Annotated in this window: 104 protein-coding genes and 4 tRNA genes (2 of these 108 running past the window's edge); 60 read left to right on the top strand and 48 right to left on the bottom strand. The window is 73.9% G+C overall.

What is annotated here, in order from left to right; genetic code table 11:
- Positions 1-1,637: the 5' portion of a S8 family serine peptidase gene (locus ACI79T_RS01960; protein WP_456608362.1), read on the bottom strand. The gene continues 1,069 nt to the left of window position 1, outside the view; 1,637 of the gene's 2,706 nt are visible here — the first part of the coding sequence; it begins with the start codon at positions 1,635-1,637; its stop codon lies beyond the left edge, outside the window.
- 175 nt (positions 1,638-1,812) lie between these two features.
- Between ACI79T_RS01960 and dcd the strand changes: the two genes are divergently transcribed.
- Positions 1,813-2,397 (top strand): dCTP deaminase, encoded by a 585-nt coding sequence (gene dcd / locus ACI79T_RS01965; RefSeq protein ID WP_456608363.1) that lies wholly within the window; start codon positions 1,813-1,815, stop codon positions 2,395-2,397.
- On the opposite strand, the gene ACI79T_RS01970 is transcribed toward dcd, so the two are convergent.
- The 3 genes from ACI79T_RS01970 to ACI79T_RS01980 all read right to left on the bottom strand — a co-directional run bounded on the left by ACI79T_RS01970 (position 2,394) and on the right by ACI79T_RS01980 (position 7,483).
- Positions 2,394-3,722, bottom strand: coding sequence for a CynX/NimT family MFS transporter (locus ACI79T_RS01970; protein ID WP_456608364.1), 1,329 nt, complete (start codon positions 3,720-3,722; stop codon positions 2,394-2,396). The genes dcd and ACI79T_RS01970 overlap by 4 nt on opposite strands.
- Before the next feature lie 135 nt (positions 3,723-3,857).
- Positions 3,858-6,158 (bottom strand): heterodisulfide reductase-related iron-sulfur binding cluster, encoded by a 2,301-nt coding sequence (locus ACI79T_RS01975; protein ID WP_456608365.1) that lies wholly within the window; start codon positions 6,156-6,158, stop codon positions 3,858-3,860.
- A 323-nt stretch (positions 6,159-6,481) separates the two neighbouring features.
- A complete protein-coding gene (locus ACI79T_RS01980) occupies positions 6,482-7,483 on the bottom strand; it encodes a type IV toxin-antitoxin system AbiEi family antitoxin domain-containing protein (protein ID WP_456608366.1) in 1,002 nt (333 codons plus the stop codon).
- A 302-nt stretch (positions 7,484-7,785) separates the two neighbouring features.
- Here ACI79T_RS01980 and dnaK point away from each other — a divergent pair, with 302 nt between their 5' ends.
- From dnaK to ACI79T_RS02005, 5 genes are read left to right on the top strand one after another with little or no spacing between them, the layout of a single operon-like run.
- A complete protein-coding gene (gene dnaK, locus ACI79T_RS01985) occupies positions 7,786-9,663 on the top strand; it encodes a molecular chaperone DnaK (RefSeq protein ID WP_456608367.1) in 1,878 nt (625 codons plus the stop codon).
- The gene (grpE, locus tag ACI79T_RS01990; RefSeq protein WP_456608368.1) at positions 9,660-10,367 is read left to right on the top strand and encodes a nucleotide exchange factor GrpE; all 708 of its coding nucleotides are present in this window, start codon (positions 9,660-9,662) and stop codon (positions 10,365-10,367) included. Before dnaK ends, grpE begins: the two co-directional genes overlap by 4 nt.
- 31 nt (positions 10,368-10,398) lie before the next feature.
- Positions 10,399-11,610 (top strand): molecular chaperone DnaJ, encoded by a 1,212-nt coding sequence (dnaJ, locus tag ACI79T_RS01995; protein ID WP_456608369.1) that lies wholly within the window; start codon positions 10,399-10,401, stop codon positions 11,608-11,610.
- A complete protein-coding gene (locus ACI79T_RS02000) occupies positions 11,607-12,059 on the top strand; it encodes a heat shock protein transcriptional repressor HspR (protein WP_269192501.1) in 453 nt (150 codons plus the stop codon). The genes dnaJ and ACI79T_RS02000 overlap by 4 nt, the downstream gene beginning before the upstream one ends.
- Entirely contained in the window at positions 12,056-12,529 is a 474-nt protein-coding gene (locus ACI79T_RS02005; RefSeq protein ID WP_456608370.1) for a MarR family winged helix-turn-helix transcriptional regulator, read from the top strand. Before ACI79T_RS02000 ends, ACI79T_RS02005 begins: the two co-directional genes overlap by 4 nt.
- A gap of 44 nt (positions 12,530-12,573) precedes the next feature.
- On the opposite strand, the gene ACI79T_RS02010 is transcribed toward ACI79T_RS02005, so the two are convergent.
- From ACI79T_RS02010 to ACI79T_RS02070, 13 genes are all read right to left on the bottom strand, one after another.
- Complete coding sequence (locus ACI79T_RS02010; RefSeq protein WP_456608371.1) at positions 12,574-13,956, bottom strand: MmgE/PrpD family protein; 1,383 nt, start codon at positions 13,954-13,956, stop codon at positions 12,574-12,576.
- 5 nt (positions 13,957-13,961) lie between these two features.
- A complete protein-coding gene (locus ACI79T_RS02015; protein WP_456608372.1) occupies positions 13,962-14,909 on the bottom strand; it encodes an LLM class flavin-dependent oxidoreductase in 948 nt (315 codons plus the stop codon).
- The gene (locus ACI79T_RS02020) at positions 14,906-15,544 is read right to left on the bottom strand and encodes a hypothetical protein (protein WP_456608373.1); all 639 of its coding nucleotides are present in this window, start codon (positions 15,542-15,544) and stop codon (positions 14,906-14,908) included. The genes ACI79T_RS02015 and ACI79T_RS02020 overlap by 4 nt, the downstream gene beginning before the upstream one ends.
- Before the next feature lie 53 nt (positions 15,545-15,597).
- Entirely contained in the window at positions 15,598-15,951 is a 354-nt protein-coding gene (locus ACI79T_RS02025) for an EthD domain-containing protein (RefSeq protein ID WP_456608374.1), read from the bottom strand.
- Positions 15,948-16,535 carry a hypothetical protein gene (locus ACI79T_RS02030; RefSeq protein ID WP_456608375.1) on the bottom strand — a complete coding sequence of 196 codons (588 nt, stop codon included), beginning with the start codon at positions 16,533-16,535 and terminating at the stop codon, positions 15,948-15,950. The genes ACI79T_RS02025 and ACI79T_RS02030 overlap by 4 nt, the downstream gene beginning before the upstream one ends.
- Positions 16,532-17,419 (bottom strand): DUF3891 family protein, encoded by an 888-nt coding sequence (locus ACI79T_RS02035; protein ID WP_456608376.1) that lies wholly within the window; start codon positions 17,417-17,419, stop codon positions 16,532-16,534. Before ACI79T_RS02035 ends, ACI79T_RS02030 begins: the two co-directional genes overlap by 4 nt.
- Entirely contained in the window at positions 17,416-18,789 is a 1,374-nt protein-coding gene (locus ACI79T_RS02040) for an MmgE/PrpD family protein (RefSeq protein ID WP_456608377.1), read from the bottom strand. The genes ACI79T_RS02035 and ACI79T_RS02040 overlap by 4 nt, the downstream gene beginning before the upstream one ends.
- A complete protein-coding gene (locus ACI79T_RS02045; RefSeq protein WP_456608378.1) occupies positions 18,786-20,042 on the bottom strand; it encodes an MmgE/PrpD family protein in 1,257 nt (418 codons plus the stop codon). The genes ACI79T_RS02040 and ACI79T_RS02045 overlap by 4 nt, the downstream gene beginning before the upstream one ends.
- Positions 20,043-20,149: 107 nt before the next feature.
- The gene (locus ACI79T_RS02050; RefSeq protein WP_456608379.1) at positions 20,150-21,556 is read right to left on the bottom strand and encodes an MmgE/PrpD family protein; all 1,407 of its coding nucleotides are present in this window, start codon (positions 21,554-21,556) and stop codon (positions 20,150-20,152) included.
- Positions 21,553-22,383: a cyclase family protein gene (locus ACI79T_RS02055; RefSeq protein WP_456608380.1), complete on the bottom strand. Its 831-nt coding sequence runs from the start codon at positions 22,381-22,383 to the stop codon at positions 21,553-21,555. The genes ACI79T_RS02050 and ACI79T_RS02055 overlap by 4 nt, the downstream gene beginning before the upstream one ends.
- Positions 22,380-23,246, bottom strand: coding sequence for an HpcH/HpaI aldolase/citrate lyase family protein (locus ACI79T_RS02060; protein WP_456608381.1), 867 nt, complete (start codon positions 23,244-23,246; stop codon positions 22,380-22,382). Before ACI79T_RS02060 ends, ACI79T_RS02055 begins: the two co-directional genes overlap by 4 nt.
- On the bottom strand, positions 23,243-24,427 hold the full coding sequence (locus ACI79T_RS02065) for a CaiB/BaiF CoA transferase family protein (RefSeq protein ID WP_456608382.1): 1,185 nt from the start codon (positions 24,425-24,427) through the stop codon (positions 23,243-23,245). Before ACI79T_RS02065 ends, ACI79T_RS02060 begins: the two co-directional genes overlap by 4 nt.
- A complete protein-coding gene (locus tag ACI79T_RS02070; RefSeq protein WP_456608383.1) occupies positions 24,424-25,221 on the bottom strand; it encodes an IclR family transcriptional regulator in 798 nt (265 codons plus the stop codon). Before ACI79T_RS02070 ends, ACI79T_RS02065 begins: the two co-directional genes overlap by 4 nt.
- A gap of 288 nt (positions 25,222-25,509) precedes the next feature.
- Between ACI79T_RS02070 and ACI79T_RS02075 the strand changes: the two genes are divergently transcribed.
- From ACI79T_RS02075 to ACI79T_RS02125, 11 genes are all read left to right on the top strand, one after another.
- Complete coding sequence (locus tag ACI79T_RS02075; protein ID WP_456608384.1) at positions 25,510-26,724, top strand: ABC transporter substrate-binding protein; 1,215 nt, start codon at positions 25,510-25,512, stop codon at positions 26,722-26,724.
- Positions 26,725-26,771: 47 nt separating this feature from the next.
- Complete coding sequence (locus ACI79T_RS02080) at positions 26,772-27,773, top strand: branched-chain amino acid ABC transporter permease (RefSeq protein ID WP_456608385.1); 1,002 nt, start codon at positions 26,772-26,774, stop codon at positions 27,771-27,773.
- Positions 27,770-28,807 carry a branched-chain amino acid ABC transporter permease gene (locus ACI79T_RS02085; protein ID WP_456608386.1) on the top strand — a complete coding sequence of 346 codons (1,038 nt, stop codon included), beginning with the start codon at positions 27,770-27,772 and terminating at the stop codon, positions 28,805-28,807. Before ACI79T_RS02080 ends, ACI79T_RS02085 begins: the two co-directional genes overlap by 4 nt.
- Positions 28,804-29,538, top strand: coding sequence for an ABC transporter ATP-binding protein (locus ACI79T_RS02090; RefSeq protein WP_456608387.1), 735 nt, complete (start codon positions 28,804-28,806; stop codon positions 29,536-29,538). The genes ACI79T_RS02085 and ACI79T_RS02090 overlap by 4 nt, the downstream gene beginning before the upstream one ends.
- Positions 29,525-30,226, top strand: coding sequence for an ABC transporter ATP-binding protein (locus ACI79T_RS02095; protein WP_456608388.1), 702 nt, complete (start codon positions 29,525-29,527; stop codon positions 30,224-30,226). Before ACI79T_RS02090 ends, ACI79T_RS02095 begins: the two co-directional genes overlap by 14 nt.
- Positions 30,227-30,240: 14 nt before the next feature.
- The gene (locus tag ACI79T_RS02100) at positions 30,241-31,599 is read left to right on the top strand and encodes an MmgE/PrpD family protein (protein ID WP_456608389.1); all 1,359 of its coding nucleotides are present in this window, start codon (positions 30,241-30,243) and stop codon (positions 31,597-31,599) included.
- Positions 31,600-31,631: 32 nt separating this feature from the next.
- The gene (locus tag ACI79T_RS02105) at positions 31,632-32,273 is read left to right on the top strand and encodes an aspartate/glutamate racemase family protein (RefSeq protein ID WP_456608390.1); all 642 of its coding nucleotides are present in this window, start codon (positions 31,632-31,634) and stop codon (positions 32,271-32,273) included.
- Positions 32,270-33,688, top strand: coding sequence for an FAD-dependent oxidoreductase (locus ACI79T_RS02110; RefSeq protein WP_456608391.1), 1,419 nt, complete (start codon positions 32,270-32,272; stop codon positions 33,686-33,688). The genes ACI79T_RS02105 and ACI79T_RS02110 overlap by 4 nt, the downstream gene beginning before the upstream one ends.
- Positions 33,685-35,160 (top strand): dihydroorotase, encoded by a 1,476-nt coding sequence (locus ACI79T_RS02115; RefSeq protein WP_456608392.1) that lies wholly within the window; start codon positions 33,685-33,687, stop codon positions 35,158-35,160. The genes ACI79T_RS02110 and ACI79T_RS02115 overlap by 4 nt, the downstream gene beginning before the upstream one ends.
- Before the next feature lie 154 nt (positions 35,161-35,314).
- Entirely contained in the window at positions 35,315-35,797 is a 483-nt protein-coding gene (locus ACI79T_RS02120; protein ID WP_456608393.1) for a MarR family winged helix-turn-helix transcriptional regulator, read from the top strand.
- A gap of 53 nt (positions 35,798-35,850) precedes the next feature.
- Positions 35,851-37,533, top strand: a complete 1,683-nt coding sequence (locus ACI79T_RS02125; RefSeq protein WP_456608394.1) for an MFS transporter — start codon at positions 35,851-35,853, stop codon at positions 37,531-37,533.
- A 72-nt stretch (positions 37,534-37,605) separates the two neighbouring features.
- Here the strand turns inward: ACI79T_RS02125 and ACI79T_RS02130 are convergent, their stop codons facing one another.
- The gene (locus tag ACI79T_RS02130) at positions 37,606-38,043 is read right to left on the bottom strand and encodes an OsmC family protein (protein ID WP_456608395.1); all 438 of its coding nucleotides are present in this window, start codon (positions 38,041-38,043) and stop codon (positions 37,606-37,608) included.
- Positions 38,044-38,120: 77 nt separating this feature from the next.
- The gene (locus ACI79T_RS02135; RefSeq protein WP_456608396.1) at positions 38,121-38,597 is read right to left on the bottom strand and encodes a MarR family winged helix-turn-helix transcriptional regulator; all 477 of its coding nucleotides are present in this window, start codon (positions 38,595-38,597) and stop codon (positions 38,121-38,123) included.
- A 184-nt stretch (positions 38,598-38,781) separates the two neighbouring features.
- On the opposite strand from ACI79T_RS02135, the gene clpB reads away from it, so the two are divergent.
- Entirely contained in the window at positions 38,782-41,400 is a 2,619-nt protein-coding gene (gene clpB / locus ACI79T_RS02140) for an ATP-dependent chaperone ClpB (RefSeq protein ID WP_456608397.1), read from the top strand.
- Positions 41,401-41,511: 111 nt separating this feature from the next.
- Positions 41,512-42,255 carry a hypothetical protein gene (locus tag ACI79T_RS02145; RefSeq protein WP_456608398.1) on the top strand — a complete coding sequence of 248 codons (744 nt, stop codon included), beginning with the start codon at positions 41,512-41,514 and terminating at the stop codon, positions 42,253-42,255.
- Here the strand turns inward: ACI79T_RS02145 and ACI79T_RS02150 are convergent, their stop codons facing one another.
- The gene (locus tag ACI79T_RS02150; RefSeq protein WP_456608399.1) at positions 42,256-42,735 is read right to left on the bottom strand and encodes a hypothetical protein; all 480 of its coding nucleotides are present in this window, start codon (positions 42,733-42,735) and stop codon (positions 42,256-42,258) included.
- A gap of 152 nt (positions 42,736-42,887) precedes the next feature.
- Between ACI79T_RS02150 and ACI79T_RS02155 the strand changes: the two genes are divergently transcribed.
- The 8 genes from ACI79T_RS02155 (at position 42,888) to ACI79T_RS02190 (ending at position 49,604) form a co-directional block, all read left to right on the top strand.
- Positions 42,888-43,538: a fasciclin domain-containing protein gene (locus ACI79T_RS02155; protein ID WP_456608400.1), complete on the top strand. Its 651-nt coding sequence runs from the start codon at positions 42,888-42,890 to the stop codon at positions 43,536-43,538.
- 73 nt (positions 43,539-43,611) lie between these two features.
- Complete coding sequence (gene pyrE, locus ACI79T_RS02160) at positions 43,612-44,166, top strand: orotate phosphoribosyltransferase (RefSeq protein WP_456608401.1); 555 nt, start codon at positions 43,612-43,614, stop codon at positions 44,164-44,166.
- A 116-nt stretch (positions 44,167-44,282) separates the two neighbouring features.
- A complete protein-coding gene (locus tag ACI79T_RS02165) occupies positions 44,283-45,698 on the top strand; it encodes an FAD-binding oxidoreductase (RefSeq protein WP_456608402.1) in 1,416 nt (471 codons plus the stop codon).
- Positions 45,695-47,047, top strand: coding sequence for an FAD-dependent oxidoreductase (locus ACI79T_RS02170; RefSeq protein WP_456608403.1), 1,353 nt, complete (start codon positions 45,695-45,697; stop codon positions 47,045-47,047). The genes ACI79T_RS02165 and ACI79T_RS02170 overlap by 4 nt, the downstream gene beginning before the upstream one ends.
- A 3-nt stretch (positions 47,048-47,050) precedes the next feature.
- Positions 47,051-47,686, top strand: a complete 636-nt coding sequence (locus ACI79T_RS02175) for a pentapeptide repeat-containing protein (protein ID WP_456608404.1) — start codon at positions 47,051-47,053, stop codon at positions 47,684-47,686.
- 151 nt (positions 47,687-47,837) lie between these two features.
- Positions 47,838-48,872, top strand: a complete 1,035-nt coding sequence (fbaA, locus tag ACI79T_RS02180) for a class II fructose-bisphosphate aldolase (RefSeq protein ID WP_456608405.1) — start codon at positions 47,838-47,840, stop codon at positions 48,870-48,872.
- Positions 48,873-48,876: 4 nt separating this feature from the next.
- On the top strand, positions 48,877-49,299 hold the full coding sequence (locus ACI79T_RS02185; RefSeq protein WP_456608406.1) for a DUF3151 domain-containing protein: 423 nt from the start codon (positions 48,877-48,879) through the stop codon (positions 49,297-49,299).
- Between the two features lie 155 nt (positions 49,300-49,454).
- Positions 49,455-49,604: a GPGG-motif small membrane protein gene (locus tag ACI79T_RS02190; protein ID WP_456608407.1), complete on the top strand. Its 150-nt coding sequence runs from the start codon at positions 49,455-49,457 to the stop codon at positions 49,602-49,604.
- 41 nt (positions 49,605-49,645) lie between these two features.
- On the opposite strand, the gene ACI79T_RS02195 is transcribed toward ACI79T_RS02190, so the two are convergent.
- The 3 genes from ACI79T_RS02195 to ACI79T_RS02205 form a co-directional block, all read right to left on the bottom strand.
- Entirely contained in the window at positions 49,646-50,485 is an 840-nt protein-coding gene (locus tag ACI79T_RS02195) for an ATP-binding cassette domain-containing protein (protein ID WP_456608408.1), read from the bottom strand.
- Positions 50,482-51,573, bottom strand: a complete 1,092-nt coding sequence (locus tag ACI79T_RS02200; protein WP_456608409.1) for an ABC transporter permease — start codon at positions 51,571-51,573, stop codon at positions 50,482-50,484. The genes ACI79T_RS02195 and ACI79T_RS02200 overlap by 4 nt, the downstream gene beginning before the upstream one ends.
- Positions 51,574-51,709: 136 nt before the next feature.
- Complete coding sequence (locus ACI79T_RS02205; RefSeq protein ID WP_456608410.1) at positions 51,710-52,324, bottom strand: hypothetical protein; 615 nt, start codon at positions 52,322-52,324, stop codon at positions 51,710-51,712.
- 67 nt (positions 52,325-52,391) lie between these two features.
- Between ACI79T_RS02205 and ACI79T_RS02210 the strand changes: the two genes are divergently transcribed.
- Together ACI79T_RS02210 and rsgA are read left to right on the top strand one after the other, a co-directional pair.
- Complete coding sequence (locus tag ACI79T_RS02210) at positions 52,392-53,681, top strand: adenylosuccinate synthase (protein WP_456608411.1); 1,290 nt, start codon at positions 52,392-52,394, stop codon at positions 53,679-53,681.
- A gap of 258 nt (positions 53,682-53,939) precedes the next feature.
- Positions 53,940-54,962, top strand: coding sequence for a ribosome small subunit-dependent GTPase A (gene rsgA, locus ACI79T_RS02215; RefSeq protein WP_456608412.1), 1,023 nt, complete (start codon positions 53,940-53,942; stop codon positions 54,960-54,962).
- Positions 54,963-54,983: 21 nt separating this feature from the next.
- On the opposite strand, the gene ACI79T_RS02220 is transcribed toward rsgA, so the two are convergent.
- The gene (locus tag ACI79T_RS02220) at positions 54,984-55,991 is read right to left on the bottom strand and encodes a glycerophosphodiester phosphodiesterase family protein (protein WP_456608413.1); all 1,008 of its coding nucleotides are present in this window, start codon (positions 55,989-55,991) and stop codon (positions 54,984-54,986) included.
- 225 nt (positions 55,992-56,216) lie between these two features.
- On the opposite strand from ACI79T_RS02220, the gene purD reads away from it, so the two are divergent.
- Positions 56,217-57,500: a phosphoribosylamine--glycine ligase gene (gene purD, locus ACI79T_RS02225; protein ID WP_456608414.1), complete on the top strand. Its 1,284-nt coding sequence runs from the start codon at positions 56,217-56,219 to the stop codon at positions 57,498-57,500.
- 3 nt (positions 57,501-57,503) lie between these two features.
- Here the strand turns inward: purD and ACI79T_RS02230 are convergent, their stop codons facing one another.
- Positions 57,504-58,928: an AI-2E family transporter gene (locus ACI79T_RS02230; RefSeq protein WP_456608415.1), complete on the bottom strand. Its 1,425-nt coding sequence runs from the start codon at positions 58,926-58,928 to the stop codon at positions 57,504-57,506.
- A gap of 102 nt (positions 58,929-59,030) precedes the next feature.
- Here ACI79T_RS02230 and purB point away from each other — a divergent pair, with 102 nt between their 5' ends.
- The 6 genes from purB to ACI79T_RS02260 all read left to right on the top strand — a co-directional run bounded on the left by purB (position 59,031) and on the right by ACI79T_RS02260 (position 65,012).
- On the top strand, positions 59,031-60,338 hold the full coding sequence (purB, locus tag ACI79T_RS02235; RefSeq protein ID WP_456608416.1) for an adenylosuccinate lyase: 1,308 nt from the start codon (positions 59,031-59,033) through the stop codon (positions 60,336-60,338).
- The gene (locus tag ACI79T_RS02240; RefSeq protein WP_456608417.1) at positions 60,335-61,213 is read left to right on the top strand and encodes a phosphoribosylaminoimidazolesuccinocarboxamide synthase; all 879 of its coding nucleotides are present in this window, start codon (positions 60,335-60,337) and stop codon (positions 61,211-61,213) included. The genes purB and ACI79T_RS02240 overlap by 4 nt, the downstream gene beginning before the upstream one ends.
- 125 nt (positions 61,214-61,338) lie before the next feature.
- Positions 61,339-61,578: a phosphoribosylformylglycinamidine synthase subunit PurS gene (gene purS, locus ACI79T_RS02245; protein ID WP_456608418.1), complete on the top strand. Its 240-nt coding sequence runs from the start codon at positions 61,339-61,341 to the stop codon at positions 61,576-61,578.
- A 10-nt stretch (positions 61,579-61,588) separates the two neighbouring features.
- On the top strand, positions 61,589-62,260 hold the full coding sequence (purQ, locus tag ACI79T_RS02250; protein ID WP_456608419.1) for a phosphoribosylformylglycinamidine synthase subunit PurQ: 672 nt from the start codon (positions 61,589-61,591) through the stop codon (positions 62,258-62,260).
- Positions 62,257-64,623 (top strand): phosphoribosylformylglycinamidine synthase subunit PurL, encoded by a 2,367-nt coding sequence (gene purL, locus ACI79T_RS02255; protein WP_456608420.1) that lies wholly within the window; start codon positions 62,257-62,259, stop codon positions 64,621-64,623. The genes purQ and purL overlap by 4 nt, the downstream gene beginning before the upstream one ends.
- Positions 64,623-65,012: a sterol carrier family protein gene (locus ACI79T_RS02260; RefSeq protein ID WP_456608421.1), complete on the top strand. Its 390-nt coding sequence runs from the start codon at positions 64,623-64,625 to the stop codon at positions 65,010-65,012. Before purL ends, ACI79T_RS02260 begins: the two co-directional genes overlap by 1 nt.
- Before the next feature lie 177 nt (positions 65,013-65,189).
- Here ACI79T_RS02260 and ACI79T_RS02265 read toward each other — a convergent pair whose 3' ends face one another.
- A complete protein-coding gene (locus ACI79T_RS02265) occupies positions 65,190-65,342 on the bottom strand; it encodes an MFS transporter small subunit (RefSeq protein ID WP_456608422.1) in 153 nt (50 codons plus the stop codon).
- Positions 65,339-66,757, bottom strand: coding sequence for an OFA family MFS transporter (locus ACI79T_RS02270; RefSeq protein WP_456608423.1), 1,419 nt, complete (start codon positions 66,755-66,757; stop codon positions 65,339-65,341). Before ACI79T_RS02270 ends, ACI79T_RS02265 begins: the two co-directional genes overlap by 4 nt.
- Positions 66,758-66,964: 207 nt before the next feature.
- Between ACI79T_RS02270 and ACI79T_RS02275 the strand changes: the two genes are divergently transcribed.
- Positions 66,965-68,050, top strand: coding sequence for an S-(hydroxymethyl)mycothiol dehydrogenase (locus ACI79T_RS02275; RefSeq protein ID WP_456608424.1), 1,086 nt, complete (start codon positions 66,965-66,967; stop codon positions 68,048-68,050).
- On the top strand, positions 68,050-68,658 hold the full coding sequence (locus ACI79T_RS02280; RefSeq protein ID WP_456608425.1) for an MBL fold metallo-hydrolase: 609 nt from the start codon (positions 68,050-68,052) through the stop codon (positions 68,656-68,658). Before ACI79T_RS02275 ends, ACI79T_RS02280 begins: the two co-directional genes overlap by 1 nt.
- Positions 68,659-68,686: 28 nt before the next feature.
- On the opposite strand, the gene ACI79T_RS02285 is transcribed toward ACI79T_RS02280, so the two are convergent.
- Positions 68,687-68,995: a hypothetical protein gene (locus tag ACI79T_RS02285; RefSeq protein ID WP_456608426.1), complete on the bottom strand. Its 309-nt coding sequence runs from the start codon at positions 68,993-68,995 to the stop codon at positions 68,687-68,689.
- 203 nt (positions 68,996-69,198) lie between these two features.
- Between ACI79T_RS02285 and purF the strand changes: the two genes are divergently transcribed.
- Together purF and purM are read left to right on the top strand one after the other, a co-directional pair.
- On the top strand, positions 69,199-70,737 hold the full coding sequence (purF, locus tag ACI79T_RS02290; RefSeq protein ID WP_456608427.1) for an amidophosphoribosyltransferase: 1,539 nt from the start codon (positions 69,199-69,201) through the stop codon (positions 70,735-70,737).
- Positions 70,734-71,795 carry a phosphoribosylformylglycinamidine cyclo-ligase gene (gene purM, locus ACI79T_RS02295; protein WP_456608428.1) on the top strand — a complete coding sequence of 354 codons (1,062 nt, stop codon included), beginning with the start codon at positions 70,734-70,736 and terminating at the stop codon, positions 71,793-71,795. Before purF ends, purM begins: the two co-directional genes overlap by 4 nt.
- A 147-nt stretch (positions 71,796-71,942) precedes the next feature.
- Here purM and ACI79T_RS02300 read toward each other — a convergent pair whose 3' ends face one another.
- Positions 71,943-72,167, bottom strand: a complete 225-nt coding sequence (locus tag ACI79T_RS02300) for a DUF3073 domain-containing protein (protein ID WP_456608429.1) — start codon at positions 72,165-72,167, stop codon at positions 71,943-71,945.
- Between the two features lie 162 nt (positions 72,168-72,329).
- Positions 72,330-73,394, bottom strand: coding sequence for a Glu/Leu/Phe/Val family dehydrogenase (locus ACI79T_RS02305; RefSeq protein ID WP_456608430.1), 1,065 nt, complete (start codon positions 73,392-73,394; stop codon positions 72,330-72,332).
- A gap of 157 nt (positions 73,395-73,551) precedes the next feature.
- Between ACI79T_RS02305 and ACI79T_RS02310 the strand changes: the two genes are divergently transcribed.
- The 4 genes from ACI79T_RS02310 to ACI79T_RS02325 all read left to right on the top strand — a co-directional run bounded on the left by ACI79T_RS02310 (position 73,552) and on the right by ACI79T_RS02325 (position 77,974).
- Complete coding sequence (locus ACI79T_RS02310) at positions 73,552-74,538, top strand: sugar ABC transporter substrate-binding protein (protein WP_456608431.1); 987 nt, start codon at positions 73,552-73,554, stop codon at positions 74,536-74,538.
- Between the two features lie 65 nt (positions 74,539-74,603).
- On the top strand, positions 74,604-75,593 hold the full coding sequence (locus tag ACI79T_RS02315) for an ABC transporter permease (RefSeq protein ID WP_456608432.1): 990 nt from the start codon (positions 74,604-74,606) through the stop codon (positions 75,591-75,593).
- A complete protein-coding gene (locus ACI79T_RS02320; RefSeq protein ID WP_456608433.1) occupies positions 75,590-76,390 on the top strand; it encodes an ATP-binding cassette domain-containing protein in 801 nt (266 codons plus the stop codon). Before ACI79T_RS02315 ends, ACI79T_RS02320 begins: the two co-directional genes overlap by 4 nt.
- A gap of 183 nt (positions 76,391-76,573) precedes the next feature.
- Entirely contained in the window at positions 76,574-77,974 is a 1,401-nt protein-coding gene (locus ACI79T_RS02325; protein ID WP_456608434.1) for a M23 family metallopeptidase, read from the top strand.
- 76 nt (positions 77,975-78,050) lie between these two features.
- On the opposite strand, the gene ACI79T_RS02330 is transcribed toward ACI79T_RS02325, so the two are convergent.
- Entirely contained in the window at positions 78,051-78,599 is a 549-nt protein-coding gene (locus tag ACI79T_RS02330; RefSeq protein WP_456608435.1) for a hypothetical protein, read from the bottom strand.
- A gap of 58 nt (positions 78,600-78,657) precedes the next feature.
- On the opposite strand from ACI79T_RS02330, the gene ACI79T_RS02335 reads away from it, so the two are divergent.
- The 3 genes from ACI79T_RS02335 to mftG are packed head-to-tail and all read left to right on the top strand — an operon-like array spanning position 78,658 to position 82,365.
- Complete coding sequence (locus tag ACI79T_RS02335) at positions 78,658-79,527, top strand: MBL fold metallo-hydrolase (RefSeq protein WP_456608436.1); 870 nt, start codon at positions 78,658-78,660, stop codon at positions 79,525-79,527.
- The gene (locus tag ACI79T_RS02340; RefSeq protein ID WP_456608437.1) at positions 79,524-80,843 is read left to right on the top strand and encodes a class I adenylate-forming enzyme family protein; all 1,320 of its coding nucleotides are present in this window, start codon (positions 79,524-79,526) and stop codon (positions 80,841-80,843) included. The genes ACI79T_RS02335 and ACI79T_RS02340 overlap by 4 nt, the downstream gene beginning before the upstream one ends.
- Positions 80,836-82,365 (top strand): mycofactocin dehydrogenase MftG, encoded by a 1,530-nt coding sequence (gene mftG / locus ACI79T_RS02345; protein WP_456608438.1) that lies wholly within the window; start codon positions 80,836-80,838, stop codon positions 82,363-82,365. The genes ACI79T_RS02340 and mftG overlap by 8 nt, the downstream gene beginning before the upstream one ends.
- A 132-nt stretch (positions 82,366-82,497) precedes the next feature.
- Here mftG and ACI79T_RS02350 read toward each other — a convergent pair whose 3' ends face one another.
- Positions 82,498-82,716 carry a hypothetical protein gene (locus ACI79T_RS02350; RefSeq protein WP_456608439.1) on the bottom strand — a complete coding sequence of 73 codons (219 nt, stop codon included), beginning with the start codon at positions 82,714-82,716 and terminating at the stop codon, positions 82,498-82,500.
- Between the two features lie 230 nt (positions 82,717-82,946).
- Here ACI79T_RS02350 and ACI79T_RS02355 point away from each other — a divergent pair, with 230 nt between their 5' ends.
- Positions 82,947-83,639: a phosphodiesterase gene (locus ACI79T_RS02355; protein WP_456608440.1), complete on the top strand. Its 693-nt coding sequence runs from the start codon at positions 82,947-82,949 to the stop codon at positions 83,637-83,639.
- Positions 83,640-83,808: 169 nt separating this feature from the next.
- The gene (locus ACI79T_RS02360; protein ID WP_456608441.1) at positions 83,809-84,846 is read left to right on the top strand and encodes a glycosyltransferase; all 1,038 of its coding nucleotides are present in this window, start codon (positions 83,809-83,811) and stop codon (positions 84,844-84,846) included.
- Positions 84,847-84,893: 47 nt separating this feature from the next.
- On the opposite strand, the gene ACI79T_RS02365 is transcribed toward ACI79T_RS02360, so the two are convergent.
- The 6 genes from ACI79T_RS02365 to ACI79T_RS02390 all read right to left on the bottom strand — a co-directional run bounded on the left by ACI79T_RS02365 (position 84,894) and on the right by ACI79T_RS02390 (position 87,743).
- Positions 84,894-84,967, bottom strand: a tRNA-Phe gene (locus ACI79T_RS02365).
- 23 nt (positions 84,968-84,990) lie between these two features.
- Positions 84,991-85,064: transfer RNA gene (locus ACI79T_RS02370), tRNA-Asp, on the bottom strand.
- Between the two features lie 23 nt (positions 85,065-85,087).
- Positions 85,088-85,160: transfer RNA gene (locus ACI79T_RS02375), tRNA-Glu, on the bottom strand.
- A gap of 93 nt (positions 85,161-85,253) precedes the next feature.
- Entirely contained in the window at positions 85,254-85,586 is a 333-nt protein-coding gene (locus ACI79T_RS02380; protein ID WP_456608442.1) for a hypothetical protein, read from the bottom strand.
- 23 nt (positions 85,587-85,609) lie between these two features.
- Positions 85,610-87,139 carry a metallophosphoesterase family protein gene (locus ACI79T_RS02385; RefSeq protein ID WP_456608443.1) on the bottom strand — a complete coding sequence of 510 codons (1,530 nt, stop codon included), beginning with the start codon at positions 87,137-87,139 and terminating at the stop codon, positions 85,610-85,612.
- Positions 87,140-87,224: 85 nt separating this feature from the next.
- Positions 87,225-87,743 carry a GtrA family protein gene (locus ACI79T_RS02390; protein WP_456608444.1) on the bottom strand — a complete coding sequence of 173 codons (519 nt, stop codon included), beginning with the start codon at positions 87,741-87,743 and terminating at the stop codon, positions 87,225-87,227.
- A 202-nt stretch (positions 87,744-87,945) separates the two neighbouring features.
- On the opposite strand from ACI79T_RS02390, the gene ACI79T_RS02395 reads away from it, so the two are divergent.
- Positions 87,946-88,821 carry a Rieske 2Fe-2S domain-containing protein gene (locus tag ACI79T_RS02395; RefSeq protein WP_456608445.1) on the top strand — a complete coding sequence of 292 codons (876 nt, stop codon included), beginning with the start codon at positions 87,946-87,948 and terminating at the stop codon, positions 88,819-88,821.
- A 535-nt stretch (positions 88,822-89,356) separates the two neighbouring features.
- Here ACI79T_RS02395 and mqo read toward each other — a convergent pair.
- Both mqo and ACI79T_RS02405 read right to left on the bottom strand, forming a co-directional pair.
- A complete protein-coding gene (mqo, locus tag ACI79T_RS02400; protein WP_456608446.1) occupies positions 89,357-90,856 on the bottom strand; it encodes a malate dehydrogenase (quinone) in 1,500 nt (499 codons plus the stop codon).
- Between the two features lie 221 nt (positions 90,857-91,077).
- The gene (locus ACI79T_RS02405; RefSeq protein ID WP_456608447.1) at positions 91,078-91,527 is read right to left on the bottom strand and encodes a hypothetical protein; all 450 of its coding nucleotides are present in this window, start codon (positions 91,525-91,527) and stop codon (positions 91,078-91,080) included.
- A gap of 132 nt (positions 91,528-91,659) precedes the next feature.
- Between ACI79T_RS02405 and ACI79T_RS02410 the strand changes: the two genes are divergently transcribed.
- Complete coding sequence (locus ACI79T_RS02410; protein WP_456608448.1) at positions 91,660-92,307, top strand: hypothetical protein; 648 nt, start codon at positions 91,660-91,662, stop codon at positions 92,305-92,307.
- A gap of 122 nt (positions 92,308-92,429) precedes the next feature.
- Positions 92,430-92,502 (top strand) — tRNA-Lys (locus ACI79T_RS02415).
- A 48-nt stretch (positions 92,503-92,550) separates the two neighbouring features.
- Here the strand turns inward: ACI79T_RS02415 and ACI79T_RS02420 are convergent.
- A complete protein-coding gene (locus tag ACI79T_RS02420) occupies positions 92,551-93,816 on the bottom strand; it encodes a tyrosine-type recombinase/integrase (protein ID WP_456608449.1) in 1,266 nt (421 codons plus the stop codon).
- Between the two features lie 279 nt (positions 93,817-94,095).
- On the opposite strand from ACI79T_RS02420, the gene ACI79T_RS02425 reads away from it, so the two are divergent.
- Entirely contained in the window at positions 94,096-95,946 is a 1,851-nt protein-coding gene (locus tag ACI79T_RS02425) for an ROK family protein (protein WP_456608450.1), read from the top strand.
- 38 nt (positions 95,947-95,984) lie between these two features.
- Here the strand turns inward: ACI79T_RS02425 and ACI79T_RS02430 are convergent, their stop codons facing one another.
- Positions 95,985-97,391: a hypothetical protein gene (locus ACI79T_RS02430; RefSeq protein WP_456608451.1), complete on the bottom strand. Its 1,407-nt coding sequence runs from the start codon at positions 97,389-97,391 to the stop codon at positions 95,985-95,987.
- Between the two features lie 625 nt (positions 97,392-98,016).
- Between ACI79T_RS02430 and ACI79T_RS02435 the strand changes: the two genes are divergently transcribed.
- A complete protein-coding gene (locus ACI79T_RS02435; RefSeq protein ID WP_456608452.1) occupies positions 98,017-98,235 on the top strand; it encodes a hypothetical protein in 219 nt (72 codons plus the stop codon).
- A gap of 147 nt (positions 98,236-98,382) precedes the next feature.
- Here the strand turns inward: ACI79T_RS02435 and ACI79T_RS02440 are convergent, their stop codons facing one another.
- The 3 genes from ACI79T_RS02440 to ACI79T_RS02450 all read right to left on the bottom strand — a co-directional run bounded on the left by ACI79T_RS02440 (position 98,383) and on the right by ACI79T_RS02450 (position 100,332).
- Complete coding sequence (locus tag ACI79T_RS02440; RefSeq protein WP_456608453.1) at positions 98,383-98,640, bottom strand: hypothetical protein; 258 nt, start codon at positions 98,638-98,640, stop codon at positions 98,383-98,385.
- Positions 98,641-98,770: 130 nt separating this feature from the next.
- Complete coding sequence (locus ACI79T_RS02445; RefSeq protein WP_456608454.1) at positions 98,771-99,928, bottom strand: RNA polymerase sigma factor; 1,158 nt, start codon at positions 99,926-99,928, stop codon at positions 98,771-98,773.
- On the bottom strand, positions 99,925-100,332 hold the full coding sequence (locus tag ACI79T_RS02450; protein WP_456608455.1) for a YciI family protein: 408 nt from the start codon (positions 100,330-100,332) through the stop codon (positions 99,925-99,927). The genes ACI79T_RS02445 and ACI79T_RS02450 overlap by 4 nt, the downstream gene beginning before the upstream one ends.
- 223 nt (positions 100,333-100,555) lie before the next feature.
- Between ACI79T_RS02450 and helR the strand changes: the two genes are divergently transcribed.
- From helR to betT, 6 genes are all read left to right on the top strand, one after another.
- The gene (gene helR, locus ACI79T_RS02455; RefSeq protein ID WP_456608456.1) at positions 100,556-102,757 is read left to right on the top strand and encodes an RNA polymerase recycling motor ATPase HelR; all 2,202 of its coding nucleotides are present in this window, start codon (positions 100,556-100,558) and stop codon (positions 102,755-102,757) included.
- A gap of 302 nt (positions 102,758-103,059) precedes the next feature.
- Complete coding sequence (locus ACI79T_RS02460; RefSeq protein ID WP_456608457.1) at positions 103,060-103,284, top strand: hypothetical protein; 225 nt, start codon at positions 103,060-103,062, stop codon at positions 103,282-103,284.
- Complete coding sequence (locus tag ACI79T_RS02465) at positions 103,274-104,119, top strand: hypothetical protein (protein ID WP_456608458.1); 846 nt, start codon at positions 103,274-103,276, stop codon at positions 104,117-104,119. Before ACI79T_RS02460 ends, ACI79T_RS02465 begins: the two co-directional genes overlap by 11 nt.
- Positions 104,120-104,508: 389 nt before the next feature.
- The gene (locus tag ACI79T_RS02470) at positions 104,509-107,160 is read left to right on the top strand and encodes a putative bifunctional diguanylate cyclase/phosphodiesterase (RefSeq protein ID WP_456608459.1); all 2,652 of its coding nucleotides are present in this window, start codon (positions 104,509-104,511) and stop codon (positions 107,158-107,160) included.
- A 69-nt stretch (positions 107,161-107,229) separates the two neighbouring features.
- On the top strand, positions 107,230-108,753 hold the full coding sequence (locus tag ACI79T_RS02475) for a phospholipase D-like domain-containing protein (protein WP_456608460.1): 1,524 nt from the start codon (positions 107,230-107,232) through the stop codon (positions 108,751-108,753).
- Between the two features lie 60 nt (positions 108,754-108,813).
- Positions 108,814-110,793, top strand: coding sequence for a choline BCCT transporter BetT (betT, locus tag ACI79T_RS02480; protein WP_456608461.1), 1,980 nt, complete (start codon positions 108,814-108,816; stop codon positions 110,791-110,793).
- Positions 110,794-110,802: 9 nt separating this feature from the next.
- Here the strand turns inward: betT and phaZ are convergent, their stop codons facing one another.
- The 3 genes from phaZ to ACI79T_RS02495 form a co-directional block, all read right to left on the bottom strand.
- Complete coding sequence (gene phaZ / locus ACI79T_RS02485) at positions 110,803-111,627, bottom strand: poly(3-hydroxyalkanoate) depolymerase (protein ID WP_456608462.1); 825 nt, start codon at positions 111,625-111,627, stop codon at positions 110,803-110,805.
- Complete coding sequence (locus tag ACI79T_RS02490) at positions 111,611-113,374, bottom strand: PHA/PHB synthase family protein (RefSeq protein WP_456608463.1); 1,764 nt, start codon at positions 113,372-113,374, stop codon at positions 111,611-111,613. Before ACI79T_RS02490 ends, phaZ begins: the two co-directional genes overlap by 17 nt.
- Positions 113,375-113,600: 226 nt before the next feature.
- Positions 113,601-114,097: the final stretch of an acyl-CoA dehydrogenase family protein gene (locus tag ACI79T_RS02495; RefSeq protein ID WP_456608464.1), read on the bottom strand. Its footprint extends 685 nt past the window's final position; only the last 497 of its 1,182 coding nucleotides appear in the window; its start codon lies off the right edge, out of view; the stop codon is at positions 113,601-113,603.

Consider the following 114,097-nt stretch of genomic DNA (forward strand, 5'->3'; position numbering starts at 1 on the left):
TCGCCGTCACGGTAGAGCTGGACCGTCAGCACGTAGCGGCCGGCGGCCAGCTCCATGGCCGGCGACAGCCCGACGCCGTCGAAGGCGGGGAACGAGCCCAGGTCGAAGCGGGCGTCACCGGCGTCGTCGGTGGGGACCGTGACGCCGTTCAGGGTCACCGGCTTCTCCGACAGCGCCCAGATCTCGCCGCCGTCCTCCATGCCCAGGCCGACGTCGACCGTGTAGCGGCCGCTGCCGGCCGGCGTGCTGATACCGACGGTGGGGGTGACGGTCCCGGCGCGCGCGGTCATCGACGTGAACGCGTAGCGCACCGGGTCGTCGGCGGAGGCGGCGACCCGGCCCATCGAGAGCCGGCCACCGGTGACAGACCTCCCGGCGAAGGCCGCGACCCGGTCCACGTCGGCGAGCAGCGCGTGCTTCAGCTCCGCGGCCGACGCCGTCGGCAGGACGGCGCGGTAGAGCGCCACGGCGGCGGCCACGTGCGGGGCGGCGAACGACGTCCCGTCGACCAGCCGCATGCCGCCGTCGTTCCACGGGGCGGCCACCCGCTGCCCCGGGGCGAAGAGGTCCACCGACGTCGCGCCGTAGCCGGAGTGGGCGGCGACGGTGTCCGCGGCGGTGGAGCTGCCGACGGTCACCACGTTCGGGTCCGTCAGGCTCGCCGGGTAGACGATGCTGGTGTCCCGGTTGCCGCCGTCGTTGCCGGCCGCGGCGACCACGAGAACGCCGTGGGCGTCGGCGTAGGCGACCGCCGAGCGCAGCGCGTCGAGGGCCGGGCCGCTGATGGCGCCGCCCCACGAGGCGTTGACCACGTCGGCGCCGTGGTCGACGGCGTACCGGATCGCCTTGGCGCAGAGGTAGATGTCGACCGTGCTCCCGCCGCCGGCGACCAGCGGCATGATCGAGACGCCGGGCGCGACACCCGCCGAGCCCTGCCCGTTGTTCGCTCGGGCGCCGACCACGCCGGAGACGCTGGTGCCGTGGCTGCCCAGGCTGCCGTTGTCGATGTCGGCGTTGTTGGCGTAGAAGTTCCAGCCGTGGCAGTCGCCGGGCAGGCCGTTGCCGTCGGTGTCGGCGGAGCCGCAGCGCTCGGCGGGGTTGGTCCACAGGGCGCCGGCCAGGTCGGGGTGGTCGGAGTCGAACCCGGAGTCGACGACGGCGACGACGCGGCCGACGCCGGTGCCGGTGTCCCAGCCGGTGGTGGCGTCCACGTCGGCGTCGGCCACGGCCGCCTGCCCGTAGGCGTTGGCGCCGGTGTTCTCCAGGTTCCAGCCGTACTGGGGGAAGAACGGGTCGGTGACGGTGCCGAACACGTCCACGGACGTCGACAGCGTGATGTCGCCGACGCCCGGGACGGCAGCCAGCCGTTCGGGCGTCAGGCCGTCGGTGGCCACGAGCACCCGGCCGCCGTCCACCCACTGCGCGCTCGCGACGCCGGGGACGGCCTCCAGCGCGGTCAGCAGGTCGCCGGACGTGGTGGCGGCGGTCAGCACGTAGCGGGTCAGCCCGTCGCCGTCGCCGAAGCCGGTGGCCTGCTCGACCGGCGGCGTCGCCCACGCCGACCAGGTCGCCGCGCCGGCGTAGCCGGCCACGACGGCCGAGGTCAGGACGATCCCCAGGACCTTCTTGCTCGTCATCCGCACAGTCCTCCGGCGCGACCCGCCGGTCGGTCCGGAAGGGGCCGGGACCGGGGAACCGGTCGTCGGCAGGCGCTCTCCCGCTGGGCTACGGCGCGGCTGCCGGCCGGCTTGAGGCCCGGCGGGACGGATTCACCCGGAGGGAGGGCGGGAGCGGTTCCCTAGACTCCGCGCCATGCTGCTGAGCGACCGCGACATCACGGCCGCGATCGCCGGGGGACGCCTCGGCATCGAGCCCTACGACCCGGGTCTGGTGCAGCCCTCGAGCATCGACGTCCGCCTGGACAGGTTCTTCCGCGTCTTCAACAACTCGCGGTACACCCACATCGACCCGGCCGAGCAGCAGGACGACCTCACCACGCTGGTCGAGCCCGCCGGCGACGACCCGTTCGTGCTCCACCCGGGCGAGTTCGTGCTCGGCTCCACGCTCGAGGTCATCAGCCTGCCCGACGACCTCGCGGCGCGGCTGGAGGGCAAGTCCTCGCTGGGCCGGCTGGGGCTGCTCACCCACTCGACGGCCGGCTTCGTCGACCCCGGCTTCTCCGGCCACATCACGCTGGAGCTGTCCAACGTGGCCAACCTGCCGATCACCCTCTGGCCGGGCATGAAGATCGGCCAGCTCTGCATGTTCCGGCTGACCAGCCCGGCCGAGCACCCGTACGGCTCGGCGGTCTACGGCTCGCGGTACCAGGACCAGCGCGGGCCCACGCCGTCGCGGTCGTTCCGGAACTTCACCCGCGCGGACACGCGGCGTCCCTAGTCGCGCGGTGGCGGGGCGCTGGCTGCCGCCGGGACCTCGACGCCCGCGCTCTCCAGCACGTCGCCGCGGCGCCCCGCCGGTGACCAGCCGGGGACGGCCCGGTCCACCTCGTCGTCGACGAACACCTGCCGCGTGGCCATCCACCCCGCGACGCTGAGCACGGCGACGCCGGTGAGCACGATGACGAACATGCCGTCGTAGCTGCCGGTGACCCCGCGCAGCACGCCCACGAGGAGCGGGCCGGACCCGGCGATGACGTAGCCGAAGCTCTGGCTGACGGTGGAGAGCGCGGAGACGGTCTCCGGCGTCCGGGCGCGCAGGCCGATGAGGGTGAGCACCATGGAGAAGGTGCCCATGCCGACGGCGATGAGGACCATCCAGAGCCAGGGTGCGGTGGTCGGCGCCGTCCAGAGGCCCACCCAGCCGGCCACGTAGCAGGCGATGAACACCAGCAGCAGCGGGCGCTGCAGGCGCGGGCGGACGGTCAGCGACGGGATGACGGCGCTCAGCGGCAGGCCGACGACGGAGTTCAGGCCCAGGAGGAGCCCGGCGGTCGCCGCGCTCAGCCCGGAGTCGCGCAGGTACTGGGCCGACCAGCCGATGACGACGTAGGCCTGGAGCGCCTGGACGCCGAAGAAGGCGGTGATCGCCAGCGCCGTCGGGCTGTGCACCAGGGCCCGCATCCGGACGGCCGTGTGGCTCTGGCGGGAGACGTCGGGGGCGGTCGGCACGGCCAGCCAGACGCCTGCCGCGACGAGCGCCGGCAGCGCCCAGACGACGAGCGCCCAGCGCCATCCCCCGCCGTCGGTGCCCGCGGCATCGGCGATGGGCTGCGAGGCCACCGCGGCGAGGGTCGCGCCCAGGCCCATCGCGGTGCTGTAGGCGCCGATCAGCGGGCCGGTCCGCCCCGGGAAGTGGCGCTTCACGAGGCTCGGGAGCATGACGTTGCCCAGGGCCCCGCCGGCCATGGCCACCGCCGTGCCGGCGAGGAAGACGGGGAAGCCCTCGGCCAGGCTGCGCAGCGCGAGACCGGCGGTCATCGCGACCAGTGCGCCGGCGAGCACGTGCGCGTCGCGGTAGCGCGCCGACAGGGCGGGGCCGGTGAACCCGATCAGCGCGAAGCAGAGCACCGGCATGGTGGTGATGACGCCCGCCAGGCTGCTGGAGATGCCCAGGCCGCGCTCGATCTCCTCCAGCACGGGGCCGACGCTGGTGACCGCCGTCCGGAGGTTGAGCGCGGTCAGCACGATGGCGACGGCCATCAGGCCGAGACCCCGACGACGGTCGGCGTCGGTGCTGCTGCGGTCGGGGGCGGTGCGGGTCACCCCGGCATGGTCCTCCATCGGCCGTCCGCCCCGCGCCGGGGGTCGTGAGCCCGGGCAACGACCAGGGGCCGGGGACGACGACGGCGCGCACCCCTGGGGGATGCGCGCCGTCGTGGTGCTGGAGGGCAGGTGCTCCTACTGCGGGCCGTGCTCCGTGGCCGCGGAGCCCTCCCCGGCCGGGTCGGCGTCGGGCGAGGTCCCGACGTCGGGGCCGGAGTCCGCGCCCTGGGCGGAGACCGCCACCGGCTGCATCGAGCGCAGCAGGATCTGGCTGACGTCGAGCACCTCGACGTGCTCGGCCGCCTCGCCGTTCTGCTTCTTGGAGGTCAGCGCGTCGCTCAGCATCGTGATGCAGAACGGGCACGCGGTGGAGATGACGTCGGGATCGAGCTCGAGCGCCTCCTCGGTGCGCTCCACGTTGATCCGCTTGCCGATCTTCTCCTCCATCCACATGCGGGCACCGCCGGCGCCGCAGCAGAAGCCGCGGTCCTTGCAGCGGTGCATCTCCTGGGTGGACAGGCCCTGCACGGCGTCGAGGATCTCCCGCGGCGGTGTGTAGACCTTGTTGTGCCGGCCCAGGAAGCAGGGGTCGTGGTAGGTGACCTTGCGGTCGACCGGCGTGACCGGGGTCAGCCGGCCCTCCTCCACCAGCTTGCCGAGCAGCTGGGTGTGGTGCACGACCTCGTACTCCCCGCCGACCTGCGGGTACTCCCGGCCCAGCGAGTTGAAGCAGTGCGGGCAGGTGGCGACGATCTTGCGGGTGCCGGGCACCCGGCCCTCGAAGACGCCGTTGAGGGTCTCGACGTTCTCCATGGCCAGCTGCTGGAAGACGAACTCGTTGCCCAGGCGGCGGGCGGGGTCACCGGAGCAGGTCTCCCCGTTGCCCAGGACGGCGAACTCGACGCCGGCGGTGTTGAGCAGCTCGGCGACGGCCTTGGTCACCTTCTTGGCGCGGTCGTCGATGGCGCCGGCGCAGCCGACCCAGAACAGGTACTCGACCTCGTGCGGCAGCGGGCCGTCGGCGACGCGGACGTCGAAGTCCAGCTCCTTGATCCAGTCCTCGCGGACGTTGCCGCCCATGCCCCACGGGTTCCCGCGCTTCTCCAGGTTGGTCAGCATCACGCCGGCCTCGGAGGGGAAGTTGGACTCGATCAGCACCTGGTAGCGGCGCATGTCCTCGATGTGGTCGACGTGCTCGATGTCGACCGGGCACTGCTCCACGCAGGCGCCGCAGTTGGTGCAGCTCCACAGCACGTCGGGGTCGATGACCCCGCCCTCCTCGAGGGTGCCGACCAGCGGGCGGTGCGCTTGCGCGTCGTTGGTGCCCTCGATGCGGGCGTAGCCGGACGCCCAGACCTGCTCGTCGCTGGGCTTGAGGACGTCGTAGTCCGGCGCGGTCTCGCTCGCCGTCTTCTCGCCCAGCAGGTAGGGGGCCTTCGCGTAGAGGTGATCGCGAAGATCCATGATCACCATCTTCGGGCTGAGCGGCTTGCCCGTGTTCCACGCCGGGCACTGGCTCTGGCACCGCCCGCACTCGGTGCAGGTGGTGAAGTCCAGCATCCCCTTCCAGGTGAAGTCCTCGATCTTCCCGCGGCCGAAGACGTCGTCCTCGCCCGGGTCCTCGAAGTCGATGGGCTTGCCACCGCTGGTCATGGCCGGCAGCGGGCCGAGGGCCTGGGTGCCGTCGTCGTTGCGCTTGAAGTAGATGTTGAAGAAGGCGCTGAACCGGTGCCAGGCCACGCCCATGTTCAGGATGCGGCTGATGACCACGAGCCAGGTCAGCGAGACGACGATCTTGATGAACGCGACGATCGAGACGACGTCGGGGTTGTCCGGGAAGAGGTTCGACGCCAGGCTCGCGAACGGGTGCGACCAGGTGGGGGCGTCGTCCAGGCCGGAGGCGACCTTGGCGGCGCGGATGCTCAGGATGCTGATGCCGACGACCAGGACGACGGCCTCGACGAAGTAGCCCCGGCCCTCGTTGGACCCGGCGAACCGGCTCTTGCGGCCCTGCCGGCGCGGGTGGTCGCGCTGGCGCCGGATGATCAGGTAGATGATCCCGAGGATCGTGCCGGCGCCGATCAGGTCGACGAAGAGGCTCCAGATGGCCCACTCGCCGATGAGCGGCAGGTGGAACGCCGGGTTCCACACCTCGCCGAACGCCTCGACCAGCGTCAGGAACAGGCCGTAGAAACCGACGAAGACGAACCAGTGGGCGATGCCGATGGTCGACCACTTCAGCATGCGCGTGTGGCCGATCGACTCCACCACCAGCGTCTTGAGCCGGTTCTTGACCGGGCCGAAGCGGGTGCCGTCGGGCTGACCGGTGCGGATGATCCGCACCATCGCCCGGACGGCCCGGTAGGCCATCACGGACGCGACGATCAGGAACAGGACGCTGATCGTCCCCAGGACGATCTGCAGCGGGCCCGTCATGTTTTCCCCTCCCGTACGCCTGGCGGCGTCGGCTGGCCCCCCACCTGCCACACGGGCGAGGGGGCTGTGTGTGGTGCGCGCGCCGGTGCACCGGCGCTCGGGCCGGCGCGCGGATCGCATGCGGGCAGCGCTGCCCGCACTGCGACGCACGATAGCGGGCGCGCCGAAAGGCTACTCACGGGTAACGACAGCGCGCCGCACAGCGGGCTGCTCGCCGTCCCGTGCGCCGCGCCCACCCCCGTCCCAGCGGCTGACCGTCACCCCAGGCCCGTGGTCGGCAGCACAGCGTTGTGCGCCTGTGGTCGCGGCGACGGGCCTCGATCTCAGCCGGCGCGCGTCCGACCCTCCGCGCGCGGTGTGGCCGTGAAGCGGCGCACGGCGGGCGCGGGGGCGGTGAGCAGTCCGCGCAACCGTGCCTCGACCCGGGGCCAACCGCGGTCGATGTCTTCGTCGGCGACCCGGACCACGCGGATGCCTAGTGCGCGCAGCTCGTCCTCGCGGCGCTTCTCCTCCCACAGCACCTCGGCGGGCGTCCGCCCGCGCCACGGGTCCGTGTACTTCACCTTCCCGTCGAACTCAACGGCGACGGCGGATGCCTCGAACCACGCGTCGACGACACCGACCAGCCGTCCGGCGCTGTGGATCTCCACCTGGAGCACGGGCGCCGGGAGCCCCGCTCCGATGATGCGCAGGCGGCCCCGCGTCTCCAGCGGCGACTCGGCGCGCCCGTCGGCGAGGTCCACCACCCGGGCGGCGCGGCGGGCGCCCGGCCACCCCTGGAGCGCCGCCGCACCGTCGGCGAGCTGCTGCACGGTGACGCGCTTTCCGAGCAGTGCGGCATCCGTGGCGATCACCGCGTCATCGAGCGGCCACCGGCGGGCTCCGTCGAGGAGGGTGCGGGTGGTGGTGGTCAAGCGGAGCGGTCCCTCGGAGGTGACGTCGTCCGGCCGCAGCGGCGCCTGGGTGACCCGGTAGCCCCGTCCCTGCCGGGACAGCCGGGGGTCGGTCAGCCGGATCGGGCCCGTGGCGGTCGCCCTGGGGACCGGCAGCTCCCAGAGCCGTGCGGCCGTCTCGTGGCTCAGCGCCACGGTCGGGCGGTCGAGCTCCAGCAGGAGGGCGAGGCACTCCAGTCGGTGGCGGGTGCCGTTGGTCGTCGCCGACCGGATGACTCCGGCGGTGGCGTAGACGCCGCGGCGGAGGCGGACCCAGGTCCCCGACGAGCGGAGCCGGCGGATCTCGGGGTGGTCGTAGCCGGCGCGGCGGGCGTCCCGTGCGGTGAACAGGCCCAGCTGGCGCTCGGCGGCGGCGCGGAGGAGGGGGTGCACCGACGCAGTGTCGGCGGTCCGGGCTGGTTGCGGCGGGTGGTCGACGGATCTGTGGATCACCGCGCTGAGGCTTCCCGTCCGGTGGGACCGACCCCAGCCTCACACGGCTGGGGAGCGACCACGAGGCTGGGGCGACGCGTCGAGAGGTGTGTGACAGGAAGCGCCGGCGGTGCCCCGGGAACACGACCGGCATCCCTGCCGTTAGGGTGGGCAGGAAAGTTGAGTGGACCCCGCGCAAGGGTGGCCACCGGCTGACCACACGGACCAGTACCACCCCAGCACACGGAAGAGAGGCCATCTCCATGGCTCGAGCGGTCGGTATCGACCTCGGCACCACCAACTCCGTCGTCACCGTCCTGGAGGGCGGCGAGCCGACGGTGATCGCGAACTCCGAGGGCTCGCGCACCACCCCGTCCGTCGTCGCCTTCGCCAAGAACGGCGAGGTGCTCGTCGGGCAGTCGGCCAAGAACCAGGCGGTCACCAACGTCGACCGCACCATCCGGTCGGTCAAGCGCCACATGGGCACCGACTGGAAGACCGACGAGATCGACGGCAAGCGCTACACGCCGCAGGAGATCAGCGCCCGCACGCTGCAGAAGCTGAAGCGGGACGCCGAGACCTACCTGGGCGAGCCGGTCACCGACGCCGTCATCACCGTCCCCGCCTACTTCGAGGACGCGCAGCGCCAGGCCACCAAGGAGGCCGGTGAGATCGCGGGCCTCAACGTCCTGCGGATCGTCAACGAGCCGACCGCCGCCGCGCTGGCCTACGGCCTGGACAAGGGCGAGACCGAGCAGACGATCCTCGTCTTCGACCTCGGTGGCGGCACCTTCGACGTCTCCCTGCTCGAGATCGGGGACGGCGTCATCGAGGTGAAGGCCACCGCCGGTGACAACCACCTCGGTGGTGACGACTGGGACGAGCGCGTCGTCAAGCACCTGGTGCAGACGTTCAACGCCTCCAACGGCATCGACCTGTCCAAGGACAAGCTGGCCATGCAGCGGCTCCGCGAGGCCGCCGAGAAGGCCAAGATCGAGCTGTCGGGCGCGCAGTCGACCAACATCAACCTGCCCTACATCACCGCCGGCGCCGAGGGCCCGCTGCACCTCGACATCACGATCACCCGCGCCGAGTTCCAGCGGCTCACCCAGGACCTGCTGGACCGCGCCCGCGCGCCGTTCAACCAGGCGATCCGCGACGCCGGCATCTCCGTGGGCCAGATCGACCACGTCGTCCTGGTCGGTGGCTCGACCCGCATGCCGGCCGTCTCCGACCTGGTGCGCGAGCTGACCGGGGGCAAGGAGCCCAACAAGGGCGTCAACCCCGACGAGGTCGTGGCCATCGGCGCCGCGCTGCAGGCCGGTGTCCTCCGCGGCGAGGTCAAGGACGTCCTGCTCCTCGACGTCACCCCGCTGTCCCTGGGCATCGAGACCAAGGGCGGGATCATGACCAAGCTCATCGAGCGCAACACCACGATCCCGACCAAGCGCTCGGAGATCTTCACGACGGCCGACGACAACCAGCCGTCCGTGCAGATCCAGGTGTTCCAGGGCGAGCGCGAGATGGCGATGTACAACAAGAAGCTCGGCATGTTCGAGCTCACCGGTCTGCCCCCGGCGCCTCGCGGCGTCCCGCAGATCGAGGTCGCCTTCGACATCGACGCCAACGGCATCGTCCACGTCCACGCCAAGGACCTCGGCACGGGCAAGGAGCAGTCGATGACCATCACCGGCGGCTCGGCCCTCCCGAAGGACGACATCGAGCGGATGATGAAGGACGCCGAGGCGCACGCCGAGGAGGACAAGCGCCGCCGCGAGGAGGCCGAGACCCGCAACCTCGCCGAGTCGCTGCAGTACCAGACCGAGAAGTTCCTGGCCGAGAACGGCGACAAGATCCCGGCCGACAAGAAGGACGAGCTCGGCGAGGCGCTGAGCGAGCTGCGCAGCGCGCTGGGTGGCTCCGACATCGAGGCCATCAAGTCCGCGCAGGAGAAGGTGGCCCGCGTGTCGCAGGAGGTCGGCGGGGCGCTCTACGCCCAGCAGGCCGACGCGGCCGGCGGTGCGCCCGGTGCCGAGGCCGGTGACGGCGCGGCGCAGGGCGGCGCGACGGCGGCCGACGACGACGTCGTCGACGCCGAGATCGTCGACGAGGGCCCGGACGAGGGCGCTGACCGCCGATGAGTTCCGGGGACGAGCAGCCGCGGGTCGTCATCCGTGACAAGCGGCGGATCGACCCCACCACTGGTGCAGTACGGACGCCGGCCGGCGAGCAGCCGGCCGGCGTCCGGCCCGGTACCGACCTCCCAGGGGAGCAGATGAGCGAGCACGAGACGCCGCCGGTCGACGAGCAGGCGCCGCAGGAGCCCACCGCACCGCAGCAGACCGCTGACGGCGGCGAGCTGGCCCAGCAGCTGGCCGAGCGCACCGAGGACCTGCAGCGGGTCACGGCGGAGTACGCCAACTACCGACGGCGGATCGACCGCGACCGGACCCTGGTCGCCGACCAGGCGGCCGAGCGGTTCGCCACCCAGCTGTTCCCGCTCGTCGACGACATCGAGCGGGCCCGGGACCACGGTGACCTCACCGGGGCCTTCAAGCTCGTCGCCGACCGCATCCTGGGCCTGCTCGACGGCCTGGGGGTCGAGGCCTTCGGCAAGGCCGGCGACGAGTTCGACCCGGCGCTGCACGAGGCCGTCATGCACGACACCTCCGCCGAGGTGAGCGTGCCGACGGCGACCACGGTGCTCCGGCAGGGCTACCGCCGGGGCGACCGGGTGCTGCGGACGGCGATGGTGGCCGTCACCGAGCCCGAGTCCCCGGCCGCCGCACCGCAGCCGCAGGACGCGCCGCAGGACGACGGCGACACCGGCCAGGCGGCGGTCTGAACCGCACGACAGCGACGAGAGGGGGCGTCCGATGAGCACCCGTGACTTCATCGAGAAGGACTACTACGGCGCGCTCGGCGTCCCCCAGGACGCCGACGCCGCCGCGATCAAGAAGGCCTACCGCAAGCTGGCCACGGAGCTGCACCCGGACAAGAACCCGGGCAACACCGAGGCCGAGGCGCGGTTCAAGGAGGTCTCCGAGGCCTACGACGTGCTCTCCGACCCCAAGCGGCGCGGGGAGTACGACGACGCGCGGCGGCTGTTCGGCGCCGGGGGAGCCGGTGCGCGGGCCGGGTTCCCCGGCGGTTTCCCGGGGGCGGGCCCCGGCGGCCAGCCCTTCGACCTCGGCGACCTCTTCGGCGCGGCCGGGGCCGGTGCGGGCGCCCGGGGCGCCGGCGGGCTGGGCGACATCCTCGGTGGCCTCTTCGGTGGTGCCGCGGGTGGCGGGGCTCGCGCGCGCAGCCAGGCGGCGTCCGGGCCCGCGCGCGGGCAGGACGTGGAGACCGAGGCGACGCTCTCCTTCGAGGAGGCCGTCCTCGGCGTGACGGTGCCGCTCCGGATGCAGAGCCCGGGCAGCTGCCCGACCTGCGCCGGCAGCGGCGCAAAGCCCGGCACCAGCCCGCACACCTGCCCGGTCTGCCAGGGGGCCGGGGTGACCAGCCGGAGCCAGGGCGCGTTCGCCTTCTCCGAGCCGTGCCGCAACTGCCGTGGCAGCGGTCAGGTGGTCGACGACCCGTGCCCCACCTGCGCCGGCAGCGGCATCACCAGCCAGACCCGCACGATCACGGTGCGGATCCCGTCCGGCGTGAAGGACGGCCAGCGCATCCGGCTGCCCGGCAAGGGGGCACCGGGCCGGCGCGGGGGGCCCGCGGGCGACCTGTTCGTCGTCGTCCACGTCTCCGGGCACTCGCTGTTCGGCCGCAAGGGCGACGACCTGACCCTGACCGTGCCGATCACCTTCGCCGAGGCGGCGCTGGGCACCACGCTCACGGTGCCCACGCTGGACGGCACCGTGTCGCTCAAGGTGCCGGCCGGCACCGCGAGCGGCCGGACGCTCCGGGTGCGCGGCCGCGGGGCGCCGGGGAAGGGCCGGGCCGGCGACCTGCTGGTCACCGTCGAGATCGCCGTCCCCGTGCGGCTGACCCCGGCGCAGCGCAAGGCCGTGGAGAACCTGGCCGAGGAGATGGACGAGGACCCGCGCCCGGAGATCACCGCCGCGGTGCGGGCAGGAGGTGAGGCATGACCATGCCACCGGGAGGCCCCCTGGGGAGCGCCGGGCGGGCCGTCGCGGAGGACGCGCCGGTCTTCGTGATCTCCGTGGCGGCCGAGCTGGCCGGCATGCACGCCCAGACGCTGCGGCAGTACGACCGGCTCGGGCTGGTCAGCCCCGGCCGGACGCCCGGTGGCGGACGGCGGTACAGCCCGCGCGACGTCGCGCTGCTGCGCGAGGTCCAGCGGCTGAGCCAGGAGGACGGCGTCAACCTGGCCGGCATCAAGCGGATCATCGACCTCGAGTCGCAGGTGGAGGCGCTGCAGGCGCGGGTGCACGAGCTGCTCGCGGAGCTGCAGCACGCCGAGAACCGGCGGATGGCTGCGGAGGCCGCGGTCCCGGCCGCCTACCGGGCGGACCTCGTCCCGCACCGGCGGCCGAGCTCGGCCCTGGTGGTCTGGCGCCCCGGAGGTGCGCGGTGAGCCGCCCGGCGACCGACGCCCACGAGGCGTACGTCGCGCTCGAGCGCGAGATCGGGCTGCTGCTGCGGCGGTCGCGCGCCATCTCCGCCCGGCTGGCGCGCGAGCTGCACCCGGACCTGGACGGCGCGGCGTACGGGCTGCTGGCCCTGCTGCAGGACACCGGGCCGCTGCGGGCCAGCGACCTGGTCGCGCGGCTGGGGCTGGACAAGAGCACCGTCAGCCGGCAGATCTCCAGCCTGGTGGACCTGGGGCTGGTGGACCGGGCCGCCGACCCCGACGACGGCCGGGCGCAGGTGCTGACGCCGTCCGCCGAGGGCGCCGAACGGCTGGCGCGCATCCGCACGGCGCGGCGCGCCCGCTGGGAGAGCGACCTGTCCGACTGGCCCGCCGAGGACGTCGCATCGCTCGCCGTCCTGCTGGAGCGGCTCAACCGGATCGGCGAGGCGCGCGAGGCCGAGTCGAAGGAGTGACCGGGCCGGCCGGGTGCCCCACGGGGCACCCGGCCGGTCTGCCGTCAGGGGACGGCGAGACCGCCCAGCACCGTGCGCGCCACGGCGCCGAGGAGGTCGCCGTCGCCCGCTCCGGGATCGAGCAGCGCGTCCAGCGCGGCGTCCAGGAGCTCCGGAGCCACCAGGTCGCCGACGTTGCGCCGGAACTTCGCCTCGACCTCCGCGCGGGGCAGCGGGGTGGCCGGGTTGCCCCGCGCGTTGCGGGTGGTCGCCGTCCAGGTCCGGCCGTCGTGGGCCCGGATCGTCGCCTCCGCCGGGCGCTCGACGGGCAGCGCCGCGGAGAACTCCGGCGCCTCGCGCACCGTGACCCGGCGCGCCAGCGCGGCCACGTCCGGGCGGGCCAACCGCTCGGGCAGGAACGACCCGGCGTCGAGCGCGCCGTCGGTGAGCAGGGTCGCCACGCAGTACGGCAGCGAGAAGCGGGCGTGCATGTCCGACCGCACGTCGACGGAGTCCAGTGCCGCGGCGAACGCGAACGTCCGCACCTCCACGGCCGCGACCTCCGCGGGGGCGGGCCGCTGCCCGTCGGTGGCGGCGAGCACCGCGTCGAGGGCCGGCTGGATCCACCGCGCGCAGGCGTAGGGCTTCAGGTAGCTGCTCGCCAGCTGCCAGCGCCGGCCGAGCTCCCCGGCGAGCTCCTCCTCGGAGAGGTCGGTGCAGACGGCGGAGTCGAACAGCGCCCGGTAGGTCTCCACGCTGCCCCGCGCGCCGCTCTCCCGGACGCGCCGCCCGGCGAGCGCGCCGTAGTAGGTCCCCAGCCCGGTCCAGAGGTTCCGGACGGTCCCGCCGTGCACCGGGACGGCGAGCGTCGCGGCCAGGGGGAGGGCGGACCCGAGCAGGAACGCGTGCGTGAGCTCCTCGGCCGAGCCCTCGTGGAGGAGCACCTCGGCCAGGGCCGCGGCGGCCGGGCCGTGCACGCCGTGCGGGTGCATGCCCGGGCGCAGCGACGTGGCCGTCCCGCCGCGCAGCCCCACCTCCGAGGCGGCCAGGAAGATCTCCAGGGCCCGGTGGTCGCCGACGTCCCCGGCCGCCGCGGCCTGCAGCAGCACCGGCAGGGCGTGCGGGGCCGGGTGCGCCGTCGGCACCGGCGGCAGCCGGTGACCCTGGGGGTGGAAGGAGCCACCGGAGTCGGCGTCCAGCCACGTCGCCGCGGTGCCCAGCGTGACCAGGGCACCGAACGGCGGGCCGGCGTCGGGGCCGCCGTCGGCCGCGAGGGTGCGGGCCAGCGCCCGCACCGGCGGGTAGCGCAGGCCACCCAGCAGGGCCCCGAGCGTGTCCACCAGCAGCAGCCGGGCGAAGGCGACGACCTCGTCGGGGACGTCCGCCAGCCGCATCCCGGCGGCGAACTCGCCGAGGGCCCGGTAGGGCCGGTCCTCCACGCCGCTCACGCCGCTCACGCCGCCGCGCCCAGCCCGGTCCGCACCGCGGGGACCAGCTCGGCGAGGCGGTCCTGCACGCCCGCCACGGCACCGGCCAGGACGACGCCGGCGATGCCGAGGCCGGCGAGCGGGCGCAGCCGGGCGGTGATCGTGGCGGCGTCCCCGGTGAGCAGGAAGCGGTCCCGCACCCAGCGGTCCGCCGGGGTGACGGCGCCGCCGCGGGCCGCCGCCGTCCCGTGGCGGGAGTAGTCGTGCCCCTCGGCCACCCGGCGGGCGGCGGCGAGCTCGTCGGCGTCCAGCCCGTTCCACTCCGGAGCGGCGACGAGCCGCATGGCGCAGGAACCCAGGATGGGTTCGGCGGCCGCGGCCGCCGCCTCCTCGGAGTCGGTGACCGTGGCGCGCAGGAACAGCCACACGGTGGTGCCGGCGTCCGCCTCGCGGGCCCGCGCCACCGCGCGGGTGACCACGTCGGTGTCGGCGCCGGCGTCGAGCAGGACGCCGCCCAGCGCCGCCGCCGTCGCCGAGATGGTCCGGGGGCCCGAGGCCGCGCCCAGCAGCCGGCTGGTCGCGCCCGGCCCGCCCTGGGCCAGGGCCTCGCGGAACGACGCCAGCGCGGCGGTGTACTCGCGCAGCGACGGGAGGTCCAGCCCCTCGTTGCGCACCGAGCTCTCGCCGCGCCCGACGACGGTGAGCACCCGCCCCGGGTGCAGCTGCTCGAGCGTGCGCACGGCGCCGGCCAGGGTCGCCGGGTGGCGCAGCCCGAGGCTGGCCACGCACGGCCCGGCCAGCGGCGCCGCGGTCGCCGCGAGCACGCGCTGGGTCTCCACCAGGCAGTCGGGGAACAGCCGGGGGCTGTCGGCGAGGCCGATGCCGTCCGCACCGGCGGCCAGGGCGTGCCCGGCGGTGGCCACGGCGTCGCCCGCTCCCCACGGGGCGGCGGAGTTGAGCAGGACGGCGGTCACGACAGCGCCGCCAGGAGCTGGGCGGCGCGGTCACCGGAGCCGTCCGGCACGGCCGCCGGGGAGCGCGGCCCGGCGGGCACGACGAGGGCGTGGGCGGGCAGGCCGGTCACCGTCTCCAGCGTGGGCAGCAGCGCGCCGGGCATGCCGATGAGGCCGGCGCCGAGGGCCTGCGGCGCCAGCCAGCCGGCCGCGAGGCAGTGGCCCCACTCGAGCGACGCCTCCGCGAACGTGCCGCTCTCGGGGGCCTGGACCACCATGAGCCCGGCGGCGAGGTCGAGGACCGGGCCGAGGTCGGTGCTCCCCGCGGCGACGGCGGCGCAGCCCGCAGCGGCGACCACCCCGGTCGTCGGCCGGCCGGTGGGCACGGGGCCGCCGGTCCCCGGGTCCAGGCCCGTGCGCAGGGCCGCCCCGGTGGCGACGGCCCGCTCCAGCAGCTCCACCGGGGCGTCGTCCGGTGCCGCGGCCAGCGCGACCAGGGTCAGCCCGTCGGCCTCGGGTGCCCCGGCGCGGTGCAGCCGCGCGCCGTTCCACAGCAGCGCCGGGTACCAGGGCGCCCGCCGTCCGGCGCCGAGCAGCGGGAGCGCACCGGTGGCGGCGCCGATCGTGGCCGCCCAGGCGAGCAGGTCCGCCGGCACCGGCGCCGAGGCGGCGGCCGCCAGCCGGTGCAGCGCCGGCCGGACGACGCCGGTCAGCGGGTGACCTCCGTGCTCTCCGTGACCACGTAGAACTTGAAGTCGGTCCGCCCGGCGGGGCCGCGCTCGGCCGGGATCGGGTGCTCCGCGAACCACGCCAGGTAGTCGGCGTAGGCCTGCTCGTCGGCGAAGTGCATCTCGGCGATGCGGTAGAAGGTCATCCCCTCCGGCACGTCGGCGGTGCCGCCGGACGCCTGCCGCACCGGGCGCAGCACCTTGTTGAAGACGATCCGGTCCAGGTGCGGGTTCGCCAGCAGGTCGGGCGCGTGCACGTCGAACAGCCAGGCCTCGTACTCCTCCGTGCTGACGCCGGGCTGGATCTCGTAGCCGAGGATGGTCGTGATGCTCATGTCGCTCCCTGGTTCGGGCGGACGGCGTCCGCCGGGCTGGGTGGGGGATCGGACTGGGTCCAGTCGAAGGCCTGGGCGCCCTCGCCGAACCCCTCGAGGCGGATGCGGTGCGGGGTCACGTGCACGCCCACCAGGTCCTCGACCACCTGCTCTGGGGTGCGCAGCGGTGCCCGGGTGAAGCCCTGGGCCCGCTGCCGCCCGACGTGCCGGGTGTAGAGGTCGACGGTCGCGGCGTCGTCCAGGAAGGCCGCGGTCCCCCGGACGTAGACGGCGCGCGGCGGCAGCCGGCCGATGTCGAACACGTGCGGGCGGTCGTTCGTCGCGCCCGCGGCGGGGTCGCCCACCCAGGTGACCAGCAGCCGGGGGTCGCGCCGCAGCTGGGCCAGCCGGGCATGGGTGCGCCGCTGCACCAGGTCGACCGACCAGTCGGGGTTGAGGAACGCCGTCATCGACCGGCCGACCGGGAAGCCGTGCCGGTCGATCGTCGTCAGCTGGGCGAAGCCCGCCTCCTCGAGGACGAAGGCGAGCGCGGCGTGCCGCGCCGCCGCGAGCTGCGCGTCGCCGGGGGACGCCGGGCCGCTCATGGCCGGGTCCCGTCGGGCGGGACCAGCCGCCAGGGAGTGGACGTCCGGCGGGTCTTCCGCAGGCGGGTGACCAGCTCCTCGTGGCTCCAGCCGCGGTCCGGGACGAGCACGTGCTCGACCGCGACCTCCACCGGCGCGCGGAAGGGGAACGGGTCCAGCGTGACCGTGTTCCGCGCGCGCACCGAGGCGGTGAGGGTGATCCGGTCCCCTCCGGGCCGCAGGGCGACCGCGGGCAGGAGGACGTCCTCCGGTCCGTGCTCGAGGCTGCGCAGCTGGGGACCCCAGGGCTGCGGCGGGACCGCGCCGGTACCCGGCTCGTCGGGCGGGGTCACCGCCAGGTAGAGCGAGAGCAGGTCCCAGAGCTGGAGCAGCTCGTAGTTGTGCCACAGCTGGGTCTCGAAGACGCTGCGCGGCTCGTCCTCGGTCCAGGCCTGCCGCTTGGCGCCGATCCAGCGCTGCTCCTCGGCGGCCACCACCTCGTCCTGCAGCTGCCGGTCCTCCGGCGAGCGGCCGAGGCGGGCCGCCGCGCCGGGCGCGGACCACCGGCCCCGGTAGAGCCCGGTCCAGTGCATGCCGACCAGGACGCCGGAGTAGACGTCGGCCAGCGACACCTGCTCCACGCCCTGGCGGTACAGCCGGATGTGCTCGCCGGCGTCGATCTCCAGGAAGTGCAGCGGGCGGCGCTCGAGCTCGTGGAACAGGACCCGGGCGTCCCAGGCCCGCCAGCCCTCGTCGTGCCGCGCGGCGGCGGTGCGGACGGAGTGCAGCGGGGTCGGCGCCGCGAAGGCCGCGTTGCCCCAGGCGTCGGCGAGCTGACCGGCCACGCGGCCGTGCTCCACCTGCTCGACGAGCTGCAGCGCGCCGCCGCGGCGTGTGACGATCACCGGGCACCCCCGGTGGCGCGCCGCAGGGCCGCGCCCAGCTCGCGCGGCGTCCCGCCGTCGGCGAGGGCGTGCACGGCGGCGACCAGGTCCGGGCCCGCGGCGCCGAATCGGGCGGTGAGCAGCCGGCCGGCCTTGGCGGCCAGCTCGGAGCGGGAGAAGGCGCGGTCGGCGTCACCGCGCGGCCGGCCCGCCTCCGCGTGGTGCTCGCTGCCGTCGGCCAGCTCGACGCGCACCCGCGCCGGCCGGCCGGCGGGGTAGCCGTCGTCCAGCGCCGGGTCGTGGACGACGCGGACGCGGCCGGCCAGCTCGCGCACCTCGGGAGCGCGCACCGTCGCCGTGTCCAGGGTGGTCTCGTCCAGCCGGCCGGTCAGCAGCGCGACGGCCACCGACGTCGGCACGCTGAACCGGGCGGCGAGCTCGCCGTCGGCGACGGCGGCGAAGGCGGCCGCCCCGGCGGCGGCGCGCACCTCCACGGCGCGCACCTCCGTGCCGCGGACCCCGCGGGCGACCAGGTCCGCGACGGCGTCGTTGACGCCGTGCAGGTGGGCGCAGGTGGGATGGGCCTTCACGTAGCCGGCGAGGACCTCGTGCTCGACCCAGGGCCCGCCGGCGCCCGCGGCCAGCGGTGCCGGGTCCCATGCCCGGGCCGCGACCGCGCCGAGGTGACGGTCCAGCGACCCCTCGGCGGGCGCGAGCCCGGCGACGGCCGCGGACCCCAGCGACATCCCGAGCTGGACCGACGCTCCCAGGAACGCGTGCGAGCCGGTCGTCCCGGCGAAGACGGTGCGCGCGTCGGTGAGCAGCACCGCCGCGGCGGAGAGCTCCAGGGCCCGGCGGGCGGCCGCGGCGTCACCGGGGGCGAGCAGCCGGGCGACGGCGGCGGAGACGGCGACCTGCCCCCAGGTCCCGATGTCGTGGACGCCGTCGGGCGTGCCGCCCATCGCCCGGCCCACGCGGGTGCCCGCCTCGTAGCCGGCGAGCACCGCGGCGAGCGCCTCCTCCCCGGAGGAGTCGCGCTCCTCCGCGAGCGCGAGCACGGCGGGGACGACGTGCGAGGCGGGGTGGCCGCGGGCCGGCCGGTGCCCGTCCTGGAGCTGGTCGGCGGCGACGGCGCAGCCGTTGAGGAAGGCCGCGGTCGGCGCCGGCCACCCGCGCGCCGAACCGACGACGGTGGCCGCCCCCTCGGGTGCGCCGGCGGCGGAGGCGGCGACGAGGCGCTCGAGCTCCGCCCGGCCGGAGCCGAGGGCGGTGACGGCCACGCAGTCGGCGACCAGGTCCACCACCCGGTCGCGGACGGCCGCGGGGGACTCCGCCCACGACGTCGTCGCCACGGCGGACGCCAGCGCGCCGACCGCCGCCTGCCCGGTCACCGCCGGCCCCCGACGGCGGCGGCGAGGCCGCGCACCGAGGCGGCGTCCGGCAGCCCGGTGCACCAGGCGAGGACGGCGTCGGCGGAGTCGTCGTCCAGCGCGCGGGTCAGCAGGGACCGGTGCTTGGCCGCGATCTCGGCCGCCGGGTAGGGCCGCTCGTGCCCGCCCGGCGGGTGGTCCTCGGTGGCGGTCAGGGTGCGGCCGTCCCGCAGCCGCAGCGTGACGCGGGCTCCCCGGACCGCGGGTGCGGCGGCGGTCATGGCCGGGTCCTCGGCGACGGTGACGCGGGCCATCAGGGCGCGCAGCGCCGGGTCGGCGGCGGCCTCGTCGGTGTAGGCCTCCGTCCCGTTGTCGCGGCGCACGAGGCGCGCGGCGACGGAGTAGGGGATGGAGTGCTTGCCCGCGAAGCCGGTGGGCGCGTCGCGTCCGTCCAGGCGGGTCGCGGGGTCGTAGGTCGCCACCTCGACGTGGTCCACCTCGTCGGCGCGGACGGCGTGCTCGGCCATCAGCCGCTCGGTGGCCTCGATCGGCGCGTGGTTCCACCGGCTGCAGGCGTGCAGCTTCAGGTAGCCGGTGGTCAGGTACCGGAGCCCACCCAGGTCCTCGACCAGGTACCGGTCGTCGTAGGCGGTGCCCAGGATCTCGCCGAACACGGTCTCCGGCGCGCGGGGGTCACCGGTGGTCCCGGTGGCGGCCAGCTCCACGGCGAGGACGCCGTTCGACGCGCAGACCCCGGTCAGCGCGTTCCGGACGGTCGCCCCGGTGTTGGCGGCGCGCTGCGTCGACGCCGGCGTGAGCGCGGTGGCGATCAGCACCGCCTGCGTCGCGGTCGCGACGTCGCAGCCGCGCAGCCGGGCCACGCCCACGGCCGCGCCGCAGGCCATGGCCGTCCCGAACGGGTGGACCGCCCGGCGCAGGCGCAGGCTCCGGGCGAAGCGGACGGCGACCTCGTAGGCGGCGGCCGCCGCGGCCAGCAGCTCCCGACCCGACGCGTCGACGTCCTCCGCCGTGGCGAGCACCGCGGGCAGCGTGTGCGCGCTCGGGTGGTTCGCCGCGTGGGCGTGGCCCTCGTCGAGCTCCAGCCGGACGGCGCCCAGTCCGTTGACCAGGGCCGCCGTGGCCGGGCTGGTGCCCGCCCCGGAGGCGAGCACGGTGGCCGGGCCGCGACCGCCGAGGCGCGGGGCCGCCAGGGCCGCCTGCCGGACCTCCGGCTCGACCGAGGCGCCGATGACCGCCGCGAGCGTGTCGGTCACGACGGTTCCGAGGTGCCCGGTGTCCTCGCGCCGGAGCACCGCCGGGCCGAGCGCCCATTCCACGAGGCGCTCGACACGCCTCGCGGACGGGCCCGGCCCGGCGGTGGTCATCCCCGGACCCCCGACATGAGGGTCCGGACGTCGGCCGCGTCCGGGAGGGCCAGGGCGGCGTCGGCGACCGTGCGGGCGGTGTCGTCGTCGAGCACCCGGATGGCGTTGAGCCGGAACTTCTCGGCGAGCTCGGCCGAGGACAGCGGGTTCGCCGGGCCGCCCCGGTTGGCGTCCACCCGCACCTCGTGCCGGGTGCCGTCGCGGGTCTCCACGCGCAGCACCGCGGGGAACTGGTGCGGGAAGATCTCGTCGCAGCGGGCGTCGGGCACGCACCGCACCAGGGCGGCCAGCCGCAGCCGGTCGGCGTCCTTCGCGGCCTCGTCGGTGAAGTCCTCGTGGAACAGGCCCAGGCCGCCGCCACCGGTGAGCGCCGCGGCGACGGTGTACGGGCCGCTGAACGCGGCGTGGTAGCCCGAGCGCGGCCGGGCCTTCTCCTCGGCGGGCTCGCCGATCGTGCGCAACACGGCGGTCGGGGCACCCAGCTCGATGGCCGTGACGTCCTCGGGGCGCACACCGCGGGAACGCAGCTCCAGCGCGGCGTCCACGCCGGCGTGGGTGAAGTGGTTGCACGGGTAGGGCTTGAAGAAGATGCCGGGCAGCTCCCAGTGCTCGCCCAGCCGGTCGACGACGGCGTCGACGTCGGCCCGCTCCCCGCAGAACGCGTGCAGGAAGCCGAACCGGCCCTCGATGACGGTGGGCGGGCCGGTGAGGCCGTGGCGCGCCAGGTCGGCGGCGACCACGCCGGCGTGCGCGGCCCAGCCGCAGTGCACCCGCTTGACGGTGCCACCCGTGCGGTTGGCCTCGATCAGCCCGGAGCCCATCGAGGCGGCGATCCCGGCGGCGTGCGCGATCTGCTCCGCGTCCAGCCCGCCGACCGTGGCGGCCGCGACGGCGGCGCCGATGGCGCCGCAGATGGAGGTGGCGTGCTGGCCGCGCTCGAAGAACTCGGAGTTGCCGAGCTCGGCGTCGTAGCCGCCCATGCCCAGCCGGACGGCGACCTCGATGCCGACGCCGGCGGCATCGAGCAGCGCCGGCCCGCTGGCGCCGGTGGCCTCCGCCACCGCGAGGGCGGCGGCCACCACCGAGGAGGAGGGGTGCAGCACCGACGGCAGGTGCGTGTCGTCGAAGTCGAGCGAGTGCGCAAGGGTGCCGTTGACCAGCGCGGCGGCCGCGGCCGGGACGCGCAGCCCGGTGCCGATCGCGGTCGCGTCCTCGGGGCCGCCCCAGCCCCGGACGACGGCGGTGACCGCGGACGCCGAGACCTCGCCGGTCGCCGCCAGGCTGTTGCCCAGCAGGTCCAGCACCCGGCGGGCGACGTCGTCGCGCATGCCTTCGGGCAGCCCGTTCTCGCGGGTGTCGGCGGCCAGCCGGGCCAGCCGCTGGACGATCGTCGGGGCGGTCACGCCTGCACCGCCGCCACGGGGCGCACCGGGGAGCCCGTACCGCCCACGATGCGCAGCGGCGCCATCATGAAGACGAACTCGGTGAGCCCCTGCTCGGCGGCGGCCTCGAGGTCGAGGTGCTCGATGATGTAGATCCCCGACTCCACCAGCAGGATCCGGTGCACCGGCAGGATGCTGTGCCCGGCACCGGGCTTGATCTGCTCGAACGCCGTGGTGTCCGCGCCCGTCGCCTGCACCCCGGCCGCCGCCAGCCACTCGCCGGCGTCGGTGGTGGCGCCCGGCACGCCGTCGGCCTGCCCGAGGTACACCGCGGGCTCCCCGAAGTTGCGGGCCCAGCCGGTGCGGATCAGGGCGACGTCGCCCTTCCCGGGGCGGGCCCCGGCGCGCGCGGCGGCCTGCTCCAGGTCGTCGGCGGTGACCCCGTAGCCGGCGGGGAGGGTGTCGACGCCGTGGACCGCCGCGACGTCGAGCAGCACGCCGCGGGTCAGCATCGCCGGCGTGTGCTCGGCGCCGTGCTCGGCGAAGCGGCCGCCGGTCTGCGCCGCCGCGGCGTCCACGCCACCGTGCAGCCGGCCGTCGTGGCTGACGTGGGAGAGCGCGTCCACGTGGGTGCCGACGTGCCCCCCGGTCACGATGATCTCGTTGGCGGCCGAGCCGCCGTCCGGCCGCACCATGTCGCCGTGCCGGCGGATGAGGGTCATCCGGAAGCCCGGGTGGTTGGGCGAGCAGGGCATGCCGGTGAAGAACGGCTGGCCGAGCTCGACGAGGCGGACGCCGCTGCGGACGGCGCCGAGCAGCGCGTCCGTGGCCGGGGCGGTGGTGGTCATCTTGCTTCTCCTGACGAGGGGGCGGGGGAGGGGGAGGACGGGGCGCGGTCCAGGACGGTCCGGGCCCGGGCCACGACGGCGGGGTCGACGAACCGGCCGTCGGCGTCGAGCACCGCCGACTCGCCGCGGGCGGCCGCCTCCGCGGCGGTGGCGACGACGCGCTCCGCGGCGGCCAGCTCCTCCGGCGAGGGCGTGTAGACCTCGTGCACCGGCCCGAGCTGCCGCGGGTGGACCACCGACCGGCCGTAGAAGCCGGTGGCGCGGCCGGTGAGGCTGCTCGCCCGCAGGCCGTCGAGGTCGGCGACGTCGGTCCAGACGCTCTGCACCGGCGAGGGCAGCCCGGCGGCCCGTGCCGCGACGACGACCGCGCCGCGCGCCCAGCGCAGCCCCTCGTCGCGGTCGACGAGCAGGTCGGCGGCGAGGTCGGCCTCGCCCAGGCCGATGCCGGCGACGAGCTCGTGCGCGCCGGCCAGCTCGTGCGCCCGCCAGAGCCCGCGCGCGCTCTCGAGGAGCAGCTGCATCGGGACGCCGGTGCGGTCGCCGACCGAGCGGACCGCGTCGGGGTCGTCCGCCCGCGGCACGCGGATGCCGTCGACCCGGCGCCCGCTCAGCGCGGCGACGTCGCGCTCGCCGGCCTCGGTGCCGGGCGGGTTGATCCGCACCCACAGCCGGGGTCCGCCGCCGTCCGCCCGGTGCTCGTCGAGCAGGGCGAGGGTGAGTTCCCGGGCCCGGTCCTTCTGCGCCGCGGGGACGGCGTCCTCGAGGTCGACGACCACGGCGTCGGCGCCGGCCGTCAGCGCCTTGGCCACCCGGTCGTCGCGGTGGCCGGGGACGTAGAGCCAGGACCGGGGGGCGGTGCTCACAGCGCGCCCTTGCTCCGCAGCGCCGCGATCTCCTCCGCGCCGATGCCGAGCTCGCCGAGCACCTCCTCGGTGTGCTGACCGATGCTCGGTCCGGCGCTGACCACGGCGCCGGGGGTCTCGGACAGCCGGAAGATCACGTTCTGCATGAGCACCGAGCCGAGTTCGGGATCGGGGACCCGGACGAGGCTGCCCAGGGCCTGGAACTGCGGGTCGGCCAGCACGTCACGGACGTCGTAGATCGGCGCGACCGCCGCCTGGGCCTCCTCGAAGGCGCGCACCACCTCGTCGCGGTCCCGGGCGGCGATCCAGGACCCGACGGCGTCGTCGAGCTCGTCGGCGTGCTCCGCCCGGTCGGCGCCCGAGGCGAACCAGGGCTCGTCGATGAACTCGGGGCGGCCGACCAGGTGCATCACCCGCTCGGCGATGCTCTGGGCGCTGGTCGAGATGGCCACCCAGCGGCCGTCGCTGGTGCGGTAGGTGTTGCGCGGCGCGTTGTTGGCCGAGCGGTTGCCCGTCCGGGGCTGCACCTGCCCGAGCGCGTCGTAGACCGTGGGCTGGGGGCCGAGCAGGGTCAGGATCGGCTCGATGATGGCCAGGTCGACGACCTGGCCACGGCCGGTGGACTCGCGGGCCCGCAGCGCCGTCATGGTCGCGAACGCGGCGGCCAGCGCGGAGATGCCGTCGGCGAGGCCGAACGGGGGGAGGGTCGGGGGACCGTCGGGCTCGCCGGTGATGGCGGCGAACCCGCTCATCGCCTCGGCCAGCGTGCCGAAGCCCGGCCGCCCGGAGTAGGGGCCGAACTGGCCGAACCCGGTGACCCGGACCAGGACCAGCCCCGGGTTGGTCCGGCTCAGCTCGTCGTAGCCCAGGCCCCAGCGCTCGAGCGTCCCCGGCCGGAAGTTCTCGATGACGACGTCGGCGGTGGCGACGAGCTTCCGGAAGACCTCCTGGCCCTCGGGCGAGCCCAGGTAGAGGGTGATGCCGCGCTTGTTGCGCCCGACGACCTTGCCCCAGAGGCCCACGCCGTCCTTGCTGGCGCCGTGGTAGCGGACCGGGTCACCCTTGGGGTGCTCGATCTTGATCACCTCGGCGCCGAAGTCGCCGAGCATGGTGGCGGCCAGCGGGCCGGCGAAGAGCGTCGAGACGTCGAGGACCCGGAGCCCGTCGAGTGCGGAGGTCATGCGGAGACCTGTCCTTTCGTGGCAGGGAGACCGCCGCGCCACCCCATGTCGCGGGAGATGCGGTCGGCGGCGGAGATCAGGAACGGGACGAACCGGTCCCGTGCGGTGGCGTCGACGCGGGCGGCGGGGCCGCAGACGGAGATGGCGCCCTGGACCGATCCGTCGAGCCCGAAGATCGGGGCGGCCACCGAGCCGGCGCCCGCCTGGCGCTCGCCGTCGGAGCAGGCGTAGCCGCTCTGCCGGATCTCCTCGATCCGGCGGCGCAGGTCGCCGGCGTCGGCGATGGTGCGGTCGGTCAGCAGCTCCAGGGGGCCGCCGAGCACCGCGTCGATCTCGTCGTCGGGCAGGAAGGCGAGGATGCAGGTGCTGGAGCTGCCGGCGTGCAGCGGGAACCGGCGGCCGATCTCGACGGTCATCTTGATCTCCTGCCGGCTCTCCACCTGGTCCAGGTAGACGCGGCCGCCCGGCACACGGGCGGAGACCGTGGTCGTCTCCCCGGTCACCTCCTGCAGCCCGCGCAGGACGGGGAGGGCCACCCGCCGGAGGTCCAGGCCGCGGAGGGCGCGGGCGCCGAGAGCTGCGGCGGCCGGCCCCAGCCGGTACTCCCGGGTGCCCGTGTCGGCGGTCAGGAGCCCCCGCTGCACGAGCGTCTGCAGGATCCGGTGGACGACCGCCTTGGACAGGTCCAGCTCCCGGGCGATCGCGGAGACACCCAGCGACCGCGGCCCGTCGAGGAACGCCAGGAGGACGTCGGCGACCCGGCCGGCGCCCTCCGTTCCCCCGTTGTCCGCCACTGTGCCGCCTTCCCGCCCGTGCGGCGCTGAGCACCGCGTTCCCGACCAGCTCTACCTATTCGTGACCTACGTTCCTGTGGGCGGAACGCTAGACCGGCTCGCAGCTGTGCCGCAACCGGCCCGGTGTCAGCGAAACTTAACCGCAACACGGGAAATGTGTCGAGACCTTGCGCACATCGGAACGCCGGTGCCAGAGTGGCGAGCTACCAGGTCGTTCCGTGCAGAGGAACGCCTCGAAGGTCGGGAGACGAGATGCGGAAGCCCTGGATCGCTGCGGTCGCAGTCGCAATGCCGTTGACGCTCGCTGCCTGCGGTGGCTCCGCCCCGCCCGGCACCGAAGGCACCGGCGGCGAGGGTGGCGGCTCCGGCGACACCATCTCCATCGGATCGCTGCACCCGCTCAGCGGGGCCTTCGCCGCCGACGGCCAGCAGATGGACAACGGTGCCCAGCTCGCCGTCGACGCGGTCAACGAGGCGGGCGGGATCGACTGCCTGGACGGCGCCCAGCTCGAGCTGGCCAGCGGCGACACCCAGGGCGCGCCCGAGGTCGGGCAGAGCGAGGCGCAGCGGCTGATCCAGGAGGGCGCCGTCGCCCTGGTCGGCACCTACAACAGCGCGGTCAGCCAGAACGTGGCCGCGGTGGCCGAGCGCAACCAGGTGCCCTTCGTGATCGACGTCTCCAGCGCCGACGAGATCCTCCAGCAGGGCTACCAGTACACGTTCCGGCTGCAGCCCAGCGCCGCGGTGCTGGCCCAGCGGGGCGCCGAGTACCTCGCCGAGGTCTCCGAGCAGGCCGGCTCCCCGGCCCAGACGGTCGCGGTCCTGCACGAGCAGGGCCCCTTCGGCACCGCGATCGCCGAGGGCTTCACCGCGGAGGCCGAGAGCCAGGGCATGACGATCGGCCCGGTCATCAGCTACGACCCGGCCAGCGTCTCGGACTTCACCACGCAGATCACCTCGGTCCGCGAGGCCGGCGCCGACGTGCTGATGGTCGCGGGCTACTACCGCGACGGCGTGCTCGTGGCGAACGCCGTGGACACCGTGCAGCCCGGGCTCGACGCGGTCTGGGGCGTGGCCAACGGGGCGTTCGACACCCCGCAGTTCCCCGGCGAGGTCGGCGATGCCGGTGAGGGCTACTTCGACGCCAACTACCGGCTGGACATGACCAACCCCGACACGCAGGAGCTCGCCGAGCTCTACCGCGAGACCCACGGGGACGACATCCGGACCGCGGCGGTGCTCTCCTACGACGCCGTCCGGGTCATCGCCGACGCGCTCGGCCGGGCCTGCTCGACCGACCCGACCGAGCTGCGCGACGCCATCACCGAGACCGAGCTGGACAGCCTCATCGCCCAGGACGGCCCGATCGCGTTCGACGAGACCGGTGAGAACGAGAACGCCGCGCCGATCCTCATGCAGGTCCTCGACGGCGCCGTCCAGCAGGTCTTCCCCTCCGAGTACGCCGAGACCGAGCCCGTCTACCCGGCGTCGCCGAACTCGTGACCGGCGGAACGACGGCGCACGGTGCCCCCACCTCGGGTGGGGGCACCGTGACGGCCGAGGACTCGGCGGAGCCGACCACGCTGACCACCCCCACGGCGGGGCGGCGGCGGGTGGTCCTGGTCCGGGTGGCCACGGCGGTGGCGATCGCCGTCGTGGCCCTGGGCCTGGCCTACTGGCGGACCGGCAACGAGGTGGTGGTCACCCAGGCGGTGCTCACCGGCCTGATGATCGGCGGGGTCTACGGCCTGGTCGCCATGGGGCTGACCCTCATCTTCGGTGTGCTCGACATCGTCAACTTCGCGCACGGCGCGTTCCTGGCGGTCGCCCTCTACATCACCGTGGAGATGGTGGGCCGGTTCGGGGCGCACCCGTACCTCGCCCTGCTGGTCAGCGTGCCGCTGATGTTCCTGCTCGGGGCGGCGGTGCAGCGGTTCATCCTCTCCGGCGCGATGGGCAAGCCGCTGGAGAACCAGCTGCTGATCACCCTCGGCCTCGCGCTGCTGATCGACAACGGGCTGCTGCTCTTCTACGGCCCCAACCCGCAGTCGGTGCGGCTGCCCGGCGACACCGGCGTGCAGATCTTCGGCGCGGTCGTCACCGTCGGCCGGTTGCTGGCCTTCGCCGTCGCCCTGGTCCTGGCCGCGCTGCTGTACCTGCTCCTGCAGCGCACCCGGCTCGGCACGGCGATCCGCGCCGTGGCGGCGAACGACGCCGGCGCGCAGATGGTCGGCATCGACACCCGGCGCATCTACATGGCCACCTTCGCCATCGGGACCGCCTGCGCCGGCGCGGCCGGCGTCCTGGTCGCCCCGCTGGTGACCATCGAGCCGACCACCGGCGAGCTGTTCAACATCATCGCCTTCGTGGTCGTCGTGCTCGGCGGCATGGGCAACGTGGTGGGCGCGCTCGTGGGCGGCCTGCTCATCGGCCTGACCGAGCAGCTCGGCGCGCTCTACCTGCCGGGCCAGAGCCCGCTGCTGTCGGTGTTCATCGTCTTCGTCCTGGTGCTGTTCCTGCGCCCCCAGGGCCTGTTCGGGAGGGCAGCATGAGCACCGCGGTGCAGAGCTCCGAGGAGCCGCAGACCCTGCCGCGCCCACCGTGGGGACGGCACCTGGCGGCCGTCGCCGTGCTGGCGCTGCTGCTGGCCTTCCTGCCGCTGGTCCTGGCGCCGGCGCAGCAGTCCGTGGCCGTGCGGGTGCTGATCTTCGCCATCCTGGCGCTCGGCTGGAACATCATGAGCGGGTTCGGCGGCATGTTCAGCTTCGGCCACGCCGCCTACTTCGGCATCGGCGCCTACGTCAGCGTGTGGCTGCTGGTCGAGCGGGGGGTCTCCCCGTGGATCGGCATGCTCGCCGGCATGCTGGCCGCCGCCCTGTTCGCCGCGCTGATCGGCTTCCTGGCCCTGCGCTACCGGCTCAAGGGCGCCTACTTCGCGCTGTCGACGTTCGCCTTCGCGGAGATGCTCCGGCTGCTGGCGACCAACAGCGACCTGGTCAACCGTGCCGTCGGCTACAACGTCCCGCTGCGGTCGGAGTCGTCCTGGGCGTTCATCCAGTTCGAGCCCGGCGCGGCGGAGTACTTCTGGATCGCCCTGGCGCTGACCGTCGCCGCGCTGGTCGTCACCATCGTGTTCCTGCGGTCCCGGCTGGGCCGGTTCACCGTGGCCGTGCGGGACGACGAGGACGCCGCCGCGGCCCTGGGCATCCCGGTGATGCGCACCAAGCTGCTCACGATCATGCTCTCGGCGGCGATCACGTCCGTGGCCGGCACGTTCTACGTCCAGTACTACTTCTTCGTCGACCCCGACGTCGCCTTCGGGTCGAGCGTCTCGATCCAGGCGATCCTGCCCGCGGTCATCGGCGGCGTCGCGACGATCTGGGGCCCGGTCATCGGTGCGGCCATCCTCGGTCCGCTCAACGACCTCACGGCCACGCTGCTGCGCGACCCGCCGCCCGGGCTGGAGTTCCTCCAGGGGCGCGCCGGGCTGGACGTCATGGTCTACGCGGTGCTGCTGATCCTCATCGTCCTGCTGCTGCCACAAGGCGTGTACGGGGCCATCCGCGAGAGGTGGGAACGGCGATGACCCTGTTGCAGGTCGACAACGTCAGCAAGACCTTCCGCGGCCTGCGGGCCGTCGACGACGTCTCCTTCGTCGTGGAGGAGGGCAGCATCCTCGGCATCATCGGGCCCAACGGCGCCGGGAAGACCACGCTGTTCAACTGCATCGCCGGAGCGGTCGCCCCGGACACCGGCACCGTCCGGCTGTCCGGCACCGATCTCACCGGGGCGGCGCCGCACAAGGTGTCCCAGGCCGGCATGGCGCGGACCTTCCAGCTGATGAAGCCCTTCGGCAGCATGAGCGTGCTGGAGAACGTCGCGGTGGCGGCGATGGCGCACGGGACCTCGCGGCGCGCGGCCACCGGCGCGGCGGCCGACGTCGTGGAGCGGGTCGGGCTGTCCCGGTGGCGCGACGCGCGCAGCGACGGGCTGCCCACCGCCGGTCTCAAGCGGCTGGAGCTGGCCCGCGCGCTGGCCTCCCGGCCGAAGGTGCTGCTGCTCGACGAGGTCCTCGCCGGGCTGCTCCCCGCCGAGCGGCTGCCGGTCATGGAGCTGCTGGAGACCCTGCGCTCCCAGGACGGCGTCACGCTGGTCTTCGTCGAGCACATCATGGCCGCGGTCATGCGGCTGTCGGACTCGGTGCTCGTCCTGGAGCAGGGGCGCGTGCTCACCGCCGGCTCGCCCGCGGAGGTCACCCGTGACCCCCGGGTGATCGAGGCCTATCTCGGAGAGGAACCGACCGATGCTGGCTCTTGACGGTCTCTGCGCCGGGTACTCCGGCCTGCAGATCCTGCACGAGCTCGACCTCCGGGTGGAGGCCGGCGAGATCGTGGCGCTGGTCGGCGCCAACGGCGCGGGCAAGACGACGGCGCTGCGGGCGATCTCCGGCGTGGTGCCGTCGAGCTCGGGCTCGATCAGCTTCGACGGTCAGCGGGCCGACGGCGTGCGCACCGCCGAGCTGGTCCGCCGCGGGCTGGTGCAGGTGCCCGAGGAGCGCGCCCTGTTCGGACCGCTCACCGTGGAGGAGAACCTCCGCATGGGCGGCTGGACGCAGAAGGGGCCGGACGTCGCGACGACCCTCCGCGAGGTGTTCGAGCTGTTCCCCATCCTCGAGGAGCGCCGGCGGCAGGCGGCGGAGACGCTCAGCGGTGGTCAGCAGCAGATGCTGGCCATCGGCCGGGCGCTCATGGCCCGCCCCAAGCTGCTCATGCTGGACGAGCCCTCGACCGGCCTCTCGCCCAAGCTGACCTGGTCGGTGCTCGACGCGGTGCGGACCATCCGCGACCGCGGCGTCGCCGTCCTGCTGGTCGAGCAGAACGCCGCGCAGGCGCTGCGGATGGCCGACCGGGCCTACGTCCTGGAGAGCGGTAGCTGCGTGCTCTCCGGCCCCGGACCGGAGCTCGCCGAGGACGACCGGGTGCGCAGCGCGTACCTCGGCCTGTGACGGCAGGAGCACCGGTGACGGCGGCGGCGGTCCGCTCGTCCGCCGACGAGGCGCGCGAGGCCACGCAGGCCCTCGGGCAGTGGGTCGCGGAGCTGCAGTGGGCCGACGTCCCGGCCGACGCACGCGAGCGGCTGTCGCTGGTGCTGCTGGACTCCCTCGGGGTCACGGTGCTGGGAGCCCGTCAGCCCGAGCAGCGGGCCCTCGTGGCCGCGTGGCGTCCCGGGGCCGGGCCGGCACCGCTGGTCGGCGGCGGGCTCAGCACGACGGTCGAGGCCGCCGCCTGGCTGAACGCGAGCGCGCTGGTGCGGCTCGAGCTCGACGAGGGCCACAAGTACGCCAAGGGGCATCCCGGGGCGCACGGGCTCCCCGCGGTCCTGGCGCTCGCGGCCGACCTGCACGCCTCCGGTCCGGACACCGCCGCGGCGCTGATGGCCGCGTACGAGGTGGCCGCCCGCTTCGGCCGGGCCACCCGGCTGCGCCCGGGCATGCACCCGCACGGCAGCTGGGGCGTCGCCGGGGCCGCCGCGGGGTGCGCCCGGCTGCTCGGCCTCGGGGCCGACCAGGTGGCCGCGGCCATCGACACCGGGGCGGGCATGCCCGTCGCCGGTCACTTCGACTCCGCCCTCGACGGCAACCCCGTCCGGGACGCGTGGATGTCGGCATCCAACGTCTCGGGGCTCGCCGCGGCCCGGATGGCCGCGGCCGGCATCGCCCGCAACACCGGGACGGCGGCCCGCTCGCTGGGGGAGCTGCTCGGCTCCTTCGACGCCGCCGTCCTGACCGAGGCACTGGGCGAGCGCTGGGACGTGCGGCACGGCTACTTCAAGCGGCACGCGTCGTGCTCGTTCACCCACCCGGTGGCCGACGCGGTGCTCCGGCTGCGCCCGGAGCTCGACGACCCGGCGGCGGTCGACGAGGTCGTCGTCGAGACGCACTCGCTGGCCGCGGGCCTGGACCGCACCTCCTGGGACTCGCGCCTGGGCGCGCTGTTCAGCGTGCCGTTCGTGGTGGCCGCCGCGCTGGTCCACGGGTCCGTCGACCCGGCGGCCTCGGCCGCCGACGCGCGCAGCGACGCCCGGGTCACCCGCCTCGCCGGCCGGGTCCGGGTGGTGCGGGCCGACGACCTGGACGCCCGGCTGCCCGACGAGCGCGCCGCCCGGGTGACCGTCCGGACCGCCGGGCGCGAGCTCGCGCTGGAGGTCCCCAACCCCGTGGGGGACGCCGCCTACCACCCGTTCGCCGAGGCCGAGGTCCTGGCGCTGCTGTCCGCCCTGCTCGCGGACGACGCGGTGGTGGCCACCGTCCGCGACGTCGCCGCCGGCCTGCCGGACGCCTCCGACGTCGCCCCGCTGCTCGGGCGGCTGGCCGGATGACCCGCCCGACCGACCCGTCCCTGAGGAGCTCCGTGCGCATCTTCGCCGTCACCCCGATCCACGTCCCCGCCGGGGAGCTGGCCCGCCGCCAGGCGCGCTACGACGCGCTGTGCCCACCGGGCCTGACCGTCGAGCTGCACGACATCGGGGTCGAGGCGCCGCACGCCCTGGACACCGAGCAGCAGGTGCGGGACAGCGAGGGCATGGTGACCGAGGCGCTGCGCCGGGCGCCGGACGAGGCCGACGCGCTGCTGCCCGACTGCGTGCTCGACCCGGGCGTGCCCGCGCTGGCCGGGCAGCTGGACCGCCCCGTCTTCGGCCTGCTGCGGACCAGCATGACGTGGAGCGCGCTCGCCGGGCGCTCCGTGGGTGCGGTGACCCGCAACCGGCCGATCGCCGACGAGCTCGCCCGGCAGGTCGACGTCTACGGCCTGGGCAGCTCCTTCACCGGCGTGGAGGTCCTGGACCTCGACGTCGACGCCATCCACCAGGCCGACCGCTGGGCCGCTTCGCTGGAGGCGGTGGTCGGCCGCATGGGCCGGGCCGGCGCCGGCGACCTGGTGAACGGCTGCAGCGCTGTCGACCTGCCGGCGGAGGCGGCGGCCTGGCCGGTGCGCGTGGTCGACCCGACCGCCCTGGCCCTCCGGCTGATCGCGGCGGGGGAGGCGGCGTGAGCGACACCGGACCCGACCTGGTCGTCGCGGGCGCCGGCGGCGGCCTGGCGGCCGCCCTGCGGGCGGCGCAGCACGGGCTGGACGTGCTGGTCGTCGAGGTCAGCGAGCACTTCCGCCGCGGCAACAACACCTCGATGTCGACGGCGATGATCCCGGGCGCCGGGTCCCGCTTCCAGCGCGAGGCCGGCATCGACGACTCGCCGGAGCTCTTCGTCGAGGACGTCCTGCGCAAGACGAAGGGGCAGGCCGACCAGCGGTTGGCGCGCACCCTCGCCGAGGTGAGCGCGCCGCTGGTCGAGTGGCTGGCCGACGACGTGGCCCTGCCGCTCGCGCTGGTCACCGACTTCCACTACCCCGGGCACAGCGCAGACCGCTGCCACACCATCGAGGGCCGGCACGGCACGGTCCTGCTCGACCACCTGGTCGCCGCGGTGAAGGCCGAGGAGCGGATCGACCTGCTCGTCCCGGCCAAGCTGGTGGACGTGCTCCTCGACGACGAGGGCCGGGTGCGCGCGGCGGTCATCGAGACGCCCGACGGCGCCACCGAGGAGGTCGAGACGCCGGCGGTGCTGCTGGCGACGAACGGCTACGGCGCCGACCGCGAGCTCGTCGGCCGCCACCTCCCGGAGATCGCCGACGCGGTCTACCACGGCAGCGAGGCCTCCCGCGGGGACGCGCTGCGCATCGGCACCGGGCTCGGGGCGGAGACCGCGTACCTCGACGCCTACCAGGGGCACGGCGCGCTGGCGGCCCGGTCCTCGACGCTGGTGGGCTGGGCGACGGTCATGCACGGGGCGGTGATCGTCGGGCAGGACGGGCGGCGCTTCGGGAACGAGACCTCCGGCTACTCCGAGTACGCCTCGGTCATCGCCCAGCAGCCCGGCGCGACGGCCTGGATCGTCCTGGACCAGCGGATCCACGACGCCTGCCTGCCCTTCACCGATTTCCGGCAGACGATCGAGGGCGGCGCCCTTGTGTGGGCCGACGACGTCGCCGGGCTGGCCGCGGCCACCGGGCTGCCCGCCGACGCGCTGGCCGACGAGCTCGCCGCCTCCGCCGCCCTGGCGCGCGGGGAGACCGACGACCGGTTCGGCCGGACCTTCTTCGAGGCCGAGCTCGCCCCGCCGCTGGCCGCCGTGCGCGTCGTGCCGGCGCTGTTCCACACCCAGGGCGGTCTCGTCGTCGACGAGCACGCCCGCGTCACCCGCACCGACGGCTCGGTCATCCCCGGGCTCTACGCGTCCGGTGGCGCTGCGGCCGGGATCTCCGGTCACGGCGCCGCCGGTTACCTGGCCGGCAACGGCCTGCTGCCCGCACTGGGCCTGGCCTACCTGGCCGCCGACCACGTGGCCGCCGGCCGCGGGGCGTCGGCTCCCGGGCACGCCGCCATCACCTCCGAGGAAGGAACCGCATGACCCGCCTCCAGACCCTTGTGAAGAACGTGACGGTCGTCCGACCGGACGTTCCCGGCGCCGAGGACGGCGAGGCCCTCGACCTCGGCGTCGTCGACGGGAAGTTCGTCCGGGTCGAGCGCGACATCCCCGCGGCGGACGCGGACGTGGTCGTGGACGGCCGTGGCCGGGTGGCCTTCCCCGGCGTGGTCGACGCCCACCAGCACTGGGGCATCTACAACCCGCTGGGCGAGGACGCGGAGACCGAGAGCCGGGCCAGCGCCCAGGGCGGCGTCACCACCGGGCTGACCTACATGCGCACCGGGCAGTACTACCTGAACGAGGGCGGGCCGTACCGCGAGTTCTTCCCGAAGGTGCTGGCCGCCTCCGAGGGTCGCTCCTACATCGACTACGCGTTCCACCTGGCGCCGATGTCGAAGCAGCACATCGGTGAGATCCCGGCGCTGATCGAGGAGTTCGGCGTCACCTCGTTCAAGATCTTCATGTTCTACGGCGGGCACGGCCTGCACGGCGCCTCGTCCGACCAGAGCTCGTTCCTGATGATCCCGCCGGACGAGCGCTACGACCTGGCGCACTTCGAGTTCGTCATGCGCGGCATCCAGGAGGCGCGCGAGAAGCTGGCCGAGCACGCGCCGCACGTCTCGCTGTCCCTGCACTGCGAGACGGCGGAGATCATGACCGCCTACACCAAGCTGGTGCAGGCCGAGGGCACCCTGCAGGGGCTGGCCGCGTACAGCGCCTCGCGGCCGCCGCACTCCGAGGGCCTGGCGATCACGATCGCGTCCTTCCTGGCCGACGAGACGCAGCTGCCGAGCATCAACCTGCTGCACCTGTCCTCGCGCAAGGCCCTGACCGCCGCCCTGCGGATGGCGAAGGTCTTCCCGCACGTGGACTTCCGCCGCGAGGTCACGATCGGGCACCTGCTGGCCGACATCGACACCGCCCACGGGCTCGGCGGCAAGGTGAACCCGCCGCTGCGGCCGCGGGAGGACGTCGAGGCGCTGTGGGAGCACCTGCTCGCCGGCGACATCGACTGGGTCGTCAGCGACCACGCCTGCTGCAAGGACGAGAAGAAGTTCGGCGAGCCGCGGGACGACATCTTCGCGGCGAAGTCCGGCTTCGGCGGGGCGGAGTACCTGCTCCCGGGCCTGGTGAGCGAGGGGCGTCGCCGTGGCCTGTCCTACCGGCGGATCGCCGAGCTCACGTCCTGGAACCCGGCCCAGCGGTACGGGCTGCCGGGCAAGGGGACCATCGGGGTCGGGTACGACGCCGACTTCTGCCTGGTCGACCCGTCGGCGACCTGGACCGTGCAGGCCGAGAAGTCGGAGTCGACCCAGGAGTACACGCCCTTCGAGGGCTTCGAGCTCGGGGCCCGGGTGACCGACACCTGGGTGCGCGGCAACCAGGTGCTCGCCGACGGCTCCGTCACCGGCCGGCCGGCCGGCCGCTACCTGCACCGCCCGTACACCCGCTGACCGCAGCACGCCCCGCCGGCGATGCCCGGATCCCCGCACGGGGGTCCGGGCATCGCCGCGTCCGGGGCTGCGTGACGAGGGTTACCGTTGCAGACCGCAACCAAGTGGGCGTATGGTTTCGGTCTACAAGCAGTTGCACCCCTAGGACGTCGTCATGCCCCCCACCCCCGCCACCCGGGAACGCCTCGTGGCGAGCGTCGCCCAGCTCATCCGTGCCGGACGGCACCTGAGCTCGCGCGCCGCCGCCCAGCTGCACGGCGACCTGCCGTCGTTCGGCTGGCCCCTGCTCCTCCCGCTCGAGCGCGACGGCGACCTGCGCTGCAGCGCCCTGGCCGGCCTGGCCGGCATCGACGCCTCCGTCGCCAGCCGGCAGCTGGCCGCCCTGGAACGGGCCGGCTACCTGCTCCGCCGCCCGGATCCGCGCGACGGCCGGGCCACCCTCTTCCACCTCACCGACCGGGGGGCCGACGCGCTGGCCACCTCGCGCGCGCTCCGGTCGGAGTGGGCGCAGACCGCCCTCGGCGACTGGGACGAGGACGACGCGCAGCGCCTCGCCGGCCTGCTCGAGCGACTGGTCGGGGACCTCGACGTCGCGGGCACCCACCCGCGCCCGGTCCCCGCGGCGGCCGTCGGATGACCGCCCGGCCCCCGCGCCCTCCCCAGCCCGCACCAGCACCGTCCAGGAGTTCCGTGAGCACCGTCCAGACCGCAGCCGCCGAGGCGCCCGTCGAGCAGCAGGGGAGGATGACGCACCGCCAGGTGCTGGAGGCGCTCTCCGGCATGTTGCTGGCGATGTTCGTGGCGTTCCTGTCCTCGACAGTCGTCTCCAACGCGCTGCCGACGATCATCACCGAGCTGCGGGGCACGCAGAACCAGTACACCTGGGTGATCACGGCGACCCTGCTGGCGTCCACGGCGTCCACGCCCATCTGGGGCAAGCTCTCGGACCTGTTCAGCAAGAAGCTGCTGATCCAGCTGTCGATCGTCATCTTCATCGTCGGGTCGATGCTGGCCGGGCTCGCCCAGTCGGTGGACACCCTGATCGCCTGGCGGGTGCTCCAGGGCCTGGGTCTCGGCGGCCTGCAGGCGCTGGTGCAGATCGCGATGGCCGCGATGATCAGCCCGCGCGAGCGCGGCCGCTACTCCGGTCTCCTGGGTGGGGTCATGGCGGTCGCGACCGTCGGCGGCCCGCTGCTCGGCGGCCTGCTGGTCGACACCAGCTGGCTCGGCTGGCGCTGGTGCTTCTACGTCGGCGTGCCGTTCGCCGCCGTCGCCCTGGTGCTGCTGCAGCGCACGCTGAACCTGCCGGTCACCAAGCGGGACGTGACGATCGACTACCTCGGTGCCGCGTTCCTCACCGCCGGCGTCTCCGGGCTGCTCATCTGGGTCACCCTGGCCGGCGGCAGCTTCGGGTGGGCCTCCGTGGAGACGGCGTTCTTCCTCGGGGGTTCGGTGCTCGCGATCGTGGCCTTCCTGGTCACCGAGGTGCGCGCCGCGGAGCCGATCGTGCCGCTGCGGCTCTTCCGGGACCGCACGACCACCCTGGCGATCATCGCCAGCGTCGCCGTCGGCGTCGCGATGTTCGGCTCGACGGTCTTCCTGGGCCAGTACCTGCAGATCTCCCGCGGCTACTCACCCACCGAGGCCGGCCTGCTGACGATCCCGATGGTCGGCGGCCTGCTGATCTCCTCCACCGTGTCCGGGCTGCTGATCACCCGGTTCGGTCGCTGGAAGGTCTTCCTCGCGGCGGGCTCGATCCTCGTCGTGACCGGCTTCGGGCTGCTCGCCACCATCGACCACGAGACCGACATGGTGCTGCTGAGCGGCTTCCTCTTCGTGCTCGGCACCGGGATCGGCATGAGCATGCAGAACCTCGTGCTGGCGGTGCAGAACACCGTCGCCGCGAGCGACCTGGGGGCGGCCAGCTCCGCGGTGGCCTTCTTCCGCAGCCTCGGCGGCACGGTCGGCGTCTCGGTGCTCGGCGCGGTGCTGAGCAACCACGTCGCCGACCTGATCCGGGGTGGCCTGGCCGGCATCCCCGGTGCGGCCGAGGCCGCCGCCGCGGGCGGCGGTGACATCGGCCTGGCGAACCTCGCGGATGCGCCGGCCCCGATCCAGGACCTCATCCGCGTCTCCTACGGGGACGCGACCGGCCGGGTCTTCCTGATCTCGGCCGTCGTGGCGGTCGTCGCCGTCCTCGCCGTGCTGTTCATCCGCGAGGTCGCGCTGCGCACCGACACCGGCGACGAGCGCCAGGCGGCCGAGCGGTCGGCTCCGGTCCGCATCGACACCGACGCCATCGAGGGCCGGGACGCCGACGGCGGGCGCACCGGCGAGCCGGTGCGTGCCGGCTCCGGGCCCGCCGTCCGCTGAGCGGATCCCCCGGACGCCGACGACGGCCCGCCTCCCGAGCGGGAGGCGGGCCGTCGTCGGATCAGCCGGAGGTCAGCCCTCCAGCGCGGCGTCCAGGGTGATCTCGGTGCCGGTCAGGGCCTTGCTCACCGGGCAGCCGGCCTTCGCGGCCTGCGCGGCCTTGTCGAAGCCGCCGGCGTCGAGGCCCTCGACCTCGCCCCGCACGGTCAGCGTGATGCCGGTGATGGCCGGGGCCCCGTCCCGCTGGCCGAGCGTCACGTCGGCGGAGACCTCGAGGGACTGCGGCGTGCCGCCGGCCTTGCCGATCTCGCTGGACAGCGCCATCGCGAAGCAGGCCGAGTGGGCCGCGGCGATGAGCTCCTCGGGGCTCGTGGTGCCCCCGGCCTCGTCGGCGGTGCGCTTGGGGAAGGACACCTCGTAGGTGCCGACCTTCGAGCTGGAGAGCTCGACCTGTCCCGAGCCCTCCTGGAGGGTGCCGTTCCAGGCGGTGCGAGCGGTACGAGTGGGCATGTGCGCCCCTTCCGGGCCGTGGCCGCCTCTGGCTCGGGCGGCGCCGTGGGCGTCCTCCTACCCGCCCGGCGGCAGCCCTACCGTCCGGCCTCGGCTGCGTCCCCGGTGGCCGCGGTGCCGTTGACCCGGTCGGTGAGCAGCCGGAGCCGGGACTTCAGGTCGTCGAACTCGCCTGCGTCGAAGCCGATCGCGCCGATCATCTCCTCGGAGATGGCCTCGGCCTTGTCCTGCATCGCCCGCCCGGCGTCGGTGAGGGCGATCGCGACCGACCGCTCGTCCTCGACCCGGCGGTGCCGGGTGACCAGCCCGGCGGCGGTGAGCCGCTTGAGCAGGGGCGACAGGGTGCCGCTGTCCAGGGCGAGCCGGGAGCCCAGCTGGCCGACCGTCTGGTTGTCCTGCTCCCAGAGCAGCAGCATGACCAGGTACTGCGGATAGGTCAGACCGATCGCATCGAGCATGGGGCGGTACCGCGCGGTCACGGCCCGGGAGGCTGCGTACAGGGCGAAGCACAGCTGGTCGTCGAGCGCCGCGCTCGGAGCCGGCAGAGCGGTCATGCCCCGAGTCTAGGGGGCGGCGCCGCGGACGTCGGGACCTTATGCCCTTGTCCGGCCCGGACGAGGCGGGTCCGGGGACGGAGGGCGGCGTGCGGGAAGGTCCGCCGACCTGGCAGAGTTGAGCGAAACAGACTCAACCCCTGGATCGTTGCAGCAGGACAGACGCCGGCCACGGACGGACGGCGTGCCGAAGACAGGAAAGGACGTGCGCCGCAGCATGGAGAGCAAGCTCACGACCCGTTCGCAGGAGGCCGTCGCCGGTGCCCAGCGCCTGGCCGTCGGCCGGGGTCAGGCGGCCCTCGAGCCGCTGCACCTGCTCGTCGCCCTGCTGGAGCAGACCGACGGCATCGCCGGCCCGCTGCTGACCGCGGTCGGCGCCGACCCCGTCGACGTGCGCAGCAAGGCCGACGCGGCCCTGCGCCGGATGCCCAGCGTCAGCGGATCGACGGTGTCCGCCCCCTCCCCGTCGCGGGAGTTCCTGCGCGTGATCAACGCCGCGGGGGAGCAGGCGAGCGCGCTCGGTGACGAGTACGTCTCCACCGAGCACCTGCTGGTCGGCCTGGCCGGCTCCGAGGGCGAGGCGGGGGCCGTGCTGACCGGCTCCGGAGCCACGCGCGAGGCGCTGGTGGCGGCCTTCCGCACCGTCCGCGGCAACCGCAAGGTGACGACGGCCGATCCCGAGAGCACCTTCCAGGCGCTGGAGAAGTACGCCGTCGACCTCACCGAGCGGGCCCGAGAGGGGAAGATCGACCCGGTCATCGGCCGGGACACCGAGATCCGCCGCGTGGTGCAGGTCCTCTCGCGGCGGACCAAGAACAACCCGGTGCTCATCGGCGAGCCCGGCGTCGGCAAGACGGCGATCGTCGAGGGCCTGGCCCAGCGGATCGTCGCCGGCGACGTGCCCGAGAGCCTCAAGGGCAAGCGGCTGATGGCCCTGGACCTGGGCGCGATGGTGGCCGGTGCCAAGTACCGCGGTGAGTTCGAGGAGCGGCTGAAGGCCGTGCTCCAGGAGATCACCGAGGCCGAGGGCCAGGTCGTCACCTTCATCGACGAGCTGCACACCATCGTCGGGGCCGGCGCGACCGGCGACTCCGCCATGGACGCCGGCAACATGATCAAGCCGATGCTCGCCCGCGGTGAGCTGCGCATGGTCGGGGCGACGACCCTGGACGAGTACCGGGAGCACATCGAGAAGGACCCGGCCCTGGAGCGCCGCTTCCAGCAGGTCTACGTCGGCGAGCCGTCGGTCGAGGACACCATCGGCATCCTCCGCGGGCTCAAGGAGCGCTACGAGGTGCACCACGGTGTCCGGATCACCGACGGCGCGATCGTCGCCGCGGCGACCCTGTCGGACCGGTACGTCACCTCGCGGTTCCTGCCCGACAAGGCCATCGACCTGGTCGACGAGGCCGCCAGCCGGCTGCGGATGGAGATCGACAGCCGCCCCGTCGAGGTGGACGAGGTGGAGCGCGCCGTCCGCCGGCTGGAGATCGAGGAGATGGCGCTGGGCAAGGAGGACGACCCGTCGTCCCTCGAGCGGCTGGCCGCGCTCCGCGACGACCTCGCCGACAAGCGCGAGGAGCTCGCCGAGCTGACCGCCCGCTGGCAGCAGGACAAGTCCGCCATCGGCCGCATCCAGGCCATCAAGGAGGAGTTGGAGCGGCTGCGGCTCGAGGCGGAGCGGGCCGAGCGCGACGGCGACCTCGCCCGCGTGGCCGAGCTTCGCTACGGCCGGCTGCCGCAGCTGGAGAAGTCCCTGACCGAGGCCGAGCAGTCGGTCGAGACGGGCGACTCCATGCTCAAGGAGGAGGTCGGGCCCGACGACATCGCCGAGGTGGTGCAGGCCTGGACCGGCATCCCCGCGGGCCGGCTGCTGGAGGGCGAGACGCAGAAGCTGCTGCGCATGGAGGAGGGGCTGGGCGGACGGGTCGTCGGCCAGCCCGACGCCGTGCGGGCCGTGGCCGACGCGGTGCGCCGGGCGCGCTCCGGGGTCGCCGACCCCGACCGGCCCACCGGCTCGTTCCTGTTCCTCGGACCGACGGGTGTCGGCAAGACCGAGCTGGCCAAGGCGCTGGCGGAGTTCCTGTTCGACGACGAGCGCGCCATGGTGCGCGTCGACATGAGCGAGTACTCCGAGAAGCACTCGGTGGCCCGGCTGGTCGGCGCGCCCCCCGGCTACGTCGGCTACGAGGCGGGCGGGCAGCTCACCGAGGCGGTCCGGCGCCGTCCGTACACCGTCGTCCTGCTGGACGAGGTGGAGAAGGCGCACCCCGACGTCTTCGACGTCCTGCTGCAGGTGCTCGACGACGGCCGGCTGACCGACGGCCAGGGCCGGACGGTGGATTTCCGGAACACCATCCTGATCCTGACGTCGAACCTCGGCTCGCAGATCATCGCCGACCAGTCGGTGCCCGAGGACCGGCGGCGCGACGCGGTGCTCGAGGTGGTGCGGTCGCACTTCAAGCCGGAGTTCCTCAACCGGCTCGACGACGTGGTGGTCTTCCGGGCGCTCGGCACCGACGAGCTCGCCGGGATCGTCGACATCCAGGTGGGCGTCCTGGCCCGCCGGCTGGCCGCCCGCCGGCTGACCCTCGGCGTCACCGACGCGGCCCGCGAGTGGCTGGCGCTGAACGGGTTCGACCCGGTCTACGGGGCCCGGCCGCTTCGCCGGCTGGTGCAGTCGGCGATCGGTGACCAGCTGGCCAGGGCGCTGCTCGCCGGGGACATCCGGGACGGCGACGAGGTCGTCGTCGACTGGCCGGCCGACGAGCCGGACGCCGGCCTGCGGGTCACCCGCGGCTGAGGACGGGCGCGGGGCCGCTCCCGAGGGGGTGGCCCCGCGCGCCCCGCTGGTCCCGGGTGCCGCCGTCGGCCATGATCGCGACGACCACGGGGATCGAGGGACGGAGGCGCGATGACGGCGGGCCAGGGCGACCAGGAGGGCCAGCAGGGCCGGCCCGAGGAGCAGGGCGGGCAGCAGCCCGGCTGGCCTCCTCCGCCGCCGCAGGGCCAGCCGCCCTACGGACCCGGCCCCTACGGCCAGGGCCCCTACGGCCAGGGTCCGCAGGGTCACGGGCCCCAGGGGCAGGGTCAGCACCCGTACGGGCAGCAGCCGTACGGCTACGCGCCCGCCCCGGCCGCCCCGACCGGCTGGGGCCCTGACGCCCCGGCGCCCATGGAGCGCCCGCTGACGGTGCGCGCCGGGATCGGTGCCTTCCTGGCCGCGCTGGTGCTCAGCGCCGTCGGCAGCGCCGCCATGCTGCTGAACTGGGACGAGGTACTCGACTGGGCGCTCGCCCAGGAGGGGGCGGGTCTCGACGACCCCCAGCTGGAAGGCATGGACGTCGAGCAGTTCGCCGAGCTGGTCCTGCAGATCAGCATCGCCGTCGGGGTGGTGATGCTCCTCCTCCAGGCGCTGTTCCTCTGGTTCGCCTGGACCGGGCGCAACTGGGCCCGGATCGTGCTGTGGGTGCTGGGCGGGCTGATGCTGCTGTTCGCACCCTTCAGTGCCGGAGGCACCGGGCCGCTGCCGTTCGTGACCACGCTGACGTGGTTCCAGATCGCGCTCACCGCGGTCGGTGTCGTGCTGCTCGCGGCGAAGGCGTCCAACGACTGGTACCGCTACCGCAAGTGGCAGTTCGCGACCGGGCAGCGCTGATCAGGCGGTCGTCGCCCCTCCGTCGCGCCCGGCCGCCAGCCAGTCGCGCGTCGTGCGCGCCACCAGGCTGGTCGCGGCCGCGACGGACAGGACCAGGAGCAGCAGCGAGACGACGGTGACCCCACCGGCGGACAGGATCGCCGACACCAGGAGCAGGGCGAGCACGACCGACCCCGCCAGGCCGGTCCAGCGCGCCCAGGACCGGCGGGTGGCCAGCCCCCACGCCGAGACGGCGTACACCAGCCCGATGAACCCCGGGGCCGTGGTGTTGATGACCAGGTAGCGCTGGGCCTCCTCCTCGGTCAGGCCGGCCTCGGTGAGCGCCCTGACCAGGCCGTCCCACCCGAGCAGGGACACGATCACGTACAGCAGGATCAGGACGGCGAGGGCGGCCAGCAGGGCGACGGCCACCCGGACCGACGGCGGCTTGTCGGGGGTCGGGGGGCCGCTGGCGGGACGGGGGAGGGGAGAGGCCGGCACCGGCCCAGCCTGGCAGATCCGCCCGCCCGCGCCGGAGCGGCGCAGGGGCCGACGTCGAGGATTCCCCGGTTCGGGCGGATCCGGATGCGGACCCGGCCGAGAATGACCGTCGGGAGACCGGCGTCGCACGCACGAAGGACAGGAGCACCACCATGAACCGCACGCTCACCCGCGGCGTCCTGCGCACCGCCGTCGCCACCCTGACGATCACGCTCGCCGGCTGCGGCTCCGACGACCCCGCCGGGAGCAGTGCCACGCCCGACGCCGGCTCCGCGGCACCGGAGAGCTCGGTGGTGCCCGCCTCCGCCGAGCCGTTCGGCGAGAGCTGCGCGGCGGTGTTCCCCGAGGGGCCGGGCAGCTTCGCGGGCATGGGCGCCGACCCGGTCGCCACCGCGGCCGGCACCACCCCGGCGCTGTCGGCCCTGACCCAGGCCGTCCAGGCCGCCAGCCTGGTCGAGACCCTGAACACCACCGACGACATCACCGTGCTCGCGCCGGTGAACGGGGCGTTCGACGCCGTCCCGCCCGAGGTGCTCGGCCCGTTGCTGGCCGACACCGCGCAGCTCACCGCGGTGCTGACCCACCACGTCATCCCCGGCCGCCTGGCCCCGGAGGAGCTGGCGGGCACGCACATCACGGCGAGCAACGACCAGGTGACCATCGCGGGCTCCGGACAGGACTTCGCCATCGCCGCGGAGGCCACCGTCCCGGGCCAGGCGGAGGCCTCGGTGATCTGCGGCAACCTGCAGACCGCCAACGCCACCGTCTACCTCATCGACCAGGTGCTCGCCCCCACCGCCTGATCGTCGAGCCGGCCGCCGCCCGAGCGGGTTGCGGCGACGTGCCGCGATCCCGGCCCTCAGTAGGGTCGGGCGCATGACGGCTGCCCCGACCCTGCCCGACCGCGACCGGCTGCTCCAGCTCATCGTCGACCTCGCCGTGGTGCACGGGAAGGTCACGCTCTCCTCGGGGCAGGAGGCCGACTGGTACATCGACATGCGCCGGCTGACGCTGCACCACGAGGGTGCCCCGCTGGTCGGCCGGGTGATGCGCCAGCTCACCGGCGACCTGCGCTACGACGTCGTCGGCGGGCTCACCCTGGGCGCGGACCCGGTGGCCGCGGCCATGCTGCACGCCGCGGCGGCGGGCGAGGGCTTCCTCGACGCCTGCGTCGTCCGGAAGGCGGGCAAGGCGCACGGCCTGCAGCGCCGCATCGAGGGGCCCGAGGTCGACGGCCGCGCCGTCCTCGTCGTCGAGGACGTCTCCACGACCGGCGGGAGCCCGCTGGCCGCTGCGGAGGCGCTCCAGGAGGCCGGCGCCGAGGTGGTGGCGGTCGCGGTGATCGTCGACCGCGGCGGCCGCGCGGCGGTGGAGGAGGCCGGCTTCGAGTACCGGGCCGCCTTCACCCTCGCCGACCTCGGCCTCGCCTGACCCCCGTGATGATCAGGTGACCTGATCGTCTGCGGTCCTGGCTCACCACCGGTGCTGAGCCAGGACCCGGAATGATCAGGTGACCTGATCATCCTTGCGGTGGCTACGGTGTGACGGTGACCACGACGACGGCGACGTGGCTCGCCGAGCTGACCGACGCGCTGGGCGCCGACGGCGTCCGCACCGATCCCGATGTCACCGCCGGCTACGCGCGCGACCAGGCGATGCTGGCGCCCGCCGGCACCCCGGCCGCCGTGGTCTTCCCCCGGCGCACCGAGGACGTCGTCACCGTCATGCGGGTGGCGGCGCGGCACGGGATCCCGGTGGTGCCGCGCGGGGCCGGGTCGGGGCTGGCCGGGGCCAGCAACGCCGTCGACGGCGGCATCACCGTGGTGATGACCCGCATGGACGCCGTCCTGGAGGTCTCCCCGGCCGACCGGCTGGCCGTCGTCCAGCCCGGCGTGGTGAACAAGCAACTGCGCGACGCCGTCGCCGGGGCGGGGCTGTTCTACCCCCCGGACCCGTCGAGCTACGACTGGTGCACGATCGGCGGCAACCTCTCCACGAACTCCGGTGGGCTGTGCTGCGTGAAGTACGGCGTCACCACCGACTACGTGCTCGGCCTGGAGGTCGTGCTCGCCGACGGGCGGGTGCTGCGCACCGGGCGGCGCACCGTCAAGGGGGTGGCCGGCTACGACCTGGCGCGGCTGTTCGTCGGCGCGGAGGGGACGCTCGGGATCATCACCGAGGCGACCCTGGCGCTGCGCCCGGCGCCGCAGCGCCCGGTCACCCTGGCCGCCACCTTCGCCACGACGGCGCAGACCGGGCAGGTCGTCGAGCGGGTGGTCACCGCGGGGCTGGTGCCCAGCCTCATGGAGGTCATGGACAACACCTGCATCCGCGCCGTCGACGACCTCCTGAAGGCCGATCTGGACCGCAGCGCGCACGCCCTGCTCGTCGCCCAGTCCGACGCCGGGGGCGCGGCCGCCGCGGCGGAGATCGCCGCGCTCGCCGAGCTGTGCCGCGAGGCCGGCGCGGAGTTCGTGCACACCACCGAGGACCAGGCCGAGGGGGACCTGCTGCTCGCCGCCCGGCGGATGGCGCTGCCGGCCCTGGCGCAGCTCGGCAGCACCCTGATCGACGACGTCGCCGTGCCGCGGTCACGGATCGCCGCGTTCCTCGACGGCTGCGACGCCATCGCCGCGGCCCGCCGGTTGGTGATCGGCGTCGTCGGCCATGCCGGCGACGGCAACATGCACCCGACCGTCGTCTTCGACCCGGCCGACGACGACCAGCGGGCACGGGCGTTCGGCGCCTTCGACGACATCCTCGAGCTCGGGCTGGCCCTCGGCGGCACGATCACCGGCGAGCACGGGGTGGGCGTGCTCAAGGTCGACTGGCTGGAGCGCGAGATCGGCCCGGTGGCCCTGGACGTGCACCGCTCGATCAAGTCCGCGCTCGACCCGGCCGGCCTGCTGAACCCGGGCACGGTGTTCCGCAGCACGCCGGTGGGTGCCACGCTGGGGCGATGAGCAGGGAACGGTTCCTCGTCATCGGGGGCGACGCGGCGGGCATGTCGGCGGCGGCCCAGGCCCGCCGGCTGCGGAAGGCCGACGACCTGGAGATCGTCGTCCTGGAGCAGGGCGACGTCATCTCCTACTCCGCCTGCGGCATCCCGTACTGGGTGGGTGGGCAGATCGAGGACCGGGACGACCTGATCGCCCGGACGCCGGCGGAGTTCGCCGCCCGGGACATCACGGTGCACACCGGCACCCGGGCGGTCGAGATCGACGCCGGCGCCGGGAAGGTCGTCACCGACAGCGGCGAGCGGATCGGCTACGACCGGCTGCTCGTGGCCACCGGGGGGCGCCCGAACCGCCCGCCCATCCCCGGCCTGGACGCCCCGGGCGTCTTCGGCGTCCACCGGCTCGACGACGGCGCCGCCATCCGGGCCGCCCTGGACGCCGGGCCGCGCCGCGCGCTGGTGCTGGGCGGCGGCTACATCGGGCTGGAGATGGCCGAGGCCCTGCAGCGGCGCGGGCTGGAGATCACCGTCGTCCTCGCCGACCCGCTGCCGATGCAGCTGCTGGACAGCGACATGGCCGAGCGGGTGTGCGCCGGCATGGGCGCCATGGGCATGGAGATGCATCCCGACCAGGCGGTCCGCGAGATCCTGGTGGACGAGTCCGGCCGCGCGCGGGGCGTGCGCACCGACGCCGGCAGCTACGACGCCGACCTCGTCGTGCTGGGCCTGGGGATGGGCCCCGAGGTGGCGCTGGCCGAGCAGTCCGGCATCCGGCTGGGCACCACCGGCGCCATCGCCGTCGACCGCACGCAGCGCACCCGCTCGCACCCGGAGATCTACGCCGCCGGCGACTGCTCCCAGACGTTCCACCGGGTCACCGGCGAGGCCACCCACATCGCGCTGGGCACCCACGCGAACAAGCAGGGCCGGGTGGCCGGCTCGGTCATCGGCGGGCGCGCGGCTCGCTTCGCCGGGGTCCTGGGCACCGCCCTGACCAAGGTGGGCGACCTGGAGATCGGCCGCACCGGGCTGTGCACCACCGAGGCCGAGCAGGCCGGCTTCGACTACCGCACCGACACGATCGAGGCGACGACGAAGGCCGGGTACCACCCCGGCGCCGAGGAGATCGCGATCAAGCTGCTCAGCGAGGCCGGGTCGGGGCGGTTGATCGGTGCCCAGATCGTCGGCGGCCCCGGCTCGGGCAAGCGGATCGACGTGCTGGCCGCCGCCATCTGGGCGGGCATGACCGCCGAGGACCTGGCCGGCTCCGACCTCTCCTACGCGCCGCCGTTCTCGCCGACCTACGACCCGGTGGTCGTCGCCGCCCGGGTGGTCAGCCGCATCGAGCAGGGCTGAGCGGTGCCCGACCGCGTGCTGCCGCCGGCCGACGTGCGCGACGCGGACTGGTACGGCGAGGACCTCACCGGCCGGGAGCACACGGGCGTCACCTTCAGCGCGGTCGACCTCACCGAGGCCACCGGCACCGGGGTCGCCTTCACCGACTGCGCGTTCTCCGACTGCCGGTTCGCCCTGGTCGAGCTCACCGACGCCGCCTTCGCGAACTGCACCTTCACCGGCTGCTCGTTCTTCTCCGCGGCCCTCGCCGACTGCAAGCTCGTGGGGGCCGTGTTCGACCGGTGCTCCTTCGACCAGCTGACCGTCGAGGGCGGGGACTGGTCCTTCGCCGTCCTGCCCGGCGCCGACCTGCGGCGGGCGTCCTTCCGCGGCACCCGGCTGCGGGAGGCGGATCTCAGCGCGGTGCGGGCCGCCGGCGCCACGCTCCGCGACCTCGACCTGTCCGGGGCGGAGCTGCACGAGGCCGACCTCACCGGCGCGGACCTGCGCGGCAGCCACCTCCCGGCGTTCGACCCGCGCGAACTCCGGCTGACCGGGGCGCGGATCGACCTGGCACAGGCGGTGCAGGTCGCCACCGCGCTCGGGCTCCGGGTGGGGGACGACCCGGCGGACCAGCCGGCACGGAGGGGCCGGGCGTGACCACCGCGCCGGCGGGGCCCGAGCGCGTGTCGCCCGGTCGGGGCCTGCCGCGGCCCGCGGTGTGGCGGCGGGAGGGCGCGGCGGGATACTGATCGCCGTCGTCAGCACGTACAGCGCAGTACAGCCGCAACCGATGCGAGGAGTGCACCGCATGCCCATCGCCACCCCTGAGGTCTACGCCGACATGATCAGCCGGGCGAAGGAGAGCGGGTTCGCCTACCCGGCGATCAACTGCACCTCGTCGGAGACGATCAACGCGGCGCTGCGCGGCTTCGCCGACGCCGGCAGCGACGGGATCATCCAGTTCTCCACCGGGGGCGCCGAGTTCGGCTCGGGCACCCGGGTGAAGGACATGGTCACCGGCGCGGTGGCGCTGGCCGAGTTCGCGCACGTGGTGGCCGAGAAGTACCCGGTCAACGTCGCGCTGCACACCGACCACTGCCCGAAGGACAAGCTCGACAACTACGTCCGGCCGCTGATCGCCCTGTCGAAGGACCGGGTGGACGCCGGCCAGGAGCCGCTGTTCCAGTCGCACATGTGGGACGGCTCGGCGATCGAGCTGGGTGAGAACCTGGACATCGCCGAGGACCTGATGGAGAAGTCCGCGGCGGCGAAGATCGTCCTGGAACTCGAGATCGGCATCGTCGGCGGTGAGGAGGACGGCGTCGTCGCCGAGATCAACGAGAAGCTCTACACCGCCGACGGCGACTTCCTGCGCACCGCGCAGCAGCTCGGCCTGGGGGAGCGCGGCGTCTACCTGCTCGCCGCCACCTTCGGCAACGTGCACGGGGTCTACAAGCCCGGCAACGTCAAGCTGCGGCCCGACGTGCTGGAGCGCGGCCAGGCGCTGGTGGCGAAGGAGTTCGGGCTGGGCGAGGGCGCCAAGCCGTTCAACCTGGTCTTCCACGGCGGCTCGGGCTCGGCCGAGTCGGAGATCCGCGAGGCGATCTCCTACGGCGTCGTCAAGATGAACGTCGACACCGACACCCAGTACGCCTTCACCCGCCCGATCGCCGGCCACATGTTCAGCAACTACGACGGCGTGCTGAAGGTCGACGGCGAGGTCGGCAACAAGAAGGCCTACGACCCGCGCGGCTACCTCAAGGCCGCGGAGACCAGCATGGCCGCCCGCGTCGTGGAGGCCTGCGAGCACCTCCTGTCCGCCGGCCAGTCGCAGGGGGCGTGACCGCATGAGCCACTCCCACGGCAACCTGCTGGGCGAGCCGCCGGCCACCCTGCTTCCCCCGACCCCGGAGGCCGACGCCGAACTCGCCGAGGGGGCCACGCTGGCGGAGGTCGCGGCGCACCACCCGACGGTGAGCGCGGTCTGGGCCGGCCTCGCCGAGGAGGCGCTGCACCGCACCGAACGGCTGCTCGGCGACACCATCCAGGCCTACGCCTACGCCCGTACCGGTTACCACCGCGGCCTGGACGCGCTGCGCCGCAACGGCTGGAAGGGCTACGGCCCGGTGCCGTGGTCGCACGAGCCCAACCGCGGGTTCCTGCGCTGCGTCATCGTGCTGGCGGCGGCGGCCGAGGCGATCGGTGAGACCGCGGAGGCCGAGCGGTGCACCCAGCTCCTGCGCGACTGCGATCCGACGTTGACCATCTGATTGCTCACCATCGGTAACGGGCGGTCCGCGCTCAGCGGGCCGCCCGTCCGCGTCCTACCAGCACTTTCCGGCGCCGGGGTTTGGATCATGCCCTGATCGATCACTACTGAGCGTGCACGGCGCCGGGACCGGCGCCCGGAAGAGGAGACGTACTGATGCTGGAAACCCTGCTCTGGATCCTCGCCGTCGTCCTGGTGGTCGCCGGGGTCGTGGCGATCATCCGCAAGGAGATCGTCTGGGGGATCGTGCTCATCGTCGTCGGCCTGCTGGTGGGCCCGGGCGGCGTGAGCCTCTTCACCGGCTGACCGGCTCCGGGCCCCTGCCGACGGTGGGGGCCCGGAGAGGCTCAGCGCTCGCCGAGCTCCGGGTGGAGCGCGGTGAGCGCGTCGGTCAGCGTGGTCAGCTGGTCGCCGCCGGCCATCAGGGCGGTGAGGACGTCGGCGTCGACGTCGTCCCGCGTGAGGTTGCCGGCCACCTGGCCGTGCGCCAGGAGCAGGAAACGGTCGCCGATGAGGTGGGCGTAGCGCGGGTTGTTGGTGACGACGACGACCGCCAGCCCCTGGGCCCGCGCGGCGAGGATCGACTGCCCGAACAGCGTCTGCCGGGCCACCGTCATGGGCGTCACGGGCTCGTCGATGACCAGCGCCCGGGCGCCGAAGTGCAGGGCGCGGGCGACGGCGAGGCTCTGCCGCTCGCCGGCCTGCAGGGAGCTGGCCGGCTGGTCGGGGTCGAGCCCGGTGACGCCGACCCGGGCCATGGCCCGAGCGGTCGTCTCGCGGGCGCCGTCCAGGTCCAGCCGGCGCAGCGGCCACACCCCGCGGGTGGGCTCGGCGCCGAGGAAGAAGTTCCGCCAGACCGACAGCAGCGGGGCGACGGCGAGGTCCTGCCAGACGGTCGCGATCCCCACCTCGCGCGCCTGCCGGGGTGACCGGAACCGCACCAGGACGCCGTCGACGAGCAGTTCGCCCTCGTCGTGCCGGCGCAGCCCCGACAGGACCGACACCAGCGTCGACTTCCCCGAGCCGTTCTCGCCCAGCACGCAGGTGATCTCGCCGGGCACCAGCGCGGCGTTCACCCGGCTCAGCGCCGGCACGTTGCCGTGCCGGACGGTGACCCCGCGGAGCTCCACGACCGGGGTGGGGCCGGGAGCCGGGGCGCCGCCGTCGACGGCCGCGGACGTGCTCACGAGCGGGGCCGGGACTTGAGCCGCCGGCGCACCACGCCGTTGGCCAGCAGGGCCACCAGCAGCAGCACCCCCAGCAGCGCCTGGAACCAGCGGGTGTCCCAGTCGGCCAGCGTGATGCCCTCCCGGGCGACCCCGTACAGCAGCGCGCCGACGGCGGCGCCGATCGCGGAGCCGTAACCGCCGGTCAGCAGGCACCCGCCGATGACCGCGATGACGATGAAGTCGATCCCGCTGAGGATGCCCACGGTGCCGCCCGCCTGGGCGCTGCCCAGCCGCACCAGCGTGAAGGTGCCCAGCAGCCATCCCGCGGCCGCCGTGAGGCAGAAGAGCGCCACCGTCGTCCGGCGGACCGGCACGCCGAGTTCGCGCGCGGCCTGCCGGGCGCCTCCGCTGGCGAAGACGGCGTTGCCGAACTTGGTGCGCCACAGGCTCCAGGTGGCCAGCGCGGTCAGGACCAGCCACCACAGGATGGAGACGCCGAAGCGGCCGTTGCCGATCTCCACCGTCGAGTCGAACAGCGCGCTCGCCGACGACCAGCCCGGTGTCTGGTCCAGGCCGCTGACCCGGGTGGAGCCCGCGACCGCCTGGGCCCCGGCCTGGGAGGTGCCCTGCAGGATCAGGAAGGTCGCCAGCGTGACCAGGAAGCTGGGCAGGCCGGTGTTCACGACGAGGACGCCGTTGACCACCCCGACCCCCAGTGCGGCGAGCAGCGAGACCGCAAGGGCCGGCCAGGTGCTCCAGCCCGCGTTGCCGATCAGCAGCGCCGTGAGCAGCGAGCTGGAGACCGCGATCACCCCGACCGAGAGGTCGAACTGCCCGGCGATGAGCAGCAGCGCCACGGCGACGCCGCCGATGCCCAGCACGGCCGCGGTGTCGAGGACCGTGGCCAGCCCGAACGGCGACAGCAGGTCCGGCACCTGCACCACGAAGAAGGCGACCACGACCACCAGGCCGACGACGGCGGGCAGGCTCGGCCTGGCGAGCGCGCGCGCCAGGAACCGGCGACCCAGCGGCACAGGAGCCGTACGGGCGCGGAAGGCGGACGGGCGGTCGGTGATCACCGGCAGGGCGACCCGGAGGGGCGACACGGCGACCCGGAGGGGCGGCAGGACGTCGGCAGCGGGTCCTCCTCGGGCGTTCGGGGGCCACCCCAGTGTCCACGACGACCCCGGCGGGCCGCAGGGCCCCGCCACGAAGGCGCGAACGGTGGGCGCCGGGGACCCCTCAGGGGTGCAGGCGCCACCGCACCCGGTCGTCGGCGTACCAGGTCCAGCGGTCGACCGGCCGGACGTAGGGCACGCCGTCGCGCACGATCCGCGCGGGGTCGGAGGCGACCTGGAGCGCGCGCCCGCTGGTGTGCCGCGTCGGCCGCAGCGGCTGGACCATGACGGTCACGCCGATCGTGTCGACGGCGCTCCAGTCGGGGCGGACGTCGATGCGGGTGACCTCGCCGTCGGCCACCTTGATGTCGTCGTGGTGCGCCTGCAGGCCCAGCCGGCGGGACAGGGACCGCCGCCCGTCACCGGCCGCCTCGATGCGGCCGTGGTGCAGCAGCACGCCGCCGTGGTCGTCCCGCACCAGGGTGAGGTCCCGGGGCGCGCCGGTGCCGATGCCCAGGTCGCGGGCGAGCGCGGTGGAGGCCTTGTCGGCAGCCGGCTCCCACGACACGGGCACCTCCGCCGTGCGCCCGGCCTTGTGCAGCGCCGCGAGCACGGCGGACAGGCCGGTCACCGGGCCACGGACCAGCAGCGAACCGGCGCCGGCGACCGGCTCCAGCTGACTCCTGAGGGGCGCCTCCCCGGGGCCCAGACGGCGGAGGTCCAGCTCGACCGACGACATGCCGATACCCTGCCACCTGCCGGCCGGGATCGACCCGGGTGCCGAAGAACAGGAGAACCAGGAGCCGATGCCCGCTGTCGTGCTGATCGGTGCCCAGTGGGGCGACGAAGGCAAGGGCAAGGCCACCGACCTGCTCGGCGGCCGCGTCCCCTACGTCGTCCGCTACCAGGGGGGCAACAACGCCGGGCACACCGTGATCACGCCCGACGGTGAGAAGTACGCCCTCCACCTGATCCCCTCGGGGATCCTGACGCCGGGCTGCACGCCGGTCATCGGCAACGGGGTGGTGATCGACCCGGAGGTGCTGATCGGGGAGCTCGCCGGGCTGGAGGAGCGGGGGGTGGACACCTCGCGGCTGGTCATCTCCTCCGACGCGCACTTGATCATGCCGCACCACCGTGCCCTCGACAAGGTCACCGAGCGGTTCCTGGGCAAGCGCAAGATCGGCACCACCGGCCGCGGCATCGGCCCGGCCTACGGCGACAAGGTCGCCCGCGGAGGCATCCGCGTGCAGGACCTGCTCGACCTCTCGATCCTCCGGCAGAAGCTCGAGGGGACGCTCCAGGAGAAGAACCAGATCCTGGTCAAGGTCTACAACCGCAAGGCCATCGACGTCGACGAGGTCGTCGAGGAGTACACGCAGTACGCCGAGGCGCTCCGGCATCGCATCGTGGACACCCGCCTGTTGCTGGGCGAGGCCCTCGACGCCGGCGAGTGGGTGCTCCTCGAGGGCTCCCAGGGCACGTTGCTCGACGTCGACCACGGCACCTATCCCTTCGTGACGTCGTCCAACCCGACCGCGGGTGGCGCGGCCGTCGGCGCGGGCGTCGGGCCGACCCGGATCGAGCGGGTCGTCGGCATCCTCAAGGCGTACACGACCCGGGTGGGCTCCGGCCCGTTCCCGACCGAGCTGTTCGACGCCAGCGGCGAGTACCTGCGCAAGCAGGGCGGCGAGGTCGGCGTCACCACCGGGCGGGACCGCCGCTGCGGCTGGTTCGACGCCGTCGTCGCCCGCTACGCCAGCCGGGTCAACGGCATCACCGACTACTTCCTCACCAAGCTCGACGTCCTGTCCGGCCTGGACACCGTGCCGATCTGCGTGGCCTACGAGGTCGACGGCGTGCGGCACGACGAGATGCCGATGACCCAGACCGACTTCCACCACGCGAAGCCGGTCTACGAGGAGATGCCCGGCTGGTTCGAGGACATCCGGCACTGCCGCAGCTTCGGCGAGCTACCGGCCAACGCGCAGGCCTACGTGCGCCGGCTGGAGGAGCTGTCCGGGGCGCGGATCAGCGTCATCGGCGTCGGCCCCGGGCGGGACGAGAACGTCGTCATCCACGACTTGATCGGTTGACCCTCCGGGTCACCGCCGCGGCCAGGTGCCGTCCCCTGTTGCGCTGAGCCCTGCCCGGGCCTCCTCGGGGAGGCCTCCGGCCGCCCCTCGTCGGGCCGCCTCGCGGGGCGGCTCCGGCTGGCACTCGCGACTCGGGTGCCGTGCCCCTGTCGTTCTCCGCGGGTCCGTGCCCGGCGCCGGGAGGCCTTCGTCCCCCGCGTCGCCGGGCACCCGAAAATGCGGCGACAGCCAGGGTCGCTCGGGGCCACGATGCCGCGCGTGGAACTCTCCGACCTGGGCTGGACGCCCGACCGCGGGTCCGCGTTGCCCCCGGGGTGCGAGCCCGGCCGGGTGGCGCGGGTGGACCGCGGCCGGCTGAGCGTCCTCACCGCCGCCGGCGAGCGGCGGGTCGCCCCCGCGGCGGCGCTGTACGACGACCCGGCCGGCCCCGCGGTCGGCGACTGGGTGGCCCTGCGCGGTGAGCTGGCAGTGGCGGTGCTGCCGCGCACCAGCGCCTTCACCCGGACGGCCGCGGGCCGCACCTCGGCGGCGCAGGTGGTGGCCGCCAACGTGGACACCGTGCTGGTGGTCGACACGCTGATCGGCGAGGCCCGGCTGCGGCGGGTGGAGCGATACCTGGCCGTGGCGTGGAGCAGCGGCGCCACACCGGTCGTCGTGCTCACCAAGGCGGACCTGTGCGCCGACGTGCCGGCCGGGGTCGCCCAGGTCGCCGAGGACGCCCTGGGCGTGCAGGTGCTCGCCGTCAGCTCGCTCACCGGCGCCGGCCTGGACGCGGTCCGGGCGCTGCTGCCCCCGGGCGGGACGGCGGCCATGGTGGGCCCCTCCGGCGTCGGGAAGTCCAGCCTCGCCAATGCGCTGTCCGGCCGGACGGTGGCCGGCACCCGGGACATCCGCGACGACGGCCGGGGGCGGCACACCACCACGGCGCGGGAGCTGCATGCGCTTCCCGGTGGGGGCCTGCTCGTCGACACCCCCGGCATGCGGGAGCTCGGCCTGTACGACGACGCGGACGGCGTCGGCCGCGCGTTCGCCGACCTCACCGAGCTGGCGACCGGGTGCCGCTACCGCGACTGCGCGCACCGGACCGAGCCCGGCTGTGCCGTCGCCGCCGCCGTCGAGGCCGGTCGGCTCGACCCGGCGCGCCTCACGTCCTGGCGGAAGCTGCAGGCCGAGGCCCACCGGCAGCAGCTGCGGGTGGACGCACGGGCCCGGGCGCAGGAGCGCGCCCGGCTGCGGACCGTGCACCGGGCGCAGCGCGCCCAGCCGAACCGGCTGCGCTGAGCCCTGGCGTGGCCGTGCGGTTCAGACCAGCTGCGCGGTGGCGGGGGCAGCGGTGACGGCGGTCCGGGCGCGGACGGCGACGTCGGGGTAGTCCGTGATCAGCCCGTCCACCCCGAGCGCCAGCAGCGCGACGGCGTCGCCCAGCGCGTCGCCGAGCGCCCCGGGGGACTCCCCCCGGCGCAGGTGCTCGGGCAGGAACGCGTTCTCCGCCCGCAGCGTCCAGCAGAACACCGCCAGCTCCGCTCCGTGCGCCTGGTCCACGACGTTCGGGGTCCCGGTCAGCGCGTGCTCCGCGGCGTCGGCCAGGACCCGCTCCCGGCTCGGCCCGATCCCCTGCGCGTAGGTGGAGATCTCCCGCAGCCCCGACGGGGTCACCATGGCGTCGCCCCCGAGGTCGTCCTCGACCAGCTGCACCATCCGGGGGCCGTCCTCCCCCAGGCGCGTCCGCAGCTCGCGCAGCACAGCCGCGTCGAACGACTGCAGCACCACGGTGCCGTCGGCGCGGTCGGCACCGAGCCGGCGCAGCTCGTCGGCGACCAGAGCGGCCATGGAGCGCTCCAGGCCGGGGCACCACTCGGGGTGCTTGAGCTCGGCGAGCACGCGGACGGGGCGTCCGGCGGTCGAGCGGCAGCGCGCCAGCTCGATCACCTCGGCCAGCGTCAGGACGCCGTAGCGGCCGTCGTAGGCGGTGTTGAGCGGTCGCAGCGACGGCATCCGCTCGATCGCGCGGAGGGTGCGCAGCTCGGCGTAGGTGAAGTCCTCGGCGAACCAGCCCGTGTGCAGCTCGCCGTCGGCCACCTTGGTGGTGTGCCGGTCGGCGAACTCCGGGCGCTCGGCCACGTCGGTGGAGAGCGAGAGCTCGCTCTCGTGCCGGACGACGAGCACGCCGTCCCGGCTGACCACCACGTCGGGCTCGATGAGGTCGGCGCCGAGGTCGATGGCCAGCTCGAAGCTGGCCGCGGTGTGCTCCGGCCGGTAGGCCGGGGCGCCGCGGTGTCCGATGACGACGGGCCGGGGAAGGCGTGTCATCGGCCTGACGGCCGGCGACTCGGTCGCGCGCATGGCACCCACCACACCTGAGTCGGATGAATGTGGGGGGAACTGGAGGAGACGGGTTGCGCACGATCGAGCGGCCGCTTCGTTGACCAGCAGTATTCGGGACAGATTGTGATCTACCTCACCTGAGGTGTCTGGGACGGGTGGGACGGGCCCTCCGCGACGCCTGCGGCCACGGGATCGGTAGGGTCGCCGCTCGTGCGCGTGCTGGTGATCGGCTCCGGTGCCCGGGAGCACGCCCTGTGCGTGGCTCTCCAGTCCGACCCCGCGGTGAGCGGGCTCGCCTGCGCCCCCGGCAACGCCGGGACGCGGGCGGTCGCCCCGCCACCGGCCGGTGGGGAGTCGCTGGCAGTGGCCGATCCGGTCGCGGTGGCCGCGCTGGCGCGGGACTGGCGGGCCGACCTGGTCGTGGTCGGGCCCGAGGTGCCGCTGGTCGCCGGGGCCGCCGACGCGGTCCGGGAGGCCGGGATCGCCTGCTTCGGCCCGTCGGCGCAGGCCGCGCAGCTGGAGGGCAGCAAGTCCTTCGCCAAGCACGTGATGACGGCGGCCGGGGTGCCGACCGCCCGGTCGTGGGCCGTCGGCGGTGCCGCCGAGCTCGAGACCGCGCTCGACGAGGTGGCCGGGCTGACCGGCGGGGCGCCCTACGTGGTCAAGGACGACGGCCTGGCCGCCGGGAAGGGCGTCGTCGTCACGCCCGACCGCGAGGCCGCTGCCGCCCACGGTCGCCGGGTGCTCGACGCCGGCGGCGCGGTGCTCGTCGAGGAGTACCTGGACGGGCCGGAGGTCTCGCTGTTCGCCGTCACGGACGGGACGACGGTGCTGCCGCTGGTCCCGGCCCAGGACGCGAAGCGGCGCGACGACGGGGACGGCGGCCCCAACACCGGCGGCATGGGCGCCTACGCGCCGCTGCCCTGGGCCCCGCCGGGACTGGTCGACGAGGTGCTGGCCACCGTGCTGCAGCCGACCGTCGACGAGATGGCCCGACGCGGCGAGACGTTCAGCGGGCTGCTCTACGCCGGGCTGGCGCTGACCTCGCGCGGCATCCGCGTGGTGGAGTTCAACGCCCGCTTCGGTGACCCCGAGACCCAGGTCGTGCTGCCACTGCTGGAGACCCCGCTGGGCGGGCTGCTGCACGCCGCGGCCACCGGGACCCTCGCCGACCACCCGCCGCTGCGCTGGCGTTCCGGCGCCGCGGTGACCGTGGTGGTGGCGGCGCCGGGCTACCCGGAGGCGCCGCGGACCGGGGACCCGATCACCGGCGCGGGCGGCGCGGGTGTGCTGCACGCCGGCACGGCGCTGACCGCCGACGGCACGGTCGTCTCCGCCGGCGGCCGGGTGCTGGCCGTCACCGCGGTGGGCGACGACCTGGCCGCCGCCCGGCAGGCGGCCTACGAGCGGGTGGCCGGCGTCCGGCTGGCCGACGCGCACTGGCGCACCGACATCGCGCTGGCCGCCGTCGAGGGGCGGATCACCCTCGGCTGAGCCTCAGCCGGCGGAGACCGCCGGGCGGGCCCGTTCCGGCCGCGGCTCGGGCGGGCGCGGGCCCTCGTGGCGCCGGCTGAGGTAGGTGCCGGCCACGTTCACGCACGCCACCGTCGGGACGGCGATCAGCGCGCCGAAGATGCCGCCGATCAGCAGGCCGGCGGCGATCGCCAGCACGACCGCCAGCGGGTGCACGTGCACGGCCCGGCCCAGCAGCAGGGGCTGCAGCACGTGCCCCTCGAGCTGCATGACCAGCACGACGATCGCCAGGGCGATCAGCGCCTTGACCGGACCCACGGACACCAGGGCCACCAGCACCGCGACCGATCCGGCGAGGAACGACCCGATGATCGGGATGAACGCGCCCAGGAACACCAGCGCCGCCAGCGGGATGACCAGCGGCACCTGCAGGATCGCGAGCCCGATGCCGATGCCGACGGCGTCCACGCCGGCGACCACGACGGTCGCGCGCACGTAGGAGATCAGCGTCCGCCAGGACCGCCGGGCCGCCTCGTCCAGGTAGGCCCGGGACTCGCGGGGGAAGAGCCCGACCAGCCACAGCCAGATCGACCGGCCGTCCTTGAGGAAGAAGAAGAGCGTGAAGAGCGCGAGGACGATGCCGGTGAAGACCTCGCCCACGGTGGTGGCCGTGGTGATCGCGCCGGTGGCGAGGCTCTCCTCGTTGCTGACCAGGAACTCCTGCAGCTCGCCGACGGCGTCCTCGAGCTGGCTCGCGGTGATCGGGAAGGTCCGGACGACGAACGACTCGACCTCCTCCAGGCCCTGGCTGACCTGCGCCGCCAGGTCGGTGAACCCGGCGGTGAAGCGCTCCACGACCAGGGTGATGATCCCGGCGACCACCGCGAGCCCGACCACCAGCATCGCCGTGGCCGCCAGCCCCCGCGGCCAGCCGGAGCGGACGAGGGAGGCCGCCCCCGGCTGGAGCAGCGCGGCCAGCAGCAGGGCGACGATGACCGGCACAACCACCACCGCCACGTACGAGGCGGCCCACAGCAGCACGTAGAAGCCGGCGATCACCACGATCAGCCGCCAGGCCCAGGCCGCCGCCGTCCGGAGACCGAAGGGGACGTCGTCCTCGGCGCCGGTGCGGAGGAAGCCGCGCCGGGGGGCCGGCGGGCGTGGGCGGCCGCCGTCGGGGGAGGTGTGGTCGGGCGGGCCGCTGACGCCGCCGGGACCCAGCGCCCCGTCCAGGTCAGGGGCCCCGGGGGCCGGGCTGCCCAGGGGGGGCCGGCCGGTGGCGTCGTCGTCGTCCTGCGGGTCGGGCACGACGTCGATCGGCTCCGGCTCCCCGTCGTCGTGGTGGTCGACGGGATGGGGGTGGTGGTGCCAGCCGTGCGGATCGTGCTCCCGGGCCGCCTGGATGCGCGCACGGGCGCGTGCGGTGAGGTTCGTGGCCCGGCGCAGCATCGCGCACCTCCGCCGTCCGTAGGGGCCGTTAGTGATCACGCTAGCCCTGCGGGAGACTGTCCCCGTGGCGCGACGAGCTGAGCAGTGGCAGGCGGTACCCGCATGATCGAGCGCTACACGCTCCCCGACATGGGCCGGGTCTGGAGCGATGCCCACAAGTACGAGCTGTGGTGCCGGGTCGAGACGCTGGTGCTGGAGGCGCACGCCGCCGCCGGCCGCGTGCCGGCCGACGTCGTCGAGCCGGTGCGCAACGCGCCGCCGCCCGCCGCCGAGCGGGTCGCCGAGATCGAGGAGACGACGCAGCACGACGTCATCGCCTTCCTCACCGCCTGGGCCGACAACACCGAGCCCCGCTCGGCGGCGGCCTTCGTGCACCACGGCATGACGTCGTCGGACCTGCTGGACACCGCGCTGGCCGTGCAGCTCACCGAGGCCACCGACATCCTGCTGGCCAAGGCCGACCGCCTCGTGGCGGCGCTGCGCGACCACGGGCTGGCGCACCGGGACACGATCAAGGTCGGCCGCACGCACGGCGTGCACGCCGAGCCGGACGTGTGGGGGCACCGGGTCGCCGACCTCGCCTTCGCCGCGGCCCGGTCGCGCGACCGGCTGCGGGCGGCCCGCGAGCGCGTCGGCGTCGTCGCGATCTCCGGCGCCGTCGGCACGTACTCGCTGATCGACCCCTCGGTCGAGGTCGCGGTCGCCCGGGCCCTGGACCTGCAGCCCGCCGACGCCTCCACCCAGGTGGTGCTGCGCGACTCGATCAGCGAGTGGGTCTCGGCGCTGGCGATCATCGCCACCGTCTGCGAGGCGATCGCCCTGGAGGTGCGGCACGGCCAGCGCACCGAGGTGCGCGAGCTCTCCGAGGCGTTCGGGTCGGGCCAGAAGGGCTCGAGCGCGATGCCGCACAAGAAGAACCCGATCCGGTCCGAGCGCATCGCCGGGCTGGCGCGGGTGGTGCGGGCGGCGATCGTGCCGGTGATGGAGGGCATCCCGCTCTGGCACGAGCGGGACATCTCGCACTCCTCGACCGAGCGGGTCTACCTGCCCGACGCCGCCATCACCACCGACTACCTGCTGGACCTCACCGCCGGGCTCGTGGAGAACCTGGTCGTCGACGCCGACCGGATGCGCGCCAACCTGGAGTCCACCGGCGGGCTGATCTACACCTCGTCGGTGCTGCTGGAGCTGGTGGAGAGCGGGCAGTCCCGCGAGGACGCCTACGCCCTGGTCCAGTCGGCGGCGATGGAGACCTGGAAGTCCGGCGTGCCCTTCCGCTCGACGCTGCGCGATCGCGCGGCCGCCTCCGGCGTGACGCTGGACGAGGCGCGGCTGGACGAGATCTGCCGGCCGGAGAAGTACGTGGCCAACCTCGGCCCGCTGTTCGACCGGCTCGCGGCCCTGTCGTGAGCGTCGATCTCCCCCTGGTGGCCCGCGGCAAGGTGCGGGAGATCTACGACGCCGGCTCCGACCGGCTGCTGCTCGTGGCGTCGGACCGCATCTCCGCCTACGACCACGTGCTGCCGACGCCGATCCCGGACAAGGGTGCGGTGCTGACCCGGCTGTCGGTGTGGTGGTTCGAGCAGCTGACGCCGGTGCTGGCGTCGTTCGGGGCGTCGCACCACCTGGTGTCGGCGGCTCCGGGGGCGGACGACGGGGTGCCGGCCGACGTCGCGGACCGGGCGATGCTCGTGCGGCGGCTGGAGATGCTGCCGGTGGAGTGCGTGGCCCGGGGCTACCTGTCCGGTTCGGGGACCAAGGAGTACGAGCGGACCGGCTCGATCCGCGACGTCGCCCTGCCGCCCGGCCTGGTCGAGGGCTCGCAGCTGCCGTCGCCGGTGTTCACGCCGTCCACCAAGGCGGAGGTGGGCGAGCACGACGAGGCGATCGACTTCGCCGCCGTCGTCGCAGCCGTGGGGGCCGCGCGGGCCGAGGAGCTGCGCGAGCTGACGCTGGCGCTGTACCGGCGCGGCGCGGAGATCGCGGCGGAGGCCGGCATCGTGCTGGCCGACACCAAGTTCGAGTTCGGGGTGGACCCGGACGGGAGCCTGGTCCTCGGCGACGAGGTCCTGACCCCGGACTCGTCCCGCTTCTGGCCGGCCGACACCTGGTCGCCGGGCGCGGTCCAGCCCTCCTACGACAAGCAGTTCGTGCGCGACTGGCTGACGTCGTCGGGCTGGGACCGCGTCTCCACGCCGCCGGAGCTGCCCGCCGACGTCGTCGAGGCCACCCGTGAGCGCTACGTGACGGCCTACGAACGCCTGACCGGCACCCCCTTCGCCTGACCTCGCCCGGAAATGTGCGCCCAGGGCGCGTCAGCAGTACGGAAACGCGCCGCTGCCGCACATCGCCCGGCGGGCACGGAGGCGCGGCGGAGAGCGGTGCGGCGCCGCCCGGTACCCTCGTCGGCGTGTCCCGGGTGGTCGTCGACGTGGTCCTCAAGCCGGAGATCTCCGACCCCCAGGGTCAGGCGGTCCTCGGCGCGCTCGGCCGGCTCGGCCACGACTCCGTGCGGAGCGTCCGCCAGGGCAAGCACTTCGTGCTCGAGGTCGACGGGACCCCGGACGAGGCCGAGCTGCGGCAGATCGCCGAGACGCTCCTGGCCAACCCGGTCATCGAGGACGTCGAGCTGCACCTCCCCACCGACTGAGAGAGCGATCGTGCGCATCGGTGTCATCACCTTCCCGGGCTCCCTGGACGACGTCGACGCCGCGCGAGCGGTGCGCCTGGCCGGCGGTGAGCCGGTCGGCCTGTGGCACGCCGACCACGACCTGAAGGACGTCGACGCCGTCGTCCTCCCCGGTGGCTTCTCCTACGGCGACTACCTCCGCGCCGGGGCGATCGCGGCCCGGGCGCCCCTGATGCAGGACGTCGTCGACCGGGCGAAGCAGGGCATGCCGGTGCTGGGCATCTGCAACGGCTTCCAGGTGCTCTGCGAGGCGGGTCTGCTGCCCGGCGCGCTGACCCGCAACAGCCACCTGCACTTCCGCAACCGCGACCAGGTGCTGGTCGTGGAGCGCGCCGACACCGCCTGGACCGCCGACTACGAGACCGGCCAGCGCATCGTGATCCCGGTGAAGAACGGCGAGGGCCGCTACGTCGCCGCGGACGCCGACCTCGACCGGCTCGAGGGCGAGGGCCGGGTCGTGTTCCGCTACGCCGGGGGCAACCCGAACGGCAGTTCCCGGGAGATCGCCGGCGTCACCAGCGCGGACGGCCGGGTCGTGGGGCTGATGCCGCACCCGGAGCACGCGATCGAGGATCTCACCGGCCCGTCGACCGACGGGCTCGGCTTCTTCACCTCCGTTCTGAAGGCGGTTGTCAGCGCGTGAGCGAGGACGTGACGGCGGGACAGGCCAGCGCCACCGCGGGGCTCTCCGACCTCGACACCGGCCCGGGCCGGCTGGCCCACCGGCTCGACACCGTCGACCTCGCGGCCGGCACGCCTGACGACGAGCAGCCCTACGCCGAGCTGGGCCTGAAGGCCGACGAGTACGACCGGATCAAGGAGATCCTCGGCCGCCGGCCCACCACCGCCGAGCTGGCCATGTACTCGGTCATGTGGAGCGAGCACTGCTCCTACAAGAGCTCCAAGGTGCACCTCCGGCAGTTCGGCGACCTGCCGCCCAGCGACGCGCTGCTGGTCGGCATCGGCGAGAACGCCGGCGTCGTCGACGTCGGGGACGGCTACGCAGTCACCTTCAAGGTCGAGTCGCACAACCACCCGAGCTACGTCGAGCCATACCAGGGCGCGGCCACCGGCGTCGGCGGCATCGTCCGCGACATCCTGACGATGGGCGCCCGCCCGATCGCCGTGATGGACAGCCTGCGCTTCGGCCGGGCCGACGCCCCCGACACCGCCCGCGTGCTCCCCGGCGTCGTCGCCGGCGTCGGCGGCTACGGCAACTGCCTGGGCCTGCCGAACATCGGCGGCGAGCTGCTCTTCGACGACTGCTACGCGGGCAACCCGCTGGTCAACGCGTTGTGCGTGGGCGTCATGAAGCACGAGGACGTCCGGCTGGCCAAGGCCGAGGGCGTCGGCAACAAGGTCATCCTGTTCGGCGCCCGCACCGGCGGCGACGGCATCGGCGGGGTCTCCGTCCTGGCGTCCGAGACCTTCGACGCCGAGGGGCCGGCGAAGCGCCCCAGCGTCCAGGTGGGCGATCCGTTCACCGAGAAGCTGCTCATCGAGGCGTGCCTGGAGATCTTCGCCGCCGACCTCGTCACCGGCATCCAGGACCTCGGTGGCGCCGGGCTCTCCTGCGCCACGAGCGAGCTGGCCAGCGCCGGCACCGGCGGCATGCACGTCGACCTGGACACCGTGCCGCTGCGCGACAGCACGCTGACGCCCGCCGAGATCCTGATGAGCGAGTCGCAGGAGCGGATGTGCGCGATCGTCGAGCCGGCCAAGGTCGACGCCTTCCTCGCCGTCTGCCGCAAGTGGGACGTGCTGGCCACCGTCATCGGCGAGGTCACCGCCGGCGACCGGCTGACCGTCGACTGGCACGGCGAGCGGATCGTCGACGTGCCGCCGCGCACCGTCGCGCACGAGGGGCCGGTCTACGAGCGCCCCATGGCCCGGCCGCGCGACCTCGACGCCCTGCAGGCCGACGACCCCGCCCGCCTGCCGCGGCCCACGAGCGGTGCCGAGCTCCAGGCCCACTGGCTGGCCGTCGTCAGCAGCCCGGACGGCGCGGACAAGACGTGGGTCACCGAGCAGTACGACCGGTACGTGCGGGGCAACACCGTGCTGGCCCAGCCCGACGACGCCGGCGTGGTGCGCATCGACGAGGAGAGCCACCGCGGCATCGCGCTCTCCCTCGACGGGAACGCCCGCTACGCCCGGCTGGACCCCTACACCGGGGCGCAGCTGAACCTGGCCGAGGCCTACCGCAACGTCGCCGTCTCCGGTGCCAGGCCGCTCGCCGTGACCAACTGCCTGAACTTCGGCTCGCCGGAGGAGCCCGAGGTCATGTGGCAGTTCGCCGAGGCCGTCCGCGGCCTGGCCGACGCCTGCCGCGAGCTGGGCCTGCCGGTCACCGGCGGCAACGTCAGCCTCTACAACCAGACCGGCGACGTCCCGATCAACCCGACCCCGGTCATCGGCGTCCTGGGCGTGCACGAGGACGTGCGCACCCGGGTGCCCACCGGCTGGCGGACGCCGGGGGAGACGGTGCTGCTGGTCGGCGAGACCACGCCCGAGTTCGGCGGTTCGGCCTGGGCGAGCGTCGTGCACGGCCACCTGGGCGGTCAGCCGCCGGCGGTGCGCCTGAGCGCGGAGCGCGCGCTGGCCGACCTGCTGGGCGCGCTCGGCCGCGAGGGCCTGATCAGCTCCGCGCACGACCTCGCCGACGGCGGGCTGGCGCAGGGGCTGGCCGAGTCGGCGCTGCGCTACGGCGTCGGTGCCCGGCTGACGCTCGGCGACGACCCGTTCACCGCGCTGTTCAGCGAGTCGACCGCCCGCGCCGTCATCACGACGTCGGATCCCGGCGGGGTCAAGACGACGGCCGGGTGGGCCGGCGTGCCGGTGACGGAGATCGGGACGACGGGCGGGGACGGGCTGTCCCTCGACGGCGTGCTGGAGCTGCCGCTCGCCGAGCTGCGGGCCGCCTGGAGCGCCACCCTCCCGGCGCTGTTCGGCCGCCCCGAGGACGCGGTCGGCACCGTTCCGGCGGGCACCGTCCCCACCTCCTGATGCCGGCGGCCGCCCCGATCCCGGCCGAGGAGCTGCGCGCCGTCCTGGCGCCGGTGCGGGCCTGGCTGGACGACGACGCCGAGCGTCCGCCGCGGTCGGTGGTGGGTGCCGCGGTGAAGACCAGCGCCCGGTGGCTGGCCCAGCAGGTGCCCGGCCGGTCGGTGGAGGTGCGGGTGCCCCCGCACGTCGCCGTCCAGTGCATCGAGGGGCCCCGGCACACCCGGGGCACGCCGCCCAACGTGGTGGAGACCGATGCGGCGACCTGGCTGCGGCTGGTCAGCGGCCGGACGACCTGGGCGGACGCCGTCGCCGCCGGGAAGGTCACCGCCAGCGGCAACCGCGCCGACCTGTCGGACCATCTCCCCCTTCGCCCGCTGAGACACGGCTGAGCCCCCGTCGCGGGTCGACCCGCACGACGCAGGGTCGAGCCGCGGGCGCACGCGGCTGGACCCTGCCCGGCCCGGGGCGACCCGCGCCGGCCGGACGGCCCCCCCGGACAGCGCTGCGCCCCCGCCCGCAGGACGCGGACGGGGGCGCAGTGGCCGTGCTCGGGGTGGTCAGGGACTTCAGCCGCCGAAGAGCGCGCTGGCCGCCTTGATCGTGTTGTAGAGGCCGTACACCAGCGGGACGCCCACCAGCGCCCAGGCGAAGGCGATGAGGCCGGTGGGGGTGTGCGTGGTCGGCTGGTCGCCGGCCGTGGAGGACGCGGGGTGGCTCATCGGACGGTGCTCCTCTCGGGGGCCGCGGCAGCGGTGGGGACGTCGGTGGGCTTGGGCTCCCACCACTTCTCGGCGACCGGCTTGATCAGCAGGTTGGCGACGAAGCCGACGGCCAGCAGGCCGACCATGATGAACAGCGCCGGCCGGTAGTCGCCGGCGACGAGCTCACCCGGGGTGCCGCGGGCGTCGAGGACGCCGTTGACGATCAGCGGGCCGGCGATACCGGCGGCCGCCCACGCGGTCAGCAGCCGGCCGTGGATGGCGCCCACCTGGTAGGTGCCGAAGAGGTCGCGCAGGTACGCCGGGACCGTGGCGAAGCCACCGCCGTAGAAGCTGATGATGATCGCGGCGGTGACCACGAAGATCCAGGTCGCCGTGCTGCCGAGGGTGGCCAGGATGACGTACAGGACGATGCCGACGCCCAGGTAGACCATGTAGATCGGCTTGCGGCCGATGTAGTCCGAGGTCGAGGACCACACGAACCGGCCCGCCATGTTGAACAGCGAGAGCAGGCCGACGAAGCCGGCGGCCGTGGCGGCCAGGACCGTGGAGGTCGCACCGGTGCGGAAGAAGTCCTGGATCATCGGCGCGGCCTGCTCGAGGATGCCGATGCCGGCGGTCACGTTGCAGAACAGGACGGTCCACAGCAGCCAGAACTGCGGGGTCTTGATCGCGTTGTTGGCCGAGACGTTCTCGGTGGTGACCAGGGACTTCTGCTTGACGGTCGACGGGTCGAAGCCGTCGGGCCGCCAGTTGGCCGCGGGCACGCGGATGATGAACGCGCCGAACATCATGAAGACCAGGTAGATCAGGCCGAGGGTGAGGAACAGACCCGCGACGGCGTTGCCGCTGGGCACCGTGCCGGCGACGGCCGGGTCGTAGTTCGGGTCGTACCAGTTCATCAGCTGGCGGGACAGCGGCGAGGCGATGAGCGCACCGCCACCGAAGCCCATGATCGCCATGCCGGTGGCCAGGCCCGGGCGGTCGGGGAACCACTTGATCAGCGTGGAGACCGGCGAGATGTAGCCGATGCCCAGGCCGATGCCGCCGAGGAAGCCGTAGCCGAGGTAGAGCAGCCAGAGCTGCTCGGTGTAGATGCCGAGCGAGCCGACGAGGAAGCCGGAGACCCAGAAGACGGCCGAGGTGAACATGGCGGCGCGGGGGCCGTTCTTGTCCACCCAGGTGCCGAACACGGCGGCCGAGAGGCCGAGCATCACGATGGCGATCGAGAAGATGATCCCGATCTGGGTGAGGCCCGTGTCGAAGTGCTCGACGAGCGCCACCTTGTAGACACTGGTCGCGTACGCCTGGCCGATGCAGAGGTGCACGGCGAGCGCCGCGGGTGGGATGAGCCACCGGTTGAAGCCTGGCTTGGCGACGATGCGCTCACGAGCCAGGAAGCTGGGTACTGCCACGAGGACAACCTCCGGGGACGGGACCGGTGCGGCCGGATGGACACGACCGGGACGCGCCCTGTGATATGGGTCGCTATCGGGTGGCACCGTACGGCGCCACCCGTGAGATTGCGCGTCCAACATGCAACTCGTGACCCGGGCGTGACCGCGTCCCGCAGGACGGGAGCGGGCCCGGCCGGCTCGCGGTGCGCCCCCTAGGCTGCCGGTATGGCGTACGAGGTGCAGGGCGTCGTGGCCCGCGGCAAGGGACAGCCCGTCACGGTCGAGACCATCGTGGTCCCCGACCCCGGCCCGGGGGAGGCGGTCGTGGACGTGCAGGCCTGCGGGGTCTGCCACACCGACCTGCACTACCGCGAGGGCGGCATCAACGACGACTTCCCGTTCCTGCTCGGCCACGAGGCGGCCGGCGTCGTCGCGGCGGTCGGCGAGGGGGTCACGAACGTCGCCGTCGGTGACTACGTGGTGCTCAACTGGCGCGCGGTGTGCGGCGAGTGCCGCGCCTGCCGCAAGGGCCAGCTGCAGTACTGCTTCAACACCCACAACGCCGCGCAGAAGATGACGCTGGCCGACGGCACGGAGCTCTCCCCGGCGCTGGGCATCGGCGCCTTCGCGGAGAAGACGCTCGTCCACTCCGGTCAGTGCACCAAGGTCGACCCGGCGGCGCCCCCGACCGCTGCCGGTCTGCTCGGCTGCGGCGTGATGGCCGGCGTCGGCGCGGTGATCAACACCGGTGCCGTGCAGCGCGGCGAGACGGTGGCCGTCTTCGGCTGCGGCGGCGTCGGTGACGCCGCGATCGCCGGCGCGAAGCTGGCGGGGGCGACGACGATCATCGCCGTCGACATCGAGGACCGGAAGCTGGAGTGGGCGAAGCAGTTCGGCGCCACCCACACGGTGAACTCGAAGGAGGCCGACGCCGTCGAGGCGATCAAGGCGCTGACCGGCGGCTTCGGTGTCGACGTCGCGATCGACGCCGTCGGCCACCCCGCGGTCTTCGAGCAGGCCTTCTACGCCCGCGACCTCGCCGGTCGCGTCGTCATGGTCGGCGTCCCGACGCCGGGCATGGAGGTCACCCTGCCGGCGATCGAGATCTTCGGCCGCGGCGGCGCGGTCAAGTCCTCCTGGTACGGCGACTGCCTGCCCAGCCGCGACTTCCCGATGCTGGTCGACCTCTACCTGCAGGGCCGCTTCGACCTCGACGCCTTCGTCAGCGAGACCATCGGCCTCGGTGACGTCGAGGAGGCGTTCGAGAAGATGCACAGGGGCGAGGTCCTGCGCTCGGTGGTGGTGTTCTGATGGGGGCGCGCATCGAGAAGGTCGTGATCCCGGGGGTCTTCAGCCTCGACGGCCAGGACTTCGACGTCGAGAACAACGTCTGGCTCGTCGGGGACGACGACGAGGTGCTGGTCATCGACGCCCCGCACGACGCCGCGCCCATCGTCGAGGCGATCGGCGGCCGGAAGGTCACCGCGATCGTGCTGACCCACGGCCACAACGACCACATCACCGCCGCTCCCGCGCTGCGCGAGGCCACCGGTGCACCGATCTGGTTCAACAGCGCCGACCGGATGCTCTGGGACATGACGCACCCGGACACCGCGCCGGACCAGGACCTGCGGGCGGGCACCCGGTTCGACGTCGCCGGCACCCGGCTGGTCGCGCTGCACACGCCGGGTCACTCGCCGGGCAGCACCTGCCTGCACGCGGCGGACCTGCGCACGGTCTTCACCGGCGACACGCTGTTCTGCGGCGGGCCCGGGGCGACGGGGCGGTCGTTCAGCGACCACCCGACGATCGTGAACTCGATCCGGGCCCAGCTGCTCAGCCTGCACGGCGACACGGTCGTGCGGACGGGGCACGGCGACGACACGACGATCGCCGCGGAGCTGTCGAACGTCCGCTGAGGCGGTGACCCGGCCGGGCCCGGTCGGGTCACCGCTCCGGCGGGTCCTCGTGCTGCCTGGGCCGGTCCTGCGACTCCGTGCCCGTGCGCTCGAGCCGCTGGCGGATCGCCGCGACGTTGAGCGCGAGGTCCTCGAGCGCTTCGACGGCCCGCGTGGCGAGGGCGAACGTGAGGTTCTCCCGCTGCTCCTCAGGGCTCGGCTCGGGACGGCGCCGCGCGGCCTCCCGGGTCGCGTCCGCCCACGGCTGGTCGGCGCGGCGCGGCTCGTCGAAGAACTGGCGGAGCATCCGCTGCGCCATGTCGAGGAAGTCGCGCGGATCGGGCCCGTTGCTTGCCATCCCAGGTCTCCAGTCGCTCGTCGCGAGCACGTGGTCCGGCGCGGAGTGGCCGGACGGTGAGCGGGTCAGACGTGAACGCACCGCTGCCTACCCGGGTTCCGCGCCGTGGACACGGCCCGCGTTCCGGTGGGCTCCGGGGAGTGGTGACGCGGCACACCACCTGGGCTCGGGGTCGAGGCCCTGACGCCGGTACGCTCGACCCCGTGCCTCGCGGTGATGGACGGCTGACGCACGACCTCGACCCCCAATCCCCCGGACCTCAGGACGCCTGTGGCGTCTTCGGTGTCTGGGCGCCGGGGGAGGAGGTCGCGAAGCTGACCTATTTCGGTCTGTACGCCCTCCAGCACCGCGGTCAGGAGGCGGCGGGCATCGCGGTGTCCGACGGCGCCTCGGTCGTCGTCTACAAGGACCTCGGGCTGGTCAGCCAGGTCTTCGACGAACCGACCCTCGGCAGCCTGCGCGGCCACCTCGCGGTCGGCCACACCCGGTACTCGACGACCGGGGCGTCGACGTGGGAGAACGCGCAGCCGACGTTCCGCACCACCGAGGCCGGCACCGGGCTGGCGCTGTGCCACAACGGCAACCTGGTCAACACCGCCGAGCTCGCCAGCAAGGCCGCCGACGCCGGGGTGCCGGGCGCCTTCGTGGCGACCAACGACTCCGACCTGGTCACCGCGCTGATCGCGTCCTACCAGGACATCTCGGTCGAGGCGGCGGCGATGGAGGTGCTGCCGCAGCTGCGGGGCGCCTTCTCCATCACGTTCATGGACGAGGACACGCTGTACGCCGCGCGTGACCCGCAGGGCGTCCGCCCGCTGGTGCTGGGCCGGCTGGAGCGCGGCTGGGTCGTGGCCAGCGAGACCGCCGCCCTCGACATCGTCGGCGCCTCCGTGGTCCGTGAGGTCGAGCCCGGTGAGCTGATCGCCATCGACGAGAACGGCCTGCGCAGCCAGCACTTCGCCCCGGCGGACCCCAAGGGCTGCGTCTTCGAGTACGTCTACCTGGCCCGGCCCGACACCACCATCTCCGGGCGCAGCGTGCACGCGGCGCGCGTGGAGATCGGCCGCCGGCTGGCCAAGGAGCACCCCGCCGAGGCCGACCTGGTCATCCCGGTGCCCGAGTCCGGCACCCCGGCGGCGGTCGGCTACGCCGAGGCCTCGGGCATCCCCTACGGGCTGGGCCTGGTCAAGAACTCCTACGTGGGGCGCACCTTCATCCAGCCGAGCCAGACCATCCGGCAGCTGGGTATCCGGCTCAAGCTCAACCCGCTGCGGGACGTCATCCGCGGCAAGCGGCTCGTCGTCGTCGACGACTCGATCGTCCGCGGCAACACGCAGCGGGCGCTGGTCCGGATGCTGCGCGAGGCCGGGGCGGTCGAGGTGCACGTCCGCATCGCGTCGCCGCCGGTCAAGTGGCCCTGCTTCTACGGCATCGACTTCGCCAGCCGGGCCGAGCTGATCGCCAACGGCCTGGACATCGACGGCGTGCGGGCGTCGGTCAACGCCGACTCGCTGGCCTACGTCTCCGAGCAGGGGCTGATCGCGGCCACTGAGCAGCCGGTCAACCGGCTGTGCACCGCCTGCTTCACCGGCGAGTACCCGATCCCGCTGGGCGCTCCTGAGGTGCTGGGCAAGCACGTCCTCGAGGGCATCGGCCAGCGCGCGGTGAGCGGCTGGACCGGCCAGCAGGCGGGCAGCGCGGCGGTGCCAGGCGGGGCCGAGGACGCCCTGAGGCGGCCGTGAGCGAGCCGTTCACCTACGCCGCCTCCGGCGTCGACATCGACGCCGGTGAGCGCGCGGTCACGCTGATGCGGTCCGCGGTGGAGCGGACCAACCGCCCCGAGGTGGTGGGCGGGCTCGGCGGCTTCGCCGGCCTGTTCGCCCTGGACACGCAGAAGTACCGGAAGCCGCTGCTGGCCTCCTCCACCGACGGCGTCGGCACGAAGATCGCGCTCGCCCGGCAGCTCGACCGGCACGACACCGTCGGCATCGACCTGGTCGCGATGGTCGTCGACGACCTGGTGGCCTGCGGTGCCGAGCCGCTGTTCCTCCAGGACTACGTCGCCTGCGGCAAGGTGGTGCCGGAGCGGATCGCCGCGATCGTCACCGGCATCGCCGCCGGGTGCACGCAGGCGGGCGCCGCCCTCGTCGGCGGGGAGACCGCCGAGCACGGCGACCTCATGGACGCCGACGAGTACGACCTGGCGGCCACCGCCGTCGGGGTCGTGGAGGCCGACGCCGTCCTCGGTCCCGAGCGGGTGCGCAGCGGCGACGTCGTCGTGGCGATGGCCTCGTCCGGCTTCCACTCCAACGGCTACTCGCTGGTGCGCCGCGTGGTCGCCGCCGCGGGGCTGGACCTCGCGGCCACCCCCGCCGGCCTGACCCGCCCGCTGGGCGACGAGCTGCTCGAGCCCACCCGCATCTACGCCCTGGACTGCCTGGCGCTGGTCGAGGAGTTCGGGGTCGCGGCGGTGCACGCCTACGCGCACATCACCGGCGGGGGGCTGGCCGGCAACACCGCGCGCGTGGTCCCCGAGGGGCTGCAGGCCGTGCTCGACCGCGGCACCTGGGCGCTGCCGCCTGCGGTGCGGCTGATGGAGGAGCACGGCGTGCCGCGGGCGGAGTCCGAGCGCGCCTTCAACTGCGGCGTGGGCATGGTCGCCGCCGTCGCCCCCGAGCAGGCCGACGCCGCCGTCGCGCTGCTCGCGGCCCGCGGGGTGCCTGCCTGGATCGCCGGCACCGTGCGGGAGCGCCGCGACGACGCTGCCTCGCCCGCGGAGCTGACCGGCGCCTACCGCTGAGCCGACCCCGGGCGCGGCGCGACCACGTCGCCCCGGGCGCGTGGTGCGTGCGCCCGGGGCTCCCGGTCGTCCGTGGGCGGCCCGACACCACGACACCGCTGCCCCGAGGGGCGGCGGTGTCGTGGTGTCAGACGGAGGAACAGCCGGTCAGCGGTTGGCCGCCCAGTCGTCATCGGAGTCGTCGTCCGCCCAACGATCGGCGTACGTGTCGTCCTCGTCCTCGTCGTCGTCCTCCGCCGCGCTGGGCGCGGTGTAGGTCGACGACGAACCGGCCAGTTCGCGCTGAAGCGCGGTGAGGTCGGTGTTGGGTGAGCTGTACTTGAGCTCACGGGCCACGCGTGTCTGCTTGGCCTTCGCTCGGCCGCGCCCCATCGGCTCGACCCCCTCGTTACGGAGTGCGGTGGACCAGCCAAGCGGCTGATGCGGCCCGCGTGGCGACCCCGACTGAGTGACTATGTCTCGGACAACATTACGACACGGATCCGCGACGGGCACACGCCCTCCCCCTCCGGGTGGTGCGCGCGCCGCCGTCGGTCAGCGGGGGAGCCGGATCGTGGCCAGCCGGCCGACCGTCCGGATCCGCTCCTCCGCCAGCCGATCGGCCGCCACGGCGGGGGAGATGCCGTCGGCGTCGGCCAGGGCGAACACCCGCAGCGCGACGCCGAAGATGCCGGACGCCTTCGCCTGGGCGCGGTCGAACGAGAAGCCGTGCCGCTCGTCCTCCACCTGGATGACCCCGCCGGCGTTCACGAGGAAGTCGGGCGCGTAGAGGACACCCCGTTCGCGGAGCCGGTCGGCCATCTCCGGGGTGGCCAGCTGGTTGTTGGCCCCGCCGCAGACGATCCGGCCGGGCAGCGCCGCGACGGTCTCCTCGTCCAGTGCCCCGCCCAGCGCGCACGGCGCGTAGACGTCGTGCGGCGTGCGCACCAGCGCCGCGGTGTCGTCGACCGCCCGCACCTGCGGGTGGCGGGCCCTCAGCCGCTCCACGGCCCCCTGGTCCACGTCGGTGACCACCACGTCGGCGCCGTCGTCGGCCAGGTGGCCGACCAGCCACGAGCCGACCTTGCCCACGCCCGCCACGGCCACCGTGCGCCCGGCGAGCGACGGGGAGCCCCAGCAGTGCTGTGCGGCCGCCCGCATGCCCTGGAAGACCCCGTAGGCGGTCAGCACCGAGGAGTCGCCGCAGCCGCCGTAGGCCTCGGACCGGCCGTGGGCGTACCGGGTCTCCCGGGCGACGACGTCGAGGTCGGCGTTGTAGGTGCCGACGTCGCAGGCGGTGAGGTAGCGCCCGCCCAGCGACTCGACGAAGCGGCCGTAGGCACGCAGCAGGGCCTCGGTCTTGGTGGTGCGCGGATCACCGATGATCACCGCCTTGCCGCCGCCGAGGTCGAGGCCGGCCAGGCTGTTCTTGTACGACATGGCGGCCGACAGGCGCAGCGCATCGGCGACGGCGGCGTCCTCGTCGGCGTAGGGGTAGAAGCGCGTCCCCCCGAGCGCCGGCCCGAGGGCCGTGGAGTGGATCGCGATGATCGCCCGCAACCCCGACTCGGGGTCGCTGCAGAACACGACCTGTTCATGACCGGATGCCAGGACGTCCACGACGCCGAGCGTAGAACGCGCCGCGGCCGTGGTCCGGTCGGAGCGGAGCGGCCGCGTCGGCCCATCCACTGGCGCGGACCTCGGGCGGGAGGGGGCATGATCCTTGGCGGACCGGACGCGCGGGGCCTCGGGCCCCGCGAGCACAGGAGGACTCTCGATGGCCGCACCCAAGCGACTGCTGGCACTGGCCCTGGCCGCGCCCCTGCTCCTCTCCGCGTGCACCACGGACAGCACGAGCGACGGCGACGGCGGCGACGGCGGGTCGGCCGGCGCCGCGGGCGGTGGCGACCTCGCCTTCTCGGTGATCACGCACGGCTCGGCCGGTGATGCGTTCTGGGACGTCGTCCAGAACGGCGCCGAGGCCGCCGGCGAGGACCTCGGGATCGACGTCGACTACCAGAGCGACGGCGACCCGCAGCGGCAGGCGCAGCTGATCGAGGCCGCGGTGAACCAGGACGTGGACGGCCTCGTCGTCTCGATGGCGAACCCCGACGCGCTCCGGCCCGCCATCGAGGAGGCGGTCGAGGCCGGCATCCCGGTCGTCACCATCAACTCCGGTGCGGACCGGTCGACCGAGTTCGGCGCGATCGGGCACGTCGGGCAGGAGGAGCGGGTCGCCGGCCAGGGCGCCGGGCAGCGGCTCGCCGAGGACGGGGCGCAGAACGTGGCCTGCGTCATCCACGAGGCCGGCAACATCGGGCTCGAGCAGCGCTGCGCCGGAGCGGCGGAGGCGCTGGGTGGCGCGGTCACCACCGTGCAGGTGGACATCAACGACCTGCAGGGGGCGCAGTCGACGATCACGTCCCTGCTGCAGAGCGACCCGACGGTCGATGCGGTCCTGGCGCTGAACTCGGCCGTGGCGGCCGTCGCGGTGGAGGCCACCCAGGACGCCGACTCCGACGCGCAGGTGGCCACCTTCGACCTCAACGAGGACGTGATCGAGGGCATCCAGGCCGGCGAGATCGCCTTCGCCGTCGACCAGCAGCAGTACGAGCAGGGCTATCTGCCGGTCGTGATGCTCCAGCTGTACGCCGAGAACCTGAACACGGTCGGCGGCGGCCAGCCCGTGCTCACCGGACCGGCGATCGTCGACGCGGAGAACGTCGACGCGATCGCCGACCTGGCCACGGCCGGCACGCGCTGAGCACCCGGGAGGCCACCGCGCCGGCGGAGCGGCGGGGCGACGAGCGGCTCGGCTCCGCCGGGCCGTTGCGCCGGCTGCTGATCAAGCCGGAGCTCGGCGCGCTGGTCGGCGCCGTCGCCGTGTTCACGTTCTTCGCGGTGCAGTCCGACGTGTTCCGGTCGCCGCGGGGCATCGCCAACTGGCTCGACCCGGCGTCGACGCTGGGGATCATGGCGGTCGCCGTCGCGATGCTCATGATCGGTGGCCACTTCGATCTGTCGGCCGGGGTGATGACCGGGACGACCGCGCTGACGGTCGGCATCGTCGCCGTCGAGTTCCGGCAGCATCTGTGGGTCGCCATCGGCGTCGCACTCGTCGTCGCGCTGGCGATCGGCTTCTTCAACGGCTGGCTGGTCACGCGCACCGGGCTGCCGAGCTTCATCATCACGCTCGGCACCTTCCTGATGCTCCAGGGGCTGAACCTGGGGCTGACCAAGCTGTTCACCGACACGGTCACCGTCGGCGGCATCGACGACGTGCCCGGGTACGCGGCGGCCGAGTGGGTGTTCGCCTCGCGCGTGGACGTCCTCGGAGCGCCGATCCGGGTGGCGGTGCTGTGGTGGCTGCTGTTCACGGCGCTGGCGACCTGGGTCCTGCTGCGCACCCGCTTCGGCAACTGGGTCTTCGCCACCGGCGGCGACGAGGTGGCCGCGCGCAACGTCGGCGTGCCCGCCCGGCGCACCACGATCGCCCTGTTCATGACGACGGCGGCCGCGGCGTGGTTCGTCGGCACCACCCTCGCGGTCCGGCTGACCTCGGTGCAGGCGAACACCGGCATCGGCCAGGAGCTCATCTACATCGTGGCCGCGGTCATCGGCGGGTGCCTGCTCACCGGCGGCTTCGGATCGGCCGTCGGCGCCGCCCTCGGCGCGCTGATCTTCGGGATGACCCAGCTGGGGATCCCGTACCTGCGCTGGGACGCCGACTGGTTCTACTTCTTCCTCGGCGCCATGCTGCTGCTGGCAGTCCTGGCCAACCGGCTGGTCCGCCGCTCCGCCGAGGCGGCCCGGCGATGAGCGCGCCCCGGGACGACGGCCCACCGCTGCTGCAGCTCGTCGACGTCGGCAAGGACTACGGCTCGGTCATCGCCCTCGAGGGCATCAGCGCGACCGTGCGCGCCGGGGAGGTCACCTGCGTGCTGGGGGACAACGGCGCGGGCAAGTCGACCCTGATCAAGATCCTCTCGGGCGTGCACCGGGCGGACCGTGGCCGCGTGCTGCTCGACGGGCGGCCGGCCGGCTTCGGATCACCCCGCGAGGCGCTCGACGCCGGGATCGCCACCGTCTACCAGGACCTGGCGATGATCCCGCTCATGGCGATCTGGCGGAACTTCTTCCTCGGCGCCGAGCCGACCCGCGGGGTGGGGCCCTTCCGCCGGTTCGACGTCGCGCGCGCGAAGGAGACCACCCGGCGCGAGCTGGCCGCGATGGGCATCGACATCCGCGACCCCGACCAGCCCGTCGGCACGCTCTCCGGTGGGGAGCGCCAGTCGGTGGCGATCGCCCGGGCGGTGCACTTCGGCGCCCGGGTGCTGATCCTCGACGAGCCCACCTCGGCGCTCGGCGTCAAGCAGGCCGGCGTGGTCCTGCGCTACGTGGCGCAGGCGCGGGACCGGGGGGTCGGCGTCGTGCTGATCACCCACAACCCGCACCACGCCCACCCCGTCGGCGACCGCTTCCTCGTGCTCAACCGGGGGCGGAGCCTGGGCGAGTTCGCCAAGGCCGACATCAGCCGTGAGGAGCTCACCCGGCTGATGGCCGGCGGCGCGGAGCTGGACGTGCTCAGCCACGAGCTGGAGCGTCCGGGGAACTAGCCGCAGGAGGCGGGTGATGAGGTCACGCGACGGCCAGGTCGACATACCGACTGTGACGAGTCGATCGCCCACCGTTCTTATCGCGGCGCGGCATCTATCCCGCGTGTTGCCTTTGTGACCCCAGGTGACAGTGGGACTGTTCGCGGGCCACACCGCCCACCCTCTTCCCCAGGGAGCGAGCACATGTCCCAGCGCCGTCCGTCCGGACCGGCGACTCCGCGCGCCGGCCACCGCCGGCCCGTCGCGGGCCGCTCTCCCCGCCCCTTCCGCACCGCCCTGATCGGCGTCGTGGCCGGAGCGGCGCTGATGGTGACCGCCGTCCCCGCCGTCGCGGTCCCCGCGCCGCCGCCCAACCCGAGCGACAGCCAGCTCGGCGAGGCCCAGGGGCAGCAGGCGGCCGCGGCCGCCGAGGTCGGCCGGATCGCCGGGCTCGTCGCCGAGGCCGAGTCCGAGCTCGAGCGGGTGGGCATCCAGGCCGAGGCCGCCGGGACCGCCTACCTCATCGCCGAGGAGGAGCTGGCGCTCGCCCAGCAGGCCGCGGACCAGGCCGCCGTCGAACTCCGGATCGCGGGCGAGGCGGTCACTGCGGCCGAGGCGCGGATCGCGGCGTTCTCCCGCGACAGCTACATGAACGGCTCCACGCTGACCGGCTCGGCGGCGCTGCTGGACTCCGAGGGCCCGGGCGAGCTGATCCAGCGCGCCGCGATGCTCGACTACGTGGCCACCAACCAGCTCGACGTCCTCGGCCAGCTGGAGGTGGCGCGGGTGCGCCAGGCCAACGCCGACTCCACCGCCCGCGCCGCCCGCGACGAGCGCGCCGCCGCGGAGGACGTCGCGCAGGCCGCCAAGGAGGCCGCGGACGCCCAGCTCGCCTCCCGGCAGGCCGCCTACGCGGAGATCGAGACGCAGAAGGCGCAGTACGAGGCCCAGCTGCAGGCCGCGCAGATCCACCTGCTGGAGCTCCAGGGAGCGCGCAACGCCTACGAGGAGTGGACCGCGCAGAAGGCGGCCGAGGAGGCCGCGGCCCGCGAGGCCGCCGAGCGCGCCGCGCGCGAGGCCGAGGCGGCGGCCGAGGCGGCCCGCAACGCCGCCAACAACGCCGCCAACAGCGGCGGCAGCAGCAGCGGCGGCGGCAGCAGCGGTGGGAGCAGCAGTGGCGGTGGCGTGAGCAGCTCCGGCTACGTCAAGCCCACGTCCGGCCGGGTGTCCAGCTGCTTCGGCTGGCGCTGGGGCGCCCTGCACGGTGGCGTGGACATCGCCGCCCCCATCGGCACGCCGATCTACGCGGTGACCAGCGGCGTGGTGCGTCGCGCCGGTACGGCCACCGGCTTCGGCTACGCCGTCTACATCGAGGGCGACGACGGCGCGGTGACCGTCTACGGCCACGTCAACCGGTACTTCGTGTCCACCGGTGAGCGGGTCGTCGCGGGCGAGCGGATCGCCGAGGTCGGCAACCGGGGCCAGTCCACCGGGCCGCACCTGCACTTCGAGGTCCACCCGAGCGGTCTGATGTACGGCGGCCAGGTCGACCCGGTGCCGTGGCTGAACGCCCGCGGGATCCGGGTCGGCGGCTGCGGCGGCTGATCGCCGCCACCACGGCGCTGCGGCCCGCCACCCGGGGGATGGGTGGCGGGCCGCAGTCGTGCCGGGGGAGGGGAGCTCAGCTGGACGGAGCGGTCTCCTCGGTGGACATCTCCATGCCGCACTCCTCGACGAGGTAGCTCTGCACGTTCGCGGAGGCCTCGTTCAGCTCCTGCTCGAGCGGAGCCAGCTGCTCCTCCAGGGTGGCCAGCGCGTTCGGATCGGTCAGGTCGATGTCCTGCAGCGTCGAGGCGAACTGCTCGGCGCCGTCGGCGAGCGCGGCCCAGTCGGGGGCCAGCTCGTCGGGCGCCTCGATGGAGCGGATCTCCTCCGCCGCCGCCCGGAAGGCCTGCGGCAGATCGCCCGGGTCGCCCGTGGTGGCGCTGCCGGTGATCCGCTCCTGGATGGTCGACGCCTGCGTGCAGAACTCGGAGTCGGCGCCCGCGGAGCCGCTCTCCGCGGAGCCGGTCTCGTCGGTGCCGGTCTCCTCCGCCGCGGAGGTCTCCGTGGCCGAGGTGTCCTCCGACGCGGTGGTGTCCGCGTCGTCGGAGCCGCTGCAGCCGGCGAGCAGGACGACGGCGGCTGCCGTCGCCGGGAGGACCGCGGAGCGGAAGATGGATCGGCGCATGGCCCGGAGGGTAGTCGCCGGGTGCGCGGTGTGGGGGCTTCGCGGCTAGCGTGCGGTCGTGGCCGTTCCGATCGATCCCCGCGGCGCGTGGGGTCTCCCCGCCCCCGGTGCCCTGCCGCGCACCGCCGAGCTGGAGCCGCTGGTCACCCGCGTGCTGGCCCCCAACCCCTCGCCGATGACCCTCGACGGCACCAACACCTACGTCGTCGGCGCACCGGGCAGCGGGCAGGCGGTGGTGGTGGACCCCGGCCCCGACGACCCGGCGCACCTGGCAGCGGTCGAGGAGGCCCTGGCCGCCCGCGCTGCCCGCTGCGTCGCCGTCCTGGTCACCCACCACCACGGCGACCACGCCGACGCAGCCAGGCCGTGGGGCGCCCGGTTCGGCACCCCCGTGGCGGCCGCCGCGGCGGCCGTCGCCGGCCCCGGAGGACGGGTGCTGGGCCCCGGGGAACAGCTGCACCTGGCCGGGACGTCGGTCGGCGTCGTCGCCACCCCGGGCCACACGGCCGACCACCTGGCCTTCCGGCTGGAGTCCGGCGCGGTGCTCGTCGGCGACCACGTGCTCGGCCGCGGCACCTCGGTGGTCACCCACCCGGAGGGCGACGTCGTCGCGTACCTGGACTCCCTGCGGCGGGTGCACGACCTCGGCCCCAGCGCCCTCTACTGCGGCCACGGCCCCGAGCTGACCGAGGACGCGGGCGCCGTCCTCGACTACTACCTGGCGCACCGGGCGTACCGGGAGCAGCAACTGGTGGACGCGCTCGCCCACGGTGCGGGCAGCGTCGACGAGCTGGTCGCCACCGTCTACGCAGAGGTTCCCCGGGAGGTCTGGCCGGCCGCGGCGCAGTCCACCCGGGCCACGCTGGCCAAGCTCGCCGCCGAGGGGCGGGTCGTGCTGACCGGCGACGGCGGGGTGCGGCCGGCATGAGCGACGTGGGTGTCCCGGTCGTCACCGCCGCCGCCAGCGAGCGCGACCAGCGGCGGGCCGCGGCGGCGCTGGCCGCGGCCGGCCTGCGGGAGGGGGACCGGCTGCTCATGTCGGCGGCCGCCTCGCCGGCGCTGCTCGCCGTCGTGCTGGGCGCGCTGCGCACCGGCATCGTCCCCGTGGTCCTGGACCCCGCGCTGCCCGCCGGGGAGCGGGCGGCCCTGGCCGAGGACGCCGACCCGGCCCTGGATGCCGGAGCCGACCCGCAGCGCCTGCTCGGTGACGCCGAGGCGCCGCTCGCCCCGGTGCCGCTGGCCCGGCCGATGCACTACACGTCCGGCACCACCGGCCGGCGCAAGGGCGTCTGGTCCGGCGTCCTCGCCGACGACGACGCGCGCGCCCTGGCCGGGGAGGAGATCGAGCTGTGGGGCTTCGGCCCGCAGGACCGGCACGTCGTCCTCTCCCCGCTGCACCACAGCGCGCCGCTGCGGTTCGCGATCCACACCCTGCTGGCCGGCGGCGAGGTGCTGCTGCCCGGCCCCTTCGACGCCGCCCGCGTGGCGGAGCTGGTGTCCACCCACCGGCCGACGACGGCGTTCTGCGTGCCCACGCACCTGCAGCGGCTGCTGGCCCGGGACGACGTCGACTGGTCGTCGTTCCGCCGCCTCGTGCACGCGGGGGCACCCTGCCCCGAGCCGCTCAAGCGGGCGGTGCTCGCGGCGTTGCCGGAGGGCAGCGTGTGGGAGTTCTACGGCTCCACGGAGGCCCAGTTCACCGTCTGCTCGCCCGACGACTGGCTGGCGCACCCCGGCAGCGTCGGCCGGGCGCGTCCGGGCCGGCGGCTGGAGACCGACGAGCGCGGCCAGCTCTGGTGCACGGTGCCCCGCTGGGCGCGGTTCGAGTACTGGCGGGCACCGGAGAAGACGGCCGCGGCGTGGCGGGGGGACCGGGTCTCCGTCGGCGACCTGGGCCGGGTGGACGACGACGGGATCGTCTGGCTGGACGGCCGGCGGGAGGACCTGGTGATCTCCGGCGGGGTGAACGTCTACCCCGCGGAGGTGGAGGCGGTGCTCGACGCCCACCCCGGCGTCGTGGAGAGCGCGGTCTTCGGCGTGCCCGACGCCGACTGGGGGCAGCGGGTCGTGGCCGCCTACGTGGGCGAGGCCGGCGTCGAGGACCTGGCTGCCTGGGCGCGCGACCGGCTCGCGCCCGCCAAGCGTCCGAAGTCGCTGCACCCGCTGGCCGACCTGCCCCGCACCTCCACCGGGAAGGTGCGCCGGCTGGACCTGCCGGGGGTGCTCGGTCTCGCGGGTGGCTGAGCACTGGGACGTCGTCGTCGTCGGCGCCGGCACCGCGGGCTGCCCGCTGGCCGCCCGGCTGGCCGACGCCGGCCGGGCCGTGCTGCTCCTGGAGGCCGGGGCGCACCACCCCGATCCCGCCGACGTGCCCGGCGAGCTGCGCGACGCCACCACCCTGCGCGCCGCCGTGCCCGGCCATCCCGCCAACTGGGACCTGCCGGGCCTGCTGCCCGGAGGGCGGACCGTCCGGGTGCCGCGGGGCCGGGCGGCGGGCGGCTCCAGCGCGGTCAACGCCGGGTACTTCGTGCGCCCGACCCCTGCGGACGCCGCCGACTGGGCCGCCGCGGGGAACGACCTGTGGTCCTGGGACCGGCTGCTGCCCGCGCTGTGCCGGCTGGAGAGCGACCGCGACTTCGGGAACCGCCCCGGGCACGGTGCCGACGGCCCGGTCCCGGTGGCCCGTCCGATGGGGGGACCGCCGCTGGCCGAGGCGTTCGCTGCCGCCGCCGAGGAACTGGGGCTGCCGGCCGAGCCGGACAAGAACGCGGGGGGCGCCCCCGGCTACGGCCCGCTGCCGCGCAACGTCGTCGACGGGGTGCGGGTCAGCACGGCGCAGGCCTACCTGGCCCCGCGCCGCGGGCACCCCGGGCTGACCGTGCGCGGGGGCGTCCAGGTCCTCCGGGTCCTGGTCGAGGGCGGCCGCGCGGTGGGCGTGCGCACGACGGCCGGCGACGTCACCTCGGACGAGGTCGTGCTCGCCGCCGGGGCGGTGGGCTCGGCCCACCTGCTGCTGCTCTCCGGCATCGGCCCGGCGGCGGCGTTGCGCTCGGCCGGCATCGACGTCGTCGTCGACGCTCCGGGGGTGGGCCGGAACTGCTCGGACCACCCGCTGGTCTACCTGCCGTTCCTCCCGGTCCCGGGGACGACGGCGGCACCGGGGCGGTCACCGCTGGACGGCGTCCTCCACCTCACGTCCACCGGGGGGGAGATCCCGGGCGATCTCGAGGTGCTGCCGTGGCTGGCCCCGTTCGCGCAGGTGATGACCGGTCGCCCGGCGCCCGCCGGCGAGGCGGTGGAGATCGGTGTGGGGGTGCAGCGCACCGAGGGCGTGGGGCGCCTGGTCCTCGCCGACGGCGATCCGACCCGGCCGCCGGTCGTCGAGTACGGGCACCTGGTGGAGACGGCCGACCGGCGGCGGATGCGGGAAGGGGTCCGCGCCGCCGCACGGCTGCTGCGCACCCGGGCGCTCGCGGCCGTCGGGCGGCCCGCGGACGGCCTGCCGGAGCCGCTGCTCGCCGACGACGCCGCGCTGGACGCCTGGATCGGCGAGCGGCTGACGACCGCGGTGCACCTCTCCGGCACGGCACGGATGGGGCCGGAGGGCGATCCGGCCGCCGTGGTCGACCAGCGGCTGCGGGTGCGCGGCGTGGACGGGCTGCGCGTGGCCGACACCTCGGTGCTCCCGCGGGTGCCGAGCCGGGGGCCGGCCGCCACCGCGGTGCTCGTGGGCGAGCGGGCCGCGGAGTTCATGAGCGGCGGCTGACGCCGCGCGGAGGCTGCGGCACGTCACCCGCAGCATCGAGCCCACCGCCGGAGCGGCGCCACGACCGGGGTGCGACAGCCGGATGGTCCCGGCGGCGCGCTGTCGCAGCCGCCGGGACCCCGGGCTCGGGGATCAGCGGGCGGCGGGGATCTCGCTGGTCGTGGTGGAGGTCAGGGGCGACCACGCGTCGGGGTGCGGGCGGCCGGCGTCGGCGGCCCAGTCCGGCGTGCGCGGGCCGGACTGCGTGCCACGGCTGACGGTGGCCGGGCGGGCGCTGAGGCTCACGATCACGGCCAGCAGCACGAGCAGGCCGACCAGAACACCACCGATGACCAGGAGCGTCGAGAGCATGTACTCAACGTAAGGGCAGGACCCGGTTCTGTCACCGGGCAGAAGTATCCGAAGATCGGTGCCGACATGCGCAGAGTTCGCCGCGCGGTCACTGTCCGGCGGCCATGCGTACCGGCAGCATTCGCCAGGCTCCTCGGCGGCCGGCCGCTCGCCACCGGAGGGAAGAGCTCCTGCATATCCCGCCACCGGGAGCGGGTAGGCAGCCGCCGGTCCAGGGAGCGGAGGGCGTCGTGCGGGATCTGGTGGAGGCCGCCGGGGGACTGGTGGCCGTGCCCCTCGGCGTCGTGGCGCGGTGGCGCCGGGGCCGGCCGATGCACCCCCGGGGCGCCGTGCTCGACGCGGTGCTGGACCGGCACGGCGTGCGCCCGCCGTTCGGTGTCCCGTGGCTCGACGAGGTCCGCAGCGACCGGGTCGTCGTCCGGATGTCCCGGGGCGCCGGCCTGCCGGCACCGCTGCCGGACGTCCTCGGGCTGGCGATCCGGTTGCCGGGCGACGGGGGCTCCCCGGTCGACCTCCTGCTCTCGACCAGCGGCAGCGGACCGCTGACCCGGCGGGTGCCCGTGCCCCGGAGGGACGCGGCGGCCGTCCACGGCTCGATCATGGCCTACCGGACCGGGGCCGGCCCGGTGCGGTTCGCCGCCTTCCCCGAGCGCGCCGGCATCCCGTCCGACCCCGCGCCGCTGGCCGCGGCGGCCGACCACGGCGGGGTCGCCTTCAGGCTGGCGGCCGCGGTCGGCTCGGGGGAGTGGCGGCCGTTCGCCGCGCTCCGCGTCGAGGCCGCGCACCGGCCGCTGGAGCCGGCGGTCCGCTTCGACGCCGTGCGCCACGCGCCGCCGGGCCTGGCGGCCGACGGTCCGCTGGCGCGCTTCCGGGCACCCGCGTACGCCACCGCCCGAGAGGTCGGCCGCCGAGCCGGCCCGTGACGCAACGGACGTGACGGCTCACCCGTTGGAGTCGGTGACGGGTTGGCCGGGGCGAGCGCGGGTAGCAGGCTGGACGACGGGCTCGAGCACCGCGGCCGGTCCCTGAGGATGTCGAGCCGACCCGCGCCGTCGTGGGATCGCCCGACCGTACGAGGAGACACACCCCCGCGTGACCCATGCCGAGCCTCCGCGCCCGGGGCTGCCCACCCTCGCGGGTGCGGGCCTCCGGGTGGCGACGATCCCGCACAGCAACCCCTACGTGGACGCCGTCGTGCCCCCGGGTGCGACCCGCGTCGGGGACGCCACCGAGCCCAGCCCCTGGCTGGACGTCGCGTACCTCGCCGCCCGCGCGGACGAGGTCGACGTGGTGCACCTGCACGCCGGCTACGGGCACCTGGCCACCGCGGACCTCGTCACGTGGACCGAGGAGCTGCAGCGGCTGGGCGTGCCGCTGGTCGTCACCGTCCACCAGCTGCGGGACGCCGACGAGGCCTCCCCGGGTCGGCACGACGCGCACCTCGCCGCGGTGCTGGCCACCGCCGAGGTGGTCCTGACGCTCACGCCGGGCGCGGCCGACGAGATCCTGGACCGGTACGGGCGCACCTCGATCGTCGTGGCGCACCCCTCGATCGCGGTCGCCGACCCCGAGCTGGGCGCCGAGCGCGGCCTCGTCGGGGTGTGCGTCGGCCCGGTCTCGAACGCCGTCCCCGACCCCGCGGGGCTGGTGCGGGCCGCTCTCTCCGGTGCGGTCTCCGGGGGCGGACGGCTGCGCGTCCTGGTCGAGGAGGCGTTCGCCCCTGCGCTGGACCCGGTGATCGCTTCCCTGGCAGACGACGGGCAGCTGGAGCTGGTCCCGTACCCGGACGGCGGCAGGGCCGCTGCGCTGCAGCAGCTGCACGTGGCGGTGCTGCCGGAGCGGTGCGGGACGCACTCGGGCGACGTGGAGATCTGCCGCGACGTCGGCACCCGCGTGGTCGCGCCGAGCTGCGGCTGGTTCGCCGACCAGTGGTCGGAGGTGGTGCCCTACGCCAACGACGAGCACGGGGGCCTGGACCCGGTGTCCCTGACCGCGGCGATCGGTGCGGCCCTGACCCGGCCGATGCCGCGGCCGGCCGACCGCGCGTGGCGGGAGCAGCAGCGGGCGGCTGTGCGAGAGGTTCACGCGGAGGTCTACGCGCAGGTGGCCGCGGACCGCAGCTGGGCCTGAGACGACGACGGGCCCGGCGCGATGCCGGGCCCGTGCGGAGGAGAGTGTGGGCAGGGGCGGGGTCGAACCGCCGACCTCTCGCTTTTCAGGCGAGCGCTCGTACCGACTGAGCTACCTGCCCCTCCCGGCGTTCCCGCCGGAGAGCGACCCTGACGGGACTCGAACCCGCGACCTCCGCCGTGACAGGGCGGCGCGCTAACCAACTGCGCTACAGGGCCTTGCTGGTGGTGCTGGTGGTGCGTGCCCCCAACGGGGTTCGAACCCGTGCTACCGCCTTGAAAGGGCGGCGTCCTGGACCGCTAGACGATGGGGGCTCGTGTTCGCCGGGGGCAGCGAGAACAATACATGCCCCTGAACCGGCTTCGTCGCGGGGGTGCGAGCCGGTCCCGAGCGCCGCTCCTCCGCCGTCAGCCGACGGTGGCCGTCAGCTGCACCGAGTCGTCGGTGACGCTCGAGCAGGCGATGTCCAGGGGCCCGGCGGCGACACCCTCGCCCGCCCCGCAGGAGAAGCTGGTCCCGCCGACGGTGATCGAGGCCCGACCGTCCTGGACCCCGTCGAAGGACAGCGTGGTGCCGAAGATCTCCGCCTGCGCGCCGTCGCCGGACAGGGTCACCGTGCAGGTGCCCCCGGAGCACTCGACGTTCTGGGACGTGAAGGAGCAGCCGGTCAGGGCCGCGAGGGAGACCCCACCGGCGAGGAGCGCTCCGGCGAGCCGGGGAGCACGGGGCGTCGACGTCATGGGCGCAGCGTAGGTCCCGCTGCTCACCCTCCCGGGGAGGCCGGCGCCGCCGGGTCGCCAGCCGGAGCGGGAGCGACGGCCGCGCCGCCGTCCAGCGGCGCCACGGCGCCCTCGGCGTCCGGCACCTCGGCGGCCGCCACGATCGTGCGCTCTACGGTCACCTCGGTCGCGCCCAGCCCGCCCAGGGTGATCTCGTCGTAGGCCAGCAGCGCGCCGGTGACGGGGTCGAGGCGGAGCACCGTGCAGGTGAGCGGTTCGGGGTACTCGCCCTCCAGGGCGCGCAGTCCCGCGCCGCCGGTGGAGCCCTGCACCATGAGCAGGGTCTCCTCGGACAGCCGCTCGACCTGGCGCTCGTGGGTGTGCCCGGCGAGGACGAGGGGGACGACGCCGTCCAGTGGGGGGGCCTGCTTCGGGTCGTGCACCAGCGCGATCGCCGGCTGCTCGGGCAACGTGCCGGCGTAGTCCGCCAGCTCCTCGCCGGACGCCACCAGCACGTCCTCGCCCGCCTCGTCGTCGCCGGTGCTCTTGTCCGGGGTGAAGCGGGGGTCGGGGGCGCCGACGATGCGGATGCCGGCGACGGTGACCCCGGAGTCGTCGAGAACGGTGACGTTCGGCTGGGCCGCCAGGATGCCCGCGGTGGTGGCCGAGTCGTGGTTGCCGCGGATGTAGACGTAGGGCACGTCGAGGTCGCCGACCGAGGTGATCAGCCGGTTCTCCGGTTCGCTGCCCCAGTCGGTGAGGTCGCCGGTGTCGAGGACCCCGTCCACGTCGAACTTGTCGACCACCTGCCGCACCAGGTCGAACCCGGCGGGGTTGAGGTGGATGTCGGAGATGTGGAGGAGTGTGACCGAGTCGCTGCTGCCGGTCGGGCTCGGGAGGGCCGAGATCGTCGCGTACAGCGTGCCGACGTTGGCCACCAGGTCCTCCAGCGAGGCCCGGTAGGCGTCGAACCGGGCGACGATGTCCTGCGCGTTGCCGATCAGGCTGTTGGCGTTCACGAGCAGCCCCGTGTACGTCGGCTGGGAGAGGGCCTCCGGTCGCCACGTCGCGGCGCCCACGGCCCCGGTGGCGGCCAGGACCGCCGTGGTGACGCCGAGGGCGATCAGCGGCTCACGGCGCCGCCGCAGCACCGCCCAGGTGGTCAGCGCCGCGCCGACCAGCGCCCAGAGCACGGTCACCCACACCAGCCGGACGACGGCCGACTGCAGGTTCTCGGTGACCCGGTCGACGACGCCGGCCAGCCGGACCGGGTCGCTCGCCAGCGCCTGGGCGCGGGCCTGGTCGACGCTCTGGAGCGAGATGTCGAGCCGGAGCGGTCCGTCGTAGGCATCCACGGCCAGCGAGCCGAGCGGTGGCACGGCGACCTCGGCGCCGCCGGACGCCGGCCGGAAGGCGAGCGTGGCGTCGAACGGGCCGATCGGGGCGGAGACGTGGGCGAACAGCAGCACGGCGGCCAGTGCGCCGCCGATCGCGAGGGCGACGCGAAGGGCCCAGCGACCGCCCACCCGGGCGCGCCCCGGCCAGGGGGACGTCGTCGAGGTGGGTTCGCTCATCGCGCACACGCTAGCGGTCGGGTGCGTCGCACCCGGGGTGGCGCGGCGCTCGGCTCAGGTACCGGTCGGCTCGGGGCGGACGATCTCAGGCCGGAGCCGGTTCGGGCCGGAAGATCCAGCGCAGCGCGACGAAGCGCATGAGACCGACGAAGGCGGTGACGGCGACGACCGTGGCGATCTGCAGCCAGGGGTGGGCGCCGTCGGTGACCGCGTCCAGCCAGCCGAGCGCGGAGCTGGTGGCCAGGAGGCCGATCACGGTGACGCCGCCGGCCTCCCACTGGGCGGTGAACCAGCGCACCCGCTCGTCGGCCCGGAAGGTCAGCCGGCGGTGCAGCTCGTTGGCCAGCACCGTGGAGACCGCGGTGGCGACGAGGTGGGCGGCGAGGTACCCGCGGCTGCGCAGCGCGACGAAGAGGACCGCGTAGACCCCGGTGGTGACCGCGCCGACGAGGACGAACCGGGCGAACTGGGCGACGGTGTCGTCCTGGCGCAGCCGCGCGGTCAGTCGCGGGGCGGACGCCCGCGCCCACTGCGCCGTGGCCCGTGCCAGGTCGCCCACGGCGTCGGCGGCGTGGCCGCGGCGGAGCAGGGACGGGCAGGTCACGGGGGTCCTTCGGGCAGCTGGAGGAGAACGTGGAGGTGAGCGGGGTCAAGGCTCCTCTTCGGCATAACCCCTGTCACGCCTGAACATGCCGGGCGGAATGTGACTCACCCGTGTCCTTGCTCACCGTTGATCACGAATCACCGGCTGAGAGCGCCGGGCGCCCCGGTGCGTCACCGGACGACCTCGCGGGTAGGGGCCGCCCATGAGTCTCATGGGGTTCCTGGACCGCATCGCGGACGTGTCGGCGTTCGACAAGGCCATCGAGCCGGCGCGGCGCGCCGTCCAGGGCCTGCCGAGCGCGGTCAAGGACGTATTGCACGGCACCTGGCTGGGCCACCCGCTGCACCCGGTGCTGGTGCAGGTGCCGGTCGGCAGCTGGGTCTCCGCCGGCCTGCTGGACGCGGTGCCGCCGCTGCGGCCGGCGGCCACGGTGCTGATCGGCACCGGCGTCGCCGCCGCCGTCCCCGCGGCGCTGTCGGGTGCCGCGGACTGGTCGGAGCAGGGGAGCGGGGTGCGCCGGCTGGGTGCGCTGCACGCGGTCATGAACACCGCCGCGCTGGGCCTGTACGCCGGCTCGCTGGTCGCCCGGGGGCAGGGACGCGGCACGCTGGGCCGGGTGCTGGCCTACTCCGGGCTGGGCCTGGCCGGGGGCTCGGCCGCGATCGGTGGCCACATGTCCTACGCGCAGTCGTCGGGTGCCTCGCACGCGGCGACGGCGGTGCGTGCGCTGAGCACCGACTGGATCGACCTCGGTCCGCTCGACGACCTCCCCGAGGGCCGGCCGGCGATGCGCACCGGGAAGGGCAGCAGCATGGCGGTGCCGTTGGCCGTCGTGCGGCGCGGGGCGCGAGTCGACGTCTTTGTGGCGGCCTGCTCGCACCTGTCCGGCCCGCTGGACGAGGGCACGGTGGAGAGCGTGCGGGGCAGCGAGTGCCTGGTGTGCCCGTGGCACGGCTCGGCGTTCGATCTCGACAGCGGCCAGCCGCGGCGAGGCCCGGCCGCCAACCCGCAGGAGAAGCTCGAGGTGCGCATGGAGGCCGGCCGGGTCAAGGCGCGGGTGCCGGGCCGCCACCGCTGACGCTCCCCGGCCCGCAGCCCCTGTCCGTGGCCGGGCTGCGTACGGCGCCGGCCGATCTGGTGGTCCGGGTGTGCCGGGGCGGGGACCGAGCGCGGCCCGGGAAAGAAGCCGGCCCGGCCGCCCCGGGGGGAACGGGTCAGCCGGGCCGGGGTCGTACCCGCCGGGCGCCGGAGCGCGGGGCGGACGATGCGGCGGACAGGAGCGCGGTGCCGCGCTCCCGACCGGAACGATGATGACGGTACGTAACCGGCGGGGCCACCCGCGATCCCCTGAACGGGTGGTCCGCCCCGGGGGCAGGTGACGCGCCGCACACGAGGTGTGGTGATCACGACCTCGCGGGCACCGGGAAGGGATGTTCTTCCTCTTCTCCAGCCGCCTCGGCTGCCTCGGCTCGCTGCTCATCTCGGCGGTGCTGACGCTGATCCTGCTGCTGGTGCTGGGCGTGCTGTGACGACGCCGGGCGCCGGTCTGCGTGCAGACCGGCGCCCGGGTGCGGATGTCGGGTGGTGCGGGATCCCCCGGAGGGGGTCAGGAATCAGCCGTTGAGCTCCAGCGTCTGCATGGTCTCGGTGCGGACCTGCTGCAGCAGCGCCGGCTCGTCGTTCAGCGAGTGCCCGTACGAGGGGATCGCCGTCTGCAGCAGCGGACGCCAGGCGTCGATGCGCTGCGGGAAGCAGCGCTCCAGCAGGGTCAGCATCGCCGAGACGGCGGTCGAGGCGCCCGGGGAGGCGCCGAGCAGGCCGGCGATGCTGCCGTCGCCGCCGACGATCAGCTCGGTGCCGAACTGGAGGACGCCCTTGCCGCTCTTCGGGTCTTGCTTGATGACCTGCACCCGCTGACCGGCGGTGACCATGTCCCAGTCGGCCTGCTCGGCGGTGGGCACGAACGCCTGCAGCGTGCGGTGCCGGGCCTTCCGGGTCTGCATCAGCTCACCGATGAGGTACTTGGTCAGCGCCATCTCGGTGCGTGCCACGCCCAGCATCGAGCCCAGGTTGTTCGGCTTGACGCTCTTGGGCAGGTCGAACATCGAGCCGGCCTTGAGGAACTTGGGGGAGAAGCCGGCGTAGGGGCCGAACAGGACCGAGTACTCGCCGTCGATCAGGCGGAGGTCCAGGTGCGGGACGGACATCGGGGGCGCACCGACGGCGGCCTGCCCGTACACCTTGGCCTGGTGGTCGCCGACGAGCTCCGGGGAGCGGCTGCGCAGGAACATGCCGCTCACCGGGAAGCCGCCGAAGCCGCGGATCTCCGGGATGCCCGCCTTCTGCAGCAGGGGCAGCGCGCCACCGCCGGCGCCGACGAAGACGAAGCGGGCGCGCATGGTCACGCGGTCCCCGGAGACGGTGTCGCGGACGGTGACCTTCCAGCGACCGTCGCTCTGCTTCTCCAGCGAGTCCACGCGCTGGTTGACGTGCACGTCGACGCCGCGGGTGGCGACGTCGTCGAGCATCAGCCGGGTGAGGGCGCCGAAGTTGACGTCGGTGCCCGCTGCGGAGCGGGTGGCGGCGACGATCTGCTCGGGGTCGCGGCCCCGCATCATCAGGGGCAGCCACTCGGCCATCTCGGCCTGGCTCTCGGTGTACTCGATGCCGTCGAACAGCGGCTGCGCGGCCAGGGCGGCGTGCCGGTTGCGCATGTAGCGGCGGCCGTCCTCGCCCGTGACGAAGCTCAGGTGCGGAACGGGGGAGATGAACTCCTTGGGCGAACCGGTCATCCCGCCGCGCACCAGGTGCGACCAGAACTGCCGGGAGACCTGGAACTGCTCGTTGATCGTGATGGCCTTGGTCGGGTCGACCTGGCCGTCGGGGCCCGCGGGCGTGTAGTTGAGCTCGCAGAGGGCGGCGTGCCCGGTGCCGGCGTTGTTCCAGGGGCCGGAGCTCTCGCCGGCGACGACCTTGCCCGACTCGAAGACCGCGATGCTCCACTCGGGGGCGACGACCTTCAGCAGCTGCGCCAGGGTGGCGCTCATGATGCCGCCGCCGACGAGTACGACGTCGGGGTTCGCGCTGTCGGGAACGCTGCGCTCGGAAGTCACGGCTGCCTCTCTGGCTGTGCTCGGCGAGGCGCTGCAGCGCCCTCCATCGATCGTCGGCCGAATTCGGCCGGTACGTGCGACCGCCGGCGTATGAGGTATCTCACCGCAATGCGTCGGTACGGCCCCTCAAGGTTATGACCGGCACCGACGAGTCCCATGCGCGGGCCGGTGTGTGCACCTTCACCCCGCCGGCGTACCGCCGCCCTACGGAGCCGTTGCGGTTAGGCGGCGCCGTCCAGCCACGCGCGCAGCTCGGCCGCCTGCTGCTCCAGCCGCCGTCGCAGTCCGGGCAGCGGCGGGGCCTCGGTGGCGACGAGGTGCAGCGTCGTCCCGTCCCCGAGCAGCAGTTCCAGCCGGCGCAGGGAGCCGGGCCCGCCCTGGCGACCCAGCATCACGCGGTCGATGCCGGAGCGCTGGAGGTGGCGGGTGGTCAGCCGGTTGCGCACCTCGAGCGAGCCGTCGGCGTGAGCGCGGACCCGGCTCAGCGCCGTCGCCGTGTTGTAGCCCGTGATGCCACCCGCGAAGGCGATGAAGAAGATCGTGACGAGCGGCGGGAAACCGGAGGTGAGGATGACGACCAGGAGCACGACGCCGACCACCAGGGAGGCGCCGTAGAGCGCCTGCGACAGAGGCGCCTGGCGGAGTTCGAGGACGACGTCCGGGGAGGTCACGAGGGCGATCATGGCGGCGCCGGCCGCCGAGGGCGGGTCGCGTCGCGCGTTCGGGTGACACCCGGGCGCGCTGCCACGGACGCTCGGCCGCAGGAAGCTGCGACGAGGGTCGCGGTGCTCCACGATCGCCCCATGACGGGGGATGGGCGCATCACGACGGGCCTGGCCGGGGCCTGCGTCGACGAGCGCGGCTGGCTGCTGGAGCACCGGTTGATCGACTGGTCCGTCCGGGCTGCGCTCGCCGCTGACCTCGTCCGGTCGATGCGCCTCACGCACGAGGACGAGGCGCTCGGGCTCGATCCCGCACCGGTCGGCTGGGAGCCGATGGACGAGACCGTCCGCAGCCTGCTGGCGGACGGCTCGTCCCTGGACGACTGGATCCGGGGCGGCTCACTGGGACTTCGGGACGTCGTGGACGCCCTGATGACCGCCGGGACCTGGACGAGTCGCCGACGCCGGCTCCGGCGAGGGACCCGCTACGACACCGGGCGAGCCCGGGACGCGCAGGGCCGGACGCCGGAGCGACGGCTCGTCCGACCGTTCGCGGAGATGCCTCGGTGCCCGGCGGACGCCGCAGTCCTGGTGCTCGCATGGGCGGCCGGCATCGGGTACCGGCGCATCGGGGACCAGCAGCCGCGGGTCGATGCCGTGCTGGACAGGACCCAGGATCTCCGGTGGGTGTGCGAATCGGCGTGGCTGCTGATCAGTGCCGAGCGGGCGGGGGACCAGGCGGCGGCGAGAGCGATGCGGCTGGGAGGTGCTCCGGGCGCACCGGGTTGAGCGGCGGCGCCCGCCCCTGGTGCGCTTCGCCTGCGCGGCCGGCGAGCGGAGACCGCGGCGGTAGCCTCACGGCGGGTCGCGGACCGCAGGACGCCTCGCGTCCGGTGGTCCGGCACCCGGCCGGGCCTCTAGCTCAACTGGCAGAGCAGCGGACTTTTAATCCGCGGGTTGTGGGTTCGATCCCCACGGGGCCCACCCCGTTTCACCTGCGCATTTGCCCGATTGGCGACTGTGCTGGCGGCCTCATTGGTAGCACCGGTGGTAGCTGTGGTCGCAGGGTGGTCGCGCGCGGGGTCCGCTGCCGCCATTCGCGGCCTGGTCGAACGCGGCGTCCAGCAGCGCCCCGATGGCGTCCGAGGCGGTGCGCGCTGCCTCCTCCGACAGGTGCCCGTAGGTGTCGACGGTGATCCCGATGGAGGAGTGGCGGAGCATCTTCGACACGATCGCCATCGGGACGCCGGCTGCGAGCATCAGCGACGCCGCACCGTGTCGAAGATCGTGCAGACGGACTTGGCGCAACCCAGCCGCCTTGCTCAGCGCGACGAACCGGCGGGTGACGTACTCCGGCCGCAGCGGGGCCCCGTTCTCGCGGGCGAAGACCAGGCCGTGGTCCTCATAAGCCTCGCCCCACGCCTGCCGGTCGAGGTCCTGGCCCAGCCGCCACTGCAGCAGGGCTTGCATGGCGCGGTCGGTCAGCGGCACCGATGCCTCGGACGGCTTGGTCTTCGGGGTGGAGAACTCGAGCCGGCCGCCGACGTCGACGATGGTCTGTCGGATCCGCGCCGTTCGGTCGGTGAAGTCGGGGTCGGTCCAGCGGAGTCCGAGCGCCTCGCCGCGGCGGAGACCGCAGGCGGCGATGACCTCGAACAGCGGGCCGAGCCGATCCGTCTCGACGTGCCGCAGGAAAGTCGCGAGCTCCGTCGCGGACCATGGCTGCACCTCGGTACGGGCGCCTTCGGGGGGCGTGACGTTACTGGCCACGTTGAACGGGAGCCGCCGGGTCTTCGCCGCGTAGCTGAGTGCTGACCTGAGGGTCGCGTGGATGCGCCGGACGGTCACCGGACCACGGCCGCCGGTCAGTGCGTCGACCAAGAGCTGCTCGACGTGCTCGGCGCGCAGCCGCTCGATCGGCACGTGCCCGATCGCCGGAATGATCACGTTGTCCACGTCCGCCCGGTAGGACCGGGCGGTGGTCGGCTCCGAGTCGCCGGCCTTCACTTGCAGCCAGCGCGCCAGGAAGCTCGCCATGGTCTCCCGGTCGTCGACCTGGACGCCCTGCGCGACCCGGTCCGTGACGTCGCTGAGTGCCCGGCTGGCAGCCGCCTTGGTGGTGAAGCCGCCGCGGCGCATCGTCTTGCGCTTCCCGGCCGACGGGAGGTCCACGGCGTAGTACCAGCTGCCGTGCTTTCCGTCCGTGGCCAGGCGGGGGCAGGACTGGCCCAGCTGCTTCCCCCCGGCGTCACGGCAGGAGCAGCGGCGGTACACGCGTCCGCGCCGGTCGCCGGTCACGCCGTCCCCTCCACCGTTGGCCGGGGGACGTTCAGTCGGTCCATGTCGGCGAGGATGTGGGTACCGAGCTGCGGGGTGACCAGCCCCTCAGCGGCCATCGCCGTGAGCCGTCGCCCCCAAGACCAACCAGACATGCCTCACGCTCTGCGAAGGTGCGTCTGGCTCGGCGAGTCACCGCTCAGCCTCACGGGGCGTGCCGAGACCGCCACAACCCCTTTGGGTGACGCAGACACTTGACATACACTTGACACCACTCCGGCGCAGGCCTAGCCTTCGGGCATGAGCGAGGTGGGTACCAAGGACGGCGCTGTCGCGGGCGCAGTGGTCACCGGGTTCGGTGCTGCCCAGCCCAGCCCTCGGCAGCAGGCCCTGGAACGCCTCCTTGACGAACGAGAGCACGCCCGGTCCCTCACCGAGGGGCAGTGGTCGATCCTGACGGCTCATGTTGTAGACGCGGCGCTCAGTGGCGACGACCCGACTCTAGAGGCTGCTTACACCGGCCTTCAGTGGATGGCAGCGGAATTGGGGCGTCGAGGATCCGACGATGGCGAACCAATCGAGTCGGCGCTAGAGAAGGGGCGCGTCAAGGGAGTCCTTGACATTGTGCGGTGGCACCTTCGTCGCAGCGTTACCGCTGCGGCGCCCGCTCTTCCGCCTGAGGGGCTCGCTGCGCGCATGTTGCGGTCGATCGCCCAGCGCCCCGGGAGTCGTAACCAGGAGATCGCCCGCAGTCTGGCGGTCGACGAGACTCAAGTCAGCCGGGCGGGACGCCATCTCCGTGCATCAACGCTAGCTACGGTTCAGCGCGTCGGCCGTGAGAATGCCTGGTACGTGACCCCACGAGGGCTGGCCTGCCTTCGTCTCGTCGGCACGGACGTCGAACGAGACGACAGCCTGAGCACTGGCGAGCTACCGGCCAAGGAATACGCCCAGGTCCTTACCAACATCCTCGAGAGCGAGCCTGGTGACGAGGCCGAGGTTCAGCGAGGGACCGGCCTGCCCCACGTTACGGTCGCGCAGGCGCTTGATTTCCTGGTGACGCATGGCTATGTCGTCAAAGAGCCCGAGCGCCCTGGCGGGCCACCATCGCTGCGGGTCAATGAGCGGCAATACGGTGCGATAGGTGTCAGTGTTGCGCAAGGGGTAGTCGTCGGCGTGCTGGCGGATCTTCGTGCCCGCGACCTGGCGACTGCAAGCCGTGCCGTCGACACAACGAACGTTGAGGATGTCGTCGCCAGCATTAATCAACTCTGTCGCGAGTTGCTCAGCGGTGAGTCCGTTGACACTCGAGAGGTGATCGGGCTGGGGGTCAATCTGCCGGGTCACGTCGATCCCCGTCGGGGGGTGGTTCTCTATTCCCCACTGGGTCCGAGCGGAGAGTGGACCGACGTTGACTTGGCCAGTCGGCTAGTGAATGAGACGAAATTGCCCACCACCGTGGAGAATGACGTCAACGCGTTGGCGCTGCACGAGAAGTACTTCGGCGAGGGGCAGGGCTTGTGCGACTTCGCTGTAGTCTTCGTGACGCCCGATGGTGAGGGGGTCGGTAGCGGTCTGGTCGTCGGGGGCTCGCTGGTCCACGGCTCGACTGGTAGTGCAGGAGAGATTGGCCATGCTCCTCTCGGTGACGGGAGCCGTCAGTGTCGGTGCTCCAATTACGGATGCCTCGAGGCGACGGTAGGTTTCTCATCCATGAAAGCTAGGCTGAGTGAGGCAGGAGTGCAGGTGCCGGCCGGTCTGGCCGAAGTCTCGATGCGTGCGTCCGATGGTGATGCCCAGGTTCGAGACGCCTTCGCTGAGGCGGGGTCGGCGTTCGGTCGGGGCGTCGCAACCATCCTGAGCACTCTTGACCCCGAGTTGGCCATTCTGTCGGGCCCCAGAGAGCTCATCGATATCGATGGCACGGTTCCGTCTGCTACGGCATTCACTCGAGCAGCCAGGGAGGCCATTCGGCGGCATAGCTTTGGCAGGACCGCTTCTCACTGCCAGCTTGTCACTAAGCGGCTAACTGGCGAGTATGCGGCCCGCGGTGCTGCTTCTGCACTTCTCTTGGGACGCCTTTACGAGTCCTCGGAGGAGTCGGTAGTTGATGAGTCATCAAGGCCCGCCCTCGAGTCGGCCAGGCGCTGAATCACTTATCTGCTCCGTCCAATGAAGCGGGGAACGTATCATCGGCGGAGTTCGGGAAACCAAGACAAGTGAATGGAGGCGCTCCTCAACGTAGGCAGTTGAGGGGCGTCGCCGAAGTTGGCCGGCAAGTAAACGGTCGCTGGCGACTGGGCGCTCAAGGAGCGGCCGAAGAGCTGGGTCATGCGGTAGCTCTTGCGCTCCTCCTCGAAAGGGCCTGCCACTAAACAAGTGAACCAGGGGTCAGATAGAGATGGTTTCAGCTTGTCCGCGGTCGCGAGACTGTTGGAGACGACGACCCAGGAGCCGACCAGATCTGACAACTGGGCACTCCCTCTGTCTTCCCAGCCGTTCGCCCATATTGGTTTGCTGAAAACCGGGGCGAATACATGGGAGACGCTGCTCTGCACAACTTCCCTCTGACGTGAGTCGGGCCATCTGCTCAGCGACTCGCAAATGAGGACGCCTAGCCTGCCCAGGAAACTGTCCTGAGTCCAGAAGGTTACGCTTCGTGGAATGTCTTCGCGGAGCACCGTCCCGGGCGCTATTGTCGGGGCCGGCCCCGGGAGCCCCCAGCTTATTACCTGCCAGTCGGTTAGAGCGAAGTCGGCCAGCTTGTCCTGACGCAACAACTCGTCGCCTGTCCACCGATCGACGAGGATAGCTGTGTTGCCATGCTCCTCAATTGGTCCACTGCCAAGCAGAATCCAGCGCAGCTTTGAGTGCCGACTCGGAGGAGTGTCGCGCAACAGGTCTTTCCACGCTTTGTAGACATCCGCGGACAGGCAAGCCTCTGGGAGGATTCCCAGCTGCGCTCCAGAATCCTCAAGCTCAGTAAGGATGATCTTCAGTCGGTCAACGATTCTCGCCCGAGGTTTCAGTGCATAGCGGCTTTCGCCAGTCTGTGGGTCTAGTGGATAGCTGAACTCGAGGTCATCGTATGAGGAGAGGACTGGAACGCAGCCCACAGATACTGGCTCTCCGGGGCGGAACCAGACATCGCGGTCGCTAGGTAGGGCGGTGTTCGTGTAACCGCTACCCCAGACGTCATCACTAACCCGGACCACGCGGAAGTAGTGATGCTTCTCCTTGCCGCTCATGGGCCTGCCCGGGTAGCTACGGCGGGGCAGCAATGCACCCGGCGTGGCGTCGTTTAAGCGGCCACTTTCCAAGTAGCGGCCGAGGATTGCGACCATGTGCTCCTGATCGTGGCTGGTAGACCAGGGGCTTGCGAACAGAAGGGCCTCGTCTAAGCCGGCCAGCACGGCTACTTGATTGAACATCCCCTGCTTGCAGAGGTCCGTCACGCGCTTGGTGTCGACCTTGCCCTGCTGCAGGCACTCATCGGTGATTTGGTCGCCGACCGCCCAGAAATCGGGGTCCCGGAACCAGTTCTCGACATCGTCCGTACGAAAGAGCTCAACAGGCGTGGCGTCGTACAAGGTCACGAAGACGTCCGCGGGATCGTCGTTCGGAAACGCTTGGCGCTGCCTGCCAGGCCCACTGCGCTTGCGCGTCAAGATCCGGCTCCCCCCGTCGCGCAGATTGTCCCGTGAGGCTAGCCGCGACGACGCGGCCAGAGAAGGTCCGCGGCGCTCGTTGCTCCGCCGCTGGCGCGTCGGCCCCGGCTCCGCCCTGAGGTCGCTCCCTCGAGGTTTCCAGCCTGCCGGGCGAGTGGGCGCCTGGCACTACGGGTGACGTGCCCCCGTGAGCAAGTTGGAAAGTGGGCTCATTGTGGTCGCGTCCTGCGCGAAACCTGACAGCAGCCGGAGCGACTAGGCAGCACCGAGGTGGGCTACGACCAGCGCAAGCGGCATCACTCAGCATGGCCTGGCACACCCGGCCTGGGACTTTTAATCCGCGGGTTGTGGGTTCGATCCCCACGGGCCCACCGAGAAGCGGCATCTGACCAGCAGTTTCGCCGGTAAGATGCGGTTGCGTCAGGCGGGCTGTGGTGGGTAATCCTCCGCTTACCCTCCACTTTGATCGTCACCACCGCCCTGAGCGGCCCAGCCAGGGGCACCCGCTCAGTTCCGGACTGCGCGGTCTACAACGGTGCATGATCATGAACGGGTGGCGAGGCAGAACCAACCAGGTGTGAGTGCCGGGCGGCGTCGGTGGATCATCGCCGGTCTCATCGTCCTGGTCCTGCTCGGGGCCTTCGCGGGCGAGTTGCGTGATCCACCCTTCGATCTTGTCCGGTTCCTCTTCACGTTGCTTCTCAACGGCCTGGCGGCTTGGTTCCTTCTCTGGTTCTTCACGAAGTTGCTCCGCCTCCGGGGCAACGACTGATCGGTCCAGGCTCTGTCCCAGAGGCCGCCCTTGGATACTCGCCATCCGTTCCTTGGTGGTCAGAGGACGAGGGCTGCTCTCCCGGTCACCGTGCGGCGGCTCATGTAGACGTGCCCGCTCATGCTGGCCCACCCGATCAGCTCGGGCTCAGGGCCTGCGACGGTTCGACCTGTACCAGAGCCATCCAACGAGGAGTTGGACCAGGGTGAGGCAGGAAGCCACCCAGAGCGCCATGCGAGGCAGCGGTCGACCGAACAGCTCGACCAGGCTTGGGAGCAAGAACCACAAGATCGCCGTCCGGATCAGCATCAGCGGCCAGAAGTTCCGCTCGGCGTCCTCGCGGTCCTCGCGTTCGATACGCGCCCAGACCGACTCCCGGCCCTCGGGGCCCTCCGGCCTGCTCACGCTCGGACGCTAGCCACAGGCGCACACCCTCGCGGGGCCCTGCTCGGCAGACCACTCGACCGGGTGCCCCGTGACGGGCCGCTCGGAGACACCGTCAGCAGCGCGCATGATCGGCCGGCACGCTCACGGGTCATGCTCGGCTCCGGGCGTTGAGGCGGGCGGCCTGGCGGGTCAGGTGGTCGCGCTCTGCGGCGTCGGTCGCCTGGTGCGCGGCCGCCGCGTACAGCCGCGCCGCGGTCGCCAGGTCGCCGTCGCGCTCGTGCAGGTACGCGGCGACGGCGGTGTACCGGGGGAGCGAGTCGTCCAGCGCGGCAAGCGCCGCCAGGCCGGCGCGGGGCCCGTCGGCCTCGCCGACGGCCACCGCGCGGTTGAGCCGGGCCACCCGGCTGCCGGTCAGCCGCACGAGCTCGTCGTACCACTCGACGATCTGCACCCAGTCGGTCTCCTCGGCGGTACGCGCGTCGGCGTGCAGCGCGGCGATGGCGGCCTGGGCCTGGTACTCGCCCAGCCGGTCGCGGGCCAGCGCCGCCTGCAGGATCCCGACGCCCTCGGCGATGGACGAGGTGTCCCAGAGCCTGCGGTCCTGCTCGGCGAGCGGCACCAGGCTGCCGTCGGGCGCGGTCCGGGCGTCGCGCCGGGCGGAGTGGAGCAGCATGAGGGCGAGCAGTCCCGCGACCTCCGGGTGGTCGATGACCGCCGCGAGCTGCCGGGTCAGCCGGACGGCCTCGGCGGCGAGGTCGACGTCGCCGGAGTAGCCCTCGTTGAAGACTAGGTAGAGGACGCGCAGCACGGTGGCGACGTCGCCGGGCCGGTCGAACCGGACGCCGGAGACGGTGCGCTTGGCCCGGCTGATGCGCTGCGCCATCGTGGCCTCGGGCACCAGGTAGGCCTGCGCGATCTGGCGGGTGGTCAGCCCGCCGACGGCCCGCAGCGTGAGCGCGACCGCGGACGACGGCGTCAGCGACGGGTGGGCGCACAGGAAGTACAGCTGCAGCGTGTCGTCCACCTCGAAGGCGGGCCCGGGCGCCGGCTCCCCGTCGACGAGTTCCTCGCGCCGCCGACGGGCGTCGTCCGCCCGCGTCGCGTCGAGGAACCGGCGCCAGGCCACGGTGACCAGCCAGCCCTTCGGGTCCCGCGGCGGGTCCGTCGGCCAGCGGTGGACCGCCTCGACCAGCGCCTCCTGCACGGCGTCCTCGGCCGCCGCGAAGTCGGCTCCGCGGCGGACGAGGACCCCGAGCACGCCCGGCGTGAGGCTGCGCAGCAGGACCTCGTCCACCGCGGGGCTCACTCGGTGACGGTGGGCGGCGCGGTCAGGAACGGGCGCACCTCGAGCCACTCGTGGATCGGCTTCCCGCCCGCCCCGGGGGCGGCGGACAGCTCCCCGGCCAGCTCGATCGCGCGCTGCTCGCTGTCCACGTCGATCACCATCCAGCCGGCGATGAGGTCCTTGGTCTCGGCGAACGGGCCGTCGGTGACCGGCGGGCGCCCCTCGCCGTCGTACCGGACCCACATCCCCCCGGGCGCGAGCGCCTGACCGTCGACGTACTCCCCGCTGCCCTCGAGCCGGGCCGCGAAGTCCTGCATGTACTGCACGTGGGCGGAGATCTCCTCCGGCGTCCACCGGTCCATGGGCACGTCGTTGCTCGCGGCGGGGGCGCCCCGGTAGTGCTTCAGCAGCAGGTACTTGGCCATCTCGGTCTCTCCTCGGTGCCGGCGCGACCCGTTCTGGTCGCGTTCACCTCAGGGACGGAGCCGGTTCCGGGTTCTCGACATCAGCGCCGGATGTTCCACGTGACACGTCCGGTCGAGCGCCGTACCGGACCTCCCGCCAGCTCATTTGTAGCAGGGATCGGCCCTCCTCATGAGGCCGAAAATTTCGTCCTATGGTCGCGGGCCTCAGAACGGAGTTGATGGCGTGGACCCCCTGACGACCAGCGCGTTCGACCTCCCCGACCACCTCGCTCCCAAGGCCGAGCAGGCCCTGATCGGAGCCGACGAGCAGCACTTCGCGGCCATCGCCGAGAGCCTCCGGCAGTCGATCGCCGAGCTCTCGGCCCGGCTCGACGCCGAGCGCAAGGCACCCGGCGGGCAGGGGCAGGCAGCCCTGGACCGCGACCTGGAGATCCACCGGCTCAGCGCCCGCCTGCGCGCCCTCCGCCGGTTCGGCCTGGACCTCTGCCTCGGGCGCATCGTCCCCGCCGACGGCGCGGAACCCGTCTACGTCGGCCGGCTCGGCCTCGCCGACAGCACGGGACGCCGGCTGCTCGTCGACTGGCGCTCGCCCGCGGCCGAGCCGTTCTTCGCCGCGACCCACGCCGACCCGAGGGGGCTGGCGAGCCGCCGCAGGTACCGCTGGACCCGCGGCCGGATCACCGACTACTGGGACGAGGTGTTCACCCCCGACGGGCTGAAGGGGCACGCCGCGCTCGACGACCAGTCCGCCTTCATCGCCAGCCTGGGCACCAACCGGTCGGCCCGGATGCGCGACGTGCTGGGCACCATCCAGGCCGACCAGGACGCGATCGTCCGCGCCGGTTCCGACGGCGCGCTCGTCGTCGACGGCGGCCCCGGGACGGGGAAGACCGTCGTCGCGCTGCACCGCACCGCCTACCTGCTCCACAGCGATCCGCGCCTGCAGGGCCACAGCGGAGGCGTGCTCTTCGTCGGCCCGCACGAGCCCTACCTGGCCTACGTGTCCGACGTGCTGCCCAGCCTCGGGGAGGAGGGCGTGCAGACGGCCACGCTGCGCGACCTCGTCCCCGAGGGCGCGGCTGCGGGCACCGAGACCGACCCGGACGTCGCCCGTCTCAAGGCATCGTTGGACGTGACGGCGGTGGTCGAGGCGGCCGTCCGGTTCTCCGAGGAGCCGCCGACGGCGGGGATGACGGTCGAGACCGACGCGGGCGACGTGCGCCTGCGCGCCGCCGCCTGGGCCGAGGCGTTCGAGGCGCCGGACCCGGGAACGCCGCACAACGACGCGCGCGACCAGGTGTGGGAGGAGCTGCTCACGATCCTGGTCGACGAGCACGACGGCGATGAGCCGGCCGACGAGGTGCGGGCGTCCCTGCAGCGCAACCGGGAGCTGCGCACCGCCTTCACCCGCGCGTGGCCGCTGCTCGAGGCGGCCGACGTCGTCGCGGACCTGTGGTCGGTGCCCGCCTACCTGCGCAGGTGCGCACCCGAGCTCACCCGTGACGAGGTCCGGGTGCTGCAGCGCGAGGACGCCCGGGCCTGGACCGTCTCGGACCTGCCGCTGCTGGACGCCGCCCGGCAGCGGCTCGGCGACCCGCAGGCGTCCCGGCTGCGGCAGCGGCAGCGGGCCGTCGTCGCCGGCGAACGTGCGCGGATGGCGGGAGTCATCGACGAGCTGATCGCGGCCGACGACTCCGAGCTGCTGCTGATGACCAGCCTGCGGCACGGGGACCTGCAGGACGTCCTGGTCGACGACGCCGCGCTGCCCACCGCCGAGCGGGACCGGCTCGCCGGCCCGTTCGCGCACGTCGTCGTCGACGAGGCGCAGGAGCTGACCGACGCGGAGTGGCAGATGCTGCTGCTGCGCTGCCCGTCCGGGAGCTTCACGATCGTCGGGGACCGGGCCCAGGCCCGGCACGGGTTCGCCGAGTCGTGGCAGGAACGGCTGGCGCGGATCGGGGTCGAGCGGGTCCGCCTGGCCTCCCTGACCGTCAACTACCGGACGCCGGCGGAGATCATGGCCGAGGCGGAGCCGGTGATCCGCGCCGCGCTGCCGGACGCCAACGTGCCCACGTCGGTCCGCAGCACCGGAGTGCCCGTCGTCCACGGGGCCGTCGACGAGCTGGAGCCGCTCCTCGGCAGCTGGCTGGCCGGGCACGCCGACGGGGTCGCCTGCGTGATCGGTGACCCCTCGCTCCGGGCGACGCCGCGGGTCCGGTCGCTGAGCCCGGTGCTCGCCAAGGGGCTGGAGTTCGACCTGGTCGTCCTCGTCGACCCGCAGCGGTTCGGCGAGGGCATCGAGGGCGCGGTCGACCGCTACGTCGCGATGACCCGGGCGACCCAGCGGCTCGTGGTCCTCGCGAGCCCCCGGCCGTCGAGGCGAGGCGTGGACCACGGTGCCGATCCGCGCGAGGGATGCCGATGAAGCAGCGGGCGGGGGTGCCGAGTCGCGGCCTCCGCCGACGCGACACGCGGGTGCGCCGGGGTGGCGCCGGGACGACCGAGCCCCGGCAGGGGCAATTCCACGCTCAGGAGCAGGCGCCTTGTCGACAGGTCGTCGCGCCGTGAGGCAGGTCGTCGAACGCCCGGGGTGCGCTCCGCAACGAATGGGACACGGGCCCTCTCCCGGGGTGTCCGGAGCGGCCGTCGCGCGGGCTGCCCGGACCTAACGTTCGGGTCGTCCGCGGCGCTTCCCCAGCCGCGGAGCACGACCTGCGAGGAGTTCCTGTGCACGCCACCGCGCTACCGCTCCACGAGCCGTTCCCCTCCGCCCGGGAGGTGCCCGACGGCGAGGCCCTGGCCCTGCTGCTCGACCTGATGGTCGAGGAGCCGGCCACCGGCGCCGCGACCGCCGGCACGCCGGACCCGGGATGGGCCGCCCGGGTCCAGGAGTGGTCGCGCCGGGCGTCGTCCTGGGGCGAGGGACCGCAGGGGGCGTGGCGTGCCTGGTGAGCTGATGGCCGTGCTGGCCCCGCTGGTGGGCTGCTGCGCGCTGATCGCCGTCGTCGTCGCCCTGGGCGCCAGCTCCACCGCGCGGTACGAGTTCGAGCGCAACGGCGTGCAGGCCCAGCAGCGGGCGGCCGCACCGGCGCAGCCCGCCGCGCGCACCGGCGCCGTCCGGGTCGTCGACGGGGCGGGCCCGGAGCAGTCGGCCGCCGAGCGGACCGCCGTCGGCCTGGCGACCCACCCGGCCGGCCGGCACCTGCCCGCCGGCCCGTCAGCCACCGGCTGGTGGCTGGTCGGCGAGCCCGGGGGCGAGGCGGTGGCCGGGCCGTTCGCCGACCGGCTGGACGCCGAGTGGGCCCTCGTCGCGGCGGAGCTGCCCGGCACCGCGGAGGTCGTGCACGGCGCCCGGCGGGCCGACGGTGGCGTGGCCCGGCGGCAGACGGCCCAGGAGCGGGCGTGGCTGGCCGAGCTGGGTGGCCAGCTGGACCGCCTCCCCGCTGACTGGGACCCGCGCATGGAGGACGACGACGACCTCCTGACGAGCCTCGCGGTCGACGTCACCGCGGCTCTGATCGAGGCCGGCCTGCCGCTGCACGACTGCGAGGGGAAGCACCCGGCCGGCGGGGTCTGCCTGACGCCGCACCCGGCGGGCGAGGGCGTTCTCGTGACCTGGCGCCAGCACGACCGGATGAGCCTCCAGCAGGTGCGTGGCGGGGCGATGGACACGGTGGTGCAGCGGACGATGACCGCCGCCGTCGGGACGCTGCTGCGGCAGCTGGGCTTCTCCGTCGAGGAGTTCGGCTCCACCGGCTGCCACCTGGTGAGCGTCCCGGCCCGTTGAGCGACGAGCGGTGCGCCCGGGGTCGGGGCGCGAGCGGTGCCGGCGGGGACGCCGCGCCGGCACCATCCGGTCACGCGTGGGGCGCGGCGTCGTCCAGCCTCGGGGGAACCACGAGAACCGGGCGGCGGCGCAGCCTCGCCGGCAGGCGCCGGGCCGCGGGCGGCAGGCCGACGGCGCTCGAGCGGTCGGTACGGGCGGGGGTGTCGATCACTGCTCTCCTCGGTCGCGGTGTGCCCCGAGGGTGGCGGAAGGGTCTGACATTCCGCCGGTGGGCGGCTGTGCGTTCCCTGGCAGCCCGCGCGCCGCGGGCTCCTCACACCATGGGGGAGCACGGGCTCTCAAGCGTCGCCCCGAGGTGCCGATACGACATCGTGCGTATCCACGGGGCAGTGCTGCGGAGCCGCCGGCGCGGGGCGCCGCTGTGGCGGTACCTGACCACGATCGTGCTGCTGCCGCTGATCGGCGTGGTCGTCCTGACCGGTGCGGCCGCGCAGGCCCGGGCGGTCGAGGCCGCCGGCGCGGAACGCGCCGAGGAGGCGGTGCGCACGCTCGCCCTGCTGGACGCGGCGCGCAGCGGTGTGGAGCTGGAGATGGTCCCGGTCCTGTCGATGCACGTGATCGGCGATCCCCGGACCGCCGCTGCCCTGGGCCTGCCCGAGTTCTTCCTGGCGGCGCAGCGCCAGACCGCGGCCGAGGAGGCCGCGCGTGCGCGCGCCATCACCGACCGGGCGCTGGCCCAGGTGCCGGCCGGGTCCGTGGGCGCCGCGGCGGCCACCGAAGCCGTCGAGGACCTGGCGGCCCTGCGCGCGGGGGACGACACCGGCCGCCTGGACATCGAGGCCGTCTACCTGCGCTTCCTGGACGTCTCCAACGACCTGATGAACGCCCAGGCGGCGGCGGCCACCGCGGCGACCGCCGAAGGGGTTCCCGGCGCCACGCTGCGCGCGGTCCAGGACGTCCAGACCATCGCCCGGCTGGCGCAGACCGCAGGCCGGCAGATGCCGTTGTTCCTGGGGTCGCTGCTCGTCGGCGCCAGCGACGGCCTGATCGGCTCGCGGACGGCCGGGCAGACCTCCTGGCTGGACTACCTGGACGCGCAGCGCCAGATGGAGACCCTGTCCCAGGAGCCGCTGCGCAGCGCGTGGGCGGAGATCCGGACCTCCCCCGTCGTGGAGCAGGTCGACGCGATCCTGGCCACGGGGCTGACCGGGGGCTCCGCCACCGGCCTCCCGGTGGCGGAGCTGGTCGCGCTGCTGTTCCAGGGCCAGGAGCGCAGCACCATGTTCACCGAGCTGGTGCAGGCCGCGGTCGGCGAGGCCGAGCAGCTCGTCGCGGCCGACCGGGAACGCGCCAACCACCAGCTGCAGGTCGTCCTGGCGGTCGGCGCCGGTCTGCTGGCCTGCTCCGCGGTCGGGGCGTTCTTCCTCGGCCGCAGCGTCGCGCGGGCGCTCCGCCTGCTGGCGGGTCAGGCCACGAAGATCAGCGAGGGCTCACTCGTCGAGGTGGAGGTGGCCGGGCCCCGCGAGGTGCGCACCGTCTCCGCGGCGCTGGGCTCGGCCGTCGCCGGGCTGCGCCGCATCCAGGACCAGGCCCAGGCCGTGGCTCACGGCGACCTGGACAACGCCCTGCTCGACCAGCCCTTGCCCGGCCCGCTGGGCGAGGTGGTCCACGCGTCGGTGCAGCAGATCGTCCACTCGGTGCGCCAGCGGGAGGAGCTGCAGTTCGCCCTCGCCCACCAGGCGACCCACGACCCGCTCACCGAGCTGCCGAACCGCGCCCAGGCGCTCACCCTGGTGACCTCCGCGCTGCACCGCGGCCGGCGGTCCGGCGAGATGACCGGCCTGCTCTTCGTCGACCTCGACGGCTTCAAGACCGTGAACGACGGCTACGGCCACGCGGCAGGGGACGAGGTGCTGCGCCAGGTCGCCCGGCGGCTGCGCGCCGCCGTCCGGCCCGGCGACGTCGTGTGCCGCCTGGGGGGCGACGAGTTCGTCGTCCTGGTGGAGCCGGTGCACGAGGAGCACGACCTGCTGGACCTCGCCGACCGCCTGATCGACTCGGTCAGCGAGCCCATCTCGACCGGCACGGCCCAGGTGCGCATCGGCGCGAGCATCGGCGTGGCGGTCAGCCGGGACGGCGGCACCGACGCCGACGTGCTGTTCGCCGAGGCCGACACCGCGGCGTACCGGGCCAAGGCCCACGGCCGCGGACGGGCGGAGATCTTCGACGAGACGCTCCGCCGGCAGCTGCAGGAACGGGCCGAGCTGGAGGCGGCGATCTCCTCCGGCCTGGCCGCCGGCGAGATGACGCTCGCCTACCAGCCGGTCGTCGACGTCGCCTCGGGCCGGGTCGCCGGGTACGAGGCGCTCGTCCGGTGGGACCGGCCGGGTGTCGGCCTGGTCCCGCCCGACCGGTTCATCCCGGTGGCCGAGGGGTCCCGGCTCATCGGCGACATCGACCGGTGGGTGCTGCTGCAGGCGACCCGGCAGCTGGCCGAGTGGCGGGCCGCATCACCGGCCGGCCCCGGCGAACCGGAGCCGACGGTGGCGGTCAACATCTCGGGCCGGCACCTGGCCAACCCGGGCGTGGTCACCGACGTCGCCGACGCGCTGGCCGCCTCCGGGCTGCCACCCCGGCTGCTCGTCGTCGAGGTCACCGAGACGGTCCTCGTCGACGACCCCGTGGCCTACGACCACCTGACCGAGCTGCGGGACATGGGCGTCGGGATCGCCATCGACGACTTCGGGACCGGCTACACCTCCATCGGGCAGCTCCGGAACATGCCCGTGGACACGCTGAAGATCGACCGCAGCTTCGTGGCGTCCGCCGAGCCGTCCCACCGCGAACTGGTGGCCCTGATGATCCGCGCGGCGCACACCTTCGGGCTGACCGTCGTCGCCGAGGGCGTCGAGGAGCCGGCCCAGCTCGCCCGGCTCAAGGCGCAGGCCTGCGACCGGGCCCAGGGCTACCTCCTCTACCGGCCGATGCCGGCCGCGCAGGCCGGTGCGCTGCTGCGCGACCGGGCAGACTCCCCGGCGTGACCGACCGTCGTGCCCGCGGGGGGCGCCTCCGCCGCCGATCGTCGCCGCCGAGCGGAACGCGAGCGGCAGGTGGCTGACGCCGGGACCGCGGCAGCGGAGGGGTCCGGCCGGACGATCCCGCGGGTGGGGTCCGGCTCGGTCCTGGTGCCCGGCGAGACGTGCTGGCGGGTCGAGCGGGCGGACCACTTCGCGGTCTTCGTCGACGCCGCCGACTACTTCGCCGTCCTCAAGCAGGCGGTGCTGCGCGCCGAACGGCGGGTGCTGTTCATCGGCTGGGACTTCGAGCCCCGGATCCGCCTCGACCCCCGCGCTCCCGGCCGGGCGCGGGACGACCGGCTCGGCCGGGTGCTCGACGCAGCAGTCCGGGCGAACCCGGACCTGGAGATCGGCGTCCTGCAGTGGGGCATGGGCATGCTGGAGTCGCTGCGGCGCGGCGTGCTCCCCGTTCCCCTGCTCCGCCGACGCACGCACGAGCGGCTCCGGTTCGCCGTCGACCACCACCACCCGCTGGGCGCCGCGCACCACCAGAAGATCGTCGTGGTCGACGACTGCCTCGCCTTCGCCGGCGGCATCGACGTCACGGCCGACCGGTGGGACACCTCCGACCACGCCGACTGGCACCGGCACCGGCACCGGCCGCACTCGCCGCGCCCGACCGGCCCCTGGCACGACGTGACGACCCTGGTGTCCGGCCCCGCGGCGCGGGCGCTGGGGGAGCTGGCGTGCGAGCGGTGGGAGAGCGGCACCGGCCGGCGGCTGGAGCCGGTCGAGGGCGCCGAACCGTGCTGGCCCGACGGGGTGGAGCCACTGCTCGCCGACGTCGATGTCGCCATCTCGCGCACCCGCCCGCGGCACGGCGGCAAGGACCTGGTGCACGAGATCGAGCTGCTGTGGCTGGCCGCGATCGCGGCCGCCCGGGACACCGTCTACATCGAGGCCCAGTACTTCGCCAACCGCCGGATCGCGGAGGCGATCGCCGAGCGGCTGGGCGAGGTCGACGGCCCCGAGTTCGTCCTCGTGACCCCGGAGTCGGCGGAGGGCTGGCTGGAGGAGAAGGCCATGGGCACCGCCCGTGCCCGGCTGCTCGCGCTGGTCCGGCAGGCCGACACCCACGACCGGTTCCGCATGTACGTGCCGGTGACCGAGGGCGGCCGGCCGGTGTACGTGCACGCCAAGGTGCTGGTGGTCGACGACCGGCTGCTGCGGATCGGCAGCTCGAACCTCAACAACCGCTCCATGGGCCTGGACACCGAGTGCGACCTCACCATCGAGGCGCGCCCGGACGACCCGCGCGGTCCGGAGCTGGTCGCCACCGTCCTCGGCATGCGGCACCGCCTGCTCGGCGAGCACCTCGGGGTCGAGCCCGCCGCGGTGGCCGCCGCGATCGAGGCCTCCGGCGGGTCGCTGGTACGCGCGGTCGACGGGCTGCGCACGGTCACGGGCCGGTCCCTGCGGCCGTTCGAGCCGCCACCGCAGCACGTGGTCGACCGCGCCCTCGCCGCGACCGAGCTGCTGGACGCCGAACGCACCCCCGACCGCTGGCGCCGCATCCGGCGGACCTTCGGCTCGGGCCCGGGTGGCTCCGCGCGCTGAGCGACGTCCGGGTGCGGGGTCACGCTGCCGACCGCGGCCGGGTGTGCCACCATCCGCCCGGTGGACGGTGACGACGCAAGCAGTGGGCAGAGCAGCGGGCTGAAGCGCCGCGTCTTCTACGGATCGGTCGCCGGCGTCCTGTTCGTCGCGCTCTGGGCGATGCTCAGCCCGGCCTCGGCGGCCGGCACGATCGGCTCGCTGGTGGGCTGGACGTCGGAGTGGTTCGGCTGGTTCTACATCGCCTTCGCCACCGCCGTGCTCGTCTTCGTGCTGGCCATCGCGTTCTCGCGGTACGGACGGGTCAAGCTCGGTCCGGAGCACTCCGCCCCGGAGTACAGCACCTTCGCGTGGGCCTCGATGCTCTTCGCCGCCGGCATCGGCACCGACCTGATGTTCTTCGCCGTCGCCGAGCCGGTGACCCAGTACCTCGCCCCGCCGGTCGGGGAGGGCGAGACGGTCGACGCGGCCCGCGAGGCCACGGTCTGGACGCTGTTCCACTACGGCCTCAACGGCTGGGGCATGTACGCCCTGATGGGGATGGCGCTGGCCTACTTCGCCTACCGCATGAACATGCCGCTGGCGATCCGCTCCGTGCTCTACCCGGTCTTCGGCCGGCGGGTGCACGGGGGGCTGGGCGACGCCGTGGACATCGCGGCCGTGCTGGGGACGATCTTCGGCGTCGCCACCTCGCTGGGTATCGGCGTCGTGCAGCTGAACTACGGGCTGTCGGTCCTCTTCGGCATCCCCGAGGGCCGGGCCGCGCAGATCGGGCTGATCGCGCTCGCCGTGGCCGTGGCGACGGTCTCCGCGGTGAGCGGCGTGGATCGCGGGATCAAGCGGCTCTCGCAGCTGAACGTCGTCCTCGCGCTGGGCCTGGCCGGGTTCGTCCTCGTCACCGGCAACACGGCCTTCCTGCTCAACGGCCTGGTGCAGAACGTCGGCGACTTCGTGAGCAGCTTCCCCGGCCGGACGATGGACACCTTCGCCTACGACCGTCCCGACGAGTGGCTGAACGGCTGGACGCTGTTCTTCTGGGCGTGGTGGATCGCCTGGGCCTCGTTCGTCGGCCTCTTCCTGGCCCGCATCTCCCGCGGACGCACGATCCGCCAGTTCGTCGCCGGCACGCTGCTGCTCCCGTTCAGCTACATCCTCATGTGGGTGTCGATCTTCGGGAACAGCGCCATCGACCGGATCCGGCAGGGGGACGACGCCTTCGGGCTGACGGCGATGAACACGCCCGAGCGCGGCTTCTACACGCTGCTGGCGGACTACCCGGCCTTCCCGCTGATCGCCTCGATCGCGACGTTCGTCGGGCTGCTGTTCTACGTCACCTCCGCCGACTCCGGCGCTCTGGTGATGGCCAACCTCTCCTCCCGGCTGCCCAAGCCGCAGGACGACGCGGCCGCCGGGGTGCGGATCGTCTGGGCGGTCGTCACCGGTGTCCTCACCGCGGCGATGCTCGTCGTCGGCGGCGTGCCGGCGCTCCAGAACGCGACCATCATCATGGGGCTGCCGTTCGGCTTCGTGATGCTGATGGTGATGTTCGGGCTGTACCGGGCACTGCGGAACGAGGCCGACCGGGCCACCGTCCGGCACGGGGTCGGGCCCACCCGCCGCCCCGCCGCCCGCCGCCGGGACCGGCTGCGCCGGCGCCGGGGGCCGGTGTCCAGCGGCCGGGAGCGGGCCGCGCAGTACCTGTCCGAGACCGCCCGCCCGGCGCTGGACGAGGTGGCGGCCGAGCTGCGGTCGCGCGACCTCGCCTCCGAGACGCGCTGGGTCGTGGACGACCACGGGAACCGCTCCGTGGAGCTCACGGCGGAGGTGGAGGGCGGGGCGCCGTTCCGCTACCGGATCCAGACCGGCCAGCCGGTGCGCCGCCAGGCCGATGCGGCGGACTCGCAGCTCGACGTGCGCCTGGGGCCCGGGGACGGAGCGCCCGCCGGCGGCTACGACGTCATGAACTACACCCACGCCCAGCTGATCGACGACGTCCTGGAGAAGTACGGGGAGCACCTCGCGTCCCGGGCTCGCCCGGTCTGAACCGCCGGGTCAGGCGTCGAGGAACCGCTCGATCACCGGAGCCAGCTCGTCGGCCTCGGTGACCAGCGCGATGTGGCCGCCGCGGTAGACGTGCAGCTGGGCGTCCGGCAGCAGCCGGGCCATCACCCGCGCGTTCACCACCGGGATGATCGGGTCGTCGTCCCCGGCGACGATCAGGGTGGGCTGCCGGATGAGCCGCAGGAACGGCAGGCTGCTCCAGCCGGTGCTCGAGGCCAGCTGGTAGTAGTAGCCGCGCCGCGGCCCCACCCGGGTGTGCGTGTGCAGGGCGGCCGCGGCGCGCTCCGGCTCGGTCCGCATCGAGCCGCCGTAGATGTCCCCGGCGATCCGGCGGGCGTACTCGGGGTCCCGGTGCCGGCGGGGCGTCAGCATGCGCGCCAGCACCCGGGGATGGGCCGGGACCATCAGCGAGCCGGTCCCGGTCGCGGCCAGCACCAGCCGCCGGCACCGGCGCCGGTGCTGGACCGCGAAGTGCTGCGCCAGGCCGCCGCCCCACGACAGCCCGAGGACGTCGACCGGCTCGTCGTGGCCGAGCCGGCTGAGCATCCCCGCCACCACCGGGCTCAGCGTGGAGAGCAGGTAGGGGACGACGGGCTTTGGCGACCCGCCCACGCCCGGCACGTCGAAGCGGATGACGGTGCGCCGGGGATCGAGGGCGTCGACGAACGGCTGCAGCACCTCCAGGCTCGCCCCGATGCCGTTCATGAGCAGCAGCGGGGGCACGGCGTCGTCGTCCCCGGGCCGGACGGCGACGCGCAGCGTGCGCCCGCCGACGGTCAGGCTGCGGACGAGGTCGGGCCTACTTGTCGAAGACATAGGTCCCGGGCGCCTCGGCCAGCACGTCCAGGCCGTTCCCGCCCAGCTCGGTCGGCGCCGGCACCTCGTCACCGGACCGCTCACCCAGCCAGCTCATGAAGTCCGGCCACCAGGAGCCCTTGGTCGTCTCCGCCTGCTGCAGCCAGCGGTCCGGGTCCGGCGGGGTGGACTCCGCCACCTGGAAGGTGGACTTGGGGTTCCCGGGCGGGTTGACCAGCGAGGCGATGTGGCCGTTGGTGGACAGGATGAACCGGCTCTCGCCGCCGAACAGCTGCGTGCTGCGGTAGCACGCCTGCCAGGGGCAGATGTGGTCGGCGATCCCCGCGGTCACGTAGTTGTCCACCGTGATCGACGACAGGTCCACCGGTGAGCCCAGCATGCTCGAGGCCCCCGGCTGGGTCAGCGCGTTCTTCAGCGCGACGTCGATGAAGCCCCGGTGCAGCCCCGCGGCCATCCGCGTGGTGTCGGCGTTCCAGAACAGGATGTCGAAGTTCGGCGGGGGCTTGCCCTGCAGGTAGTTGTTGACCCAGTAGTTCCAGACCAGGTCGTTGGGCCGCAGCCAGGCGAACACCTCGGCCAGCTGGGCTCCGTCGAGGAAGCCCTTCTTCCGCGAGCGCTCGGTGGCGGCCTGCACCGCCTCCTCGTCCATGAGCGCCGACATCGTGCCGGCGCGGTTCCAGTCGAGGACGGTCACCGCGTAGCTGACCGCGCGGACCCGGTCCTGGCGCCCCGTGGCCGCCAGGTGGGCCAGCACCATCGCGGTGATGATCCCGCCGGAGCAGAACGCCTGGAGCGCCACCTGCTCCTGGCCGGTGATCCGCTCCACGGCGTCCATCGCGTCGAGGACCGCCTGCCCGTAGGTGTCGAGGTCCCAGTCGGCGTGCCGCTCGTCGGGGTTGCGCCACGACATCATGAACACCTGCTGGCCGCTGGCCACGTAGTGCTCGACGATGCTGCGGCCCGGTGCCAGGTCGGCGATGTAGTACTTGTTGATGGTCGGCGGCACCATGACCAGCGGCAGCGCACGGACGGTCTCCGTGGTCGGCCGGTACTGGATCAGCTCGAAGACCTCGCTGCGGTAGACGACCGCGCCCGGCGTGACCGCGAGGTCCTCGCCGACGGAGAAGGCGTCGGGCTCCACCATCGTCGGCACCCGCGGCGGGTTCGCCAGGTCCTTGACCATCCGGCGCAGGCCCTTCAGCGCACTGATTCCGCCGGTGTCGATCGCCGCCTTGAGCGACAGCGGGTTGAGCACCGGCACGTTGCTGGGGGCCAGCGCGTCGACGAGGTTCGTCGCGGTGAACCGGATCCGCTCGTCGTCCTGCCAGTCGAGATCGGCGTCCTCGATCAGCTCCCAGGCGGTGCGGGCGGTGGCGAGATGGGTCTGCATGGCCCGCCGAAGCATCGGGTTGCCCGTCCAGGCGGGGTCGGCGAAGCGCTTGTCCTTCTTGCCCGGGGCCAGCTCGGAGCGGCCCACGGTGATCCGGCCCAGCTCCTGCGCGAGCTCCCCGGCCCGGCGGGCGACCGTGCCCGGCTGCCGGGCCAGCGAGGAGCCGAACCGCAGAGCCGTGCCGGCCGGCGGGACGAGCCGGCGCAGCGGGCCGCGCGCGGCGTCGACCAGCACCATGTCCAGGCCCATGGCGGCCTCGGCGGCCGCTTCCGGGGCACCGGCCGCCGGAGCGGTGTCGGGGCTGCCCTGCGGAGGCGCGGACGCGGTGCGGGCCGGTTCGGTCGCGGGCTGGGCCATCGGGGAACTCCTTCGACGCGGCCCGGGGAGACGACGGCGCCATCCCCCGAGGCGCGGTTGTGACCTGTCCCACTGAACCACAGCGCGCCCCGACCGGCAGGGCGGTGTCAGGACTGTCGTCAGACGATGCCGTCGGTCTGCCTCCGCGCTCCGCTCCGCTCCTCGCTCGCTGTCCCCCGCAAGCGGGAGGTGCCCCCAGCCCGCTGCGATGCTCACCGAGCTGTCGTCAGACGATGGCGCTGGTCCCGGTCACGGCCCGGCCGACGATCAGCGTGTTGACCTCGCGGGTGCCCTCGTAGGAGTAGATGGCCTCGGCGTCGGCGACGTAGCGGCCCACGTGGTTCTCCAGCAGGATCCCGTTGCCACCCATGAGCTCGCGCGCCCAGCCGACGGTCTCGCGCATCCGCATGGTGCAGAACGCCTTGGCCAGCGACGCCTGCTCGTCGGTCATCGTCCCGGCCTCCTGCAGGCGCGAGAGCCGCGCGCACATCGCCGCCGACGAGGTGATGTTGCCCAGCATGCGCACCAGCAGGTCCTGCACGAGCTGGAACTCCACGATCGGCTGGCCGAACTGCTCCCGCCCCAGGGCGTAGCGCAGGGCGTGCTCGTAGGCCCCACGCGAGCAGCCCACGGCCGACCAGGCGACGCCGGCGCGGGTCATCCGGAGCACGTCGGCGGTCTCGCGGAAGCTGTGCGCCTCCTGCAGCCGGTTCTCCTCGGGCA

This window comes from Blastococcus sp. SYSU DS0619, from assembly GCF_054051035.1.

What these genes read in the sequence shown, in the direction of transcription:
- ACI79T_RS02285 (WP_456608426.1), bottom strand. Translation starts at nt 68,995, where the DNA reads ATGGCAAGCAACGGGCCCGATCCGCGCGACTTCCTCGACATGGCGCAG.
- ACI79T_RS02185 (WP_456608406.1), top strand. Translation starts at nt 48,877, where the DNA reads ATGAGCCACTCCCACGGCAACCTGCTGGGCGAGCCGCCGGCCACCCTG.
- ACI79T_RS02055 (WP_456608380.1), bottom strand. Translation starts at nt 22,383, where the DNA reads ATGACCACCACCGCCCCGGCCACGGACGCGCTGCTCGGCGCCGTCCGC.
- ACI79T_RS02085 (WP_456608386.1), top strand. Translation starts at nt 27,770, where the DNA reads ATGAGCACCGCGGTGCAGAGCTCCGAGGAGCCGCAGACCCTGCCGCGC.
- ACI79T_RS02135 (WP_456608396.1), bottom strand. Translation starts at nt 38,597, where the DNA reads ATGACCGCTCTGCCGGCTCCGAGCGCGGCGCTCGACGACCAGCTGTGC.
- ACI79T_RS01975 (WP_456608365.1), bottom strand. Translation starts at nt 6,158, where the DNA reads ATGACGGGCCCGCTGCAGATCGTCCTGGGGACGATCAGCGTCCTGTTC.
- ACI79T_RS02090 (WP_456608387.1), top strand. Translation starts at nt 28,804, where the DNA reads ATGACCCTGTTGCAGGTCGACAACGTCAGCAAGACCTTCCGCGGCCTG.
- ACI79T_RS02425 (WP_456608450.1), top strand. Translation starts at nt 94,096, where the DNA reads ATGAGCGAGGTGGGTACCAAGGACGGCGCTGTCGCGGGCGCAGTGGTC.
- ACI79T_RS02325 (WP_456608434.1), top strand. Translation starts at nt 76,574, where the DNA reads ATGTCCCAGCGCCGTCCGTCCGGACCGGCGACTCCGCGCGCCGGCCAC.
- ACI79T_RS02145 (WP_456608398.1), top strand. Translation starts at nt 41,512, where the DNA reads ATGACGGCGGGCCAGGGCGACCAGGAGGGCCAGCAGGGCCGGCCCGAG.
- ACI79T_RS02155 (WP_456608400.1), top strand. Translation starts at nt 42,888, where the DNA reads ATGAACCGCACGCTCACCCGCGGCGTCCTGCGCACCGCCGTCGCCACC.
- purB (WP_456608416.1), top strand. Translation starts at nt 59,031, where the DNA reads ATGATCGAGCGCTACACGCTCCCCGACATGGGCCGGGTCTGGAGCGAT.
- ACI79T_RS02265 (WP_456608422.1), bottom strand. Translation starts at nt 65,342, where the DNA reads ATGAGCCACCCCGCGTCCTCCACGGCCGGCGACCAGCCGACCACGCAC.
- grpE (WP_456608368.1), top strand. Translation starts at nt 9,660, where the DNA reads ATGAGTTCCGGGGACGAGCAGCCGCGGGTCGTCATCCGTGACAAGCGG.
- ACI79T_RS02330 (WP_456608435.1), bottom strand. Translation starts at nt 78,599, where the DNA reads ATGCGCCGATCCATCTTCCGCTCCGCGGTCCTCCCGGCGACGGCAGCC.
- ACI79T_RS02210 (WP_456608411.1), top strand. Translation starts at nt 52,392, where the DNA reads ATGCCCGCTGTCGTGCTGATCGGTGCCCAGTGGGGCGACGAAGGCAAG.
- ACI79T_RS02205 (WP_456608410.1), bottom strand. Translation starts at nt 52,324, where the DNA reads ATGTCGTCGGTCGAGCTGGACCTCCGCCGTCTGGGCCCCGGGGAGGCG.
- ACI79T_RS02320 (WP_456608433.1), top strand. Translation starts at nt 75,590, where the DNA reads ATGAGCGCGCCCCGGGACGACGGCCCACCGCTGCTGCAGCTCGTCGAC.
- ACI79T_RS02275 (WP_456608424.1), top strand. Translation starts at nt 66,965, where the DNA reads ATGGCGTACGAGGTGCAGGGCGTCGTGGCCCGCGGCAAGGGACAGCCC.
- dcd (WP_456608363.1), top strand. Translation starts at nt 1,813, where the DNA reads ATGCTGCTGAGCGACCGCGACATCACGGCCGCGATCGCCGGGGGACGC.
- dnaK (WP_456608367.1), top strand. Translation starts at nt 7,786, where the DNA reads ATGGCTCGAGCGGTCGGTATCGACCTCGGCACCACCAACTCCGTCGTC.
- ACI79T_RS02220 (WP_456608413.1), bottom strand. Translation starts at nt 55,991, where the DNA reads ATGACACGCCTTCCCCGGCCCGTCGTCATCGGACACCGCGGCGCCCCG.
- ACI79T_RS02000 (WP_269192501.1), top strand. Translation starts at nt 11,607, where the DNA reads ATGACCATGCCACCGGGAGGCCCCCTGGGGAGCGCCGGGCGGGCCGTC.
- ACI79T_RS02395 (WP_456608445.1), top strand. Translation starts at nt 87,946, where the DNA reads ATGAGTCTCATGGGGTTCCTGGACCGCATCGCGGACGTGTCGGCGTTC.
- ACI79T_RS02065 (WP_456608382.1), bottom strand. Translation starts at nt 24,427, where the DNA reads ATGACCTCCGCACTCGACGGGCTCCGGGTCCTCGACGTCTCGACGCTC.
- ACI79T_RS02410 (WP_456608448.1), top strand. Translation starts at nt 91,660, where the DNA reads ATGACGGGGGATGGGCGCATCACGACGGGCCTGGCCGGGGCCTGCGTC.
- ACI79T_RS02230 (WP_456608415.1), bottom strand. Translation starts at nt 58,928, where the DNA reads ATGCTGCGCCGGGCCACGAACCTCACCGCACGCGCCCGTGCGCGCATC.
- ACI79T_RS02190 (WP_456608407.1), top strand. Translation starts at nt 49,455, where the DNA reads ATGCTGGAAACCCTGCTCTGGATCCTCGCCGTCGTCCTGGTGGTCGCC.
- ACI79T_RS02030 (WP_456608375.1), bottom strand. Translation starts at nt 16,535, where the DNA reads ATGAGCGGCCCGGCGTCCCCCGGCGACGCGCAGCTCGCGGCGGCGCGG.
- ACI79T_RS02490 (WP_456608463.1), bottom strand. Translation starts at nt 113,374, where the DNA reads ATGGCCCAGCCCGCGACCGAACCGGCCCGCACCGCGTCCGCGCCTCCG.
- fbaA (WP_456608405.1), top strand. Translation starts at nt 47,838, where the DNA reads ATGCCCATCGCCACCCCTGAGGTCTACGCCGACATGATCAGCCGGGCG.
- ACI79T_RS02280 (WP_456608425.1), top strand. Translation starts at nt 68,050, where the DNA reads ATGGGGGCGCGCATCGAGAAGGTCGTGATCCCGGGGGTCTTCAGCCTC.
- ACI79T_RS02075 (WP_456608384.1), top strand. Translation starts at nt 25,510, where the DNA reads ATGCCGTTGACGCTCGCTGCCTGCGGTGGCTCCGCCCCGCCCGGCACC.
- ACI79T_RS02310 (WP_456608431.1), top strand. Translation starts at nt 73,552, where the DNA reads ATGGCCGCACCCAAGCGACTGCTGGCACTGGCCCTGGCCGCGCCCCTG.
- dnaJ (WP_456608369.1), top strand. Translation starts at nt 10,399, where the DNA reads ATGAGCACCCGTGACTTCATCGAGAAGGACTACTACGGCGCGCTCGGC.
- ACI79T_RS02115 (WP_456608392.1), top strand. Translation starts at nt 33,685, where the DNA reads ATGACCCGCCTCCAGACCCTTGTGAAGAACGTGACGGTCGTCCGACCG.
- ACI79T_RS02385 (WP_456608443.1), bottom strand. Translation starts at nt 87,139, where the DNA reads ATGAGCGAACCCACCTCGACGACGTCCCCCTGGCCGGGGCGCGCCCGG.
- phaZ (WP_456608462.1), bottom strand. Translation starts at nt 111,627, where the DNA reads ATGTCTTCGACAAGTAGGCCCGACCTCGTCCGCAGCCTGACCGTCGGC.
- ACI79T_RS02130 (WP_456608395.1), bottom strand. Translation starts at nt 38,043, where the DNA reads ATGCCCACTCGTACCGCTCGCACCGCCTGGAACGGCACCCTCCAGGAG.
- ACI79T_RS02095 (WP_456608388.1), top strand. Translation starts at nt 29,525, where the DNA reads ATGCTGGCTCTTGACGGTCTCTGCGCCGGGTACTCCGGCCTGCAGATC.
- ACI79T_RS02170 (WP_456608403.1), top strand. Translation starts at nt 45,695, where the DNA reads ATGAGCAGGGAACGGTTCCTCGTCATCGGGGGCGACGCGGCGGGCATG.
- ACI79T_RS02025 (WP_456608374.1), bottom strand. Translation starts at nt 15,951, where the DNA reads ATGAGCATCACGACCATCCTCGGCTACGAGATCCAGCCCGGCGTCAGC.
- pyrE (WP_456608401.1), top strand. Translation starts at nt 43,612, where the DNA reads ATGACGGCTGCCCCGACCCTGCCCGACCGCGACCGGCTGCTCCAGCTC.
- ACI79T_RS02340 (WP_456608437.1), top strand. Translation starts at nt 79,524, where the DNA reads ATGAGCGACGTGGGTGTCCCGGTCGTCACCGCCGCCGCCAGCGAGCGC.
- ACI79T_RS02120 (WP_456608393.1), top strand. Translation starts at nt 35,315, where the DNA reads ATGCCCCCCACCCCCGCCACCCGGGAACGCCTCGTGGCGAGCGTCGCC.
- ACI79T_RS02350 (WP_456608439.1), bottom strand. Translation starts at nt 82,716, where the DNA reads ATGCTCTCGACGCTCCTGGTCATCGGTGGTGTTCTGGTCGGCCTGCTC.
- ACI79T_RS02450 (WP_456608455.1), bottom strand. Translation starts at nt 100,332, where the DNA reads ATGGCCAAGTACCTGCTGCTGAAGCACTACCGGGGCGCCCCCGCCGCG.
- ACI79T_RS02380 (WP_456608442.1), bottom strand. Translation starts at nt 85,586, where the DNA reads ATGACGTCGACGCCCCGTGCTCCCCGGCTCGCCGGAGCGCTCCTCGCC.
- ACI79T_RS02300 (WP_456608429.1), bottom strand. Translation starts at nt 72,167, where the DNA reads ATGGGGCGCGGCCGAGCGAAGGCCAAGCAGACACGCGTGGCCCGTGAG.
- ACI79T_RS02260 (WP_456608421.1), top strand. Translation starts at nt 64,623, where the DNA reads ATGCCGGCGGCCGCCCCGATCCCGGCCGAGGAGCTGCGCGCCGTCCTG.